Here is a 111,850-nt window from a genome sequence, read left to right on the forward strand (position 1 = left end):
GTCGATAGTCAGATCATCGAGGGCCGTCACCTTGCCGTAACGATGGGTGACGCGCATGAGCCGGGCAGCAGGTCCCGCTTCGGTCATGGCAGCTTCACGGCGAGCGAGTCGGGCCATTTTGCGGAGGGCGAGGTGCGGACGAAGCCGAGGCCGCGCACGCCGGTCTTCACCTGCCGGTGATACTTGGCCAGCAAATCCCGGTCGAGCTGGAGTTTGATGCGGAAGACCAGCTTCTCGCGCTCCTCGGCGGTTTCGACGGCCTTCGGCGTGAACTGGGCATCCGCGGCCACGAAACTGACGGTTGCCGGAATCACGTATTGCGGCACCGGATCGAGTATGATCCGGGCTTCGTCACCGAGCGCGAGCTGCCCGGCCTGGGCTGCCGGGAGATAGATCGTCATGTAGACGTCGGAGAGGTCGAGGATGGTGACGATCCGCGTCCCGGCCGCCACGACCTCGCCGGTGCGGGCGAGTTGATACTGCACCCGCCCGCTGCGTGGCGCCACCAGAACGAGATCGACGAGGATCGCCTTGATCTGCTCGGCATCGGCCTCGGAAGCGCGGATCGCGAACTGAGCCTGGTCCCGTTGCGCCTCGGCGGCGCGCAGGGCGGCGTCTGCAGCGTCGGCCTTTGCCGAGCGCTGCTCGTCGACTTGCTTGCTGAGATATCCCTTCGCGACCAGCTCCTTGCCACGCTCGGCATCGGTCCGTGCGAGGATCTGGTCGCTCTTGCGCTGCGCGATCAGCGCCTCGGCCTCGGCGAGCGCCTGGCGGGCCCGCAGGACCTGCGCCTGCGCCGAGCGCAGCTGTGCTTCGTATTCGGGCGAGGAGATCCGCGCGACCACCTGGCCGGCGGTGACCTCGTCCCCCTCCCGAACCGTTACCTCCGCCAGACGCCCTGCATATTTCGACGCGACGTCGACCTGCGTCGCCTCGATCCGGCCATTGGTCTTCACGATGCCTTCGGGCATGGTGTCGCCGCGCAACCTTTCGATCAACGCCTTGATGCGCGATTGCGCCTGGGCAGCGGGCGCAGCCAGGACGGCCACGGCGAGAATGGCTGCCGCTACGGCTCGCAAGCGTCGCATCTGGCTTCTCCGGCAAAGGGGCGGAAACGGCTTTCCTTCGCGTCATCACTAGCATGCGACGGGCCGATGAAGCCAAGTCGCCGGCCGATGGCTGGCATCGAATTCGAGCCGGGATCATAGAGACTGCGACGCGCCCGAACGCGCGTCCGCGCCTGTCGGCAGAAACCAGGCGACCGGAAGCGTCGAGCCTCGGCAGGGCGTCCTTCTGCGGATCACGCCATCGTCAGAATGCGCTCGATCTCGTCGACCGGATGCTTGGTCAGGTCCTTGTCGACCTCGGCCAGGATGCGGGAGCGCAGATCGTCGTCCAGATGCTGCCGCAGCATCGCGAGCATCCGCGGCGGCGCGACCAGTACGATGTCTTTCGCCGAGCCCGAGCGCTGCGCAAGCCGCAGCGCCGAGACGGTGTCGCGGGCGAACTGGTTTTCGGCCAGTTCGTGCCAATCGGTCTCCTGCGTGGCACTGGTCGGGGCGACGGCGTTCTGGATGCGGCCCGGCCGGTCGGCTCCTTGCTCCGAGTTCGGCGGATTCGCCGGGGCTTCCCGCACCTGCTCGACCTTCAGGCTTGGCTGGGCGGTGCCTCCGTCATTGCGAAGGAACAGGGCCTTGCGGGCGTCGCAGACGGCCACCCAGGCGTCATGGGGGATCATCAGGTTCATGGCGCGGCTCCTTGTCTGGGAATGGCCCGGGACACGGCAACTATCCGGCTGGCCGCCCCGTCTGCCTTGATCCAGCGCAAAGGGAACGCGGCAAGCGGCAATTTGATCATTCTCAAGGCGCATTTGGGCGCGGCGTGGTTCGGAAAGGGTGGTGTGGCAAGGCTGTTTGCCCGGCAGCAGGCGGCGGCGCAGGAGGTCGAGGATGACGGACCCTGACAGCCAGCGCGAAGGCGAGATCCGCCTGTACTTTCACGGTGCGGCCGGGGCGGTCACCGGCTCCTGTTTCGCACTCCGCACCGGAGAGGCTCACCTGCTGGTCGATTGCGGGCTGTTCCAGGGCTCCAAATCCGAAAAGGAGCTCAACTACCGATCGTTCCCCTTCGATCCTGCCGCTCTGGATGCCGTGCTCCTGACCCATGCCCATATCGATCACAGCGGGCTGCTGCCGAAATTGACGAAGGACGGCTTCAGGGGACCGATCTTCGCGACATCGGCGACCATCGATCTCTGCTCGGTGATGCTGGCCGATTCGGGCCATGTCCAGGAGGCCGAAGTCGAACAGCTCAACCGACGCAATGCCCGCCGCGGCTTGCCTCCGGTTCAGGCGATCTACGACGCCGAGCAGGCCCAGGCGACCCTTACCCAGTTTCGCGCCGTTCCGCTCGGCGCCCCGGTCTCGGTCGCCCGCGGTATGCGCGCCCGGTTTTGGGATGCCGGGCACCTGCTCGGCTCCGCTTCCATCGAGGTCGAGATCGACAGGGCGGGCGAGGCGCCGCTGCGCCTGCTCTTTTCCGGTGATATCGGCTCGAGTCTCGCACCTTTCCACGGCGCCCCGACGGGCCCTCGGGGCATCGATCACCTGATCTGCGAGTCGACCTATGGCGATGTCGATCGGCAGGAGGTAACGCTCGATCAACGCCTGAATGTCCTGCAGGGCGAGGTCGCGGCTGCGGCACGCGCGTCCGGCGCGATGCTCATTCCCTCCTTCGCGGTCGAGCGCACGCAGGAGCTGCTCGTCGACCTCGTTCGCCTGATGAAGGCGGGCGCGATCCCGAGCGCGCCGATCTTCGTCGATTCACCGCTCGCGACCAGGGCCAGTGCAGTGTTCGAAAACCATGCCGGCGCGATGGCTGGCGGGGACGCGCTGCGTGAGGCCCTCCGGGACTCCCGAGTCCGTTTCACGGAATCGGTCGAGCAGAGCAAGGCCATAGCCCGCATCCGGGGCTTCCATATCGTGATTGCGGCGAGCGGGATGTGCGACGCCGGGCGGATCCGGCATCATCTCAAGGAATGGTTGTGGCGCGACAGTGCCACGGTGCTTTTCGTCGGGTTCCAGGCTCAGGGAACGCTGGGCCGGATCCTGCTCGACGGAGCCCGCCGGGTCCGGATCATGGGGGAGGACGTGCGGGTGAAGGCCCGCATCCGCTCGGTCGACATCTATTCGGGCCATGCCGACGGGCCCCAGCTCGCCGCCTGGATCGCCGAGCGCCGGCCCATATCGGGCTCGGTCTTCCTGACGCACGGCGAGACCCATGCCATCGAAGGCCTGCGCCAAAGAGTGAAAGCGCTCGATGACGATCTCGATGTCGTCGCGCCCACGCTGGACAGCGCCTTTGCACTCACGGGGACAACCTCGCGCCAGATCGGCGGTCCGGTGCGGAGCGCGGCTGAAAGCGCCGGCCGCCTCGACTGGCACAACGAGCTCTCCAGCCTGATCCTCGATATCGACGAGGAGATGTCGCAGGCAGCCGACGAGCGCGCCCGCAAGCAGATCGTCCGCCGCCTCCGGAAGGCGCTGGAGTCCGAGTAGGCGGTGCTTTCGAGGGGGCTGCAGGTCAGCGGGAGAGGATCTCCCGAACCAGGCTCGCGAACGCCCGTAGATGAAGCCAGAATGAAAAGGCGGGCTTCTCGTCGAGCTCGTTGACGATCAGAGTGCCGCGTCCGCCGCGCCACGACGGCAAGGAGCGCCTGATCCTGGCGATCCAACCGGATTGCTGTCCTTCTGGCATCCTGAGGCTCTTCACCATAAGACCGGGCTCCATATTTCGCCCGAAGGTCATCGCCTGTCCTTGATCGGGGTCAAGGATGAGCCTCGCAACCGCCCGGGCGGGCGGATCAAGGTTCCAGCGCCGAGCGGCTCAACTTGAGGAATGTCAAGGCTCGTCCAGTTCGATTGGGGAATGATCGCGCACCGAAGAGGAACCTCGTGATGCAGACCGCCAGCCAGAACGAAACGATCTGCTTTCTCGGATCGTCCAGGGCCTTTGGCGATTGTGCCGACTGCATGGAGATGGTCTCCACTCACATCTCCGTCGTGCTGTTGATCGGCGCCCGCGCCCTCAAGCTGAAGCGCCCGGTCAAGTTGCCCTATGTCGATCTGTCGACGCCCGAACTGCGATTGGCGATGAGCGAGCATGAGCTGATGCTGAACCGCCGGACAGCACCGGATCTGTATCGCGCGGTCCATCGCATCACCCGCGAGCGCAGCGGTGCTCTTGCGCTGAACGGAGAGGGCGAGCTGGTCGAGGCCGTGCTCGAAATGAAGCGCTTCGACAACAATTTCCTGTTCGATCGGCTGGCGGAGAGGGGGCGCCTGACCGCCGGCGACATGGCCGAGCTGGCAGCCGTCATCGCCCGGTTCCATCAGGCGGCGGCCGTCTGCACGGACGGCGACGGCGCGGCGCGGATGGAGCGCGTCCTCACCATCAACGAGCGGGCTTTCGCGCTGGCGAAAATCCTGCCCAACGACGAAGTCGAGCCCGTGATCGCGGATTGCCGGGCCGCGCTGGCACGGCATGCCGGCTTGCTTGACCAGAGGGCTCGCGGCGGAAGGGTGCGGCGCGGGCATGGCGACCTGCACCTGCGCAATATCTGCTCGGTCGACGGAAGGCCGCTGCTCTTCGATTGCCTGGAGTTCGATGAGGATTTGGCGACAGTCGACATCCTCTACGATCTCGCCTTCGTTCTGATGGACCTCTGGCATCGCAAGCTCGAACCGCTCGCGAATGTCCTCTTTAACCGCTATCTCGATATGCTCGGCGATGAAGGGGGCCTGCGTCTGCTGCCCTTCTTCATGGCGGTAAGGGCTGCCGTGCGCGCACATGTCGTCGCGGTCGATGACAGCAGGCCGGAAGCCGAGCGACTGGCCGAGTCGCGTGCCTATCTCGCGCTCTGCCGGAACCTGTTGCGGCCGCAATCGCCGCTCCTCCTGGCGATCGGCGGCTATTCGGGTTCGGGCAAGTCGACGCTCGCTGCGAGATTGGCACCGACGCTCGGGCCAGCCCCGGGCGCGCGCATTGCCGCGAGCGACCGACTGCGGAAGAAACTGTGCGGCGTGGCCGCCGAGACGCGCCTGTCGGCGGAAGCCTATGCCGCCGATGTCTCGGCCCGCACCTACCGCGCCATGATGCAGTCCGCCGAGGAGGCTCTGATGCAGGGACATGCAGCCATCGCCGATGCGGTCTTCGACCGTCGCGCGGAGCGCGAGCGCATCGGGGAGGTGGCTCGTTGCGTCGGCGTGCCGTTCTGCGGCCTTTGGCTGCAGGCGCCGCAGCAAATGCTTGTCCATCGCGTGGAGGCACGCCGCGGCGACCCCTCCGACGCCACGCCGGATGTCGTGCTGGCGCAGGTTGCCCGCCATGGGGCCGCGACGGAATGGACCCGGATCTCCGCGCGGGAGGAGATGGAGGTGGTCGCGACCGCCGCGCTGGCGGCAATCGGCTCTCATACCGGGGCGGCTGCGATCTGGCCGAACCCGTCCTGTGCCCGGCCGGAGGCCCTGTGTCTGCCGTGACCGCGACCGATGATTCTGGACGTAGGTTCAGTCGAGCAGAGAGCGCAGGCGCGCCGCCAGTTCCTTGGAGGTGTACGGCTTCTTCAGCCAGCTGCCTTCGGCCAGCTCGCGTCCGGCAAGGCTGGGTTCGGCGTAGCCCGAGGTGAAGAGGACCTTCAGGTCGGGGCGCAGCATGCGCGCCTCCCGTGCGAGCTCGTCGCCGAACATGCCGCCCGGCATGACGATATCGGTGAAGAGGAGGCTGATCTCCGGATGCGTGGCGATGAGAGCCAGCGCCTCGCGTCCAGTCGCCGCCTGGATGACGCGATAGCCTTCCTCCTCGAGGCGGGCGACGACGACCTTGCGGACCCGCGCATCGTCCTCGACCACGAGGATGCATTCGTCCGGACCCGGCTTCGAAACCGGAACCCGGCCGCTATTCTCGGCCTCGGGCTCAGCTTCCGCTTGCGCCGTCGGAAGGAACAGCCGCACGGTCGTGCCTTCGCCGAGTTCGCTGTAAAGCTGAACATGGCCGCCGGATTGCCGGGCAAAGCCATAGACCATGCTCAGCCCCAACCCGGTGCCTGCGCCTACGCTCTTGGTGGTGAAGAACGGCTCGAAGGCGCGTTGCTTCACGTCTTCGCTCATGCCGGCACCCGTATCGGAGATGCTGATCAGGACGTAGTCGCCCAGCCGCACCTGCGGATACATCCGGACATAGTCGGCATCGAGATGGATGCGCGCGATCTCGACCCTGAGCCGCCCGCCCCGCGGCATGGCATCGCGCGCATTCAGCGCGAGATTCAGCAATGCGTTCTGCAACTGGGTCGTATCGACGAGGGCCGTGAGGGTGCGGCCCGTCACGACGGTCTGCAGCTCGATCGTTTCGCCGAGCGTCCGGCGCAGCAGATCCGTGAATTTCGATACGAGCTGCCCGATATCCGTCAGCCTGGCATGGAGGGCCTGGCGCCTTCCGAAGGCGAGGAGCTGGCTCGTGAGCCTGGCGCCGTCATCGGCGGCAGCCTGCGCCTCCTGCAGCAATTCGCGCAGCCTGCCGTCCTGGAGCCTGCGCTCGATCATCTCGAGATTCCCGCTGATGACAGTCAGCAGGTTGTTGAAATCATGGGCGATCCCGCCGGTGAGCTGGCCGATGGCTTCCATCTTCTGGGATTGCCGCAACTCCTCTTCCATCCGGTGCCGGCTGGTCAGGTCGCGGATGAAGCCGGTGAAAATCCGCTTGCCGCTGGCGGCAGCCTCGCCAACCGCCAGCTCCATGGGAAAGGTGGTTCCGTCCTTGCGCAGGCCGGTCACCACGCGCCCGAACCCGATGATGCGGCGCTCCCCGGTCGCCAAGTAGCGGCCGATATAGCCGTCATGCCGGTCGCGGTCGGGGTTCGGCATCAGGATCTTGACGTTCTGTCCGCAGACCTCCGTCGCGGCATAGCCGAAGAGTTTTTCGGCAGCCTTGCTGAACGAGATCATGATGCCGGCCTCGTCGATCACCACCATCGCCTCCGGCACGGTCTCGAGGATCGAGAGCAGGTGCGATTGGCGCGCGGCGAGATCGGCCTGGGCGTATTTCAGGCCGCTGATGTCGATATTCGTCGCGAGGACGATCGGCTGCTCCGGAATCTTGCTGCTGATGATCATCCAGCGGCTCACGACGACGATCGTGCGGCCGCTTCGGTGGCGCTGGGTCAGCTCTCCCTTCCAGCTGCCGGATTGCCGCAGTTCCGAGAGGACTTCGTCGAAAGGCCGAGGGAATTCGGTCTTGAGCAGATCTCCGACATGCTGGCCCAGCGCTTCCTTCGCGGTCCAGCCGTAGAGGTCTTCGCATCCGCTGCTCCAGCGGAGGATGCGGCCGTCGAGCGTCGAGGCGATGATGTTGGCGTCGTCAAGGACCTGGACGATCTCGTCCAGGCTTCGCTGGCTGATGGCTCTTGGTCTGCCTCTCGCCGTCACCCGACACCCGTCAATGCGATCGCCCGACGCTTCGATCGAGTGGGGCGCGGCCCCGATCATCGTACGCGTCGATGCCCTCGGCAAGGCTCCTCAGCAGGGCCGGCTGGCAGATGGCGAAGCGATAGCGGGCGATCGCGCGGATCACGCCCCGGTTGATCAGGCTCGTCATCGTTCGCGAAACCGTCTCGATCGTCAGGCCGAGATAATCCGCCATGTCGACGCGGCTCATCGGAATTTCGATCACATGGGCTGGCTCGGCCTCGTTTCCGGCACGGCGTGTGAGGGCAAGCAGGAGATCGCAGACTCGCTCCTCGGCGTTCTTGCGGGCAAGCAGCACCGTTCTCGCCTGGGCGCTGGCCATCTCCCGGCACAGCCAGTCGACGAATTGCGGCCGCAGCGCCTCCGAGCCGTCGACTGCCTGGCGAAAGCGATTCCGCCCGAGACGGCGCAGCTTCACCTCGCAGACGGCTTCGGCATCGCCGAGATAGTACTCGGACGCCGAAATGCCGAAGATCTCGCCCGGGTAGAAGAAGCCGGTGATGACGCGGCTGCCGTCACCGAGGACTTTGACGACGCGCAGGATGCCCGACACGATCTTGAAGACATGCGTCGCCGGATCGCCTTCGCGGCAGATCGTCGCGCCACGCTCGAACGTTTCGAGCGGCAGTTGGCTGAAGAGGCCCAGCAGGCTCGGCTGGGGGCGATCATTCGCGATGACCGCGAACCGGGAAGGCTGTCGGGACACCGCATTTGAAACAAGCATGACTCTGTCCTCCACCTCAGGCTGATGAAGGGGAGGAAAGCCACGGCGGATGGCAAGGAAACGGTCCGCATGTTAGCGTATGTGTAAATTTGTTACCGAGTGTAACACTCGACCTGTGACCTCTCGGGTGCAGTTTGCCATGGCCGAGCTGACATCTCGCAGCGCCCATATTCTGGTCGTCGACGACGATCCGCGCATCCGTCAGATGCTGACGCGCTATTTCGAGGAGGAGGGCTATCAGGTCAGCGCAGTCGCCGACGGTCGCGGCATGCGCGACAGCCTGCAGCGGCTTGCGATTGATATCGTCCTGCTCGACCTGATTCTGCCTGGCGGCGAGGACGGGCTCATGCTGGCGCGCGAGGTCCGCGCGAAGTCGAACGTGCCGATCATCATGCTGACCGGTCGCGATGACGTCGTCGATCGCATCGTGGGGTTGGAAATCGGCGCGGACGACTACATCGCCAAGCCGTTTCACCTGCGGGAGGTTCTGGCGCGGTTGCGCACTGTGCTGCGCCGGAATCAACCGTATCCGCTAGAGGCGATGGATGCCGAGGATGGCAGGGTCATCAGGTTCAGCGGCTGGCGGCTGGACCCGCAGCAGCGCCGGCTTGTGGCGCCGGAAGGCGCGGATGTTCCGCTCACGACCGGAGAGTTCGACATCCTTTTGGTAATGGCCCGGCATCCGGGGCGCGTCTTCTCGCGCGACACCCTGATGAACCTGACGCGCGGTCGCAATTACGAAGCCTTCGATCGCGCCATCGATGCCCAGATTGCGCGCCTGCGCAAGAAGATCGAGGCCGGCGGCCACGCATCGCCGCTGATCAAGTCGGTGCGCGGCGTCGGCTACGTGTTTACAGGCGCAGCTGGCGCTCGGGACGGTTCCGGGCGCTGAACCTCGGCGGACGGCCGCAGGATCTGGTCTGCGAAGATCGTCCGGCCGCGCTCGCCTGCGAAATAATCCCTGAGCCAGGGATCCTCGTGCAGCAGCAGGTCCTTGAGCGTTCCGACGGCGATGACCTGCCCCCGCGAAATCGCCGCGATCCGGTCGCAGGTGGTGTGAAGGCTGCTGAGGTCGTGGGTGATCATCATCACGGTCAGGTCGAGGCTCGCCTTGAGCGTGAGAAGAAGCTGGTCGAAGGCATCGGCCGCGATGGGATCGAGCCCGGAGGTCGGTTCGTCGAGGAACAGGATCTCGGGATCGAGCGCCAGCGCGCGCGCCAGGGCCGCGCGCTTGGTCATGCCGCCCGAGAGTTCCGCGGGATACTTGTTCGCCGCGTCGGGCGGCAGCCCGACCATGTCGATCTTCAGCATCGCCATCTCGTCGAGCAGCTCCGGCGAGAGATGGAGCAGCTCGCGCATCGGCAACTGGATATTCTCGGCGATCGTCAGCGACGAGAACAGAGCGCCCTGCTGAAACATCACGCCGCAGCGCTGTTCGAGCGCGCGCCTCTCGCTCTCCCGAAGATCGTCGAGATTCCTGCCGAATATCTCGATTACTCCACCTCGCTTGGGCAAGAGACCGAGGATGGTGCGCGCCAGGACGGATTTTCCGGAGCCCGACGCGCCGATGATGCCGAGGATCTCGCCGCGCCTGACGTCGAGGTCGAGATGATCCAGCACGGCCTTCTCCCCGAAGGCGACCTCGAGGTCCCGGACGCGCACGGCCACCGCGCCGCCGCTCGCGATCGGGTTGCCTTCAGACGTCATGAACGGCTCTCGGGTCATGGCTTCGCTGGGCCCGTCGACAAGAACTGGCGCCTCGCTTCGGCGCTCCCTAGTGGGCGAGGAAGAGAGGCACCGGAGAACTGTCGAGCAAGTCCGCCGTCACACCGCCCAGCACCCATTCCCTGAAACGGGAGTGTCCGTAGGCTCCGACGACGATCAGATCCGCGGAAATCCGTCGCGCCTCGGCAAGCAGCGCGTCGCTCGCCGATGTCTGTGTGTTGAGAACGGTCGCCGTCGTCTCGATGCCATGGCGGGCGAGGTGGGCGCTGATGTCGGAGAGAACCTCGGCTCCCCCCATCCGGCCATGGGCCTCTTCCCTGACCGCGACGATGTGGACCGCTGTCGCCTGCGCGATCAGCGGCATCGCTTCGGCGATCGCCCTGGCGCTCTGCCGCGCATCGGTCCAGCCGATCAGGACCGTCTTTAGCGTCGACCTCGGCGGCGCCTTCGGGGGCACGAGGTAGAGGCCTCGGCCGCCGTCGAACATCACGCTTTCGAGCAGGGGGCGCCAGCGCGCTTGTTCGTCGTCGCGCGGGCAGCTCGCGACGAAGAGGTCGTTCCAGCGCGCCTCGGTGGCGACGGCCTGTTCCAACAGTCCGGGGAAGGCGTCGAGACGGCGCAGCTCATGCGGCGGGGCGAGCCGCGCGAGCCGCTCGCGCAGACGCTTCTCGGCCGCATCCCCTTCGGCGGTGACAGCATCCACGAGCTGCCCGATCGCCGAGATGCCGAAATCGCCGGCGAACAGCGCCGGGTCGGGCAGCAGGTTGGTGAAGATGCCGGTGATCCGCGCTGCGCCGGGCGCCGCCAGGGCTTCCGCATGCGCCAGCCGGGCCTCGTCCTCAGCCGATCCGTCCAGGTGAACCGCGATGTCGCGGTAGGCTGCGCTGCGGACGGCCTGCGCCTGCGCCGCCGCATTCGGGGAGAGAGAGATGTCGTTCATGCCAACCTCCGGATCGATGGTCCTGCCCATTGTCCGGTCATCGAGCACCGGAAGCCGGGATGGCGCATTGATTTTCATCAAACGCGGCAGCGGGCCGCGTCGTTTGCGCTGAATCAAAGGCCGCGGTTTCGATTCCGGGCAGCTTGCGTGCTCGACCTCTGACGAGAACAGCGGAGAGCGATCATGTCGCCAGTGCTTCAATCCGATCTGCAGCCCGCGCAGGAAGGCCGGCGGGCGAGCCGCCCCAAGATGATGTGCGCAGCCGTCTTTGCGGAAGCCGGCCGCATCGAACTCGAAGACAAGCCTGTCCCGGATGTCGGGCCGCTCGACGCCTTGCTGCGCATCACGACCACCACGATCTGCGGGACCGACATCCATATCCTCAAGGGCGAATACCCGGTCGCGCGCGGCCTCACCATCGGCCACGAGCCGGTCGGCGTGATCGCAAAGCTCGGCTCGGAGGTCCGCGGATTCCGGGAAGGGCAGCGGGTCATCGCGGGTGCTATCACGCCGTCAGGGCATAGTGCGGCCTGTCTGTGCGGCTGCGCTTCGCAGGACGGCCCCGGCGAGCGCCACGGCTTCAAGCCGATGGGCGGCTGGCGCTTCGGCAACACCATCGACGGTGCGCAGGCGGAATACCTGCTCGTGCCCGATGCGATGGTCAACCTGGCGCACGTGCCCTCCGGGCTGACGGACGAGCAGGTGCTGATGTGCCCGGACATCATGTCGACCGGCTTTTCGGGGGCGGAGAGCGGCGGCGTCGGGATCGGCGACCATGTCGCCGTCTTCGCGCAGGGGCCGATCGGCTTGTGCGCGACGGCCGGCGCGCGGCTGATGGGCGCAACCCGCATCATCGCGGTCGAGAGCGTGCCGGAACGGCAGGCGATGGCGCGCAGGCTCGGGGCAGACGACATCGTCGATTTCTCGAAATGCGACCCGGTTGCCGAGATCATGCGGCTGACGGACGGGCGCGGTGTCGATGTCGCGATCGAGGCGCTGGGCCGCCAGGAGACCTTCGCCGCGGCACTGCGCGTGCTCAGGCCGGGCGGAACGCTATCGTCGCTGGGGGTGTATTCGAGCGATCTGACGATCCCGCTCGGCGCCTTCGCGGCGGGGCTCGGCGACCACCGCATCGTCACCACGCTGTGTCCCGGCGGCAAGGAGCGGATGCGTCGGCTGATCGACGTCGTCGCTTCCGGCCGCGTCGACCTCGGGGCGCTGGTCACGCACCGCTTTCCGCTCGAGCGGATCAAGGAGGCCTACGAGTTGTTCGCGCATCAGCGCGACGGCGTTCTCAAGGTTGCGATAACGCCTTGAATCGTTGCGAAGAGCCGGTCGTGCGCTCCGGGCCGAAAGCGGAGGCGGGCGAGCTGCCATTCTGGTCCGAGGGCCGCAGCGGACTGCTGAGGCGCCTCGCTTCGACCGAGGTGGGGATCAGTACGGCCGAGGCCGCGCAGCGCCTGCGTCGGTATGGCCCGAATGCTGCGGTCACCAGCCTCCGGCGAGGGCTGCCTTTCAAGATAGCCAGGCGGCTGGCCGAGCCGCTGATCGCGATCCTGCTGATCGCGGCGCTGATCGCAGGCGCCACGGGCGATTGGCAGAGCCTTGTCATCATCGTTCTCATCGTGCTGGCGTCGATCGCTCTCGACGTCTTCCAGGAGTCCCGGGCCGAGGATGCCATCGATGCCCTGCGGCGCACGGTCTCTGTGCGTGTGACCGTCCTTCGCGACGGCCGGCTGGTCGAAATCCCGCTGCGGGAGGTCGTGGCGGGCGACGTGGTTGCGCTCCATGCCGGCGACCTGATCCCGGCGGACGGGCTGATCCTCGAAAGCCGCGACACGATGGTGGACGAGGCCGCGCTGACCGGGGAGCCCTTTCCCGTCGAAAAGCGCGCGGCCGCGCCGGAGCCAGCGGGGGACGGGGCCGGCAGCGCGCTTTTCGGCGGAACCAGCCTCGTGGGCGGCGAGGCCCGCATGCTGGTCGCTGCGACGGGGGCCGATACACGGCTCGGCGCGATCTCGCGCTCCATGCAGGCAAGCGAGCCACCCACCGCCTTCGAGAGGGGCGTTCACGGGCTTGGAATGCTGATCCTGCGCCTCACCGGTTTCCTGGTGCTGTTCGTCCTCCTGACCCAACTGGTGCGCCACGGGCTGTCCATCGAGAGTTTCCTGTTCGCGGTGGCCCTGGCCGTCGGGCTGACGCCGGAGCTCTTGCCGGTGGTGATGACGGTCACGCTCGCGCGCGGTGCCACCCGGATGGCGCGGCACCAGGTCGTGGTGAAGCGCCTCTCTGCCATCCACGATCTCGGCGCGATGGATGTTCTGTGCACCGACAAGACCGGAACCCTGACGGAGGCGCGGATCGCCCATGCGGGCAGCTTTGGCTGCGACGGGGCCGACAGTGCAGCCGTCACGGAACTGGCTCGCCTCAACAGCCGCTTCTGCAGCGGGTTGCGGAACAATCTCGACGTCGCCTTGCTCGCTTCCTCCGACGATGACGGGAGCGGCTGGCGAATGCTCGCCGACCTGCCGTTCGACTTCCAGCGGCGCCGCTCTTCAGTCCTCGTTGCCAGCGGCGATGAGCGTCAGATGATCGTCAAAGGCGCGCCGGAAGCCTTGCTCGCGGTGTGCGATCGCTTCGAACAGGCGGGCGGACATATCGGTCAGTTGGACGATGTCGCTCGGGCAGGGCTTCTGGAACTCATCGAGGCCAAGGGAGCGCAGGGCCTGCGCTTGCTTGGCGTCGCCCGCCGGCCGATGCCGCCAGGCAGGGATGTGCTGACCCGCGACGATGAAACCGGACTCGTCTTCGCCGGCTGTGCCGCTTTCATCGATCCACCCAAGGCCTCGGCCGGTACGGCGATCCGCGAACTCGCGGCCGCCGGCGTGCGCGTCAAGGTGATCTCGGGGGATGCCGCGGCTGTCGTCCGCCATCTCGCGGATGCCCTAGCACTTCCGGCCCGCGGTCTGATGACCGGCGAGCAGATCGCCGCCTTGGGGGACGCCGCCCTAGCCTCCCGGGTCCGCCATGTCGATCTGTTCGTACGGGTCGCGCCGGAACAGAAGGCGCGCATCGTGCTCGCCCTGCGCAGGGCGGGGCATACGGTCGGCTTCATCGGCGACGGCATCAATGACGCGCCCGCGATCCATGCAGCCGATGTCGGCCTGTCGGTCGAGGGCGGTACCGAAGTCGCGCGCGAGGCGGCGGCGATCGTTCTGCTCGCGCCCGACCTCGGCGTGCTCGCGCGCGGGATCGCCGAGGGCCGCCGCACCTATGCGAACATCATGAAATATGTCCGGATGGGCACGAGCTCGAATTTCGGCAACATGCTGTCGATGGCGGCCGCCTCGCTGATACTGCCGTTCCTGCCGCTCAATCCGCTGCAGATCCTCGTCAACAACATGCTCTACGACCTCTCCGAGGTCGGCATCCCCTTCGACGAGGCGGATCCTGCCGATCTGGCGAGGCCGCAACGCTGGGACATGGCCGCCGTGCTGCGCTTCACCCTCGTGATGGGGCCACTGTCCTCGCTGTTCGACGCGGCGACCTTCGCGCTTCTGCTGGGCGTGTTCGGGACGGGGGCGGAAGCGTTCCGCACCGCCTGGTTCGTCGAGTCGATCCTGACCCAGATCCTGGTGATCTTCGTCATCCGCACCGCCGCTCCGTGCTGGCGCAGCCGGCCGCATCACGTCCTCGTGGCGACATCTCTGGGCGCTCTGGCGCTGGCGCTGCTCCTTGCGCTGACCCCGCTTGGCCGTCCGTTCGGCTTCGTCGCATTGCCGATCCCGGTCGTCCTGACGATTCCGGCCATCGCACTCCTCTATCTCGCAGTTGCGGAGGCCTTGAAGCCGATGGCGATGCGGACCGGCCGGCGCAAGCGCACGCTCGCCGGCCACCGAGCCGTTGCGCGTTCGAGGGGCGAAGCTCCGCAAACCTAGACGGCACCGACCGTATGGGCGAGCGTGTCCGGTGAGGCCGTTCCGAGGACCTGGGTGACGAGACCGTATTTCACCGTGGTCATCGCCAGGCCTCGCGCCCAGTCGACGACATCGTTCCACGGATCGACGATCCGGCCGGTGGCCGACAGGAAGGTGACGACGGTGGCGATCTCGGTCTGGCCGCGGACGACCAGAATGCAGCCGACGGCGAGGACCAGCAGGCTGCCGAGGGAATAGGTCAGGTTCATCAGGAAGTTGAGGGAAAACTTGATCTCGAACACGCCGATGTCGACGGCAAAGACCTCGTCGAGACGGTGCGCGCTCGATTCCGCTTGCGAGGGGGCCAGGATTTCGTCGCCGAAGCAGCGCAGAAGCCGGGTGCGTTGCGCAACGCGTCGGTTGATGGCCCGCTGCATCAGCGGCACGAACACGAACTGCGGCGCCAGGATGACGAGGCTCGCGGCCATCATCTTGAGATCAAGCACGGCAAGGTAGACGAACACGCTTGCCAGGAAGCCGATTTCGACGATCGGAAGGCTGAGGCTCGATCCCACGAATGCGCCGATATCGTCGGCTTCCGCCAGGATCATCGCGAGGCCGGTGCCGTTGGTCAGGTCCGACCCTGTCCCTCCCATGCACTCGAGCCGCTGCGTGACCACGAGCCTCAGCTCGCGGGTCGCGCATTCGCCGAGCCAGGCGCGATAGAGGTTCATTGCCAGCTTGGCCAGCCCATAGGCCAGGACAAGGCCGAGCTGCAGGGCTGCAAGGGTCAGGATGGCGGGGATGCCGCCGCCATGCACCGCAGCGTCGATGATGCGCCGCTGCGTTTCGATCGGAGCGGTGTTCAGCAGGAAGACGGAAACGGAGAGGCCGCAGATGGCCGCTTGATGCCATCCGCCGGATAACAGGACGAAGTGCAGGAACCGCCGCGGCAGCCCCGCTTCCCCGGTGCGCGGACGAGGGGGCTCCGATATCGACGCGGCGAGCCTCGATAACCTCATCGGTCCAGTCCGCGGCGCCGATGCCTTCCGCGCCCATCGCTCGCTCCGTCGCGGAGGCGATGCCATGGACAGACGAGATGGACCGTCGCGCCGCTCCGGAAGAGGGATTGCCAACCTCGCAGGCGCGCGCCCATCGCTTCGATCGCTTCTCCGGCCATGTCCGGGCGATACTAGGCGGGGAACTACGCCCCTGCTTTGATCGAGCGCAAGGACGCGCGGCCTGTCGCGTGCATGCTGCCGGCCGGTTCACTGGAAGAGCGCGCCATGCATTCGTCGTTTCATGCCGGCTCGGCCGGGAAGGTCGATCCACAGCAGCCTTGCCCCGAGGAAACGCTTGGCGAAGAGGCTTTCGCTGCGGTCGACCGCCTGCGGGAGGCGTCCAGTGCGAAGCTGACCGGCGGGTTCTCGCCGACGGCTCTGACGCTGGCCTATCTCGACTGGGCGATTCACCTGGCAGCCGCCCCTGGCAAGCAGCTCGAACTCGCCAGCAAGGCGGCACGCAAGGCCGTCAGGCTGGGCGGGCACCTCGCGTCGGGCCTGTTCCAGCGGGATGTCGATCCCTGCATAGAGCCTTTGCCCGGCGACCGCCGCTTCACCGCGCCGGAATGGGATTCACAGCCCTTCGGCTTCCTCGCCCAGGCTTTTCTGCTGAACCAGCAATGGTGGCACAACGTCACCCACGACGTGCCGGGCGTGGAGCGTCATCACGAGGAGGTCGTTTCTTTCGTCGCCCGGCAGATCCTCGACGTCTTCTCCCCCTCGAACAGCCCCTGGACGAACCCTGAGGTGATCGCCCGCGCGCGTGAGACCGGGGGCGCCAACTTCATCGAAGGCTGGCGAAACTGGCTGGAGGATCTCCAGCGGCAGCTCACGGGCCAGCCGCCGGTCGGCGCCGAGCGCTTCGTCGTCGGCCGGGACGTGGCGGCGACGCCGGGCAAGGTGGTGTTCCGGAATCACCTGATGGAGCTGATCCAGTACGCGCCGTCGACGGCGGCGGTGCACGCGGAGCCCGTCCTGATCGTGCCGGCCTGGATCATGAAATACTACATCCTCGACCTGTCGCCGCAGAACTCGCTGGTGCGCTACCTGGTCGGCCAGGGCTACACCGTCTTCTGCATCTCCTGGCGCAATCCGACCGCCAATGATCGGGAGCTTGCCATCGAAGACTACCGCCGCAGCGGCGTGGCGGCGGCGCTCGACGCGATCGCGGCCATCGTTCCCGAACGGAAGGTCCATGCCGCCGGCTACTGTTTGGGGGGGACGCTCCTGGCCATAGCGGCGGCCGCGATGGCACGCGACGGCCAGGACCGGGTCGCCTCCCTGACCTTCCTTGCCGCGCAGACGGATTTCAGCGAGCCCGGAGAGCTCGCGCTGTTCGTCGATGCCAGCGAGCTTCGCTTCCTCGACAGCATGATGTGGAACCGCGGCTACCTCTCGGCGGATCAGATGGCGGCGGCCTTCCAGCTGCTGCGATCGAACGATCTGGTCTGGTCGCGCATGGTCCACGACTACCTGATGGGCGAGCGATCCCGGATGTTCGACCTCATGGCCTGGAACGCGGATTCCACCCGCATGCCCTACCGGATGCAGGCGGAATATCTGCGCGGCCTCTATCTCGACAACGATCTCGCGAGCGGCCGCTTCATGGTGGAGGGGCGGCCGGCCGCGCTGCAGAATATTCGCACGCCGGTCTTCGCCGTCGCGACCGAGGCCGATCACGTCGCTCCATGGCGCTCCGTCCACAAGCTCCACCTGCTCACCGATTCCGACGTCACTTTCGTCCTGACCAGCGGCGGTCACAACGCCGGGATCGTCAGCGAGCCGGGCCATCCGGGGCGCCATTTCCGGATCAAGTCGAAGAATCACGGGGACGTCTGCCTCGGCCCGGACGAGTGGCTGGCCGCCGCCCCGATGCGCTCCGGCTCATGGTGGACGGCCTGGACGGAATGGCTCTCCGCCCGTTCCTCGCCGGACCTTGTCGAGCCGCCTGCCATCGGTGACGCTGCGCGCGGCTGCGAACCGCTCTGCGACGCGCCTGGAACCTATGTGCTGCAGAGGTGAGTCTTGGATCAGGAGCTACTCACGAACCGCACATTCGACGAGCTCGTCATCGGCGAAAGCGCCTCGATCATCCGCGTTGTCCGGCCGGACGACATCGAGTTGTTCGCGGCGGTCTCGGGGGACGCCAATCCCGCCCATCTGGACGCAGCCTTCGCCGCGAGCGATCGGTTCGGACACGTCGTCGCGCACGGGATGTGGACGGCGGCGCTGGTCTCGGCCGTGCTCGGTACGAAGCTGCCCGGACCCGGGACGATCTATCTCGGGCAGGATTTGCACTTCCTGATGCCGGTGGTGCCCGGCGATACGGTGACTGCCACCGTCACCGTCCGAAGCAAGGACACGGGGAAGCGGATCGTGGCGCTCGATACGGTCTGCACCAACCAGGCCGGGGCGACGGTCCTGTCCGGAACGGCGACGGTCGTGGCGCCCGAGAACCGCCTGACATGGCCGCGGCTGCGCCTTCCCGAGGTCACCCTGAAGCGCTCCGACCGTTATGACAGCATCGTCGCGCAGGCCCGGGCGTTGCCTCCCCTGAGTGCCGCGATCGTCCATCCCTGCTCGCCAGAGGCGATCCTGGCCGCGATCGAAATCCGGGATGAAGGGTTGCTGGAACCCGTCCTCGTCGGCCCCGAGGCGAAGATTGCCGCTGCGGCGGACAAGGCCGGCGTGACACTCAGGGGCATCGTGATCGAGAACGCGCCCCATAGCCATGCTGCCGCGACGCGGGCCGTCGAGCTCGCCGTGGCCGGCCGGGTGGCGGCCTTGATGAAGGGCAGCCTCCATACGGACGAATTGCTGGGAGCCGTCGTCGCGCCGGGCTCGGGCCTCACCACGGAGCGGCGCATCAGCCACGTGTATGCGATGAGCCTGCCGGCCTATCCCAAGCCGCTGATCGTCACGGACGCCGCGGTCAACATCCAGCCCACGCTGATGCAGAAGCGCGACATCTGCCAGAACGCCGTCGACATGTTGCATGTGCTGGGTCTCGCCGAACCGCTGGTGGCGGTTCTGGCCGCCGTCGAGACGGTGAGTGACCGCATGCCCTCGACGCTCGACGCCGCGGCGCTCACGGTGATGGCGGCGCGCGGCCAGATTACCGGCGCCAGGGTCGACGGGCCGCTCGCCTTCGACAACGCGATCAGCCCCGAGGCGGCGCGGACCAAGGGCATCGTCTCGCCCGTCGCCGGCCAGGCCGATATTCTGCTCGTGCCGGACCTCGAGGCCGGCAACATGCTGGCCAAGCAGCTGATCTATTTCGCCAATGCCGATGCCGCCGGGCTTGTGCTCGGAGCCCGCGTTCCGATCATCCTGACCAGCCGGGCCGATTCCCTGAAGACGCGCATCGCTTCCGCGGCGCTGGCGAAACTCGTCGCGGCGCACCGCCAGCCATTGACGGTGCCGGCGTGAGCGAGGCGCTCCTCGTCACCTTCAATGCCGGCTCCTCGACCGTGAAGATCGGGCTTTTCGCATTGGATGGAACTCGACCGAGGCGGGTCGGCAAGGGTGTGATCGACTTTCGGGAGCCGCCATTGCGCTTTCGGTTGATCGAGGGCCCGGATACCTTCGACATCGCCCTGGACGCCCGTCCCGGCAGCGAACTGGACATCGTGCTCGGCGAGGCCTTCCGCCGCCTCTCCTGGCATTTCGACCTCGGCAGCGTCGTCGCGATGGGGCATCGCATCGTGCACGGCGGCGAGAGCTATGCAGGCCCGGTCCTGATCGACGACGAGGTCTTGAGGGTGCTGGAGACGCTGGTGCCGCTGGCGCCGCTCCACCAGCCGCAGGGGCTGGGCCTCGTCCGCGCCATCCGCCGGCTGCGCCCGGAGCTGCGGCAGACGGCCTCGTTCGACACGGCCTTCCACCGCACCCATGCCGACGTCGTGCGGCGCTTCGCCATTCCCCGCGCCATGCATGACCGCGGCATCAAGCGCTACGGCTTCCATGGGCTGTCCTATCGCTTCATCGCGGCGGAGATGGCGCGCCGCGAGCCAGCGCTCGCGCGAGGCCGGGTCGTGGTCGCGCATCTCGGCAGCGGAGCCAGCCTTTGCGCTCTGGAGGGGGGCGTCAGCCGCGATACCTCGATGGGCTTCTCGGCCCTCGACGGCATTCCGATGGCGACCCGTTGTGGCGCGCTCGATCCGGGCGTCTTGCTCCATCTCATCGCCCAGGAGGGCTATGATGCGAAGCGGCTCGAGGACCTGCTCTATCGCCGCAGCGGTTTGCTCGGCGTATCCGGGATCAGCGCCGACAGTCGCGAACTGCTCGAAAGCGACCGACCGGAGGCACGCCAGGCGCTCGACCTCTTCTGCTTCCGCATAGCCGGGGAAGTCGCACGGCTCGCCGCGACGCTCGGCGGGCTCGATGCGTTCGTCTTCACGGCAGGCATCGGCGAGCACCAGCCGCCGATACGCGCCGCCGTGGCGGAGCGTTTGCGATGGCTTGGTCTGCTCCTCGACGGCGCCGCCAACGCCGCCAACGACTGGCGACTGACCGGGACCGACTCCCGCATCGCGGCCTTCGCGATTCCGACGGACGAGGAAGCCGTCATCGCGGAAGATGCCTGCGCCGTCGTGACGGCCGCCGGCCGACCGGCTGATCCGAGCGCCGCGAGACGGCTCGGACCGGCCAGTGAACGCGCCTAGGCTGCTGCTTTCTGGGGCGTCGTCCAGTCCGAGACGTACTGGGCACCAACGCCGGTCCAGGCGTCCATGTTCTTGCGGGCGAGCGTCGAGAGTCTTTCCGCCTCGTCGGCATAGGCGCCGCCGACACCCTTGGCGAAATCCTGCTGGACGTCGATCGCTTCGGCCATCTCCTTGCAGCGACCGAGCCTGGCGTAGAGATCGGCCTGCGCCTGCATGCGCCGCCCCGCGAACGCCATCATTTCCGAAAGCATCGCGAATTGCGTTTCAAGGATCTTCTGCGGCAGCACCGCGGCCGAGGCGAGCTGTGCTTTGACGATCTGCATTCCTTCGTCGACCATGGCGGTGGCCCCGATTTGATCTGCAGCGAGGGAGTTGGAGACAGGCTTCGTCGTAGGCATGGGAAACCTCCTGAATTGTCCCTGCCGCCCCTGTTGGCAGCGGCCGGGAGTTTCCCCGGTGCGCGCCACCCGGTCCTTGACCCAGCGCAAAATGCTCGACCCGGAGAAGGCTTTTTTGATGGCAGCCCGCAGCGCCGGCATCCTGATGTATCGCCTGGCCAAGGCGGGGGCAGAGGTGCTCCTCGTCCATCCCGGCGGCCCGTTCTGGAGCCGCAGGGATCTGGGCGCCTGGTCGATTCCAAAGGGCGAGATCGATCCGGGCGAGACGGCCGAAGAGGCCGCCCGCCGCGAATTCGGCGAGGAGTTGGGCGCGACGCCGGCCGGCCCTCTCGTCGCGCTGGGCAGCATTCGGCAACGTGCCGGCAAGAGCGTCGAGGCCTTCGCAGTGGAAGGCGACATGGAAGCGGATAGGTTCTTCTGCGCGACGGAAGTGGAGCTTGAATGGCCGCGTGGCAGCGGTCGCATCCGGCGATTTCCGGAGATCGACCGGGCGGCGTGGTTCCCGTTGCCGGAGGCGCGGCTGCGGCTGCTGGCGGCGCAAGCTGCGCTCATCGATCGCCTCGAGGCGATGCTGCGGGACCGTGACGCTTGAGCCGTGCGCGTGGCTTTCGCGAAGCTTCACCACCGGCCGGCGCTGGCTTATCGAGTTTCCTTACTCTCGATGCGCCTTCGGACGCATTGACTGCGTCCCGTCACGATCCGCTCGATACGGCCGCCCGGCCAGAACCTCGTGACGCTGCCATCGTCCCGCATGATATAGGCCGGAACTGAAGCCGAGTGAGTTCGCGCGATGCTGCACTCTTCCTGCTTCGTAAGCCGGCTCGCCAGCATCATCGTTCCTCCGCTTTGCAGCGGCTATCCGCCGGACGAGCACGCACCGGCCGAGGCGTGCGGCCCCGACCGGCAGCGTGTCGCCGGGGTGACTCACGCCACCGCCAGATGATCCTCGACCATGTTGACGCCGGGGGCGGCCCAGGCGGCCCGCTCGGCGAGGACGCGTTCGTGCCAGGCCTTCACCTTACCTTCGAGCGTCACGCGACCGCCCGACACGACGACGCGGATCTGGTTCGCCTCGAGCTCGGCGCTCCGTTTCAGCGCATCCTCGATCCGGTGCTTGATGTCGCCGGCCTGCACTGCGGGCTTGACGGTGATCGCGTTTGTGATCCCGATGACGCCGGTGAGCTTTCGGACGGCCGTCTCGGCGGCGCTGCGCTGGAAATACCACGGGACTTCGCCGGACAGGGTGACCCAGCCCTTCTGGACCTTGAGCTGCACCTTGCCGTCCGGCACGGTCGTATCCCACTCGATGATCTTGAGCGCTCGCTGCGCGATCTCGTCGTCATTGGTCTTCTGGTCCGAAGGCCAGCGCACATCGATCTCCTGGGCGATCGCCCTGACGCCCTTCACGCGTTGCACGACCCGCTCGGCCATCAGCTTCTCGGCATAGCTTCCGACGTGGCCCGACAGGGTCACGACGCCGTTGTCCACGGCGACGCCGATATGCGCCGCATTGATGCTGGGTTCGAATTCCAGCTCGTTGAGCACGTTTTCACGCAGAGACAAGTCACCCATAGCGACCTCCTTTGTCGACACATCGTGCAGTTTAAGCTTATCGTTGCAGATATATTTGATCGCCATCAAATAATCGAAGATATGGCTCGATAGAATTGAGCTATTCAGAGAAATATTGAGAATCTAGTGCGACATAAGGCAAGCGACGGGCGATCGATCCAGCAGGTCGCCCGTAACTCCGCCGAATATCCATTCCCGTGTGCGGTTGTGCCCATAGGCTCCCGACACGATCAGGTCGCTGCCTTCCTCGAGAGCGGTATCCATGATGGCATCGGCAGGCGACCCGGACAGGGCGGTCACGCGCCTGGTCCGGCTGGCAACGCCGTGGCGCGCGAGATGAGTGGCGACATCTTCCACGCCCTGGTCTCCTGCATCTTCGCCCACGACGAGGACGGTCACCGTTTCGGCGCGCTGGAGGAAGGGCAGGGCGTCGCGCACCGCGCGTCGCGCCTCCCGCGTGTTCTTCCAGGCGACGACGACACTGCGAGCCAGGATGGCGCGGCTCTCCTGCTGCACGACGAGAACAGGCAGGCCCGCTGCCATGACGGCGTCGCCGGGGTCGATCGACATCAGGCGGCGCGGGGAATCGGAGGAGGATCTGGCGACGACGAGCAAATCCGCCGCTCGTGCCGCCTTGGCGATGAAATCGGCCGGCGGTTGGATATCCGAGCGCCATTCGAGGTCCGGCAGCGTTCCGGCACCGCGCCTGAAGTTCGTTTCCGCCTGCGCAAGATCTTCCAGCGCCGCGTTTCGCGCGTTCTCGATGAGGATCGGGCGTGCGGTCGCCAGGCCGTCCTCCAGATAGGGAAGCGTGGCCTCTCGCGCCGCGATGCCGATGAGATGGCTGCCGAAGCGGGCTGCCAGCGAGGCGGCGAGGGCGGCCCGATTTTCCGCCCGGCGCGGGCGGCCGACGCAGACCATGATGCTGGCGTAGTCGCGGATGCCGGTCATCGGCAGGAACCTTCTGAAAAAGGCGCATCACGCCGAGCGGCGATGACGGTGCGCCGCTGGGGTGGGAACGATGCGATGCTGGGTGCGCGAACGCGGCGATTTCAGCTTCAGCGAAGCGACGCGGAACGGCAGCAGCGCGCCGTCCGTCCCGCGGATCGAGATATACTCGCCTGCTGCGAAACGATGCCCGTCGAGCCGGTAGCCGGTCTCGTCATCCTCCGTACGCGTGTCGTCGTAGTCGATGGCCCAGGTCGCGCCGTCGGTTCCACCGGCGCGATGCACCAGCCAGCCATAGCGATCCGTCTCACCGCTCCAGAAGCGGCGAACGCGACATTTCTCGCGGCTCCTTCGCCAGGCTTTCGCGTCGAGGTGCAATCGCGCGTCGAGCGGGGCTTGGATCTCGTAGCCGCAGGCCGGATGCCCCTCGGGATGGGCCGCAGTGCGCGCGAGCTGAAGTGTCACGACATACATCATGGAGAGACTCCCGATCATGGCCGAAGCCCGCAGGCGGAGCGGCCGGGCCAACCGGACCGGCGCGTCGGAAGACCCGAATCCGGGTGAACTCCGGTTGCGCCGGCTTATTCACGCCGATGACGGTCAGGCCGCCTTGACCGGGATGACCGCTTCCTGAGACTGCGCCTTTTCCCGACGCGGAATGCCGACGCTCAGAACGCCGTTGGCGAAGCGGGCTTCGATCTTGTCCGCGACGACATCGTCCGGCAGCCGGAACGACCGGAAGAACGAGCCGTAGCGACGCTCCGACAGATAGGCGTCCTGATCCTTTCGCTCCGTCTCGCTCTTCTTTTCACCGCTGATCGTCAGCACGCCCTCCGCGTACTTGACCTGCACGTCGGCGGGAGCGAGCCCCGGCAATTCGGCCGTGATCTCATAGGCCTTGTCCGTCCTGGAGACGTCGACGGCGGGAACGCTCGCCCAACGTTCCATGCGCGGCAGGGACAGGTCGAAGGACGGCGAGGTTGCAAAGGGACGGCGGCCGGCCCGGAATCCGAAGGTGTCGAACATCTGCTCCATTTCGTTCCAGAGGCGTTCGAGGCCGCCGAATTCGGTCTGGACGCTGGAAGGCACACGCGTTTCAGTCTGGATCGGAAGCTTGGTCGCTGTTTCTGCCATGGTGGCCTCCTTGAGAGGATGGCGCGTGGCCCCGCATGCTCGGGGCGCCGCTCGATCGAGGCCCGGCCTGCAAGCCTTTCGGCCAGCCGGGGCGGATGACGAAATCCAAACACAGCTCGACCGAGGGCACTTTGAGAGAGATCAAAAACCAGGCGCCGCCGCAGCGTTGACGCGACGCCCCGTGATTCCGGACGGGTCGATGCGGCGTTCAGCCTCGACCGGTAACGTGGTCTTCCGGCCCCACAAGCGTGCGCAGCGCATTCAAAATGACCGCGATGTCGATTCCTTGCTGCAGGAAGGCTCCGGTCACGGGCGGAATCAGGCCGAATCCGGCGAGGATCATCGCGATGCCGGACAGGCCGAGGCCGGCGACGATGCTTTGCCGAGCGATCGCGCGTGTTCGCTGCGCCGTGGCGACCGCCTCGGCAACGCGCCCGATCCGATCGACCAGGATCACGACATCCGCCGCTTCGGAGGAGGCGGTGGCTCCCCTTGCGCCCATCGCCACGCCGACATCCGCGGCAGCCAGGGCAGGGGCGTCGTTGAGGCCGTCCCCGACCATCATCGTCGGCTGCCGCGCTGCCTCCGACCTGATCGTCGCGACCTTCTCGGCAGGGCTGCAGCCGGCCCGCACGACGTCGATGGGAAGTTGCGCCGCGACCGCCCCGGCCGTCGCCGCATCGTCCCCCGTGACCATCAGGAGCCGGCCGACGCCGATCTCCCGCAGCCGCGTCAACGTCGCGGACGCGTCCGGGCGGATCGCGTCCGCCATCGTCAGCAGAGCGGCAAGCCAGCCATCGATGGCGACGAAGATCGTGAGAGCGGTTGAGTTCGCCTCAAGCGCTTTGCTTGCGGAGGCCCATTCAGGGGGCACGGCATCTGCCAGCACGAGGCTTCGAGAGCCTGCCCTGACATGGCGACCGTCCACGAGGCCCTCGAGCCCCGAGCCGCGATATTCGCGAACGCCCGACGGATGCGAGAGCGGCAGGCCCTTTTCCCGCGCCAGTCCGACCAGCGTCTCGGCCAGGACATGATGGGAAGCCTGCTCGAGCGAACCCAGAAGTCGCAGCACCTCGTCCGGATCGACGCCGGGCGCGGTGTCGAGTGCGATCAGCCGCGCTCCGCCCTCGGTAAGGGTGCCCGTCTTGTCGAAGATCGCCGTGCGCGTGCGCCCGAGGGCTTCGATCGCCGAACTGCCCTTGATCAGGATGCCGGATCGGGCGGCGCGCGACACGCCGCCGATGAAGGCGACGGGGGCTGCCAGGATGAGCGGGCAGGGCGTGGCGACGACGAGAACGGCGAGGGCCCGGACAGGATCGCCCGACAGCCACCAGGCCAGCCCGGCGACGAGCAGGGTCGCCGGCAGCAGGAGCAGCGCGAAGCGGTCGGCCATGCGGATGAAGGGCGCCTTCGCCGTTTGCGCCGCCTCGACCATGCGGACGATGCCGGCATAGGTGCTCTCTCCCGCGGCGGCGGAAGCGCGGTAGCGGAACGCTTCGCCGGCGTTCATCGTGCCGCTGCGCAGCAATGCGCCCTTCGTTCTGGTCTCCGGCAACGGCTCGCCGCTGACGGCGGATTCGTCGAGCTTGGCTCGGGCGTCGAGCAGCTCGCCATCGACCGGTAGCAGCTCGCCAGCCCGAACCAGGAGTTCGTCGCCGGGCCGGACCTCCTCGGCAGCGACATCGGCGAGACCGTCCGCCTCTCGCCGATGGGCGATCCTCGGCGTGCGGTTCCGTAGCGAGCGTAGCTCGCGTTCCGCCTTTCCCCTTGCGTAGTCCTCCAGCAGGTTTCCGCCGGAATACATCATCGCGACCACGGTGCCCGCGAGCGGCTCGCCCATGGCGATCGATGCGATCATGGCCACGAGGGCGATGGCGTCCACGCCGACCCGCCCGATCAGCAGATCGCGGAACATCGAGACGGCGAGTGCAACCGCGACCGGTATGGTCGCTGCACTCCAGATCACCGGCGCCGATATCGGCGCATCGACCGTGCCGGCGAACAGCCCGGCGAGGGTGCCCGTGAGCGCGATCGCGAACAGGCTGAGATGGACGGCGATCGCGGGCATTGCGCTCCCTGGCGTGTCAGAAGGCTGGCCTCGGCCCTGCCGGTCGTATCGATATCCCGGTCGGACAGGCACTGCCATCCAGCCGGCTCGCGGCGTCGGTCGATGGCCGGCCGGCATGTCCGAAGGCCGCTGCGCCAGCGCGGCGCGGGACGCTCACCAGACCGCGGCTCCGAGACCGTCGAGCGGGAACTTGAGGTAGCGGCGGCCGTTCGCCTCGAGGTCCGGCAAGCGTCCGCCCCTGATATTGACCTGGAGCGCGTGCAGGATCAGCTTCGGCATCGGCAGCGTGTGATCGCGCGCTTGACGCAGAGCAACGAAACTCTCTTCCGTCATCCCGGCGAGATGGGAGTTGGCGCGCTTCTGCTCGGCGACGGTGCTCTCCCATTTCGGTGCCCGGCCACCGGGTTCGTAATCGTGACCTGTGTAGAGCCGTGTCTGATCCGGCAAGGCGAGGATCGCTTGGATCGAACGCCAGAGCGCGCTGGCGCTGCCTCCCGGAAAATCCGCCCTGGCGGTACCGGAATCCGGCATGAATACGGTGTCGTGCACGAAGGCCGCGTCGCCGACGACATACGTGACCGAGGCGAGCGTATGCCCCGGCGAGAACATCACGCGCCCTTCCAGATCGCCGATCCGGAACCCGTCGCCATCGTCGAACAGGCGCTCCCACTGGGAACCGTCGGTCCTGAGCTCCGGCCAGTTGTAGATGGTCTGCCAGAGCCTCTGCACCGCCGTGACATGCCTGCCGATCCCCATCGGCGCGCCCGTCTTCTCCTTCAGATAGGATGCTGCCGAGAAATGATCGGCATGCGGATGCGTGTCGAGGATCCATTCCACCGTAAGCCCTTCGCGCGCCACATGGGCGAGGATCTGGTCGGCCTGGTGCGTGGCCGTGGCGCCTGATTTCTCATCGAAGTCGTAGACCGGGTCGATGATCGCGCAGCGCCTCGTCCCCGGATCGGACACGACATACTGAATGCTGCCCGTGCGCGGTTCATGGAAGCCCGTCACCTGCGGCACGCGCGCGGCCTGGCGTGCGAGCCAGTCGACCGCCCCCGACAGATCGAAGCCATGGCTCCGGCCGAAGGCCGCGACCTCGCCTGGTTTCATTCGGCCGTCGAGGACCTCGCCCAGCACATGGAGCGTCAGCGATCGCGTGCCGCTGCGACAATGCGCATAGACCGGTCCCTTCGCTCCCGACGTCGCCTGTTGGAAGGCTTGGATATCCGCGGCTGTGATCGTTGTGCCCGTCACCGGAATGAAGCTGTAGGCGAGGCCCGCTTGCCCCAGGAGCGCGCGCTCGGAGGCATTGTCGAGCTGGCTCGTGTCCTCGCCGTCCGGGCGGTTGTTGATCACCGCGGCGAAGCCCTGGCGCGCGACCGCCGCCAACGTCTCCCGATCGGGCTGGCTGGCGACTGTTAGCCAGTCACTGATTTTCACGGCGCTCATGGCGGTGCCCTCCCGGCCGAGCCACATGCGGCCTTGTATAGCGCATATGGCTCACGCGATCTTCGCCTGGAACCGGCGCGATCCGTCTAGCGCCGCATCCTGCGGAAAAGCGCGGCGAAATCGGCCTGCTCGGGAAGGGCGCTCATCCGGCCCACCTCCCGCTCGCGCGGCGTCCTCGCTGCCAGCCCCTCCGGGTCGGTCGGGAAAAACTGGATCGCAGGCGTCCCGACGATGCCGTATCGCGCCGCGATCCGCTTTTCGGTCAGCTTGGTCCCGTCGAAGTCGGTGACGTCGCGGGAACCAAGGATGTTGAGGTGCAGGATGGCGAAGTGGTCCCGGATCTCGGCCTCGACCGCCGGGTCGGCCATGTAGACCTCGTGCATGCGCCGGCATGCGGGGCAGTTGCGAAGGCCCCAGAGGATCGCGAAGCGCTTCCCCTCGCGGCTTGCCGAGCCGAGATCATCGGCGAGGTCGAGGAAGCTCTCCAGATACCAGTCGAACTGATAGAGACCGTCCTCGCCGAGCCGGGCCCTCCCGAAGGCCGAACGCGTCGAGAAGGGCGCTGCGAGCGCAGCTGTTCCCGCCCCCAGCAGGTGCCTTCGCGTGATCATGGGCCGTCTCCCGGGCCGGACTATGGATGGCTCTGGTATAAACATATGAATACGACTATATAAAACCGATGAAGGCAAGTAGGGGGCATATGGGCCGGCTCGTGGTCACGGCATGGGTGCTGTGGGCATTTTCGGCTGCCTCGGCGCTCGCTGCCGAACTTGTGGTGTATCGGCGGGATGGCTGTCCCTTCTGCGTTCGTTTCGAGCGCGAGGTCGCGCCGGTCTACGCCAAGACGCGTGAGGGCGGCCGGGCGCCGCTGCGACGGGTCGACCTGCCGGCCGGCGGCATCAGCGGTGCCGGGCTCGCCGAACCGGTCATCGCAACTCCGACCTTCGTCCTCGTCGATCGCGGTCGCGAGATCGGCCGCATCACCGGTTATCTGAACGACGACATGTTTTGGGGTTTGCTTGGCCAGCTCTTAGCTGGCATGGACAAACCGCAAGACGAAACGAAGCCCTGAGGTGGAGACAGGATGACCGCGATCGTCTCGAAGGCGCTCGAGAACGAGCTGCGCGACGGCGCCGAGTTCTCGCCGGAACTGGACCAGCTCATGCGCAAGGCGCGCAAGGCGAGCGATTTCCTCAAGGCGCTGTCTCACGAGAACCGCCTGCTGCTGCTGTGCTTGCTGGCGGAGCGCGAACGGACGGTCACCGAGCTCGAAAACCTGCTCTCGCTGCGTCAGCCCATGGTGTCTCAGCAATTGGCGCGGCTGCGGCTGGACCAGCTCGTCACCACCCGGCGCGATGGCAAGGCCATGTATTACAGCCTCGCCAACGACGATGTCCGGCGGGTCATCGCCGTGATCTACGACATCTTCTGCGGCAACGGCGCGACCGAGACGACAAGGCCGTGATTTCCGGTTCCGCTGCGTTGCCGCCCGAGCCATGACGGAGCTGTCCGCCTGGGGCGCGACGGTAGCCGGCATGCTGGTCGGCGGAGCCTGCGGCTTCACCGTGCGCCGCGCGCGGCTCTGTTCCTTCGGGGCGATCGAGGATGCCTGGATGGGCGGCGATACGCGCCGCCTGCGGATCTTCGGGCTGGCACTCGCCGTGGCGCTGGCGGGCGCCCAGTCCCTGATCGGCCTCGGCCTGCTCGATCCCGTGAACGCGACCTATGTCCAGCCCGCCCTGCCATGGCTTTCGATCGCCATCGGCAGCACGATGTTCGGGCTGGGCATGGCCCTGGTGGGCACCTGCAGCTTCGGCTCGCTGGTGCGGCTCGGCGCCGGTGACCTGCGCAGCCTGATCGTGATGATGGTGTTCGGTTCGGTCGCCTACGCCACCTTGCGCGGCATGCTGGCCCCATTGCGCATCGAGATTCTGGAGCGGGTCGCCTGGCCCGTTCCAGGCGGATTGAAGGGGGATCTGGCCAGCATGCTGGCTTATCTTGGCGCGCCCCATCCTCGCCTGGCCTTCAGCGCGGCGGCGGTGACGGTGCTCGTCGCGGCAGTGGCTGCCGATGCACGCCTGCGGCGCTCGCCGCGGCTGCTGGTGGCCGGCTTGACGCTGGGCCTGGCGGTTGTCGCGGGCTGGTGGGTCACCGGTGTCGCTGTCGATGCCTTCGATCATGTCCCCAAGGCGCAGAGCCTGACCTTCGTTTCGCCGGTCGGACGCGCGCTGTACGCCGTGCTGACGTCGCCCGCCGCCCTGCTCGAATTCGGGATCGGGACGCTGGTCGGCGTCACTTTCGGTTCGTTCCTGTCGGCGCTCTATGATCGCGAGTTTCGCTGGGAGGCTTTCGACGACGACCGCGAGATGCGGCGGCATCTCCTCGGCGCCGTCCTGATGGGCGGCGGCGGTGTGCTGGCGGGCGGCTGTACGATCGGGCAGGGGATATCCGCCGGTTCGATGCTGGCGCTGTCCTGGCCGCTGGCCATCGCCGGCATGATGATCGGTGCCCGCATCGGCATCGCCTTCCTGATGGAAGGATCGCTCAGGGGGCTGCTGCGGCGGCGCTGACCGGCGAACTCCCGGCGCAGTACAGGCCGTGCAGGGTCTCCAGCACGGCGGCCGCCTCCGGGCTCGCCAGGGAAAACAGCACCGCGATGCCCTGGCGTCGAGACGCGATCAGGCCGAGGCGGCGCAATTGCGCAAGGTGGGCCGCGACGCCCGCCGGACTCAATCCCGTGATCTGAGCCAGTTCGCCGGCGGCAGCCTCTCCCTCGACCAGCCGACACAGGATGGCGAGCCGCCGCGGGCTCGCCATGGCGCCGAGGAGGGCCGCGGCTTCCTCGATCGGCGGCGTGGCTTGCGATTCAAGCGTCAGTGCAATTGACACATTCAATAATCCATATATATAGCTTTCCATACTTGATTAACCCGGGAGGCCGTCATGGTCAATGTCGGATCGTTTGATCGCACGCTTCGCTTCGTCCTCGGCGCGGTCCTCGTCGCTGCCGTTTTCGTTCCGCCGCTGGCCGCCTGGGTCGCGCCGCTCGGGGCCTGGAAATACGCACTCACCGTATGGGGTGCCGTCATGCTGCTGACCGCGGCCATGCGCGTCTGCCCCGCCTACAGCCTGCTCGGCATCAGCACCTGTCGCACGGGGCGCTCGTCGTGATCGTGACCCTTTTCACACCGGTCGCCTCGCTTGCCGGGGGCGCTCTGATCGGCCTGGCTGCGGTGCTGCTGATGCTCTTCGAGGGACGCATCGCCGGCATCAGCGGCATCGTCTCGCGGCTCCTGCCGCCGGAAGGCGACGGGCAGACGCCGGGCCGGCTGGCCTTCGTCATGGGCCTGATCGTGGCGCCGCTCGCCTATGCGGCCGTGTCCGGCCTCTGGCCGGTGCCGCAAGTGGCCGCGACGATGCCGATCCTGATCGTCGCGGGGCTGCTCGTGGGCTTCGGATCGGTCTGGGGCAATGGTTGCACCTCCGGACACGGGATCTGCGGGTTGTCGCGCCTGTCGCCGCGTTCGGCCGTCGCGGTTGCGACCTTCATGACGATGGCCATTGCGACCGTGTTCGTCGCCCGGCACGTGTTGTGAGGCTTGAATGTCTGTTCTTGTCCAATTCCTCGTCGGCCTCGTCTTCGGGCTCGGGCTCATCATTGCGGGCATGTCCGATCCGGCGAAGGTTCTGGGCTTCCTCGATCTCGGCGCGATCCCGCTCGGAACCTGGGATCCGAGCCTGATCTTCGTGATGGCCGGCGGCGTCGGCGTGACGCTGCTCGGCTATCGCCTGGTGCTTGGCCGCGTCCGGCCGCTGCTCGCGCAACGCTTCGCGCTGCCCACGGCCAGCCGGCCGGACATGCGGCTCGTGAGCGGTGCCGCATTGTTCGGCATCGGCTGGGGGCTCGCCGGCTTCTGCCCAGGCCCCGCCCTCGTCGCCACCCTGACCGGCGGCCCGCCCGCTCTCGTCTTCATCGCGGCGATGCTCGTCGGCATGGTGCTCGCCCGCCGGCTCGCCACCGCGACGGCTGCCATGCCGGCCGCGCCGGCCCATCGCAACTGAGGAGAATTTCCATGCAAGGCCTTCCTCACCCCGTCGACCTCGCCGTCAAGCCGGAGGTCACCGCCTTTTTCGACGAGGCGACCAACACCGTCAGCTATGTCGTGAAGGATCCGGCGTCCAAGGCCTGTGCCGTGATCGATTCCGTCATGGACATCGACTACGCAGCCGGACGCATCGCCTATGAATCCGCCGACGAGATCATCGCTTTCATCCGCAAGCACGATCTTCGGCTCGAGTGGCTGATCGAGACCCATGTCCATGCCGATCACCTGTCCGCCGCGCCCTATATCCAGGGCAAGCTCGGCGGCAGGATCGGCATCGGCGACCGGATCACCATCGTCCAGGAGACCTTCGGCAAGATCTTCAACGAGGGGACCGAATTCCAGCGCGACGGCAGCCAGTTCGACCGTCTTTTCGCTGACGGCGATACCTACACGATCGGCGGCATGACCGCATTCGCGATGCACACGCCCGGCCACACGCCGGCTTGCATGACGCATGTCATCGGCGATGCGGCCTTCGTTGGCGATACCTTGTTCATGCCGGATGGCGGGTCGGCGCGCGCCGATTTTCCGGGAGGCGACGCACGCACGCTCTACCGATCGATCAGGCGGGTGCTCGCGCTGCCGCCGCAGACACGGCTGTTCATGTGCCATGACTACGGCCCGAACGGCCGCGAAATCCGCTGGGAGACCAGCGTCGCCGAACAGCGCGAGCACAATATCCACGTGCGTGACGGCATCGGCGAGGACGAGTTCGTCGAGAAGCGCGAGGCCCGCGACCGGACGCTCGCCATGCCCAGGCTGATCATCCCCTCGCTGCAGGTCAACATGAAGGCCGGGGAATTGCCGAAGCCGGACGAGAGTGGAACGCGCTTCCTCAAGGTCCCGCTCGACACGCTCTAGGCGCTAGCGTCGATGCCGGCACCTCCCGCGCGCGGGCTTCCGGAACGATCGACACAGCGCGCGCAAGACCCGCCGCCGGGAGGATGGCCATGGAGATCAAACGTATCGACGATCGTCTTTCGGTTTCGGCTCAGATCGGGCCGGACGATGTCCCCGCCGTCGCAGCAGCCGGTTTCCGCTCGATCATCGCCAACCGGCCGGACGGGGAGGGCGGCGACCAGCCGGACTTCGCCGCGATCGCCGCGGAAGCGGATCGGCTCGGCCTGAAGGCGGCCTACCTTCCGGTGACGTCCGGCAAGGTCGGCGACGACGAGGCGATTGCCTTTGACCGGTTGTTGAAGGAACTGCCCGGCCCGACGCTGGCCTATTGCCGAACCGGAACGCGCTCGACGACCTTGTGGTCCCTGGCCCAGGGCGCAGCCGGAACGCCGCTGCCCGATATCCTCAGGGCAGCCAAGGCGGCGGGCTACGACATGAACGGCGTCGCCCGGCGCATCGCCAACAAGGGTAAGGTCGCGATGGACGTTGTCGACGCTCACGCCGAGGTCGTCATCGTCGGCGGCGGCGCCGCCGGCATCGCGGTGGCCGCCAGCCTCAAGGCGCGCAAGCCGGACCTCGATATCGCGATCATCGACCCGGCGGAGGTTCATTACTACCAGCCCGGCTGGACCATGGTCGGCGGCGGCGTCTTTGACCCCGCCAGCACGGCGAAGACGATGGCTTCGCTGATTCCCCCCGGAGTGCGCTGGTTCAAGGCCGCGGTCGCGGCTTTCGAGCCGGCGAAGAACGCGGTGATCCTGGAGGGCTGCCGGGTCGTGACCTACCGGGCGCTGGTCGTGGCAGCCGGCCTGAAGCTGGACTGGGCCGGCATCGAGGGATTGCAGGAAACCCTGGGGCGCAACGGCGTCACCTCGAATTATCGCTACGATCTCGCACCTTACACCTGGGAGCTTGTCCAGTCGCTGAAGCGCGGCCGGGCCGTCTTCACGCAGCCGCCGATGCCGATCAAATGCGCCGGCGCGCCGCAGAAGGCCCTCTATCTCTCGGCCGACCATTGGCACCGGCAGGGCCGCCTGAACGACATCAGGATCGACTTCTTCAACGCCGGTGCCGTGCTCTTCGGCGTCAAGGATTATGTCCCGGCGCTAATGGCCTACATCGAGCGCTACGGTGCTGCGCTGCGGTTCCAGCACCGGCTCACCCGCGTCGATGGCGCGAGGCGGCGGGCCTGGTTCGCGCGAACCGAGGCCGACGGCAGCACATCGACGGTCGAGACGGAGTTCGACATGATCCATGTCGTGCCGCCCCAGGTCGCCCCCGACTTCGTCAGGGTTTCGCCGCTGGCCGACGCGTCGGGCTGGATCGACGTCGATCAAGGCACGCTCCGGCACAAGAGCTTCGCCGGAGTCTATGCCCTCGGCGACGTTTCGAGCACGCCGAACGCCAAGACCGCCGCGGCGGCGCGTAAGCAGGCGCCGATCGTCGCTCACAACCTGCTGCGCGATCTCGGCCATGGCGCAGCCGCCGATGCGATCTATGACGGCTACGGCTCCTGCCCGCTGACCGTCGAGCGCGGCAAGATCGTCCTCGCCGAGTTCGGCTATGGCGGCAAGCTGCTGCCGAGCTTTCCAGCCTGGCTCATCGACGGCCGAAAGCCGAGCCATCTCGCCTGGCTGCTGAAGGAGCGCATGCTGCCGCCGATCTATTGGAAGGCGATGCTGCGCGGACGCGAATGGCTTGCCAGGCCGGAGCTCGCGGCATGATCGCCTCACCCGATATCGCCTCGGTCGGGTCGGGCTCGCTGGTCGGCTTCGTCCTGGGCCTCATCGGCGGCGGAGGCTCTATCCTGGCCGTGCCTCTGCTGGTCTATGTCGTGGGCGTGGCCTCGCCCCACGTCGCCATCGGCACCAGCTCGGTGGCCGTGGCGCTCAGCGCCTTTTCGAATCTCGTCGGCCATGCGCGCGTCGGCAATGTCCGTTGGCCTTGCGCAATCGTCTTTTCCCTGGCCGGCATCGCCGGGGCGGCGGCGGGCTCGGCCATCGGCAAGCGCTTCGACGGCCAGAAACTGCTCCTGCTGTTCGGGCTGCTGATGATCGTGATCGCGGTGATGATGCTGGTTCGCAGGAAGGGCCACGGCACGCAGTTCCGGCCGCTCGAACGGGCCACGGCCGGCACGCTGCTGCCCCGGCTGCTCGGCATGGGCGGAGCCGTCGGCGGGATGTCGGGCTTCTTCGGGATCGGCGGCGGCTTCCTGATCGTGCCGGGCCTGATGGCCGCGGCCAGGATGCCGATGATCACGGCGATCGGGTCCTCGCTCGTCGCGGTCACCGCTTTCGGAATCACGACGGCCGTTTCCTACGCGCTCTCCGGACTGGTCGACTGGCACATTGCAGCTCTGTTCGTCGCCGGCGGCGTGGCGGGCGGCGTCGGCGGCACGCTGCTGGCCCACCGGCTGGCGACCCACAAGACGATGCTGACCCGGGTATTCGCCGGGATCGTCGCGGTCGTCGGCCTCTATGTCGTCTGGCGCGGTTACGGCGCGGTCGTGGCTCCGGCTTGACGGTGGAGTTTCAGACCGGGACGAAGCGATAGGCCGCGGCGTCCCGCTCGACGCGCCCGGCCGCGCCCGGCAGATGATATCCGATCGCCAGCACGCCCTCCTGGTGCAGCCTGTCGAGCAGGCTGCGGCGCGTGGCGACGGCCCGCTCGGCATCGTGATCGGAAGCCGGCCGCCATTCCGGATGGGCGAAGGAAATCCGGGGATGGGTCAGGGCATCGCCCAGCACCATCACCTCCTGTCCGGCCGACCGGAAGGCGAATGAGACATGGCCGGGTGTGTGTCCGGCCGTCTCGACGGCCGCTATGCCCGGCAGCCATTCGCTCGCCGCTGCCATGCGCTCGAGCTTCTCGCCGAGGCCCTTCGCGATGCGCTGCGCGCCGGCGGCGAAGGCGTGCCGGTCCGCCGGAAGCCGTTCGTAGACCTTGTTCCCGGTCCAGAAGTCGATTTCCGGCGCCGCAGCCAGCCAGCGCGCATTCGGAAAGAGCGGGCTGTCGAAGTCGTCGAGGGCACCCCAGAAATGATCGGGGTGGAGATGCGTGAAGAGGACGTGGGTCACCGCTTCGGGGTCGATGCCGGCGGCTACCAGACTCGCCGCCAGCTGGCCGGTGCCGGGCAGGAAATGGGCACCGGCCCCGCAATCAAACAGGATGACCTCGCTGCCGCGGCGCAGGCAGGTGACGTTCACGGGTGTCCGGAAGGGGTCTGACGGTCCGGCCTGCGCGACGATCTCGGCGGCCGGCATGTCGCGCGCCAGCGTCGACAGCGGCATCTCGAAGCCGCCGTCGCTCAGGATCGTGATGCGCTCCGCCTCGGAGCCGAGCGTGGTGACGACCTGTGCCCGTGCCGGGGCGGCAAGGCTTGCAACCCCGGCAGCAAGGAGGGAGCGGCGCGTCAGCATGGCCGGCCTATTTGTTGACCGGCGAATCGGGGTCGAACAGATAGGCCATCACGTCCTTTATCTGGTCCTCGGTCAGCACCTTGTTGACGCCGAAGCGAGGCATGTTCGAGCACGGCACGACCGCCATCGAGTCATAGATCTTGGTGTAGGCGTCCTTGATGCTTTCGGCGTCGTATTTGCGGTCCTTGCCATAGGCCGACAGGCTCGGCCCCAGCGTCCCGTAGCTGACCTCCTTCGGGTCGAGCTGGTGGCAGGCGAAGCAGTTGCCGCCCGCGATCGTGCCGGGCGGATCGGAGAACTGGCCGCCGCGGCCGTTGTTGGCGACCTGATAGCCTTTCTTCCAGTCGCCAAGGAATTTTCCGTCGGCAGGATAGGCGACGCGGCCTGCCTCGCGCTTCATGATCGCGTCGGACTGGGCGGAGGAGGGGGTATTGCGCGTCGCGTTGCAGATCGCGAGCGTCTCGTCCGGCTTGATCCGCGCCTGCCACTCGGGCGAGGCCTTGCCGAAGGTGGACTTGATGTAGGCGTCGATCACGGCCTGGTTCGGGCGCTCCTGGGCATGGAGCTGGCTCGCTGCGAGGACACCGGCGGCAAGCGCGATGGTCAGTTTCAGCATCGTCGGGTCCTCACCGCTTGATCGACGGAACATTGATCTCGCCGCCTTCCGCCCGGGTCTCCAGGAAGAGGGTCAGGGCGGTCAGGGCGTCCGAGCCGTATTCCGGAACCGGCCAGCGCTGCTGGCGATAGCAGTCCCAAAGCCTGTGCTGCATCGTGCGCAATGCGCTCTGCGAGACGCGGTAGGTCGGCCAGGACGCCATCGTCTCCTGGGCAGGCTTGCCTTTGACCGAAAGGTTGGGCAGCCCCTGCAGGCGGATGCGCTTGCCGTCCTCGGCATGGCAGGTGGAGCAGGAGAAGTCGTTGACGCCGCCGCGAGTGTAGAACAGCGCCTCGCCGACAGCTGCCGCCTCCTTCTCCTTCGGATGCGAAAGCTGCGGCTCGATCTTCATGCCGTTCGATTTGTTGGCGATGAAGGCGACGAGATCCTCCATGTCGGAGGCTTTGCCCGGGCCGGAGAAGCGGCGCGCGACGACATCCGTCGTGTCGAGGCCCTGGAGCTTGTCCATGCACCAGAGCAGCCGCTGCTCCAGGTCCATGACCTTGTCGGCATCGGCGAAGTAGCGCGGCAGCTTGGCATAGGCTCCCTCGAGCTTACCCGCCCCCTCGCCGAGGTCGCAGCCTTCCAGCGAAACGTTCTTGGTGCCACGTGCCTCGCTCCACAGAGCCTCGCCGCGATCGACTGCGAGGAAGCCTGGATTCGAGAACGGGTCCGACAGCATTTGCCGGTAGCGCTCGATTTCCTTCTCGCTGTCGTCCTGCGGCGACTGCGCCGCCAGCCGGGCGCTCGCCAGGCTCAAGGCAGCCGTAAAGACGGCCGCTGCAATCAGCGGAATCCTCATCCCTCGCCCTTTCGTTTCCTCGCCGGCCGCTTATGCTGCGGATCGGTTCAAAGCCCGCACGGGCTTTACATTCACAAAAAACAATATAACGATACGTGCAAATGATGTGCGGCGATCGGTCGCTTCGTCAAGCGCAAAAATGAGAGCAGTTCCAGGGAGGAACACGAATGAAAAACAGCCTGGAAAGGCTTTCTCGCCGCGATTCCATCAAGCTCGCAGCGGCAGCTTTCGCCGCCGCGGCGATCGCGCCGCGCCTGGCTTTTGCCGATGAGAAGGCTGTCGCAGCCGAGATCAAAAAGCTCTACGGCGACAAGGCGATGGGGCAGGGTAGGATCAAGCTCGACGTGCCGGAGATCGCCGAGAACGGCCTCGTCGTCCCGATCGGCGTCGAAGTCGAGAGCCCGATGACGGATGCCGACTACGTCAAGGCGGTGCACGTCTTCGCCGACGGCAACCCGCAGCCGGGTGTCGTCAGCTACCAGTTCACGCCCGCCTGCGGAAAGGCTTCGGCCGCGACGCGCATGCGCCTTGCGCAGACGCAGGACGTGATCTGCATCGCGGAGATGTCGAACGGCGATCTTTTTTCGGCGAAGGCCAACGTCAAGGTCACGATCGGCGGCTGCGGCGGCTAAGTAGCCCGCGGGCCGACCAGAACCAGAACAGGCGAGGAAACCATGAGCACGAAGCCCACGCCCCGGGTCCGCGTCCCGGCCAAGGCCGCAGCCGGCGAGTTGATCGAGATCAAGACGCTGATCTCGCACGAGATGGAATCAGGCCAGCGCAAGGACGTCAAGGGCGGAACCATTCCGCGCAAGATCATCAACAAGTTCACTGCGAGCTTCAACGGCAAGCCGGTCTTCGTCGCGGATTGGAACCCGGCGATTTCGGCGAACCCCTATCAGTCGTTCTTCTTCAAGGCTGCGGAATCCGGTGAGTTCACCTTTGCCTGGAAGGATGACGACGGTTCCGAATATACCGCCAAGAGCAAGCTGACCGTCGGCTAGCGCCGACTTCGGCCCGGCGCGTTCGGAAGCGTCGTCGGGCATGCATCCTCCGATTCCGATCGTTGTTCCCGGGCCGCGGCATGCGCGCGCCCAAAGGACGAGTCATGATCTCGAAACGTGAATTCCTGCAGGCGACGGGTGTCGCCGCGGTGCTGGCGGCATCGTCCGGACTCGGACCGCTGGGTCGCGCCGCGGCGCAGCAGAAGCTCTCGCAGGCCGATATCCTGCGCTTCGACCCGCTCGGCACCGTCACGATCCTGTATCTCGCCGATATCCACGCGCAGCTCATGCCGCTGCATTTTCGCGAGCCTTCGGTCAATCTCGGTGTCGGCGAGGTCAAGGGCGTGCCGCCGCATCTCACTGACGCAGCCTTCCGCGACTACTTCAAGGTCGCTGCGGGCTCGCCCGAAGCCTTCGCACTGACATCGGACGATTTCGTCCATCTCGCGCGCAACTACGGCAGGATGGGCGGTCTCGATCGCGTTGCGACCCTGGTTAAGGCGGTCCGGGCCGAGCGCGGCGACGACAAGGTGCTGCTGCTCGATGGTGGCGATACCTGGCAGGGTAGCTGGAGCGCACTGCAGACCAAGGGCCAGGACATGGTCGATGCCATGTCCGCGCTGAAGGTCGATGCGATGACCTCGCACTGGGAGTTCACGCTCGGCGCTGACCGCGTGAAGGAGATCGTGGACGCCGCTCCCTTCGCCTTCCTCGCTCAGAACATCCGCGACAAGGAATGGAACGAGCCGGTCTTTCCGCCGCGCAAGATCTTCGAGAAGGGCGGGGCGAAGATCGCCGTCATCGGCCAGGCCCTGCCGCGCACGGCGATTGCCAACCCGCGCTGGATGTTCCCGGAATGGGAATTCGGCATCCGCGAGGAGGATCTGCAGAAGCAGGTCGACGAGGCGCGCGCCGAGGGGGCCAGTGTCGTCGTTCTGCTTTCGCATGACGGTTTCGACGTCGACCGCAAGCTCGCCTCGCGGGTCAGGGGCATCGACGTCATCCTGACCGCCCACACGCACGATGCGATGCCGGGGCTGATCCGCGTCGGCGACACCGTGCTCGTCGCCACCGGGTCGCACGGCAAATTCGTTTCGCGCCTCGATCTCGCGGTGAAGGACGGCAGGCTCGCGGACATCCGCTTCAAGCTCATGCCGGTCTTTGCCGATGCGATCGCGCCGGATGCCGAGATGGCGGCGCTGGTGACGAAGCTGCGCCAGCCCTACGCGGCCGATCTTGCCGAGGAAATCGGCCGGACGGATTCGCTGCTCTACCGGCGCGGCAACTTCAACGGCACCTTCGACGACCTGATCTGTGCCGCGATGATGCAGCAGCGTGACGCGGAGATCACGCTGTCGCCCGGCTTCCGCTGGGGCGGTTCGCTCCTTCCGGGCGAGCCGATCACCTGGGAGGCGATCACCAACGCCACCGCGATCACCTATCCGAACTGCTACCGGATGGAGATGACGGGCCAGCAGCTCAAGGATGTGCTCGAAGATGTCGCCGACAACATCTTCCACCCCGACCCCTATTTCCAGGGCGGCGGCGACATGGTCCGCGTCGGCGGCATGGGCTACGCCATCGACGTTGCCCGGCCGATGGGCAGCCGCATCTCGGAAATGACCCATCTGAAATCCGGCCAGCCGATCGAGGCGGGCAAAAGTTATGTCGTTTCCGGCTGGGCGAGCGTCAACGAGAGTACGCAGGGGCCGCCAATCTGGGATGTCGTGCGCGATCACGTCGCCGCTTCAGGGACCATTTCGCTTCAGCCGAACACCGCCGTGAAAGTGAGCGGCGCATGATCGCCGTCGCGTCCGGCCTCACCCGTCATCGGAGGACATGAGAGGATGACCTCGCACAGCGACGATTTTGCTCCGAGCCGACGCCGCTTCCTGGGCGGCGCGGCGCTCGCCGGCGCGGGGCTCGTCGCCGCCGGCCCTGCGCGGGCCGAGACGGCCAAGCCCGACCCGCTCATCACAGAGGTGCAGGACTGGAACCGCTATCTGGGGGAGGGCGTCGACAAGCACCCCTACGGCGTGCCGTCCCGCTTCGAGAAGAACGTTGTGCGGCGCGATGTGCCGTGGCTGACGGCTTCGCCGGAATCCTCGGTCAACTTCACGCCGCTGCACGATCTCGACGGCATCATCACCCCTTCCGGCCTGTGCTTCGAGCGCCATCATGGCGGCATCGCGGACATCGATCCGGCCAACCACAGGCTGATGATTCACGGCCTGGTCGACAAGCCGCTCGTCTTCACGATGGAGGACATCAGGCGGATGCCGCGCGAGAACAGGATCTTCTTCCTGGAATGCGCGGCGAATTCCGGGATGGAGTGGCGCGGGGCGCAGCTCAACGGCTGCCAGTTCACGCACGGCATGGTTCACAACGTCATGTATACCGGCGTGCCGTTGCGGACGATCCTGGCCGAGGCGGGCCTGAAGCCGAAGGCGAAATGGCTCATGCTCGAAGGCGCCGATGCCGCGGGCATGAACCGCTCGCTCCCGCTGGAAAAGGCGCTCGATGACGTCCTCATCGCCTTCGCCATGAACGGCGAGGCGCTGCGGCCGGAACAGGGCTATCCGCTGCGTGCCGTCATTCCCGGTTGGGAAGGCAATCTCTGGGTCAAGTGGCTGCGCCGGATCGAGGTTGGCGACATGCCCTGGATGGCGCGCGAGGAGACTTCCAAATACACCGACCTGCTTGCGGATGGACGCTCGCGCCGCTTCACCTTCGTCATGGATGCGAAGTCGGTCGTCACCAGCCCCTCGCCGCAGGCGCCGCTGAAGCACAAGGGCCGCAACGTCCTCTCTGGGCTCGCATGGTCGGGACGCGGCACGATCAAGCGGGTCGACGTCACCCTCGATGGCGGCAAGAACTGGCAGCACGCACGCATCGACGGCCCGGTTCTCGAGAAGTCGCTGACCCGCTTCTACGTCGATTTCGACTGGAATGGCGGCGAATTGCTGGTTCAGTCGCGGGCTATCGACTCCACCGGTTATGTTCAGCCGACGAAAGAAGAACTGCGCAAGGTCCGCGGCGCCAACTCGATCTATCACAACAACGGCATCCAGACCTGGCACGTGAAGCCGAACGGGGAGACCGAGAATGTCGAAATCTCCTAGGGTCGCGCTTCTGGCGGCTGCCGCCGGCCTTGCCCTTGCGCTGGCCGGCCCGCTCGTCGCCCAGCCCGTGCACAAGCCGCACCCTGCGGCGCACCCGCATGCGGCTCAGGCTCCTGCGCAGCCGCTTCCGCCGGCGGCCGCCCGGATGGGCCTCGGCCGCGAGGCGCTTCCGGAGGAGATCAAGGCCTGGTCGATCGATGTCAGGCCGGACGGGAAGGGGCTGCCACCCGGCAAGGGCACGGTGCGGCAGGGAGACGAGCTGTTTCAGGCGCAATGCGCGGCCTGCCATGGCGAGTTCGGGCAGGGAAACGGCCGCTGGCCGGTCCTGGCCGGCGGGCAGGGCTCGCTCAAGGACGACCGACCGGAAAAGACCATCGGCTCGTTCTGGCCAGACCTGTCGACGGTGTTCGACTATGTCCGCCGCGCCATGCCGTTCGGCAATGCACAGTCGCTGCAGCCGGACGAGGTCTATGCCCTGACGGCCTATCTCCTCTACCTCAACGATATCGTCAAGGACGAGGATTTCGAGCTTTCGGACAAGAACTTCACCTCGGTTAAGCTTCCCAACGCCGCGGCTTTCTACGACGATGACCGGGAGACGACGGAGAAGTCGTTTTGGGGCAGGCAGCCTTGCATGAAGGACTGCAAGGCGGAGGCGAAGATCACGGGCCGCGCGACCGTGCTGGACGTCACGCCCGATTCCAAGACGGCTCCCAAGGTCGATTGATGGGAGCGGCGCCGGTGGCTTCGGGATGGATGAGCTTCGCCGCCATGGCAGCCGGGCTGGCCGCTGGTTCGGCCCAGGCGGCGGGTGACCGGGCTCTCGGAGAATATCTCTCCGCCGAATGCGCGGCCTGCCATGTCGGCAGCGCGTCCGGGGCGCAGGGCATCCCGGCTCTTGCCGGCATGCCGGCCGGGCAGCTCACCGCGTTGATGATGTCCTACCGGCGTGGCGAACGCGACAATGCCGCCATGCGCAATGTTGCACGGCAACTTTCGGAAGACGATATCGCGGCTCTGGCCGCCTATTACGAGGGGCTGAAAACGGCCCCCTGACCGTCGATATGCGGCGGCCAACAGGGAGGAGACGATGACGGATTGCACAGGGACGCCGTCGCGGCGCGGCTTGCTCGCCGCCGCGGCTTCAGGGCTGGCGGTGGCGGCGACCGCCGCGGCTGCCGCCGCTCCCCGGGACGTCGGTCTCGCGGAGCTCAAGAAGGAAGCCGACATCGCTTGCCTCTATCACTGCGACTTCGGCGACGCTGCGCGCTTCGAGCAGATGCTGACCAACATCGCGAACCACTATTCCGCCTACGATGCCGATCCGTTCGCGCTGCAGCTGGCGATCGTGGCGCATGGAGCGGGCGTGAAGTTCTTCCTGAAGGACCTCGAGGGCACCGCCTGGGCCGGGGACGCGGCCGCGATGAAATCCTTCGACCGTGTCGAGGCGCTCGCCAAGAACGGGCTCAAGGTGCATCTCTGCGAGATCACCTTCCAGCGCAACAGGATCGACAAGGCGAAGGCGAGGGAAGCCGCTTTCGCGAGCTTCGTGCCGTCGGGCGTCGCGACCGTGGCCGCGCTCCAGGCGAAGGGCTTCGCCTATATGAAGGTCGGTTGACGATGGCGATGCGGGTCCACCGACGCAGGCTTCTCGAAACCGGGCTTGTCGCCGCCGCGAGCATGGTGGCGCCTGCCGTGATCGGGCAGGCGCGGCCTCGCGTCGTCGTTGTGGGTGGCGGAGCCGGCGGCGCCACGGCCGCCCGCTATATGGCGCGGGATTCGAATGGCCAGCTCGCGGTGACGCTGGTCGAAGAAAACGAACTCTATCACACCTGCTTCCACTCGAACCTGTATCTTGGCGGGTTCAAGAGCTACGCCGAGATCACCCATCGCTACGACACGCTCGCCAGCCGCTACGGCATCGCGCTCGCCCGCGACCGCGCGGAGGGGATCGACCGTGACAGGCGCGAGGTGGTGCTTCGCGGCGGCACGCGCCTGCCCTATGACCGGTTGGTCCTCTCGCCGGGCATCGACCTCAAATACGATTCCGTTCCCGGCTGGTCCAAGACCGCGGAGGAAACCATGCCGCATGGCTGGAAGCCTGGACCCCAGACCCAGCTCATCCGGAAGAAGCTCGAAGCCGTGCCGAATGGCGGCACGATCGTGATGGTCGCCCCGCCCAATCCCTATCGCTGCCCGCCCGGCCCCTACGAGCGCGCCTCGATGTTCGCGCATGTGTTGAAGAGCACGGGCCGTGGAGATGCCCGCATCGTCATCCTCGATCCGAAGGAGAGCTTTTCCAAGCAGGGCGTCTTCCAGGAGGGCTGGGAAAGATATTACGGCACGATGATCGAATGGCTCGGTCCGAAGATCCACGACGGCATCAGGTCGGTCGACCCGGCGACGAACACCGTGGTCACCGGATTCGAGACCTACCGCGACTGCGCCTTCGTCAACGTCATCCCGGCGCAGATGGCGGGCGAGATCGCGCGCCGCGCCGGGCTCGCTCCGCCGGGAGGCTATTGCGCGATCGACCCCGCGACGATGAAGGCGACCGTCGATGCCAACATCCATGTGCTGGGCGACGCCTGTGCGGCCGGCGACATGCCGAAATCGGCCTTCGCCGCGAACAGCCAGGCCAAGGTCGCGGCGATGGTCGTCCGCGCCGAGCTGACAGGCTCGCGCAGCTTTCCGCCGCGCTATCTCAACACCTGCTGGTCGCTGGTCGAGACCGACGATGCGATCAAGGTCGGCGGCCGCTACGAGCCGCGCGACGGACGCATCGCCGCCGTCGAGACCTTCGTCTCGCAGAACGATGAACCTGCCGATCTGCGCAAGCAGAACGAGGCCGAGAACCGCGGCTGGTACGCGGCCATCACCGCCGACATGTTCGGATAGCGGCCGGCCACCGCCTTCAACCCGAGACCAGAGGACACCGCATGAAGATCCTGATTCCCGCCCTGTTCCTGTCGTCGCTGCTGGCCGTCAGCTCGGCTGCGGCGCAGGACGTCTCCGTCGGCGAGCGCTCCTTCAACAAGTGCCGGGCCTGCCATCAGATCGGCGAGACGGCGAGGAACGGGGTGGGACCGGAGCTGAACGGGCTGTTCGGGCGCCATACCGGGTCGGTCGAGGGTTACGCCTATTCCGCCGCGAACAAGGCCGCCAACCTCACTTGGGACGAGAAGACTTTTGCCGAGTACATCAGGGACCCCAAGGCCAAGATCCCGGGCACGAAGATGGTCTTCGTGGGCATCAAGAACGACAAGGAAATCGCCGATCTGACCGCCTTCCTCAAGCAGTTCGGCAAGGACGGCAAGAAGATGTGAGCGGCGTGCCTGGGGCCGAGCCTGCTGGCCTGCGCCTCGCAGCCGCCGCCGCCGTCAGGGCCCGGCCTGCTTGCGACGTGCGTCCGAGACGGCCTGCTTGAAGCCGGCGTAATCCAGGGTCGAAGTCCTGAACGGACCGACGAGATAGGTCGGAGTGCCTTGGAGGCCCAGTGAATCGGCTTGCGTCATCGTGCGGCGCAGCAGAGCCGCGATCTTGTCTCGGTTGGCATCGAGATCGGCCTGCAGCCGGTCGAGATCGATGCCCGCACCCTTGATCGCCGCGGAAATCTGCTCCCGGCTGAGGCGCCCCTTGGTCGCCATCAGCGCGTCGTGGGCCTGCTGGTATCGGTCCTGATAGGCTGCCGCGAGGGCGAGCTGCGCCGCATAGACCGAGGTCTCCGCGATGACCGGCCAGTCCTTGTAGACGAGCCTGATCTTGCCGTCCTCCCTGACAATACGGGCGAGGGCTGGCGCGGACGCCTTGCAGTAGGGGCAGTTGTAGTCGAGGAACGCCACGATCGTCACGTCTCCCCGCGGATTGCCGCCAACCGGAGCGTCGGGGTCGTTCAGGATCGCTTCCGCGTCGATCCGGGACGTGCCCTGAGCCTGCGCGATGACGGGCAGCGCGGCCCCGGCGAGCGCGAGGGCGGCGATGATGGTGCGGCGGTCGTGGTTCATGGCGCGCATGTCGTTGTTCCGGTTAGGTTATGCAAGAGGGCAGCCCGGCGTTGCGGATACGAGCCACCTAAAGGCTCGCAGGTGGTCGAAGGATGACGCGATCAGTCGCACCAGCCCGAGGCAGACCTGATTTCGGTATGCTCCCTGGCGTGACGGACACTGCGATGCGCATCCTCATCGTCGAAGACGACCCGTTCTCGCCGATGCCTCGCCGTTCAACCCTTGCGATCGTGAAGACGGCGCCCAGCCAGACCGGCGCCGAACCTGCTTTCGCTCAGCTACCAGAGGAAGATTGGGGGTGTGACCGGATTCAGCCGAAGACCGCGAGGCGCTACACCTCCTCTTGCAAAATCGGCGGACCGGCGGCATTGAACCGCCCTAGGGAAGGGTGGCCGAGTGGTTTAAGGCAGCGGTCTTGAAAACCGCCGTGGGTGCAAGCCCACCGTGGGTTCGAATCCCACCCCTTCCGCCAAATAAATTCAGCCAATGCTTTGGTAAATCTAAGAATTTTGTGAAGTCATCGGGCTGTCTGCCCTAATTTCTGCCCTAACTGAACCATGCGCTTGCTGGGCCTTTTGGCCGGATCCGCGCCAGCGTGCTCCCGCTCGTGCGAGTGCGGCAGGGCCGTGAATACCCCGCTCCCAAAAATCGAATCGCAATTGGTCCTGTGTAGCGTGCTTCCATATAGCGCCATGCGTTTCATGCGGCGCGAATGAGAAATGGAGCGCCCACCATGACCCACGCCGTCGAATGCGAAAAGCAAACAAAGATCGAGCCGGAACTGTACACCGTCCAGGACACAGCGCGAATTCTGAGCATCTCAGTCGCCTCGGTATATCGATTGATCTCCCGCAGTGAACTTAAGTCAGTGAAACTTGGCGGCCGAGCGCTGGTAACGCGGGTGGCGCTCAATGATCTTTTACGTGGGATTGGTGCCTAAGACAAAAAACAAGCCCGCAGGATGGGGCCCGCGAGCTTGTTGGGGAATATCGTTTGCAATTTTGCTCTGGACGGAGCGGCATTATGTATACCAGAATATCTAGCCTGCCGCAATCAGCGAATAGGCGTGTTTGCGGCAAAACTATTCGTCGAATCGAGCTTCATTCTTCGTCGCCGGGCGCTCCTGTTGCACTGGCCTGGCGACTCGGTCGCGCCTCTTCGGGACGTATCGCCTTCAAGTGCGTCGCCTGCGAAGGGTGGCACCGGGCGCCGGACGTTGTGCACACCAGCGGCGACGTCGCTCGCGTTACGACCTGCCCGGACTGCTTTCGGCGCTCGGCCCATAAAACAGTCAACATCAAGATCGTCGGTGAGGCTCCCGGCCACATCGCCCGAGCTTTTTCCGATGGCGCACCGCTATGGGATCTCGCAATCGCGTTCGAAAACATCCGCGAGCCGTGGCATGCGCCCTTGCCGGGGCAGCGCACAATCTGGTTTCGGCGTGAGGTATTTCTGCCGAGATGGTCGGACATCGACATTGCGGTTCAGGCTCTGCGGAACGTCGGCTTCATTGCCGAGGCAACCGCCATTCGCCGGATGCTCGCGCCCTTCGCCAAGATGAACGCGTATGAGCTCTCGATATCGAACCGTTGGCGCGAGGTCGGACCAACCGCGCGGGCCTTGGTTCTTTCGTCTATGCAAAACGCATGGGAAGCTGGGGGGCGCCTATGACCGCCCACCTCCCGGCCACCGAACGCGCATGGGCGGATTTCCTCGGCGCCATGGCGTCCTGCGGCATCCGCACGAAGGACAAGATTGAGCCGTCGAGCAAGATCATCCGGTTCCACGTCGAGGGCGACAAGAAGGGCACCAAGAACGGGTGGCTGACCTTTCACGAGGACCATCCCGCGTCCGGCGCGTTCGGCTCGTACAAGCTCGGCCGCAGCGAGACCTGGACTGTCGACAAGCCCGAGCGCATGTCTCCGCAGGACCGCGCCGAAATTCAGCGCCGCATGGCCGAGACCCGCCGGCAGCGCGAGGAAGAACAGGCTCGGGCTCATGCCGCCTGTCGCGCTGCCGCCGCGGCCATCGTGGCGGCGACCGAACCGGCGCGGCAGGATCACCCCTATCTGGTCAAAAAGAACCTGAACGTCACGGCTGGGCTCAGGCAGCTTGCTCGTGATGTGAAATACGAGGTCACGGACGAGGAGAAGCCACAACGGACAGCCCGGAAGGGCGCGCTGGTCATCCCGATCTATGGCCCTGACAAGACGCTGCACAGCGTCCAGACGATCGATGGGCAGGGCCGCAAGCATTTCATCTATGGCACGAACAAGAAGGGCAATTATTGGTCTATCGGCAAGCTGACGAAGCGCATCATCATCGGCGAGGGCTATTCGACCTGCGCGACCGTGCACGCCGCAACCGGGTGCTGCACCGTCATCGCCTTCGATAGCGGAAACCTGCCGGCGGTCGCCAAGGCCATCCGGGCGAAGTATCCCGACCATGAAATCGTGCTCGCGGCCGACAACGACCGGTTCACGATGGAGCCCGTTCCGAACCCCGGCATGACCAAGGCTTGCGAGGCTGCGGCAGAAGTCGCCGGCCTTGTCGCCTGGCCCGAGTTCGATGACGGCGCCACGCTCGACGACGGCGGCACGCCGACCGACTTCAATGACTTGGCGGCCGTGCGCAAGAACCTCGAATCCGTTGCCGCTGCGTTCGCCGCGGCCGTCCCGCCGCACGACATCGAGAACCATGCGGACCCGCGCCGTGAGCGTCCTGCCCCACAAGCATCGGCGGCGCCGATCCCGCTTTCGGCTCCTTTCCGCGCCGAAATTTCGGAAGCCGCAGTGCGGGCGCTGCGCGCACGCGGTTTTGAATGGGGTTCGGAGGTCGAGGTCGCTGGCGCCTTTTGCCAGGCCGCGGCGCGCAGCCTCGGATCGCTCATCTATTCGGAGGGCCACTTCTGGACCTTCAACAGCCGTCATTGGGAACGGCTCGACGACCAAGCACTTCGCCGGGCTCTCCACATTCTGGACGGCGCCGAAATCGACCCGATGGGTAAAGCCTCTAAGCTGCTGAAGCTCTCGAGTCGTATGATCGACGGCGTACTTCGCGAGATGTCGGTTATGACGGGGGATGCTACCTTTTTCGAGAACCCGGCGCCGGGCGTACCGGCCCGCAACGGTCTTGTTCAGTTTGCCTGTGATGGGCGGGTGACGCTTGTTCCCCATGCTCCCGAGCATCGCCGCCGCTTTGTAGTCGATGCCGACTTTGAGCCTATCGTGACGCCCTACGAACCGCCAGGAGGCAGTCTTCTAGAACGGCTGTTCGCCGGCTCTTTCAAGGGCGACCATGATGCTCATGAGAAGGTCTCGCTGATTGCCGAGACCCTCGGCGCTGCTGCCGCGGGGCTGGCGACCCAGATTGGCCATCCGAAGGCGCTGCTCCTGTATGGAGCGTGCGCAGGCAACGGGAAGAGCGCGATTGCTGCCCTGTTCTCTGCGCTGCTGCCCGCCAACGCAGTTTGCAGCATTTCGCCGGCTGACATGAACGACAAGACGATGATCGTTGGCCTTGCCGGCTGTGCAGCCAACGTTGCTGACGAACTCGGCGGCAAAGCAATCGCCGGCGATATTTTCAAGCGAGCTGTGACGGGGGAAACCGTTCCAGGCAGGGACGTTTACAAGCCGAAGATGGAGTTCAAGCCAGTCGCGCAGCACGTTTTCACGACCAACAGCTTGCCGGACTTCGCAGGCGGCTTTGATCGTGGTCTGCAACGGCGTTTTATGGTGGTGGAATTCAGCCGGCCGATTCCTGCAGCTGAGATCGTCCCCAACATTGCAGAGCGGATTGCTCGGGAGGAATTGGAGGCCTTGCTAGGGTTCGCTGTCACTGGCGCATCGCGTTTGGTGAAGCGCGGCGGGTTTTCCGTTCCGGCGTCGTCCAAGGCCGCGCTTGATACCTGGTTGAGGTCTGACCCGTTGCAACAATGGTCCGAGTTCCATCTGCAATCGACTTCCGAGCCACCTCCCGGCGGTTGGCCCAAGACGAGAGAATTGTTCGAATCCTGCCGACGCTGGATGCTCAATGAGGGCTACCGGGAAAGCTCGGTTCCCGCTCCGAACGTTTTCACGCAGCGCTTGCGGAGCATGAAGCTCATTCGCGACACGGTGCGGCGCTCGGACGGGGCGCGCGCCATCGGCGTCACCTTGGCGTCCGCACGCTGAGCCATATGGCTGCCAAGACGCCTGTGAGTGTAGGTCTAGTGTAGGTCTAGTGCGCCGAATTTCGCCCTAACTTATTGAAAGTGTTTAGGTGGTGATAAGCGCACCAAAAATCTTTCTATAAACTTGGTTGTCCGGACTTTTCGGACTCTCTCGCGCGTATAAAAGTTTTTGATGATCAACCTACACCTAAACACTTTCAATGAATTAGGCCGAAAATGCCCACACTCATCGAACACCCGGCAACACTCCGCAAAAAGTGTCAACCAAGTCAGCCGCGTCATTATTTGTCGTTCTTATCATATAGATAGAATATTGTCACAAACGCATTCATTTTGATCGATAGCGGGTTGCCACTGATCCTTGATTTCTCCTTATATAGGCAAAGATCAACTTTCCAGATGCTCCAGAAATGCTAAATTCTCTGCATGAGCACGAACATGTCCCCAACCATCGATAGCGATCGCTTGGATCGTTACATCGCCGCCTCCGATGCGGCCCGCGCGGCCTGGGAGGATGGCAAGGAAGCGCTGAAAGACGCACGCGGCGTCCTCGCCGCCGAAAAAGGTCACTTGGCGCGGCTCGAACTGCACTTTGGCGGCCGACTCGATCCGAAACACCCGAACGTCAAGCACACCGTTGAGAAGATGCGGGCCGCGCAGAAGGCAGTCACTGCCGCACAGCATAGGGTCGACGAATTGGCTTCGACGTTGCGCCGCGCCCGCGCGCTCGAAACAGCTTGTCGCGATTTCGCGAACAAAAACGGCGTCAGAAACCGCGATGCTTACGACAGGCCGCGGACCATCTTCACCGGGTCACTGTCATGAAAATCCGTAGCCTCGCCTCATCGCTTGCCAACGCCGTTTCTGCACAGCGCTCGGCGGCGCAGGAAATCCAGAGGAATTTCGACGAGATCAGAAGCCGGATTCGCGAAATCCGCGGCCAGCTTCGGGATGCCCATTCCGCTGCACCTGATACGGCAGGCATCCGCGAGCGAGCAACGATCGTAGTCTCGCAACTCGCCGACGAGGCTCGTGGCCGCATCTACTTTCAGCATCTCAGGACCGAGGCGGACGAATTCGACGCCGCGACCTTCATCAAAAGCGCGGCAACCGTTTCAATACTGCACGCGCCACCTTCTGTTGGCGGCGGCACCGGCCTCGGCTTCACGTCGAAAACGAACGTGACCCCCCTCCACCTGGAGGCGCTACTGCGCCCGGATGACTTGACTGCGATGCTGGTTCGGGAAGCTGAAGCCGGCTTCGAAGGAGCTTCGGAACTCAGGTTGTCAACGAAGGAGCGCGAAGCTCTCATTCAACGTCTGACCTCTGAACTCGACGAGCTTGAGCGCGCGGACGAGGCTGCCTGCCGGGAAGCTGAATCAGCTGGCTTCAACGTCGAGCGACGTACCGATGCAGATCCGCGTTGGCTGCTCGCTGCCGACTCCGACCTGCGAGCGGCGTGACATAAATATTCTCGCGGGTCCTTGGATGGACACCCCCCTACACGGGTGAACGCAGCCGCGTGCTTTCGTTCACGGCCAAGCGTTTTGCCACTGAACGAATCTCAATTCCTCGCGCGTACGCTCGCGCATAATGCGCGCAAGCGCGCGGAAACTGTAGTGCTCTAACCGGCAGGTTTCTCCATGAAGCATTCCGCTAGACCAACCGTCCCTCAACTCGCCGCCGGTCACCCACCGTCATCGACCCGTCGCGTTGCTCTCGATCGCGCGCAGCGTTTTGCCCTCGCTCTGGCCGAACAAGCCGAGCGAGCTCGCGTGGAAGCAATGACGCCTGCAGAGAGAGCGTCCGATTTGTCCAGTAAAGCGGCCTGGGCGCGCCACGAGGCTCGTGAACTCGAGCAGCAATTGGCACTGGACGAAATTGAGCGCGAGCGACGCGCCAAGCTCCGGGCTCTCATACCTGCTCGGGCGGTGTCCGAGCTGGAAAAGGCCGTTGCCGCTGCCCAAGCGCGAGCAGCCGAACTGACGAAGCTCGGCGCTTTCGCTGCAAAATACGGAGCCCCCTTCGACGTCGCCGCTGCGATTGCGAGCCCCATCACGCTCGACGCTGCTCGCAATCAGGTCATGGACGCCATGGCCGCAGAAAGCGAACGCTATTCCATTCGCCCGTATTCGTCAGCGTCTAGCGCGCAGGCCGAGAACCACGCCGCCGGCTGGGATCGGGCCCTTTCCACTGTCGCCGCCCGCCGCGGCGTGCAGCCCGCCGCGTGACGGCTCATCGCGAGAATGCGCCTATGAATGTCACAAATTTCCATGCGCACCCTCGCACTGCAGAGGCGCGCGCTATCCTCGTCACGCTGCATCTGCATGTGAAGCCGGTAATGATCGACGGAAAAGCCGTGTGGTCTATCGACCTGCGTGACGCAGCCGGCGGAGCTGCCGCGCTGCAGGCCGCACGCAATGCCGGTGGCGGGGATACCGATCAGGGAACCGCTGCATTCCTGCGCATGTCCGGTCTCACTCTGTCGCAGATGCTCGCCCTCGACGCGGACGAACTCATGCGATGCCTCATGGTCGCGCTGACACTCGCCGAGGTTGCCAGCGCCATCGCGAACGAAGGCTGAAATGTCCGCCGCTGCAACCGCGAAAGTCACGGTCCGCCTTCTGGATCAATTCACAGCCCCGTCGCGCATCGTGCAGAATTCGATGCGCGCGATGCTCGGGAATATGCGGGCGCTGTCAGGCGCGCGCATCGGCATCGGAAAGCAGCTTGAGGCCGCCACGGCGCGCGCGAAGGAGTTGCGGTCGTCGCTGATGGGCATCGGCGCAACGAGCCTAGTCGCTGCCTACAGCGTCAAGCGCCTGATGAAATCCGGCATCGACCTTGAGACGGTCATGATGGATATCCGCCAGAAGGCGGACCTGACGTCCGAAGCCACCGCGGCAATGCGCGATCGCATTCTGCAGATCGCTCCCACGGTCAACAAGTCGGCAGGCGAAGTCGCCAAAGGCGTAGACTTCCTGATGAGCGCCGGCCTCGACCCTGCCCGCGCAATGGAGATGATCCCTGCCATCGGCAAGGCGGCAACGGCGTTTGGCGCCAACATCGAGGATATTGCCAAGTCTAGCTATGCTGCGATCGACAACCTGAAGGTGCCGGCCAAAGAGCTTGCTCGCACGCTGGACATCATGGCCGCGGCAGGCAATGCCGGCAGTTTCGAACTAAAGGATATGGCGCAGTATTTCCCGCAACTGACTGCTGCGGCCGAAGCTCTCGGGATGCGAGGAAACACAGGCGTTGCCAGGCTGGCAGCGGCGCTGCAAATCGCGCGGAAAGGTGCTGGCGACGCGTCGAGCGCGGCCACAAACACCGCGAACGCGATGCAAAAGATCGTCAGCCCGGAGACAACGAAGAAGTTCAGGAAATTCGGCATCGACATCCGCAAGGAGCTTAAGAAAACTCAGGAATCGGGTGGCGATGTATTCGAGATGCTGGTCAACCTGACACGAAAGGCTGTGAAGGGGGATATCTCAAAGCTTGGCGATTTGTTTGAAGATGCGCAGGTTCAGAATTTCCTGCGGCCAATGATCGCAAACCCCGATGAATACAAAAAAATTCGCGACAAGTCGGCAGCGGCAGATGGCGTTGTCGAGGATGATTATCGCAATCGGATGACGACGCTCGCTGAGCGTCTGAATCGCCTTATGAACGCGTTCGATACGCTAACGATCAAGATCAGCGACGCGCTTGCACCATGGATTGGGGCGCTTGCGGACAAGGTCGCACCGCTCGTCGATTACGTCTCCGAACTCGCTGGCAAATATCCGGGCTATACGGCGGCCATCGTCGGCGTGACGACCGCCCTGGCCGGTCTTGCCGCGACTATTGCCGTCGTCCGCCTTCTGGCGGCCGGGCTCGCAATCGTCGGGCTCAAGGGAGCCAGCGGGCTCTTGAATTACCTCGCCCCAAAGGCGCCCCGGCCAGGTCAGCAGGCGCCGGGAGCCGTCCCGACCAGCGCGCCCAAAGCAGGAGCCGCCGAGGCCACCCCGAAGATCGCGACGAAGCCAGGCCCCATGCGGCCGAGCCAGCTAGAGACGGCCCGGCAAGGCATCGCGCGCATGAACGCGCCGGCAACCGCGCTCGGCCGTCTCGTTGGCGGGCTCAAGAACGGCGTTGTCGGCGCGCTGGCGTATTACTTCGGCAGCAAGGCGATTGATGCCGGATTCGATGCATTGCCGAAGCCGAATTACCCGAAGGGATACGACCCCGATGCCGAAATGAACATGGGGATCGTGGATCGCGTCAAGCGCCTGTGGAACGGATCACCTGACAGCGAAAAGCCTATTGGCGCGCCGGACGCGAATGCTCCCGACGCCGTGCCAGCGCCCAACGCGAAGCCGAGCGGCGTCGCCGCCGGCACCGGCCTCGGTCAGGGGATCAAGGAAGGGCTGGCTGGGCAGCGCCCAGCCGTTATGGACGAGGTCGACGCTATGATCGCTGCGGTACAAGCTAGGCTCGCTGCCGCGGGGTTGAAGCTCAGTGTAACGCCGCAGCTCGAAGGCGGCGGAGCGGCGTTGCGCTCGCTGCATTCGGATGCCGGGTTCTGATGACACCTACCGAACGTCGTCTGCGTGAAGAGATCGATCAGCTTCGCGAGGAAAGCCGCTGGCTCAGGGAATTGCTACGCCCGCCTGAGTTCCTACCAGCGGTCTTCCGCTTCACGGCGCTCGAAGAGCGCGCTTTCAAGGCACTTCTGAACCGCGATCAGTGGCCCCGTGAATCGCTGCACAACGTCACCTATGACGAGCACAACGATAGAGACCTGCCCGACATCAAAGTTATCGACGTGATGATCTGCAAGATGCGGAAGAAGCTCAAGCCGCTCGGCGTCGAGATTGAGACGCTGTACGGGCAGGGATACCGCATCTCATCGGAACATAAGCAGCGGGTTCGTGACGTCATTGCAGCCGAGTACGCCAAGGAAATGGCTGCAGCAGACGCCATCCGCGCAAAGGGTATCCCTGTCGCCGGCGAAAGCGAGCGGCAGGGCTGGGTTGAGGTCGCCGAGGACATCAGCCGTCCCCGACAGATCGTCTCTGCGAGGCCTCAAAGCACTCAACATCGTCCAGCCGGTACAGTATCCGACCGCCGAATTTCACGAAGGACGGCCCTTGCCGACGCGAGCGCCAAGCCGCAAGGGTACCCGGCGTGACTGCACCCGCCCATCGTTTGCTGAGCTCAGATGGCGTTAGATACTCCACCTCGCCGGCGTTACGCATTGGTCTGGCGACCGCGGACGCGATCCTCGGAGCTCGGCAGCCGCCATCCGGCATAGGCCAGCGAGCGGATCCCCTCATCGATCGAACGCAGCCACTGCCTTGCCGCCCCGTCACCCAAGGACGACGCCATCTGATGGGCGAGCTCAGCAATCGAAGCCTCGAAACCCTCTGGCGTCGTTGGCACGGCGACCCGGACAGCTTCCAAGTCGCCCTCAAATCTTTCGCACCAAGCGTCAAACTGGTCGGGCGACTGATCGAACTGGCTCGTATTCTCCTCATAGCTCCTACGTGTCCGATGAAATTGCTTCAAAGCGTCGAAAACCGGGTCAGCCGAACAGTCACCAAAATCCCGGACAAGGCTTTCGCTGATGTCCCTAAGCGTCGGAATTTCGTGTTTACGCATGGATTAGTCTCCTGATTGCTTTCGCACAATAAGGATTGATCAAATTCGTATACGAGTCAAATAATGCGAACGATTTGTAATATGCAAATTATTGTTTTTCGTACCCGCATTGTAATTCAAATACTTAGTTCAAACCCGAAGTGTAACTAATTTTGCCTAGAATTATCGTCTGAGCGAATCGTAAATTTTTCGGGGGTGCCTCATGGCCAGCAAGACCGTCTGCGTGATCAAGATCGATGGGCAGGACGTCAGTTCCGACGTCATGCCGTACCTCATGAACCTGTCGATCACGGACAAGGCCGGGTTCAGTTCTGACGAGTGCTCGATTGAGCTCGACGACCGTGGCGGGGTTCTCGCGTTCCCGCGCGACGGCGCAGCCATCGAAATCTACATGGGCGACCGGAACGGCGTCCGGCTCGCCTTCCGTGGCACGGTCGACGAAGTGAAGACGAAGGGCGACCGGGACGGCGGAACCGTCCTGACGGTGTCCGGTAAGGGCTTCGACACCAAGGGGAAGGCCAAGGAACAGCGGCAGAAGCATTGGGACGACAAGACCCTGTCCGATGTCATGAGCGAGGCGGGCAGGGCGGCCGGGCTCGACAGCGTCCAGGTCTCTCCCGCGCTCGCCGGCATCACCCGGAAGTATTGGGCGATGCAGAACGAGTCGTTCATCCACTTCGGCGAGCGCCTGGCGCGCGAGGTCGGCGGAACCTTCAAGATTTCGGGCGGCAAGGCGATCATCGCCGAACGCAATGGGGGCAAGAGCGCCAGCGGCGCCGACCTGCCGACCATCTCCGCGACGCGCGGCGTCAACCTGTTGGGATGGGACATCAATCCGGTCTTGGGCCGGCCGCGATATGCCGAGACGAAATCGAGGTACTACGATGCAAAGGCTGCGAAGTGGGTTTATCGCACCGAGCAGATCGAAGACCCCGATGCGAAAGCCACCTTCGTCGACCGCTATTCTGCCGCGGACGAGTTAGAAGCCTCCATCAGAGCGCTGTCATTCAAGAAGGAATCGGAGCGCAGCAAAGGCGCCGGCACCATCAGCATCGACGGAAACGTTGATGCCCAGCCCGAAGCGAACGTGATCCTTGCGAACGCCCGCCCCGGCGCAGATGGCACCTATCGGATCGACGGCGTGCAGCACGAATTCAACCGGTCGAGCGGCTGGACCACGCGGCTCGACGTGAAGCAGCCGCAGGGCGAAGCCGGTAAGGACAGCCGGACGTCGAAGCGGAAAGTCAGCACCGCAAGGCCGAGCGGCATCCAGGACAGCACGAACCGAACGGGGGAGGCTACCTTGGCGGTCGGTTAAGGGGCTTTGCGATACGACGGTCACAGGCTTGATACGAAGATTTGCCTGCCTGGTCGGCTATCCAAAGGGAATTGAGGTTCCGGACCCCACTTTCCCAACAAACCGGATGACTCGCGCTTTTTGATTCGGCTAGCCTCCCGCCATCAAAATGCGGGGGGAAGGCCGATGATTAGGACTATTCACCTAAGGGGGGTTCAGTGGATCGGTCGAACTGAAAACCTTCTCGATCTCCTTCGCACGACGTTGGCTGCCTGTCCCCACGTGGACGATACCGAGTGTCGGGTCGGCGGTCAGATTTGCGAAGTCCGCCATCGCCACGTTTCGCAAGATGAAATCAGGCTGCATCTATCCTTGCATGTTCCAGGCGCGCATAGGGGAATTCGTCCGCATGCAGGTGGGCAGCCGGCCGGAGATCTTTCGACGGCAGTAGCTCCGGACGGATCGGAGTTCACGGAGCGCGAACTCGCTCTGGTAGTACGACGTCAGCACGTTGGATATGTGGCCGCAGGCAGAGCCAGAAGTGAGACGGTTGCTAGGGCGCTGGCGAAACTCGTTGAGTTGCAACATGGGGCGGATATCGGCAATCGCCTCGTGCTGTCGGCCAGAGCGGACCCGGCAGCGATACAGAGGATGTTGGCGCAAGGCGTCGATCGGTTTGATCTTGGGGTCTCGCTTCCGCATGCCGACGCAGCCGAAGTCGTTGACGGACAGCCGCTGTCACTTTCTGACACCATTGGTAGGGCAATAGTGAGAGGACTCTCAACACGTTTGCATGTCGATCACCGCGAGGACCAAGTCGATGAGTTGGCGAACATGGACGTGAATATCTCCATCAATGCCCGGAGAGGAGCGCCCGCGGCTGAGATCGAAGCGCTGACCACTCTCGCAACCGAAGCGGTCGAAGACGATGAAGAGTTCGCAATTCGAACGTTAACGAAAGCCAGATTTACACGTGAAGAGCTTCTTTTGCGATCAAGTTACTATGATCCAGGTAATGAAGCAATCTTGAGCGTTGATATGGCCTGGAACAAAATCGCAGAATTCTTGGATTCGATCCAATGAAAGACCCTGAAAGATTACCTACATCAAGAAAGATTGCTTACGGTCGAATTATCGTCATCGGCCTGTGCTTAGTCTCTTCGCTCATCCTAACGATTTTTTTCAGCGACAGACTTACAAATAAAGCTGATGTTTTGGCGTTAATCGCAGCGATTTTTGCTATTCTTGCGGGTGTGTTGATCGCAATAATCAGCATCCTTGGCGATCCAAGTATGCTTTTAGATCAATCTTGGCGTCATAGTTATCTCTCTGCCGAGGAGACACAAAGAAAAATACACAGGCAAACAGATATATTCATAATATATATCATTCTACTGTCTGCTTTGTTTGTTTTTCTCCTATGCCCCGAGGGGAGTGTTCAATATAGAATAGCGCAAATCGTGTGTTTCTTCCTTACGTCGTTAGCGTTCCAAGCATCTCTGACCCTTCCATTCTCTCTTCGTTCCATTCAGAGACAGAGGCTCAACAAAGCCATAGCCCATCTCAGGGCGGGCAAAGCTGGATGAAGTGAATAGGCCGCCCCGATGATTTATTGGGCGCAGCGGATTGGGCTCGTCATTTAAGATATCTTCCCAATTAAGAAGCCCACCCCAACCAGCATAATGGCTCCGAGCATGCTGCCGACCACAAACGTCCATGGCGGCGGGCTATTCTGCACGCGTTCCAAGAGCGGTTGCATCGACAAGCCCTGCCGTTCGGCGAAGACGCGCGATCTTTCGACGAATGTGCGAAGTTCTGCCTGCCGGCGCTCGATGCGAGCAGTTTCAGCTTGCTGATCCATCGGCTGCATTTTCCTCCCCGGCTTCTGACTTTGAGCAGAAGGCAGCCCATTCATCCATGAGCGTCCGACGTTTTTCGAGTGCGTCCCCGCGGCGGTAGGCCCTCTCCGTTTCGTCGCCGACAACATGCGCAAGCGCGGCCTCGGCAATCTCGCGAGGAACGGATGTGCATTCGCCAGCCCAATCGCGAAATGAGCTACGGAAGCCATGAACGGTGATGCCGGTCAGCTTCATCCGGTCGTGCAAAAGCATCGCCATCGACATGTTGGAAAGAGGCCGCCCCTTCCGCTGGCCTGGGAATACGAACGACTCGCCCTGATCGTCCTTGGGGCGCAGCTTGGCGGCCACGTTGAGCACGGCGAGGGCTGAATCAGATAGCGGTACGCGATGTTCGCGCTTCGCCTTCATGCGTCCTGCCGGAACCGTCCAGACAGCAGCATTGAGATCAATCTCTTTCCACTGCGCGCCGAGCGTTTCGCCGGACCGAGCCGCAGTCAGAATCGTGAACTCAACCGCGAGGGCGGCCACCGCCTGACGCTGGCGGAGCGCCGTCATAAATTCCGGGACGTCGGCATAGGGCAGGGCGGCGTGATGGCCGCGGCTGAGCTTCCTGCGCCTCGGCAGCAGCCGGTCCAGATGGTTGCGCCACTGCGCCGGATTGAAGCCGCTGCGGAGCCCCTTGGCGCTCGCGGCAGCAAGTACCGCCTCTATTCGGCCGCGCAGACGGCTCGCCGTCTCGGGCTTCTCCTGCCAGATGGGCGATAGCACCGAGAGCACATGGTCAGTCTCGACCTTGTCGACGGGCAGGGCGCGTAGGGCCGCGAGGGCTTCGCGATGCTGCTTCTCGGAAGCCACATCGATTCGCAGCTTACTAGCGTCTGCTTCGGTGTTGCCCAACGTCGTGCGCCATTGCTCGATGTGTTTGGGATTGCTCCAGCCTGGCGCCATGTCATCTACATAGCCGTTGGCGACCTCCCCGAAAGTCGGCGTCGCGACGATCTCGGCACGCTTGTTCTGCAGAGGGTCAAGCCCATCGACGAGGAGCGCTCGAGCTGCTTGCGAACGGTCTCGCGCCTTCGCTAGCGAGATATCGCGCGCTGACCCTAGCCCCATCTCTTTGAGCTTGCCGTGTGTCCGATAGAGGAAAACCCACCGCCGGCCGCCATTGGGCGAGATCGAGAAATACAGGTTCCCGCCATCGGCATAGCGTCCTGCCTCGGTCACCGTCGCTACGAACCGCGCGGATAATCGGTTCAGTCCTCTGCTCATCGTTCCTACCTGCTGCCCTAACTCCTGCCCCAACTTGAGCATGAGATTGCCTGATAGAGCATGATATGAGCTGAGAGTGACAGATCAACTAATTCCTTGATTTTACGTCATTTACTGAGAAATCCCGGCAAGGACCGGCAAGGTCGGATAAGTCGCTAACGCGGACACCCCTTCCGCCAATCCGGAGCATGGCGGCGCCAGCTGAGCGCAGCTCGTCGGACGGAAGCGCCGCCCGAAAGTCGGCGTGGCCGAAGAGACACGCTCTCGCGAAAAGTGGAAATCCTGCGACGGGCACATTGACATGTGTCTCGTTTCCGACACTTTTGTGCCCGATCCGGGGCAGCGGGATGGCCCATGAGCGGCGTCGCATCAGGCGCTCGTCGTTTAACGATCCCTTAATGGAATTGGCCGAAAACTCGGCAAGGCTGCGCATGCGGCTTGCCTTGGTATGATTTTTTGGCCCGAAAGACGGAAATGACGGCATGATTCGAGGCGCGCGCTTTTCGGCCACGGAGACATCCCCAGAATTTTCCGGGTCGGCGACGGCGCCCTTCAGTCGCGTTTCCATCGCCAGGTTAGGGTGCGTCGTTCTCGTCGGCCTGCTCGCAGCCAATTGCGCCGGCAACCAGGTTGCCGGCCGCCGCTCCAAGGAGATCGGTGCGTTTCCGCAGTGGAAATACGGTGCTGCCAGCCCCCGTGTCGTCGCCGACGGCCAGCCTGTGCCGAAGGGCGGCGGCCGCCATCTCGTGGGCAAGGCCTATTCCGTCGCCGGCAAGCGCTACGTTCCGTTCGAGAAGCCCGTCGGGTTCTCGGCGGTCGGCACCGCCTCGTGGTACGGCGAGGCGTTCCACGGCCGCCGCACCGCGAACGGCGAGGTCTACGACCGCAACAGCATCACGGCGGCGCATCCGACCATGCCGCTTCCGGCCTATGCCCGCGTGACCAATCTGCTCAACAACCGGTCGATCATCGTGCGTGTCAATGATCGCGGCCCGTTCCATGGCGGGCGCCTGATGGACGTGTCGCAGCGCACCGCCGAGGCCCTGGCCTTCCGCCATCTCGGCACGGCGCGGATCAAGATGGAATATCTCGGCCAAGCCTCTCTCGCCGGCTCGGATGACAAGCTTCTCCTCGCGACCCTTCGTACCGACGGCTCGCCGGCGCCGATCCCTGGAACGAGCGCGCGGACGATGGTCGCCAGCGCCAGCGGCGCCTCCACGAACCGGACCCCGAGCCCGGACATCGAGGACCAGATCGACACCCAGGCCGAGGCTCCGCTCCCGAGCGCGGCGTCAGACCGCCAGCCCGTCGCGCAAGCCTATGCCCCGCCGCAGCCGCGGACGATCGCTCCGGCCGAACCGATCGTCGCCACGCTCGCTTCGGCGCATTCGACGCCGTTCGCCCAGTCGGCTCCCATAGCGGCGACGCCCGTGCGGGGTGCCCCGCTGCCGCCGAACCGCCCCTTCGATCTCGACACGATTGCCAACGCCGCACGGCCGGTCGTGGTTCCCGCAACGCTGCGCACGACCTTGCCTCCGGTGCGCGCCAGCGTCGCGAGCCTGTTCGCTTCACCCGAGAAGGCTCCGATCGAGCGCTTCGGCAAGACGCATCCGCTCAATCGCCTCGTGCCGCACAGCCTGCAGTCGCTGGCACGGAATTGACGTCGCTCCGGCTTGACCGGAGCCACGGCGCTCTGCTTCAGATCGAGGCATGAGCGTGGCGTATTTTTCGGGAGTGCGAGGCAGGTCGAGTTCGGCGGGCGGGTGGCTTGCCGGGCCGGTCTGCGGTTTGGCGGTGGCGCTTCTCGTCACCGCCGTCGCGCTGCCCGCCCGGGCGCAGAATTTTCAGTCCCAGGCGCCTTTCGCTTTCCTGCTGGATTCGGATTCGGGCGCGGTCCTCTACGAAAAGGCAGCAGACGAGCCGATGGTGCCGGCCAGCATGGCCAAGATCGCCACAGCGCTCGTCGCATTCCAGGAGATCGCTGCGGGGCGCCTCAGCCTCGATAGCGAAATCGGCATATCCGAGAATGCCTGGCGCAAGGGCGGGGCGCCGGCTCGCGGCACCACGATGTTCGCTATCGTACACAGCCGCATCCGGCTCTCCGATATCCTGCAGGGGCTGATCGTTCAGGCCGGCAACGACGCCGCCATCGCGCTGGCCGAGGCGATCGCCGGCGACGAGGCGACATTTGCCCGGGTGATGACGGAGCGGGTGAGGGCGCTCGGCCTGACCAGATCGGTCTTCCGCAACGCGACCGGCATGCCGGATCCCGAGCAGCGCGTGACGGCCCGCGAACTCGCCCTTCTGGCGAACCACATCGTCAGGACCTATCCCGACCTCTACAAGATCTTCGGCCAGCGGGAGTTCACCTGGAACAAGATCCGGCAGGTGAATCGCAATCCGCTCCTGACGATGGAGATCGGCGCCGATGGGCTGCAGACCGGGGATCTCGACGACTCCGGCTATGGCCTCGTCGGTTCCGCGGTGGAAAACGGCCAACGGCTGATCGTCGTAGTGAACGGTCTCAAGACCGGCCGCGACCGCGCCTCGGAGGCGCGCAAGCTGCTGGAATGGGGCTTCCGTGCTTTCGAGAAGCGCCAGCTCTTCGGCGACGGCGAAGTGGTCGGGGAAGCCAGCGTGTATGGCGGCGAGAAGAGCCGCATCGCCTTGCGCACCAAGGGAGCGGTCAGCCTGCTGCTGCCGCGCGGCACGGGCGAGCGCCTTTCGGCCCGCATCGTCTACCAGGGGCCCCTGAACGTGCCCGTGCAGGAGGGCGCGCCCGTGGCGCAGCTGATCGTGTCGCGCGGCGAAGTGAAGACGCTGGCGGTGCCGCTCTATGCTGCCGAGACGGTGAAGGCGGGCAGCTTGCAGGGCCGTGCACTCGACGCGCTGCTCGAGCTCTCGACCGGTTGGGTTCGACAGGCGCTTGCGCGGATCACGCGGTCCTGACGTGAATCAAGGGCATTTCATCACGCTCGAGGGCGGGGAGGGCGCCGGCAAGTCGACGCTGGCGCGGGCTCTGTCGCGGCGGCTGCGCGAGGGTGGCGCCAGCGTCGTGACGACGCGCGAGCCCGGCGGATCGCCCAAGGCGGAAGCGATCCGCGAGGCGATTCTGGCCGGCCGCATCAAATCGTTCGGTCCGTTCGCGGAGGCCCTGATGTTCTCCGCGGCGCGCATCGATCATATCGATCGGCTCATCAAGCCGGCGCTGGCCGAGGGCAATTGGGTGATCTGCGATCGCTTCATCGATTCCACCCGCGTCTATCAGGGTGTGCTCGGCCAAATCGATCCCGGTCTGCTCGCCGAGCTGGAGCAGGCCACGATCGACGGGCTGATGCCGGAGCTGACGCTGATCCTCGATCTCGATCCCCGCATCGGCCTCGCCCGCGCCGCGGCGCGGCGTCGCCCCGGCGAGAGCGTCGACCGTTTCGAAGGCGAGACGCTGGCGTTCCATCGCAAGCTGCGCGAGGCTTATCTCGGGATTGCCAAGCGGGAGCCGGGCCGCTGCGTCGTGCTCGATGCGGGCCAGCCGCCCGAGGCGCTGGCGGATGCCGCATGGTCGGCGGTGAACGAGCGTCTGACAAGGCGGGACAGCTGATGCGCGAGACGAGCGACGAACCCGACCGGCTGCCGATCGCCCCGCACCCCCGTGAGACGCTGGCGCTCGTCGGCCACGCTGCGCAGGAGCGTGCCTTCCTCGATGCCTTGCGCGGCGGGCGGATGCATCACGCCTGGCTCCTGGGCGGGCCGCAGGGCGTCGGCAAGGCGACCTTCGCCTACCGCGCCGCCCGCTTCATGCTCGCGGCCGGCGACCCGCTGCGGAGGGCGGCGGGCAGCGACAGCCTCGCCATGCCGGAAAGCGATCCGGCGACGCGGCGCGTCATCGCCCGCTCGCATCCGGACCTGCATCTTCTTCGGCGCAGCCTGAAGCCCGACGGCAAGAGTTACACCAGCAACATTCCCGTCGATGCGGCGCGGCGCGTCATCGATCGCTTCGGCGCGAGCGCGGCCGAAGGCGGCTGGCGCGTCTGTATCGTCGACTCCGCCGAGGACATGGACCGGCCGACCGCCAATGCGCTGCTGAAGCTGCTCGAGGAGCCGCCGCCGCGCGCTCTGTTCCTGATCGTCGCGCATGCGCCGGGCCGGCTGCTGCCGACGATCCGCTCGCGTTGTCGCCTCCTCGGCTTCGAGCCGCTGACCGCGGATGATGTGGTGGCGGCCGGGCGCACGGCCCTGGAGCGCATGGACGCGCCTTTCGACCTATCCGCCCTGGAGCGGGCAGCCTCGCTCGCCGAGGGCTCGGTGAGGCGCGCGCTCACCTATGTCGACCCCGAAACCCTGGCCTTGGTCGAGAGCGTCAGGGCCCGGCTCGATGCGCTGCCTCGGATCGACCTCGGCGCCGTGCTGGCCCTTGCCGAGGATGTCGCCGGCAAGGCCGGCGAGCGTGACTTCGCCGTGATGATCGAGACGGTCCAGGGCTGGCTCTCCGACCATCTTCATGCCCATGCTGCGGCGCAACCGGCGCGCCTTGCACCGCTGGCGGAGGTATGGGAAAAGCTGGAGCGTTCGGCGCGCGAGGTCGAGACCTACAATCTCGACCGACGCCCGCTGGTGATGTCGATGTTTCATGATCTGTCGGCTGCGGTTTCCCGCTCGCGCGCAGCGTGAAGCGAAGCTCTCGGACAGACGATGGCCACGGCCCCGAAATTCTACCTGACGACCGCGATCCACTACACCAACGGGCCGCCGCATATCGGCCACGCCTACGAGATGGTGGCGGCGGACGCGATCGCCCGCTTCAAGCGGCTCGACGGCTACGACGTCTTCGCCATGACCGGCACCGACGAGCACGGCCAGAAGGTCGCGCGCACGGCGGCCCAGAACGGCCTGTCGCCGAAGGAGTTCGTCGATAAGATCGCCGGGCGCTTCCAGGAGATGGAGCGCTCGCTCGGCTGCTCCTTCGACCGCTTCATCCGCACCACGGACACCGACCATCTGCCCTCGACGCAGGAGCTCTGGCGGCGGATGGAGGCCAATGGCGACATCTATCTCGCCAAATATTCCGGCTGGTACTCGGTGCGGGACGAAGCCTTCTACGGCGAGGAGGAGACGACCCTCCAGCCCGATGGCACGCGCCTGGGCGGGCAGGGCACTCCTGTCGAGTGGATCGAGGAGGAGAGCTACTTCTTCCGCCTCGCCAAATACCAGGACGCGCTGCTGAAGCTTTATGAAGACGTCCCGGACTTCATTTCGCCGGAGACGCGGAGGAACGAGATCGTGTCCTTCGTGAAGGGCGGGCTCGAAGATCTCTCGATCAGCCGCACGACCTTTGACTGGGGTCTTCCCGTGCCGGGCGACCCGAAGCACGTCATGTATGTCTGGGTCGATGCGCTCAACAACTACCTGACCGGAACGGGTTTTCCCGATCCGCAGAGCCCCCGCGCGCATTATTGGCCGGCCGATGTCCACATCATCGGCAAGGATATCGTGCGCTTCCACGCGGTCTACTGGCCGGCCTTCCTGATGTCGGCCGGTCTGCCACTGCCCAAGCGCGTCTTCGGCCACGGCTTCCTGCTCAACAAGGGCGCCAAGATGTCGAAGTCGCTTGGCAATGTCGTCGACCCCTTCGACCTCACCGCGACCTATGGCGTCGACCAGTTGCGCTATTTCTTCCTGCGCGAGGTCTCCTTCGGCCAGGACGGCAATTACAGCCACGACGCCATCGTCGGCCGGATCAACGCCGATCTCGCCAATGATCTCGGCAATCTGGCGCAGCGCTCGCTCTCGATGATCGCCAAGAACTGCGAGGGCAGGGTGCCTGCGCCCGGTACGCTGACGGAAGCCGACGAGGCCATGCTCGCCATGGCAGACGGCGCGCTCGTCAGGGCGCGTGCGGCGATGCAGGATTTCGCGCTACACACGGTGTTGGCCGAGATCTGGGCGGTGGTGGCGGAAGCCAACCGCTATTTCGCCGGCAACGAGCCTTGGCGCCTGACCAAGAGCGACCCTGCCCGCCGCGATACGGTGCTCTATGTCACGATCGAGGTGATCCGGCAGGTCTCGATCCTGGTGCAGCCGGTGATGCCGGTGGCGGCCGGCAAGCTGCTCGACCTGCTCGCCATCGCCTCCGAGGCACGCAGCTTCGCTTCCCTTGGCAACGCCGGACGTCTGGCGAGCGGCGCGCCGCTGCCGGCGCCAAGCGCGGTCTTTCCGCGCTATGTCGAGCCCGAAGACGGTCAGGCCGCGTGATGCTGATCGATACGCATTGCCATCTCGACTTCCCGGATTTCGCCGAGGACCTGCCGGCCTATGTGGCGCGGGCCGAGGCCGCCGGGGTCGGCCGGATGGTGACGATCTCGACACGGGTTGCTCGCTTTGCCGATTATGCCGCGATCGCCGAGCGCTTTCCGTCGGTCTGGTTCTCCGTCGGCACGCATCCGCATCAGGCGCATGAGGAGCTCGACGTCACCGCCGAGCGCCTCGTCGACTTGTCGCGTCACCCGCGCTGCGTCGCCATCGGCGAAGCCGGGCTCGACTATCACTACGACTCGAGCCCGCGCGAGGCGCAGGCACAAGGCTTGCGAACCCATATCGCCGCTGCCCGGATCACGCAGCTGCCATTGGTGATCCATTCGCGCGAAGCCGACGACGACATGGCCGCGATCCTGCGCGAGGAGATGGGGAAGGGCGCCTTCCCTGCCATTCTGCACTGCTTCACCGCCGGCGAGGCGCTGGCGATGACCGGTGTCGAACTCGGCCTGTATGTTTCGTTCTCCGGTATCCTGACATTCAAGACCTCGGAAAACCTGCGCCGCATAGCGCGCATGGTCCCGCGCGAGCGCCTGCTGGTCGAGACGGATGCGCCTTATCTTGCGCCTGTACCGTTCAGAGGAAAACGTAACGAACCCTCTTACGTCGTTGAAACCGCGAAGGTCCTTGCCGATGCGATCGGCCTCTCGTTCGACGAGGCGGCGCGGATGACGACGGAAAACGCACGACGCTGCTACTGGAAGATGGACCACGCCGCACCGGTGGCGCAGGTCGCCTGAACCGGCGATGGCGCTGACGGTCACGATCCTCGGGTGCGGCTCTTCCGGCGGTGTACCGCGGCCGGGCTCCGGCTGGGGGGCCTGCGACCCGACAGATTCCCGCAATCGGCGGCGGCGCTGCTCGATCTTGGTGGAGCGCTCGGGCCCTAACGGCACGACCCGCGTTCTGGTCGACACCACGCCGGACCTGCGCGAGCAATTGCTGTCGGCCGAGGTGCCGGCGCTCGATGGCGTGCTGATGACGCACGCTCATGCCGACCATACCCACGGCATCGACGACCTTCGCGCGCTGGTCCTGCATATGCGCCGGCGCATTCGCCTCTATGCGGACACGCCGACGCAAGAAGCGCTGCGCACACGTTTCGGCTATCTCTTCGAGACGCCGCCCGGCAGCTATTATCCGCCGATCCTGGACATGGACGAGATCAATGCCGGCCATGCCCAGACGATCGAGGGCGCCGGCGGACCGATCGATGCATTGCCGTTCCGGGTCGAGCATGGTCCGAACTACGAGGCGCTCGGTTTCCGCTTCGGCGATCTGGCCTATCTGCCGGATGTCAGCCTGATCCCGCCGGCGGCAATGGAGACGATGGCCGGGCTCGACACGCTGATCCTCGACTGCCTGCGCGAGACCCCGCATCCGAGCCATTTCCATCTGGCCGAGTCGCTGGAGGCGATTGCGCTGCTGAAGCCGAGACGCGCCGTCCTCACGAACCTCCACGTCGATCTGGATTATCGCAGCCTTTCCAACCGCTTGCCGGACGACATCGAAGTGGCGTTCGACGGCATGGTCATCCGGGCGAAGGGCTGACAGCGTCACGTCCATTCGATCTGCGTCTTCATTTAAGTTCCATAATATGTCTTATGCGAATCGAATATTGCCGCACCGGCGGTGCGCGCCGCGCCGTCCTCGCCTGCGCAGGCGTCTGTATCCGGAAGGCTTGGCGGCATCGTAGGCTTGCGCGCTGCGCGCTAGCGGTCCGCCTGCGCCGAGTCGACCTCCTGGAGTGAACGCATGTCCCTCGACCCTGCCCTGCGCGACCGCATCCTCGCCGCCGTGGATGCGGGCTTCGACGAGCAGATCAGATATACCCAGGACCTGGTCCGCTTCGCTTCGACGCGTGGGCAGGAGCAGGCCGTGCAGGACTTCGTCTTCCGCGCCATGAAGGAGCGCGGCTACGCCATGGATCGCTTCGCGATGGACAGGGAGGCGATCGCCGCGCATCCCGGCGGCGCGCCGTTCTCGGATACGCATTCCCAGGCACCGATCGTCGTCGGCATTCACCGCCCACGTGTCGAGAAAGGCCGCTCGCTCATCCTGCAGGCACATGTCGACGTGGTCCCTGCCGGCCCGCGCGATCAGTGGACGCATGCGCCGTTCGACCCGGTGATCGAGGGCGACTGGATGTACGGCCGCGGCAGCGCCGACATGAAGGCGGGGGCCGGCGCGAACCTGTTCTGCCTCGACGCATTGAAACGTATCGGCTTGCAGCCGGCGGCGACGGTGTATGTCCAGTCGGTGGTGGAGGAGGAATCAACCGGCAACGGCGCGCTGATGACGCATCTGCGCGGCTATCGCGCCGATGCGGCACTGATCCCGGAACCCGAGCAGGAAATGCTGGCCCGGGCCAATATCGGCGTGCTCTGGTTCCAGTTCGAGGTTCGCGGCGTGCCGGCGCATGTGCGCGAGATGGGCACGGGCGCGAACGCGATCGATGCCGCCTACCGGATCGTCGCCGCGCTGCGCGGGCTGGAAGCCGAACTCAACGCCGAGAAGGTCGGTCGCCGTCATTTCGAGGATGAACCGCACCCGCTCAATCTGAATATCGGCAAGATCGAGGGCGGCGACTGGGCCTCCTCCGTGCCCTGCTGGTGCAAGGTCGATTGCCGCATCGGCCTCTATCCCGGCGTCACCGCGCAGGAGATCGCCCAGCGGGTCGAGGATTGCATCCGTGCAGCGTCGCGGAGCGACTCCTTCCTCGCCAACAACCCGCCGAAGGTGACCTTCAACGGGTTCTGGGCCGAAGGTTACGTGCTCGAGCCCGGGAGCGAGGCGGAGGCTGTGCTCGGACGGGCGCATGAGGCGGCCATCGGCAAGCCGCTGCGCTCCTTCATGACGGCCGCCTATCTGGATGCCCGTGTCTACGCGCTCTACGACCGGATTCCGGCGCTCTGCTACGGCCCGTCCGGCGAAGGCATCCATGCCTTCGACGAACGCGTCAGCCTGGCTTCGGTCAAGCGCATTACCGGCGCCATGGCGCTGTTCATCGCGGAATGGTGCGGGTTGGAGAGCGCCGACAGCTGAGCGCGTCAGTCCGCCGCCACATGGATGGCTGGCCGCCGGCCGTCGTTCCAGCGCCCCTCCAGCGCGCGCTCGACCTGGGCCGCCAGCTGAAGCAGCAGGCCGTCATTGGCTTGTCGCGCCTGTGCCTGGATGCCGAAAGGCAATCCGTTCTCCTGCCGGCCCATCGGCATCGATAGCGCGGGAATCCCGCACAGATTGGACAAGGGCGTATAGGCGAAGAACCGCCAGAGATTGCCGAACCAGTCGAGCACGTCGGGATTGTCGCTGGTCGTCAGATAGTCGCGGGTGCCGATCTTCGGTGTCGGCAAGGCGGTGATCGGCGTCAGGATGACGTCCCATGTCTCGAAGAAGGCTCCGAAGCCGCGCGCCGTGCTGTTGAACACCGCCTGCATCCGGTAACGCTCGGCATAGGACATGTCCCTGCCCGCTTCCCAGATCCGGATATTCATCGGCTCGATCAGCTCTTCCGGCGGTCTGGCCAAGCCCCGCGCTTCGAGCAAACCGGCAATGACCTGCGCAAAATTGCTGATATAGCAGGTCGTCTGCGCCGCGAAAGCGGCCCTGAGGTCGACATCCGGCAACGCCCAGTCGACGTGGTGGCCGAGCTCCGCGAGGAACCGCCCTGCCCGTTCCAGCTCGGACACGATGGCGGGCGTCGCGCGATAGTCCCCCCATTCGTGCGACAGGGCGATGCGCAACGGCGGAGGATCGCGCCGGATCAGCGTGGAATAAGGCTCCGGGGCGGCCCAGTACGGCATGAACTCGCCCGGAGCGCCGCCGCGGCACGCGTCGACGAAGGCGGCGGTGTCGCGCACGCTGCGGCTCTGGCAACCCTGCGTCGAGACATAGCCGGTGATGTCCGACAGGCCAGGCGCGATCGAGAAGACGCCGCGGGACGCCTTGAGCCCGATATTGCCGTTGAAACCGGCGGGAATCCTGATCGAGCCGCCGCCATCGGTGGCATGCGACAGCGGCAGGACGCCTGCCGCTACCACCGCCGCCGTGCCGGCGGACGAGCCGCAGGTGGTGTAGTCGGTGTTCCAGGGATTGCGGGTGATGTAGACGGCGGGATTCTCGGCGGAGCTGCAGACGCCGAATTCCGGCGTGGTCGTCCGGCCCATCAGGTTGAGACCGGCCTTGCGCATCCGTCCGGTCAGCCAGGCGTCGGCGGCCGGGCGGTTGCCGCGCATGAACAGCGAACCCTGCTCCTGCAGTCTTCCTTTCAGCGTCGGGCCGAGATCCTTCATCAGGAAGGGCACCCCGGCGAACGGGCCTGACGGGTCGAGCCCGTCCCCGAGCGGATCGGACACGACGTCCTCGAAGATCTCGACCACGGCGCTGAGCGCCGGATTGGTCCGCGCGATGCCGGCCGCAGCTTGCCGCGCGAGTTCCGTGGGCGTCAGTTCCCCGTTGCGCACACGCGCGGCCAGGCCGGTCGCGTCATGGGAGCTCCACTCCTCCCAGCTCATTGCCAAGGTCATGCCGATGCCCTCATCCGCGGCTCGCTCCGAAGCGTCGGTTCAGCCTTCGCCGGTCGCGAAATCGCGGCCGGGGGCGGCCTCGATCAGGCTGCGGGTATAGGCGTGGGCCGGGGCGGCGAAGACATCCGCGGTGCGGCCCTGTTCCACCACCCTGCCCTTTTCCATCACCACCAGGCGGTCGCAGATCTGGGCGGCGACGCGCAGGTCGTGGGTGATGAACAGGATGGCGAGATCGAAGCGTTTCTGAACATCGTCGAGCAGGGCGAGCACCTGCTTCTGCACCGAGACGTCCAGCGCCGAGACGGCCTCGTCGGCGATCAGAATCTCCGGCTCCATCGCCAGCGCGCGCGCGATCGCGATGCGTTGGCGCTGGCCGCCTGAGAACTGGTGCGGATAGCGCGCCAGAGCCGAGGGCTGCAGGCCGACGAGCTCCATCAGTTCGCGAGCGCGAGCGAGCGCGACCGACCGGCTCTGGCCGAAATTGACGGGGCCTTCGATGATCGACTCGCCCACCTTGCGCCGTGGATTGAGCGAGCGGAAGGGATCCTGGAACACCACCTGGATCTTGCGCCTGTAAGGCCGCAGGCGGCGCTCGGAGAGCCGCGCGATGTCGATGTCCGGCACCAGGATCTGACCTTCGCTCGGCGGCATCAGCCGCGCGACGCAGCGTGCCACCGTGGTCTTTCCCGAGCCGGACTCGCCGACGATCCCGACCGTCTCGCCACGGCGCACGCGGATGCCGACACCGGCGGCGGCCGCAACCACGCGCTCCTTGCTGAACAGCCCGCCGGAACGGTAGGTCTTGCCGAGCCCGGTGGTCTCCAGGGCCATCGGCCCCGCCGGTTCGGGCCGTTGCGCAGGCTTCAGCACCGGCACAGCCGCGATCAGCATGCGCGTATAGGGGTGCTTCGGCTGTCGCAGCACCTGCGCCGCAGGCCCCTGCTCGACCACGCGCCCCTTTTCCATCACCACCACCCGATCGGCGATCTCGGATACGACGCCGAAATCATGGGTGATGAACAGCACGCCCGTGCCGCGCCGCTCCTGCATCTCCTTGATGAGCTTGAGGATCTGCGCCTGCGTCGTGACGTCGAGCGCGGTCGTCGGCTCGTCGGCGATCAGCAGTGCGGGGTCGAGGATCAGGGCCGCCGCGATCATCACGCGCTGGCGCTGGCCGCCGGAGATCTGGTGCGGATAGGAGGCGTGCATGCGCTCGGGATCGGGCAGGCGCATCGCTTCGAGCATGGCGAGCACCCGGGCACGGCGCTGCGGCTGGTCGAGATCGGTGTGAATGCGCAGCACCTCCTCGATCTGGTCGCCAATCGTCAGCACGGGGTTGAGCGCGGTCATCGGCTCCTGGAAGATCATCGCCATGCGGTCGCCTCGCAGGGCGCGCAAGCGCTGGGGCGAAGCGGCGAGCAGATCCTCACCTTCCAGCCGGATCGCTCCCGCCACGGGCTTCAGCACTTTCGCCAGCAGTCCCATCACCGAGAATGCCGTAACCGACTTTCCCGAGCCGGACTCGCCGACCACGCAGACGATCTCCCCCCTGCCGACGCTGAGCGAGACGTCCTCGACCGCATGCGGCCTGTCGCCGCCGCCAGGCAGCGCGATGGTGAGGCCCGAGACCTCCAGCACAGGATCCGTTTCGACGCTCATCGGCCGGCCATCTTCGGATCGAGCGTGTCACGCAGGCCGTCGCCCAGGATGTTCACGGCGAGCACCGTCAGTCCCAGGAAGATGCCGGGGTAGAGGATGTTGTGCGGAAACACGCGAAAGAGATTGCGCCCCTCGGCCATGATGTTGCCCCAGCTCGGCGTCTCCGGCGGGATGCCGATGCCGAGGAAGGAAAGGATAGCCTCGACGAGTATGGCGGAAGCCGCGATGAAGGTGCCCTGCACGATCAGCGGTGCGGTGGTGTTCGGCAGGATGTGGCGCACCATCAGCTTGGGCAGGCGTGTGCCGGCCATGATCGCGGCCTCGACATAGGGCTCCTCGCGCACCGAGAGGACGATCGATCGCACCAGCCGGACGACGCGCGGGATCTCGGGCACGATGATCGCGACGATGACGGCGAGCAGCCCCGCCCGGAACAGCGAGACCACGGCGATGGCGAGCAGGATGCCCGGGATCGCCATCAACCCGTCCATCACGCGCATGATCGGCCCGTCGAGAATGCGTACATAGCCGGCCAGAAGGCCGATGACGAGGCCGATCGCGATGCTGGCGATGGCAACCGCGAGTGCGATCACCAGCGAGATGCGCGCGCCGTAGACCACCCGGCTGTAGACGTCGCGGCCGAGGGAATCGGTCCCCATCCGGTGGGTGAAGGTCGAGCTTGCGCCGTCCTCCGCGCGGATGGTCCGTTCGAAGCCCGGCTTCTTGTTGCGCGCGACCGGGTTGATCGCGGTCGGGTCGATGGTGCCGAGCTGCGGGGCGAGCAGCCCGATCAGCGTCATCAGCACGAGCACGGAGCCGCCGATGAGCACGGAGATATTGGTCAGGAGCCGGCGCAGGACGCCCCGGCCCGAGGAGGCGGGTTCATCGGCGACCGGCGCCAGCAGGGTCGGCTCGGCGCTCAATAGCGGATCCTCGGGTCGAACAGGCTGTAGGTCAGGTCGATCAGCAGGTTGATCCCGACATAGATGCCGGAGAACAGCAGGATCACGGCCTGGATCGTCGGGTAGTCGCGCGCCAGCACGGCATCGACAGTGAGGCGGCCGAGGCCGGGTATCGCGAAGACGCTCTCGGTCACCACGACGCCGCCGATCAGCAGGGCGATGCCGATGCCGACCACCGTGACGATCGGCACGGCGGCGTTCTTCAGCGCGTGGCGGAACAGGATCTTGCGCTCGACCTGCCCCTTGGCGCGCGCGGTGCGGATGTAGTCCTCGTTCAGCACTTCGAGCACGCTTGCCCGCGTCATCCGCGCGATCAGCGCGACATAGATCACCGAGAGCGTCAGCGAAGGCAGGACGAGCCGCTGCAGATACCCGCCGAAGCCGGCCGAGATCGGCTGGTAGCCCTGCACCGGAAACCATCCCAGGGTGATCGCGAAGAGATAGATCAGCATGTAGCCGATCACGAAGACCGGGACCGAGAAGCCCAGCACCGAGAAGCCCATCACGATGCGGTCGATCCAGGAGCCGTGCTTGTAGGCGGCGAGCACGCCGAGCGGGATCGCGACGCAGATCGCGATCAGCATGGTCGCGAAGGCGAGCGACAGCGTCGGCTCGATGCGCCCGAGGATGAGCTCCGAGATCGGCTTCTTGAAGAAGAAGGATTCGCCGAGATTGCCCGAGAGCAGGTTCTTCGCCCAGATCGTGAACTGGGCGAGGATCGGCTGATCGAGTCCGAGCCGGTTGCGCACCAGCGCGATCTGCTCGGAGCTGGCATTGTCGCCGGCGATGACCGCCGCGGGATCGCCCGGCGTCAGCCGCAGCATCAGGAAGACCAGCACGGCGACGATCACCAGGACCGGGATCGCCGCCAGCAGGCGCCGCAGAATATAGCCCGGCATCAGGCCAGGTTCCGGCGAGGAAGGAGCCGCATCCGCCTCACTTCTTCTCGACGTTCCAGAAGACCGGCGCCGGCGCCGTCAGGATGCCGGTGATGTTCTTGCGGGTCGCGATCGGCACGTTGTACTGGCCGAGATGGACATGGGTGACGACTTCGCGCCAGCGCATCTGCACCGCTTCCGCGATCGCCTTCTGCTTGGCCGGATCGGGCTCGCGCGCGAAGTCGTCGCGCAGCTTCTCCATTTCAGCGTCGCAGGGCCAGCCGAAGGCCGCCTTGTCGCAGCTGGCATTGAAGAAGCCGGCCATGACCGGGTTCAGGATATCGGCCGAGACCCAGGAGGTCTGCATCAGGTTCCAGCCGCCCTTGTCGATCGGATCCTTGCGGACGCGCCGGGAAACGACCGTCTGCCAGTCGGAGGACTGCATGTCGACCTTGAAGCCGCCCTTCTCGAGCAACTGCTTGGCAACCGGACCGAGATTCGTCAGCGACTGCAGGTCGGTCGAATGCAGCAGCACCACCGGCTTGCCGTCATAGCCGGCCTCCTTCAGTAGCTCTTGGGATTTCTTGAAGTTCGACTCGAGCAGCCCGTCCATGCCCTTTTCCGAGGCGAGCGGCGAGCCGCAGACGAACATCGCCTTACAGACCTGATAATACTCGGGGTTGCCGACGGTCGCTTCGAGGAAGTCCTTCTGGTTCAGCGCGTAGGTCACCGCCTGTCGCACCTTCGGATTGTCGAAGGGAGGCTGGGTGTGATTGAAGCGCATCGTGTACTGCAGCCCGAGCGGGTTGTAGTTCCACAGCTTGATGTTGCTGTCGTCCTTGAGCAGCGGGATCAGGTCGAAGGCCGGCTGCTCGATCATGTCGATCTCGCCTGCCAGCAGCGCGTTGACGGCCTGCTGCTGGTCCGTCACCGCCAGCCATTCGATGCGGTCGATCTTGGCGACCTTGCCGCCGGCCAGGCCCGAGGCGGGCTCGGCGCGGGGCTTGTAGTCCTTGAACTTGGTGTAGACGATCTTGTCGCCGGGTTTCCATTCGTCCTGCTTCAGAACGAATGGCCCCGAGCCGATGAATTCCGAGATTTGCGTGTTGGGGTCCGTTTCCGCCACCCGCTTCGGCATCATGAACGGCACGTTCGACGACGGCTTGCCGAGCCCGAAGATCAGCAGGCCGGTCGGCGATTTCAACTTTACGGTGAAACTCTTGGCGTCGTCGGCCGTGATGGCGTCGACGAAGGTCATCAGCTTCTGGCCGACAGGATCCTTGGCCGACCAGCGCTTGATCGAGGCGATGCAGTCCTCGGAGGTGACGGGCTTGCCGTCATGCCAGAGCAGGCCGTCGCGGAGCGTGAACTTGTAGGTCAGCTTGTCGGGCGACTCCGTATAGGTGTCGACCATCTGCGGCTTGATCTCGCCCTTCTCGTCCATCGAGAACAGCGTGTCGTAGATCATGTAGCCGTGGTTGCGGACGATATAGGCGGTCGTCCAGATCGGATCGACGATCTTCACGTCGGAATGCATGACGACCTTCATCGTCGTCTCGGCCTGCGCCGGGCCGGCCTGGGCCAGCATCGTGCCGGCAAGCAGCATTCCCGCCGTGATGGTCTTCAAACGCGACAACATCCTGTGATCTCCCCTCTGGCCGTTCCGGCGCCCGTTCTGTGTGATCGTGATGCGAATGCGTCCTGATGTGCGATTGTTCGTCCCGACCTGCCTTTGTCGATCCCTGTCCGCCCGGATGCAGGCGCCGTGCCATGAAGGAGCGAGGCTCCTTTAAGCAACCCCGCCTTGTCAACCGCCGGTCAATTCGCGAGGCGCGCGAGCAGCCCCGCCATGAGCCTGATCCGGCGCGGCAGGCTGTCGATCTCGATGTGTTCTTCCAGCGTGTGATAGCCGGCACCGAGAAGGCCGAGCCCGTCGAGCGACGGAATGCCGGCCGCGCCGGTGAAATTGGCATCGGAACCGCCACCGGCGGAGGCGTGGCCGAGGTCCCACCCCAGCTCATTGGCGATGTCCCGGGCGAGGCCGTACAGCGCCATGGTCCCCTCATCGGGCTCCCAGACCGGGCGGGTGACGCCGCGCGTCACCGCGAAGCCGGTTCCGTCCGCGTCGCGATAGCTCAGCGCGAGCATGCGTTCGACGCCGCGGTCCAGGTCAGCCTGCCGTTTCGCCATGCTCAGGGCCTCGGCTCTGCACGAGGTCGCGACGCAGTTCACCCAGCGCCCGCCCTCGATGACGCCGACCGAGAAGGTGCAGTCCTCCCCGGTCATCTCCTCGATGGCGATGAGCTGTCGTGCCATCATGTTGATCGCCGAGCGCCCGTCCCTGAGGCGGGAGCCGGCATGGCTCGGACGCCCCTGCGCCAGCAGATTGAAGCGCGCGATCGCGTAGCGGCCGGTCACCACGCCGTCCCCCGGCTGCCCCGGCTCGGGCACCAGCACGAAGCGGTCGCGGCGCGCCTGCTCCATGATGATCCCGCGCGTGCCGGGGCTGCCGATCTCCTCGTCGCTGGTGTAGAGCACGCTCACCGGAAGCGGCGTCTCGATGCCTGCCTTCGCCAGGGCAATGATGGCCTGCAGCGCCGCATAGGCGCCGCCCTTCATGTCGAGGATGCCGGGACCGTAGCAGCGCGAGCCGTCGCGCCGGAACGGCAGCTTCGCCAATGTCCCTACCGGATGGACCGTGTCGAGATGCGACATCACCAGGATGCCGGGCTCGCCGCGTCGCGGGTGCGGGAAATCTCCGCGCACGCAATCGCCGAGCCCGGACGGCCCGGGAATGCGCGTGATCGTCGCCCCCGCCGCTGCGGTTGCGGCCGCGGCGAGGTCCATCATGCGGTTCACTGCGGCGGCGTCGAAGGTCGGGCTCTCGCACTCGATCCAGGGGCGCAGGCCGGCGAGCAGCTCGTCCGTGTCGAGCGGCAGGTTCTCGAGATTCATCGGGGCGTCCCTCACCCGGCCGCACGCGTCTCGACGATGCGCGCCAGCAGGCTGGCGCCGACCGGCAAAATGCCGTCGTCGAGCACATAGGCCGGGTTGTGCACCGGCACGTCGCCGGCATGGCCGACCCAGGCATAGGCGCCCGGCACGACCCGCAGCATGTCGGCGAAGTCTTCGCTGCCCATCATCGCCTTCGGCTCCGTCAGGACGTTGGGCGTGCCGACGATCTCGGCTGCGACCTCCGCCATCGCCTGCGCCGGAATGTCGTGGTTGACCAGCACGTTGAAGATATTGCGGATATCGACGTCGATGGAGACGCCGAAGGTCGCTGCCGTCCCGGCCGCGATCTCGCGCATCCGCTGGCGCACCAGCTCGCCTGTCTCCTCGGTGAAGGTCCGGATCGTGCCCGCGAGCACCGCCTCTTCGGGAATGACGTTATAGGCCGAGCCGGCATGGATCTGGGTGATCGAGAGCACGGCCGCCTCGCGCGGATCGGCATTGCGGCTGACGATGGTCTGGAGCGCGGCGGTGAGGCTCATCGCCGCCATGACGGGGTCGCGCCCCATATGCGGCATGGCTCCATGGCTGCCCTTGCCGGTGATCCGGATATCGAAGAAGTCGGCGCCCGCCATGGCAGCGCCCGGAAAGACCGAGATCTGGCCCGGATCGAGATTGGGGGCGTTGTGCAGGCCGTAGATTTCGTCGCAGGGGAAGCGCCCGAACAGGTCTTCCGCGATCATCCGGCGCGCGCCGCCGAGCCCCTCCTCCGCCGGCTGGAACACGAAGATCGCCGTGCCGTTGAAACCGCGATTCTCGGCGAGGTAGCGCGCGGCACCCAGCAGCATCGTGGTATGCCCGTCATGGCCGCAGGCATGCATCTTGCCCGCCACCGTCGAGCGCCACGGCAGGTTGGTGATCTCCTGGATCGGCAGCGCGTCCATGTCCGCCCGCAGGCCGATCCGCCTGCCTGGCCCGCCCTCGCCTTTCAGCACGCCGACGACGCCGGTCGTGCCGATCCCGGTATGCACCTCGACGCCCCAACTCCGCAGCTTGTCGGCGACGATGCCGGCAGTGCGGACCTCCTCGAAACCGATTTCCGGATGGGCGTGGAGGTCGCGCCGGATCGCGGTGAGGTCGTTCTTGAAGGCATCTATCTGCGGCAGGACAGGCATCGGGTCTCCAGGCGATTGAAGGCGCGGGCAGGATCTCAGGCGAAAGGCGCGCCGAGCGGCGCGGTGCGCACGCCCGGCCGCAGGCGGCGCCACGGCAGGGCGGACGGATCGACCGGCATGGGGCCCGGGGCGGCGCAGACCAGGATGGTCTCGGCGATCGGCTCGAAATCGGCACGGAAATGCACCGAGCTCTTGTTGACCAGGATGGCCTGCTCCTCCGGCTGGACACCGACCTGCCGGTACATCGCGCGGTCGGCCATCTGCGCCTTGCGCGAGCCGACGACGATGCGCACGCCGCCGATGCGCAGGCAGGCACTGGGGCCGAGGTTCATCCGCGAGCCGCCATAGAAAGGGCCCGGCGCGACGAAGCGGCCGTCCGACAGCTTCTCGACGATGAAACTCGCCTCCAGCGGAACGTCACCGGGGATGCCGGATTTGGCGCCGAGCGAGAGCGTGACGGTGGCGCCCTCGCCTGCGGCATGGGCCGCCGCTGCGGCTTCGGGATCGACGATCACCCCGATCGCGGCCCGGTCCGCACCGTTGCGGACGAGCGCGTTGGCCATGCCCATCGTGTCCGAATCGCCACCGGCGCCGGGGTTGTCCTGCGTGTCGGAGATCACCACCGGGCGGGTGGCCGAAAGAGCCAGGCGCATCGCCTCGCGCACGCCGCCATCGGGATCGAAGACCTTGCCCTTGAAGGCGGCCTCGCTCGCCGTCACCCGCCCGGCCACGGCGTCGGCCGCTGCATCCGCCTCGGCCTGCGTGGCGCCATAGGCCACCACGGTGGGGCCGCAATCCGGGAAATCAGCTGCCGGGAAACCGGGCAGGAAGGACAGGCTGGGTACGCGCTCGCCTTCGAGGGAGGCGAGCTCGGCATAGATCGTCCGGCAGGGCTCCATTGCCGTGGCCTGCCAGGCGATCGGAATGAGATAGGGAATCTGGCGGAACGCTTTGGCCGGACGCTTGCCGGTCCCCAGAAGCCCGGCGAGAGCCTGGGCGGCGCGTGAACCGGTCTGCGCCATGTCGACATGGGGGTAGGTGCGATAGGCGACCAGCACGTCGGCCGCCTCCACCATCAGCGGCGTGACATTGCCGTGCAGGTCGATGCTGGCGACGAGCGGGACGTCCGGCCCGATCGCCGCCCGCACGCGGCGCAGGATCTCGCCCTCCCCGTCATCGAAGTTCTCGCTCACCATCGCGCCGTGCAGGTCCAGGTAGACCCCGTCGGCCGGCAGCGCCGCGCCGATGCGTTCGACCAGTTCGCTCGTCAGCGTCTCGAAGGCCTCGACCGTGACATGGGCGGAGGGGCTGGCGGCACACCACAGCGTCGGTACGGCCTCCCAGCCCCGCTCGCGAGCCGTCTCGACGAAACCGGCGGCTCCGACATTGACGTTCCGCACCGCCTCGAAGATCGCCGCGCCGCGGGCCAGCGGCGGCCAGCCGCCCCCTTGCACGAAAGCATCCATGCCCGCCTTGCTTGGCGCGAAGGTGTTGGTCTCGTGCAGGAAACCACCGAAGACGATGCGAGGCGACATCAACAGCTCCGTTTGCCTGCAGCGAGGTAACCATGCCGCGGCGCGCACTCCAAGGCGGAAATTTCAGCCCCGCTGCCCAGAGCTTGGACTTTCGGCGGCGCTTCCGGCAGGTCTTGGGCGCGGAACTGCACGTGTCAGGCGGGCGACCGGGCCGGCTCCGTTGCCCGCGACCGGCCGGCGTCCTAGCCGTGTCCGAGCGCGGGCATGCCCATCGGCCGCGCCAGCCTTGCCTGCGCGGTCAGGCGAATCCCGGCATTCGCGGCGCCGTAGCCGGCATAGCCGTCGCGCTGGACGATCTCGAAGAACAGGCCGCCATCGAGCGTCTGCGTATAGGCTTGCCGGAAATGGCCGCCGGCATCGCTGTCGTGGAGGATGTTGAGCGCCTTCAGCCGGTCGATCTCGTCGGGCGAGAGGTCCGACCGCGCTTCGAGGTCGTCATAATAATTCTCGGGGATCGGCAGCATCGCGACGCCGTTCGCGACGAGCCGCTTCACCGTCTTCTCGATATCGTCCGTGGCGAAGGCGATGTGCTGCACGCCCGAGCCGAAGAAATCCGTGATGAAGCGGGCCGACAGTGTCCTATGGCTCTGCGAACCGTTGAGGATGAGGCGCAACCCCTGCCCCGTGGCGACGTCGAGGCCGCTTTCGATGACCTGGCTCTGCACCACCCCGCCGGGGTCGAGCACGGCCTGGCTCGGCGCCTTTCTGGTGTCGAACAGCGAGGAGTAGAACAGCAGCCAGGTCAGCATCTCCTCGTACTGCATGCTCTGGGAGATATGGTCGACGCCGGTCAGGCCCGCATCGGCGCCGGCTTCACCGGTGGCCGCGAAATCGACATCGGACCAGCGGCCCAGCGCCGAGGATCGATCGAGGAAATAGACCAGGCTGCCGCCGAGGCCGCGCACGGCGGGAATGTCGAGCTCGCCCGGCCTCACGGCGCCCGCATGCGGCACATCGAGCAGCGCCGTGGCCCGTTGGACCGCAGCCTGCGCATCCGGCACGCGCAGCGCCAGGGCGCAGACCGAGGTGCCATGGGTGATCTGGTAGCTGTGGGCGAAACCATCGGCCTCGCTGTTGAGCACGATCCGGATATCGCCTTGGCTCCAGAGATCGACGTCTTTCGAGCGATGCGCGCCCGTCCGGCTAAATCCGAGCGCCCGGAGCAGCTTCTCGAAAGCCGGCCGCTCCACCTCGGAGGTGGCGAACTCGATGAATTCCACCGCTTCGACCGGGCCGGGTGCCGGCATCGGCACCGCTCCGGGCACAGGTCTGGCCGTTTGCCGCGCGGTCTCGTCGAGCAGCCAGATCAGCGAGCGGTGCCCGTCCAGTGCCACCGAGCGCGCCGAGCCGGCCCGAAACCGGTCATTGAAGATTTCGAGCGACAGCACGCCGTCATAGCCGGTCGCGACGAGGGCCCGCATGAATCCCGCGAGGTCGAGGTCGCCCTGCCCCGGCAGGCAGCGCCAGTGCCGGCTCCAGGACAGCAGGTCCATCTGCAGCAGCGGCGCATCGGCCATCTGGACCATCGCGATCCTGTCGCGCGGGATCGCGCCGATGGCGGACAGATCGAGCTTGCGGGAGAGAACATGGAAGGAATCGAGCACGATCCCGACTTCCGGGCGGTTCGCCCGGCGGACGATCTCCCAGGCGTCGCGATAGTCGAAGACGTGCCGGCCCCAGGCCAGCGCCTCGTAGCCGACCTTGAGTCCGCGCCGCCCGGCCCGCTCGCCGAGTTCGGCGAAATCGGCCGCGAGCCGGTCGATGCCCGACAGCGCCTCCGGCGAGGTGTTGGAGCAGACGAACAGCAGGTCCGTGCCCAACTCCTCGAGGAGATCGAACTTGCGCTCGGCCCGGTCGAAGACGCGCTGACGGCGGCCCTCCGGCATCCCCTCGAAATCACGAAAGGGCTGGCAGGTAACGATTCGCAAGCCGAGATCGGCACAGATGCGCCTGATCTCGGCTGGCGAGCCTGGAAAGGCGATCAGGTCGTTCTCGAAGATCTCCACCGCGGTGAAGCCGGCGGCGGCGATGGCTTCGAGCTTTTCCTGCAGCGTTCCCGAAACGCAGACCGTGGCGATCGACGGAATCACGGAACGCCTCCCTGACGCTTCAGGCGGCTTCGGCGAGGGCCGGCGCGACGGTAAACGGCGCCGCGGTCTTGGCCTTGACCTCGTCGAGCGTGACGTCGGGCGCCAGCTCGATCAGCGTCAACCCGCCGCCATTGGCCTTGTCGCAAGCCATCACGCAGAGATCGGTGATGATCAGGTCGACCACGCCTGCGCCGGTCAATGGCAGCGAGCAGCGCTCCAGCACTTTGGACTCGCCATGCTTGTTGGCGTGATCCATCACGACGATGACCTTCTTGACACCGGCCACGAGGTCCATCGCGCCACCCATGCCCTTCACCATCTTGCCGGGAATGGTCCAGTTGGCGATGTCGCCGTTCGCCGCCACTTCCATGGCGCCGAGAATGGTCAAGTCGATATGGCCGCCGCGGATCATCGCGAACGAATCGGCCGAGGAGAAGAAGCTCGAGCTCGGCAGGATCGTGATCGTCTGCTTGCCGGCATTGATCAGGTCCGGATCGGCCTCGCCCTCATAGGGAAAGGGGCCGATGCCGAGCAGGCCGTTCTCGGATTGAAGCGTCACGTCGACGCCCTCGGGAATGTAGTTGGCCACCAGCGTCGGGATGCCGATGCCGAGATTGACGTAGAAGCCGTCCTTCAGTTCCTTGGCGGCGCGGGCGGCCACCTCCTCGCGGGTCCAGGCCATCAGGCTGCCTCCCTCTTGCGCTCGGTCAGCTTCTCGATGCGCTTCTCGTTGATCGTGCTCTTGATGACGCGGTCGACATAGATGCCCGGCGTGTGGATCGCCTCCGGATCGAGCGAACCGACCGGGACGATCTCCTCGACTTCGGCCACGGTCACCTTGCCGGCGGTCGCCATGTTCGGATTGAAGTTCCGCGCGGTCTTCCGGTAGACGAGATTGCCGGCGGTATCGGCCTTCCAGGCCTTGACGATGGCGACATCGGCCCGCAGCCAGGTCTCGCGGACATAGAGCTGCCCTTCGAATTCCTCGACCGGCTTGCCCTCAGCCACGACCGTGCCGACGCCGGTCTTGGTGTAGAAGGCCGGTATGCCGGCGCCGCCGGCGCGGATGCGCTCGGCGAGTGTTCCCTGCGGGTTCAGCTCGAGTTCCAGCTCGCCAGCGAGATATTGCTGCTCGAACAGCTTGTTCTCGCCGACATAGGACGCGATCATCTTCTTGATCTGGCGGCTCTGCAGCAGCATCCACAGGCCGAAGCCGTCGGCACCGGCATTGTTCGAGATCACGGTCAGGTTCTTCACCCCGGAATCGCGGATTTCGGGAATCAGGCTCTCCGGATTGCCGGACAGGCCGAAGCCGCCGGACATGATCGTCATGCCGTCGAAGAGCAGCCCGTCCAAAGCGGCCTTGGGCCCTTCATAGATCTTGTTCGTCATCCATCCCTCGTCAGTGTCGTGGACTTGCCGCCGATGGTGGCAGTCTAGCCTGTCTTCTCAGGCCCGTTCCAGCGCGATCGCAATGCCCTGGCCGACACCGATGCACATGGTCGCGAGTGCGCGCTGCTTGCCCGTCAGCGACAATTCGAGCGCTGCCGTGCCGGCGATGCGGGCGCCCGACATGCCCAGCGGATGGCCGAGCGCGATGGCGCCGCCGTTCGGGTTCACGAACTCGGCATCCTCCGCGATTCCCAAATCGCGCAACACCGCGATGCCCTGTGAGGCGAAGGCCTCGTTGAGCTCGACGATATCGAAGTCCGTCGGCTTGATGCCCAGACGCTCGCAGAGCTTGCGGGTCGCCGGGATCGGGCCCAGGCCCATCACGCGCGGCGCGACGCCCCCCGCCGCACCGCCGACGACCCGCGCCAGCGGCGTCAGGCCATACTTCTTCGCAGCCTTCTCGGAGGCGATGATGAGCGCCGCCGCGCCGTCGTTGACTCCCGACGCATTGCCGGCGGTGACGGTGCCGCCTTCCTTCCTGAAGGGCGTCGGCAGCTTGGCGAGCTTCTCCAGCGTCGTGTCGCCGCGCGGGTGCTCGTCGATGGCGACGACGATCGGATCGCCTTTTCGTTGCGGGATCGTGACCGGCACGATTTCCCTGGCGAGCCGGCCGTTCTGCTGGGCAGCGACCGCCTTCTGCTGCGAGCGCACCGCGAAAGCGTCCTGATCGGCGCGGGTGATGTTGCAGTCGGCGGCCACGTTCTCGCCGGTTTCCGGCATGGAATCAACGCCGTATTGCTTTTTCATCAAAGGATTGATGAAGCGCCACCCGATCGTGGTATCGTGAATCTCGGCATGGCGCGAGAAAGCGCTTTCGGCCTTGGGCAGCACGAAGGGCGCGCGCGACATGCTCTCGACGCCGCCTGCGATCATCAGCTCCGCCTCGCCAGCCTTGATCGCGCGGGCGGCGGTGATGACCGCGTCCATCCCTGAGCCGCAGAGCCGGTTGATCGTCGTGCCCGGCACCTCCTTGGGCAGGCCGGCGAGCAGCAGCGACATGCGTGCGACGTTGCGGTTGTCCTCGCCCGCCTGGTTGGCGCAGCCGAAGATCACGTCGTCGACAGCGCCAAAGTCGACCTGCGCGTGCCGCTCCATCAGCGCCTTCAGCGGAACGGCGCCGAGATCGTCGGCCCGGACCGCGGACAGCGAGCCGCCGAAACGGCCGATGGGCGTGCGGACATAGGCACAGATGAAGGCTTCGCTCATGCGTCGATACTCTGCTCGCTGTTCGGATTGGAAAGCGGCCGGAGGCCGCCTTCAGTTTCGTGCTTGTCGCATGGCGGTCACGCGAACCGCTATCCCCTTCGCGCGACGATGCTCTCAGATGTCGAAGAAGACAGTCTCGTTCTCGCCCTGCAGACGGATATCGAAGGTGTAGACCGCCTTGCCGTCCTCGTCGCTGCGCGTCGCGATCAGCGTCGGGACACGGACGCGATGCTCGATCCGGCCGAGGATCGGGTCGGCCGCATTGGCCTTGTCCTCGTCGCCGAAATAAAGCCGCGTGTGCAGGCCGATATTGATACCCCGCGCCACGATCCAGAAGGTGATGTGCGGCGCCATCGGCCTGCCGTCGAAATACGGAACGACTCCGGGCTTCACCGTCTCGAAGCGATAGACGCCGGTGGTGCCGTCGACCGGCTGGCGGAACCAGCCGGGGAAATGCGGATCGGCCTCGCCGCGGTGTTCGCCCTGGCCGGGATAGAACCCTTGGGCGTCGGCCTGCCAGATCTCGACCAGCGCATCCTTGATCGGCGTGCCCGAGCCGTCGAAGATCCGGCCGGTGACGACGATCCGCTCCCCCTTTGCCTCCGCAGGCAGCGGCAGCGAGCCGAGATCATGCGGATAGATGCCCTCGATGCCGGAGAAGTTCGGCGTCGCGCCGATATGGATATAGGGACCCGCCGTCTGCGACGGGCTTTCCTTGAGGCGGCGCAGAGACTGGACCATCAGTTGCCCTCCATCCGGTTCTCGAACAGCGTCGAGCGCCGGCCACGCAACACGATATCGAACTTGTAGGCCATCGTGTCCATGGGCAGCGTATTCTCGCGGTCGAGCGCCGCGACGAGCCGCTCCACCGCCTCGCGGCTCGGGATGCCCATCACGATCGGGCACTGCCAGATCATCGGGTCGCCCTCGAAATACATCTGGGTGATCAGGCGCTGCGCGAAGGCGTGGCCGAAGACCGAGAAATGAATATGGGCCGGGCGCCAGTCGTTGACGCCGTTCGGCCACGGATACGGGCCCGGCTTGATCGTGCGGAACCAGTAGCGGCCCTCGTCATCGGTGATGGTGCGCCCGCAGCCGCCGAAATTCGGGTCGATGGCGGCGAGATAGCTTTCCTTCTTGTGGCGATAGCGCCCACCCGCATTCGCCTGCCAGAACTCGACCAGCGCTCCCCGCACCGGGCGCGCATCCTCGTCGAGCACCTGGCCATGCACGATGATGCGCGGGCCGATTGGCTCACCGGTCTGCACGTAGTTGAGGATCAGGTCGTTATCGAGTGGGCCCAGCGTATTGTGTCCGAAGACCGGGCCGGTCATCTCCGACAGCGTGTTGCCGAGCGACAGCAGCGCGTTCTTCGGCGAGCGCAGCACCGAGGTCTTGTAGTCGGGCGTGAAGGCCGGCGGATGCCAGTTCCGGTCACGCTGGTAGAACGAGCCGCCCTGATGGCTCGAATTTTCATTGCGCATCGCGGCGCCTCCCTCGATCGGACCCTGTCTCGTCGCACCACGTCAGCTTGCGGCGACACCGATCCATTGTTCTTGATCTTGCTCAAGTCGCGCCTGCCCGCCGCTTTCGCGGGAGTTGCAGGCCTGAGCGGGCGGTTCAGCCCGCCTGCTCGTCCTTCATCTCGGCATAGGCCGCCTTGGCGATCTTGAAGGCATGATTGGCGGCCGGTACGCCGGCATAGATCGCGACATGCAGCAACGCTTCCTTGATGTCGTCCATGCTGGCGCCGGTGTTGCGCGTTGCCCGGACGTGCATCGCGACTTCGTCGTGATGGCCCAGCGCGGCGAGCAGTGCGATCGTCAGCATCGAACGCTCGCGCTTGCTGATCGTGTCGCGCGACCAGACCGTGCCCCAGGCGCTTTCGGTAATCAGCCGCTGAAAGTCGTCCGTGAACGGATCGGTGTTGGCGACGGCGGCGTCGACATAGCGCTCGCCCAGCACCGAGCGGCGGGTCGCCATCCCCTGAGCATACCGGTCCTTTGCGTCAGCCACGTCCGTGCTTCTCCAGATGGCGGGTTATTAGCGCGAGTAACCGGCCGGGCTGCTCCACCGGCGGAATGTGCCCGCACCCTTCGATCAACGCGAAGCTCGCCCCCGGAATGCGCTCCGCCATCGCCCGCACGAGGTCGGGCGGGGTCGAGAGATCGCCATCGCCGACGACGGCGAGGGTCGGTACGGCGATGGAGGCGCTCGTCTCCGTCAGATCGGCCACACTCAGCGCCTCGCAGGTCGCGATATAGCCGTCAGCGGGCTGGCGAAGCAGCGCGTTGCGCCAGCCGGCGAGATCGTCCGGACGCTCGCGGTGGAAGGCAGGCGTGAACCAGCGCTCCATCACCGGATCGGCGATGGCGGCGAGCCCACCCGCTCGGACGGCCGTGATCCGCGCATTCCAGCTCTCGGCGGAGCCGACCTTCGGAGCGGTATCTGCCAGCACCAGCGCAGCCAATCGCTCAGGCGCCCGGACGGCCATGTCCTGCCCGATCAGCCCGCCGATCGAGAGGCCGACCAGCGAAAATCGCGGCAGGCCAACATGATCGGCGAGAGCGATCAGATCGTTCGTGAAGTCCGAAATCGCGTAGGGGCCAGGCGGCACCTCGGACAGGCCATGCCCGCGCTTGTCGTAGACGATCACTCGCCAGGCGCGGGAAAGGGCCGCGGCGACCTCCTCCCAGATGCGGAAATCCGTGCCGAGCGAATTGACCAGGACCACGGCCGGCGCCTCGCGCGGGCCGCTCTCGCGCCAATGCACCAGCCTGCCGTCGATATGCGTGAAAGCCATGGAAGACGTCTTACCCCGGATACGGCCCCATCATGAGCGATTTGGAAGCTCGTGTTAAATGGCATTGTTGCAGGTCGGCATAACCCCTGAGTTATTTTAGTTGATGGCCGAGCGTCCATCGGGCTCCGGCTGGTTATGCTCGACACCGGCAGCATCGGGCTGCGGAGCGAGCTGCGTGCCGCCGCAGACATGGATGACATCGCCGGTGATGAAGCTCGCCCGCGGCGAGGCCAGGAAGGCGATGGCCCCGGCGACGTCCTCCGCCGTGCCGAGCCGGCCGAGCGGCGACATCTTGCGGAAGGAGGCCGCGAGCCCGGCGTTCTCCGTGACGATCTTCTCGTTGAACGGGGTGTTGAGAAAACTGGGTGCGACCGCGTTGACGCGGATATTGTCCGGGCCGAGTTGGACGGCGAGCACGCGAGTGAGCCCGATCAGCCCCGATTTGCTGGAGGTGTAGGCGACGCCCGTCCCGGCGAGATAGACGCGCGAGGCAACGTTGACGATGCTGCCGCCACCGCTCTGCTTCATCAATGGCCGAGCCGCCTGGGCAAGCAGCATCGGCACCGTCAGATTGAGCGCCAGCACTGCGTTCCAGACCGCGACATCGATCGTGTCGATGCGCGGCGCACCGGTCATGCCGGCGTTGTTGACGAGGCAATCGAGCCCGCCGAAGCGCTCCGCCACGCGCGCGATCAGGCGCTGGCAGGCGCCATCCGCGAGCAGGTCCACCGCTTCGACGACGGCTGCTCCGCCATCGCGAACGATCTCGTCGCAGATGGCTTGCGTCCGCTCGGCGGCGCGGTCGGCGAGCACGATGCGGAAGCCGTCCTCCGCCAGCATCCGGGCAGCCGCGGCGCCCACGGCACCCGCACCACCGGTCACGAGGGCAACCTTCATCGTCCGATCCTCACCGCTGCGAAGCCCTCATCTCTGCCAGGGCATGAGCCGGCGTTGCAGCCATTGCAGCGCGTAGGTCAGGAGCACGCCGAGGATCATCACCACGACGAGGCCGGCATACATCTTCTCGGGGTTGAGGACCTCCCAGTAGTAGAAGGTCATGTAGCCGACGCCCTGCTTGGCGCGCACGAACTCGACCGAGATGATCACGATCATCGCCGTCCCGAGCGCGATGCGAAGCCCCGAGAAGATCACCGGCAGGGCGCCGGGCAGGATGACGTGCCGCAGCATCGACCAGCCCTTGGCGCCGTAATTCCTGCCGGCCATCAGGTAGACCTTGTCGATGCCGCGCACCGCCGCCATCGTGTTGATCGCCATCAGGATGAAGACCGAGAGCCCGACGACGAGAATCTTGGGCGCCTCGCCGAAGGGATCGGCGAACATCAGCATCACGATCGGGAAGATCGCGATCTTGGGCAGCACATAGATCGCCGACAGCGTCGTATCGAGCATCAGCCTGACCGTCTGGTTCAGGCCCATGACCACGCCGACCAGCACGCCGGGAATGGCGCCAAGCACGAAGCCGACGAGCACGCGAGCCACCGTCGCGAAGACGTGGCTCTCGGCGACGAGGTTCCAGACACCGCCCCAGCCATCTTTCGAGAAGGCTTCGGGCATCAGCCAGGGCCTGCCGAGCAGGGTCGTGCCCGAGAAACGATCATAGCGCGTGCTCAGATCCCACAGCGCCGCGCCGATCCGGCTCGGCGGCGGGAACCAGGTCGGATTGATGAATCCACTATCGGCCGCGAGTTCCCAGAGCACGAGGACGAGGAGCGGGAAACCGAGCGCCAGCGTGCGCTCGTAGATGCCCCTGCCCTTCACCGGCACGAGCCGGCCGATGCGTTCGCACATCAGCACCAGCAGGACGAAGCTCGCCCCGATCGCGGCCGAGGCGAAGTTGCCCCAGAGTCCGACGACAGCCAGCCCGCCGTTGAGAGCGACGATGGCGGCGGCGAGAACGAGGCTGGCGCGCTTGTCGGCGCTCGTCGTGCGCGGCGTCGATGAGACCTTGTTCTCTGCCGGGACATCTCTGGTCGTTGCCGCCGTCATGGCTGGGCCTCCATGGCGCGCGTCACCTCGGCGCTGAGCTTCTCCCAGATCTGCGCCCGATATTCGGCGAAGCGCGGCGAGTTCGTCATCGCGATGGTGCGCGGACGCGGCAGGTCGATCTTGAAGGTGGCGAGATGCCGTCCGGGCTGGGCGCTCATCAGGATGACGCGGTCGCCGAGGAGCACCGCCTCGTCGAGGCTGTGGGTGATGTAGAGCACCGTCTTGCGGGTCTCTTCCCAGATCCGCAGCAACTCCTCCTGGATAACCACGCGCGTCTGGGCGTCCAGCGCCCCGAGCGGCTCGTCCATCAGCAGCACCTCGGGATCGTTGGCGAGCGCCCGGATGATGCTGACGCGCTGCTTCATCCCGCCCGAGATCTGGTGCGGATAATAGTCGGCGAACTTGCCCAGACCCACGCGGTCGAGCCAGTAGCGCGCCGTCTCCAGCCGCTCCTTGCGTCCGACGCCGCGCATCTGCGGGCCGAAAGCGACGTTCTCGATCAGCGTCTTCCAGGGAAAGATCGCGTATTCCTGAAAGACCACGCTGTTGAGCGGCTTAGCCTTCTCGCGGCCCGGCCGGATCTCGATCGAGCCGAGCGAGATCGATTCCAGCCCTGCGACCATCCGCAGGAAGGTCGACTTGCCGCAGCCGGAGGGGCCGACGATGCAGACGAATTCGCCATCCGCCACGTCGAGGGAGAAATCCTCCAGCGCGACCATGGTGCCGTCTGCGGTCGGATAGTGCTTGCTGACGTTGCGCGCGCCGATCTTCGGCGTGGCGACGACCGGCATGGTGGCGGTCATCGGCCGGCCCTCCAGGCTCGTTGTTTCCTGCATCGCTGGTGTGCGGGAGCCGTCGCCGCTTCGGGACGGCCCCCGAGCGCCCTACTTGGCCGGCGCGGCCTTGCCGAGAACCGCGATCGCCTTGGCCACGAAGCGGTCGTCGACGACCTTGGCCATGTCGAGCGGCTTGTCGTATTCCGTGCGGCCGTTCTCGCGGTGCACGCGTTCGATATCGGCGAGGCCGGCGGTCGGAATCGCCATGTTGGGGTCGAAGATGATGTTCGCGCCCTTCTTGATCGCCTCCGGCGTCGAGGCGGTATATTTCAGGTAGCCGTCCATGTTGGGCTGGGCGAGGAAGTCGCCGCCCTGCATCATCCGCGCCGCTTCCGTCATGGCGAGGACGAAGCGCTCGGCCGCCTCGGGCTTGTCCTTGATGAACTTGCCGGAGGCGACGAAGGCGACCGTCATCAGGCCGGGCGTGAAGTCCTGCGCCAGCAAGGTGCCGGTGCCGGCCTTCAGGACCTGATCGGAATAGGGCGAGGAGGTCAGCACGGCATCGACCGACTTGGCCTCCATCGCCGCCGGCATGTCGGCGTTGCCGACGTTCAGCAATTGCACGTCGCGCAGCGTGAGCTTGGCGCTCTCCAGGGCCTTGCTGACGAAATATTCGCCCCCGCTGCCCGGGCCGCCCGCCGCAGCGATGCGCTTGCCCTTGAGATCGGCGACCGTCTTCACCGCGCTGGAATCCATCAGGTCCTTGCGGACGATCAGTTTGGTCGGCCCGTCCTTCATCGGATCGAGAGCGCCCGGAGCGATCACGCGGATGTCCAGGCCTCGGTTCCAGGCCGACCAGAGCGAGGCGACGATCGAGATGCCGCCGACATCGACCGAACCCTTGTCGAGGAAGGCGATGGCCTCGGTGCCGGACTTGACGCTGTCGAGCTTGACGTCGAGGCCGTATTTCTTGAACAGCCCGCGCGCTTCGGCGACGTAGACCGTCGCGAACTTCATGATCGGCACATAGGCGACGCGGACCGATTGCGGCGGGTCGAGCGGCTTCGGCGCGGGCGCCTGCGCCAGTGCCGGGCCGATGCCCCCGGCACAGCCCAGCATCATGGCGGCGCAGGCGGCGCGCCAGCGAGCAAACCCTTCGAACATTCCGTTCCTCCCTTCGGAGACGGCCGGGTGCCGCCTTCCCTCTTGTTTCACACAGCAGGCTTCTTCGGCCCGCTCATCCGCTTTCGTCAACCGCGACGACGCGATCTCTTCTGCGTGTCCTCAGCCGTCGACCAGCTCGGGCAACGTGCTGAGGTAGGCGCCCTGCGCCGCAAGCCCGCTGCGCAGATCCGCGATCGGCACCTGCGCCGGCGACAGGCCGCGGTCCGCAGCGATGGCCGCTGCCACGCCGGCGGCATGACCCGTCAGCCAGCATTGCGGGATCTCGCGCATGAAGGAATGGCTGGTCGCGTCGCAGGAGAGATGCCGGCCCGGCGCCAGCAGCCCGTCGATTTCGCGCGGCACGAGCGCGCCATAGGGAACCGAGATGTTCGGAAATTTCGGCGCGAGCGAAGGCGAGATGCCGATCTCGTCACGCGCCGTTTCCCCGTCCCAGTTCTCGCGGGTGAGCTTGCCCAGCCCCTGGAGGCGTCGGCCGTGCCGGACGCCGAGCTGGGGCGCCGAAAGCATGATGAAGGCATCGGCGAACCCGGGCGCATGCCTTCGGTAGAAGGCCAGATGCTCCAGCATGAGACGATGGCTTCGGATCTCGACCTCGGACAGATCCTCGACCTTGAGCGCCGAATAGCCGGCCAGGCGCGGCCCCATGAAGACGGCGATGTCGTCCCGCCACGACACCGACGGCTTGTCGAAGAAGCGCATTGCCTCGCGACCGCGCGCCATGAACTGCGAGAATTGCTCCGGAGTCTCGGCACGAAAGCGGAGGAAGGCTTTCATGTCGACGCCGCCGAGCAGCCAGGAGGTGTTCATGCAGCCGTGGATGTCGCGACTATCGACTTCGGTGTCGAATCCCGAACCGGCGCGGGCATAGAGATCACCGTCGCCCGTCGCGTCGATGGTGACGCGGGCGAGGATGGCGCGCCGGCCTTCCTTGCTCTCGAAGCTGCAGCCGGCGACGCGCCGCCCTTCCATCAGCGGGCTCGCGCCCCAGGCGTGGAAGATCGGATGGACTCCCGCCTCCAGCACCATGGCGAGCGATTCCGCCTTGAGCCATTCCGGATCGAGCGTCGGCGCATGGGTGACGGTGTTGTTGAACGCCGCATTGCGCAAACCCCAATAGGCGACGCGCTCGGGGTCGTGCGAGCCCCATTCCTGCGGCGCGGGGCCGGCGATCTTGTCGCGGGTCAGGCGTGCCAGCAGCTCTTCGGCGACGCCGCGGATGACGTGGCGTCCCTGCCAGTCGCTCATCCGGTCGATCCAGATGACGAGCCCGCCGGTCGAGAGCCCGCCGAGATGGTTGTAGCGTTCCAACAGCACGACATCGGCGCCCAGCCGCGCCGCGGCGATCGCGGCGGCCGTGCCGGCCGGACCCCCGCCGACGACAAGCACATCGCATTCAGTATGAACCGGGATCTCGCAAGCCGGCTCGGTGACCCTCCGGCTCGATGGCCTGCGCCGCTCGAACTTCTCCGTGTCGAAGGTCTCCGAGCGGAAGAACAGCCGTCCTCCCTCGCCTTCCATCGATCCCATGACGCGTTTCCCTGGGTCTGATGGCCGATCCTCAGCGCCCTGCCATGGAGCGGCGGAGGTCGGCAGCCGCTTCTTGAGGTCAGCATAGGCGCGCCGGCAAATGCTGTTCAAATGAATTTGGAGGGCCTATTGATGAGCAGAATTGCTCAATTCGGGACGAAGCCGTGGATGTTGCAGGGCTCGAAGCCTTTATCCAGATTGCCGAATTCGGCAGCTTCCGGCGCGCGGCCGAAGCAATGCGGCTGTCGCAGACGGCGTTGAGCCATCGCATCCGCAAGCTCGAGGAGGATGTCGGCGTCACGCTCTTCCAGCGCACCACGCGCAGCCTGTCGCTGACGCGGGCCGGACAGGAGTTCTTCCCGGAAGCCCGCGATGCGCTGATGCGTCTCAGTCACCTCTACGAAAATCTCAGGCGCGAGGGGCGGCAGGCCCGGGAGAAGGTCTCCGTCGGCTGCCTCGGCTCCCTTGGCGAGCACTTCCTGCCGGGCGTGCTGCGCGAGTTCCGCCAGCGCTATCCGCTGGTCTCCGTCACGGTGTTCGACGAGCCGGCTGCGGCGCTGCGCGAGCGGGTCGCCTCCGGCGAGGCGCAGTTCGCATTGACCATTCTGGGAGCGCAGCTCTGGACACAAAAGTCGCGCGCCCTTTTCGAGGAGGATTTCGTCGCGGCTGTTCCGGCTGACCACCCGTTGGCTGACCGCGAGGCGCTGACATGGGCCGACCTTGTCGGCTATCCGCTGGCGCGCGTCGCGACCACCACGAGCCACGGCTTCATGCTGAGCGAAAGCCTCGGCACCTTCGGCGAGAAGCTTGACTGGGCCTATGAGGTCCAGCGCGTCAACATGGCGGTGTGCTTCGTCGCGAACGGCATTGCGGTGACCGTCCTGCCTCGGCTGGCGATCCCGCCGGGGCCCGAACTGCGCATCCTGCCGATCAGCGCACCCTCGATCCGGCGCACGGTCGGGATCATCGCGCGCGACGGCGAGCCGCTGCCGCGTCCGGCACAGCATCTCCAGCGCATGCTTCTCCACGCGATCGCCCACCACCCGAAGGGAGCGGCCGGCGGCATGGACGCTCAGTTGTCGTGGCGGGACGATGCAACGACATCGGGCAGTTCCTCCCGGTCGAGCAGATAGGCCAGGTCATAGGTTGTCCAGTCCGCGCGGCCTTGCGCCAGCCCCTGCGAATCGAGGATGGCATCGAGCGTTCCGGCAACGCTGGCCAGGCGGGCGCGGTCGTAGCATTCGACCATGATCGCCCCGCCATCGGCATAAGCGGGCCCTCCCCCTGGTGGCACGGAGAACGGCACCGGAGCGACAGCGGGGTCCTTCTTCAGGATGTGGATCGCGGTGGCCGCCGTCTCGCGCAGGATTTGCCCGGCGATCCGCTCCCAGGCACCTGCGGCCGCAGCCGCATCGGCGAAGGTCGTTGCGATCAGGGCGCTGCCGGCGCCGCCGCCCCGGCTGGCGATCGCAAGGTGGCCGACCCGGAAAAAACCACGGAATGAGGGTCGCATGCTGCGTGACCAGGCGGTCGGGCTTTCCAGCAGCGCACGATAGGGCGCGCTTGCCAGCACCGCATTGGATTCCAGCTCGTACAGCGTCAGGAACTCCGGCAGCGGGCCGCTGCCGCGATGATAGCGGCGGGCGCGCAGCATCCCGGGAATGGCCAGTCGCTCGGGAACGTGCTCGCGGCTATGCCAGAGATTGTATTCGTCGATCCGGCCAGGCTCGACCCCGTTCCAGAGCGAAAGCAGGCCATCGCCCTTCAGCATCCCGACTTCGCTCCCTTATCGACTGCCGCTTCCAGGCAGATGCAGGCTCAGCTCGCGCTCAGCGTCCGCCGGACGGAATCCCGCCAACCCGCGACCTTGCGGGCGCGCTGGCTTGCCGCCATGGCCGGCAGGAAGCGCCGCTCCAGTCGCCAGAGATCCGCGAAGCGGTCGGGCTCGGGCAGGAGCCCGGCGTCGAGCCCGGCGAGGTAGGCGGCGCCGAGCGCCGTCGTCTCCAGCACCGTCGGACGATCCACCGGCAGGTCGAGGATGTCGGCGAGGCGCTGCATGGTCCAGTCGGAGGCGACCATGCCGCCATCGACGCGCAGAACCGCCCGCCCACCCTGCCCGGCCTGGGGCCAGTCGGCATGCATCGCCTCGATCAGGTCGAGCGTCTGGTAGCAGACGCTTTCCAGCGCCGCCCTGGCGAATTCGCGCGGGCCGCTGCCGCGCGTCAGTCCGAACAGCGCACCGCGCGCGTTGGCGTCCCAATGCGGCGCCCCGAGCCCGACGAAGGCGGGGACGAGGTAGACATCCTGCGCCGGGTCGGCCGCTTCCGCGAGCGGGCCGGTATCGCTCGCCTTATCGATGATGCCGAGCCCGTCGCGCAGCCACTGCACCGCCGCCCCGGCGATGAAGATCGAGCCCTCCAGCGCATAGGCGCGCTTGCCGCCGAGCTGATAGGCGATCGTGCTGAGCAGCCGGTTGTTCGAGCGCACCGGCCGGTCGCCGGTGTTGAGCAGGGCGAAGCAGCCCGTCCCGTAGGTCGACTTCACCATGCCGGGATCGAAGCAGGCCTGGCCGATCGTGGCGGCCTGCTGGTCGCCGGCGATGCCGCGCACCGGGATCGGCCCACCGAACAGCTCCGGAGCCGTGTCGCCGAAATGGGCCGCGCAATCGCGCACCTCGGGCAGGAGCGCCGCAGGAATATCGAGCAGCGCTAGGAGGTCCCGGTCCCAGGCGCCGCGGCCGATATCGAACAGCATGCTGCGCGCCGCGTTCGTCGCATCGGTCGCATGGACCTTTCCGCCGGTCAGCCGCCAGAGAAGGAAGGAATCGACGGTGCCGAAGGCGAGCTCGCCCGCCTCCGCCCGCCGCCGGGCACCGGGAACGTTGTCGAGCAGCCAGGCGATCTTGGTCCCCGAAAAATAAGGGTCGATGCGCAGGCCCGTGCGGCTCGCGACCAACTCTTCGTGACCGGCGGCGACGAGCTTCGCACAGGCGTCCGCCGTGCGCCGGTCCTGCCAGACGATCGCCCGGTGGATGGCCCTTCCGGTCTGGCGGTCCCAGATCAGCGTGGTCTCGCGCTGGTTGGTGATGCCGATGCCGGCGACGTCCCGCGCACCGAGTCCTGCCTTGGCGAGAGCTTCGCGAGCCGTCGCGAGCACGGTCTCCCAGATATCTTCCGGCTCGTGCTCGACCCAGCCGGACGCCGGGAAGTGCTGGGGGAATTCCTTCTGGGCGCTGGCGATCGGAGCCAGCGCCGAATCGAACACGATCGCACGCGACGATGTGGTGCCCTGGTCGATTGCGAGAAGATGTCCGGCACTCATGATCCGATTCCTGCCCAAGCCACCACGCTCTGTGGCGCTGCGCGCGGAGACTGGCCGATGCGGGCGCATCCGCGCAAGGTCACCGCCCCGCCTCGGCTGCCCCCGGCCCCGACCTGCCGTCGCGGCAAGGTTCCGCTTGGCATGCGGCTTGCCCTGTTGTTAGCTTGCTGACGAAGCAGATGGCTGCGCTAGGCGCAGCCCCTCGCCGGATCGTTCTCGGAGCGCTCCGGCAGGTCAGAGGATTTGGAACCGTGGCGGTCGAGGACCGACAGCACGGGGGTGTGGCCGTCGCGACACCGCCGCACAATCATAGCGCCGATCCGCCGCGGGCCGGCGGCGCTGCCTGTGGTACCGCGCCGCGCTCCCATAACGGCCATCATGTCTATCGCGCGCAGGCGACCTACGCCGCGCTCGATCTCGGCACCAACAATTGCAGGCTGCTGATCGCACGTCCGGCACAGCACGGCTTCCGCGTCGTCGACGCCTTTTCGCGAATCGTGCGTCTCGGCGAAGGGCTCGCGGCGAGCAGCCGGCTCGGCGAGGCTGCCATGGACCGGGCGGTCGAGGCCCTGAAGATCTGCCGTGGCAAGATGGCGAACCGCGGCGTCACCCGGGCCCGCCTGGTCACCACGGAAGCCTGCCGCGCCGCCACCAACGGCCTGGACTTCGTGCGCCGCGTCGCGACCGAAGCCGAGCTCTCGCTGGAGATCATCGACCAGCGCACCGAAGCCACTCTCGCCGTCTCCGGCTGCGCCGCGCTGGCCGATCCCGCGGCGGAGGGCGTCATCGTCTTCGATATCGGCGGCGGATCGACCGAAATCGTCTGGCTCGGCAGCCGCAGCGAGGCGCGCGATCCCGCGGCCCGGATTCGCGAATGGGCTTCGCTGCCGGTCGGGGTGGTCACGGTGGCCGAGCGCTATGGCGGCGTTGAGGTCAGCCGCGAGCTGTTCGAGCGTATGGTCGAGGACTGCACCGACGTGCTCGAACCTTTCGTGAAGAAGGCCGCCGGCGTGCGCCAGGCGCGCAGCTTTCATCTCCTCGGCACCTCCGGAACCGTGACGACCGTCGCCGGCATCCATCTCGGCCTGCCGCGCTACGACCGGCGCGAGGTCGATGGGCTGTGGATGCAGCAGGACGATATCCTGACGGTCATCGACCGGCTCATCGAGATGGACTATGCCGCGCGGGCGGCGAATGCCTGCATCGGCCGCGAGCGGGCCGATCTCGTCCTGGCCGGCTGCGCGATCTTCGAGGCGATCCGCCGTGCCTTCCCGAGCGATCGGGTGCGGATCGCCGATCGCGGCCTGCGCGAGGGCATTCTACTGCGCATGATGCATGAGGACCGCGCCTGGTGGCGACGCAGATAGAGCATTTTCAAGCGAAGTGGATACCGGTTCGCGTGAAGAAAATGCGACAGGACATTCTGGATTTGAAGCGATGAGCGGCGCACGTTCGGGAGGAGCCGGCGGCAAGACGACGGCCGGCGCGCGCGACCTGCGCGTCAAGGTCAAGAAGGCCGGCAAGCTCAAGCATTCGTCGCAGCTCTGGCTCGAGCGCCAGCTCAACGACCCCTATGTCAAACGGGCGAAGGAGCTCGGCTATCGCTCGCGAGCCGCTTTCAAGCTCGAGGAGATGGACGACCGCTACAAGTTCCTGAAGACCGGGCAGCGGCTGGTCGATCTCGGCTGCGCGCCGGGGGGCTGGTGCCAGGTCGCGGCCAAGCGCATCGGGCTGGAGCGCGGCAAGGGCCATATCGTCGGCATCGACCTCCTGCCGGTGGACCCGATCCCGGATGTCGACCTGATCCAGATGGATTTCATGGCGGAGGAAGCGCCTGCCCTGCTGACCGAGCGGCTCGGCGGACGAGCCGACGGCGTGATGTCCGACATGGCGGCCAACACGACCGGCCACAAGAAGACCGACCATCTGAAGATCATCGCGCTCGCCGAGGCCGCGCTCGAATTCGCCCACGACGTGCTGGCGCCGGGCGGCTTCTTCCTCGCCAAGCTGTTCCAGGGCGGCGACAGCGCCGAGCTGCTCGCAGGCCTGAAGCGGGACTTCACAACCGTGCGCAACGTCAAACCCGCCGCCAGCCGGGCCGATTCCTCGGAGCTTTATGTCCTGGCGACCGGCTACCGGAAAAAGGCGCCCGACGACCTGCCCGCGTAGCTCGCGCCGATTGCGGCGCGCGCTTCGGGACACCCGCTGTCCACCCGCCGTTCGTTTTCCGTGGCAGCCTCAGCGCAGGGAGGCGCTCTCGTCGCCCTCCGCCGGCGGCGGCTGGTCCCCGCGCTCGCGGTAGGACGGCAGATCCGCCGCGCCGGCCGGGACCGGCCTTGCCTCAAGGCGCGAGATCATGCGCTTCATCTCGGCGATTTCCCGGACCTGGGCGTGGATGATGCGATCGGCCAGCAGCCGCACCTGCGGGTCCCGGATATGCGCGCGCTCGCTGGTCATGACGGCGATCGAGTGGTGCGGAATCATTGCCCGCATGTAGCTGAGGTCGTCGACGGTTTCCTGGCTGCGGACGAGCCAGAGCGCGCCCGAAAAAACGATGGCGGAACCGAGCACGATGCCGGCGTTGATCGAGCGGCGAGGATACATGCCCCACATGAACGCCATCATCAGCGCGCTCATCGTCGCCCCCATGAGGACAGCCATCCAGGCACGCGTCTGGCTGAATTCGACATGGGCGAGCGCATAGGTGTTGAGGTACATCAGCCCGAACATGACGACGGTCGAGGCCGCGATCATTCCGGCGAAACGAAGGTAGCTCATCGGCGATCTCCCTTTCGGTGGAGAACGCGGAAGGCTGTCGCGGGTTCGACCGCCGCCGCAGAAGCGCTGTCTGGAGGCGGCTAATCCAGCGGTTTCTGGTCGGCGATCGCTTCGGCCGTGAGCTTGCGTTTGCTGACCGGCGAGTGGCCCGAGACCTCGGCGCCGGCATCGGGAGCGAGCTGCGCCATCCAGAGCGCCGAGGAGGCGGAGATCAGCCCGACGATGACGAAGGCCGGCCAGAAGTCGCCGGCTGCAAGCGTCTTGCCCCCGTTGAAGGTATTCGCCGCCTCCAGCGCGAAGGCGCCGATGGTCACGCCCATGCTCAGCGACAATTGCTGCGCCACGCTCGAGAGGCTGGTCGCGCTCGACATCTCGCGGTTCGACACGTCCGAATAGCTCAGCGCGTTGATGCCGGTGAACTGCAGCGAGCGGAAGCAGCCGCCGACCAGCAGGACCGACAGCATGATCGCGTGCGGCGTGGTCGGCGTGAACAGGCCGGAAGCCGCCAGGAAGGCCGAGCCGACCAGCGCGTTGAACGTCAGCACGCGCCGGAAGCCGTACTGCGCCAGGATCGACTTCGCCAGCGTCTTCATGATCATCGCCCCGGCCGCGGAGGCGAAGGTGATCAGGCCCGATTGCAGGGGGTCGAGGCCGAAGCCGAGCTGCAGCATCAGCGGCAGCAGGAAAGGGATCGCGCCGATGCCGGTGCGGAAGATCGACCCGCCGATCACGCCGATGCGGAAGGTGGGGATGCGGAACAGCGAGAGGTCGAGCACCGGATAGGGCACGCGCCGGGCGTGGAACCAGTAGGCGATCAGCGCCGCCGCGCCGCCCAGCACGCAGCCATAGGAAACGAATTCCGGCACCATGTGCCGCCCGCCCGTGGCCAGCCCCAGCATCAGGGCGGCGAAGCCGAAGGCCGAGAGGATGAAACCGCGCAGGTCGAGCGGCGCCACGTCCTCCTCACGGATATCCTCGAAGAACAGGCTCGACAGCACGATGCCGACCAGTCCGATCGGGATGTTGATGAAGAAGATCCAGCGCCAGTCGAAATAGGTGGTGATGAAGCCGCCGAGCGGCGGCCCGACGACCGGCCCGACCAGCGCCGGCACGGTGAGATAGGCAAGCGCGCTCACCATCTCGGCCTTCGACACGCTGCGCAGGATGACGAGACGCCCGACCGGCACCATCATCGCCCCGCCCATCCCCTGGAAGAATCGCGCGACGACGAAGGCTCCGAGCGAGTTCGAGAGCGCGCAGAACACGGAGCCGGCCATGAAGATGCACAGGGCCGCGCGGAACACGCTGCGCGCCCCGAACTTGTCCGCCATCCAGCCGGAGATCGGAATGAAGACCGCGAGGCTGACGAGGTAGGATGTCAGCGCCAGCTTCAGCGCGATCGGGTCCTCGCCGAGGGACTTCGCGATCATCGGGAGCGAGGTGGCGATCACCGTGGAATCGGTGTTCTCCATGAACAGCGCGCAGGCGACGATCAGGGGAAGAAGTTTGGCGCGTTGCAAGGCTTGGACCTTCTGCGCCTCATCCAGATCGGCGCGGTTGAAATCATAAGCTCGGCTATTAATCCGATGTGAAGCATGTGACGAGGGCGAAATCGCGGTCCAGTCGCCGATTTGCCCTCCGCCGGCGCGATGCCGCCATGCGCCGGACTTATGGCTCGGCGCTGCGCACAGTTCCGTTATGCAATTCCTGCTCTGCAACTGGCCGGATGCACCGACCATTTCCAGCATTGTTCGGCATGGCCGAACCTTCGCGAGGGGCGCGCGACGTCACATCTCCGGAGGCATGCCCATGCTCGCAATGTCAGATGTTTCTTCGGTTTTTCACCGGATTTCTCCAAGCCTGCAGCTGGTGGCTCTGGGGCTCGTGGCGGGCCTGAGCTTCGGGATTTCGACGGCCGTGCCGGCGGCTGCAGATCCGGCGAATTGGCCTCCGGGCTGCCAGTTCAAGACGGTTCCGAACAGTGGGCCCGGTGAGATGCAGCACCAGTTCTGCCAGCGCCTCTACGATTGCCAGCAGATGGCCGATTCCGCTGGTCACACGATCTTCGGGGCAGGCTGTTTCTGGGTCCCTCCGCGGGTTCCGGCGAGCTCCGTCCGCAAACACTGACCGGAAGGTCCGGCGCGGGCATGCCGCGATGCTCCCGCGCCGTTTCCGCACTGCGAAAAGAATCCCGCCCTCCGCACTAGCGGAGCGCAAGCGCACATGCTAACGGGCCTCGTCAACTCGGCAACGGGCCTCTTGCCCCGCCCTTCAGAAAAGCCGGTCCGATCCGGCGTCGGAGTTGACGATGACGCTTTCCCTCGACGGTTTGATTCGCGATGGCCTGACCTTCGATGACGTGCTCCTGGAGCCGGGGCCGTCGGAGGTCATGCCGGCGGATGTCGACATCCGGACCAGGCTCACCAATTCGATCTCGCTCAACCTGCCGATCATCGCCTCGGCGATGGATACGGTGACCGAGGCGCGCATGGCGATCGCCATGGCGCAGGCCGGCGGGCTCGGCGTCATCCACCGCAACCTCGAGGCCGATCAGCAGGCCGCCCAGGTCCGCCTGGTCAAGAAGTTCGAATCGGGGATGATCGCCAATCCGATCACCATCCACCCCGACGAGACGCTGGCCGATGCGCTGGCGCTGATGAAGAACAACGGCATCTCCGGCATCCCGGTGGTCGAGCGCGGGCCGCAGGGGCACAAGGGCAAGCTCGTCGGAATCGTGACCAACCGCGACGTCCGCTTCGCCGCCAATCCCGGCCAGCCGGTCTCGGAGCTGATGACCAAGGAGCGGCTCATCACCGTCCGCGAGGGCGTCAGCCCCGACGAGGCCCGTCGCCTGCTTCACCAGTTCCGCATCGAGAAGCTGCTCGTCGTCGACGACCATTATCGCTGCATCGGCCTGATCACCGTGAAGGACATGGAAAAGCAGGTCGCCTATCCCAACGCCGCCAAGGATGCGCAGGGTCGCCTGCTCGTCGCCGCGGCGACGACCACCGGCGAGCAGGGCTTCGAACGCTCGGAGATGCTGGTCGACGCCGGCGTCGACCTGATCGTGGTCGATACCGCTCACGGCCATTCCGCCAAGGTCCTCGACGCCGTCAGCCGCGTGAAGAAGCTTTCCAACGCCGTCCAGGTCATCGCCGGCAACGTCGCCACGGCCGGGGGCGCCCAGGCGCTGATCGATGCCGGCGCCGATGCGGTCAAGGTCGGGATCGGGCCCGGCTCGATCTGCACCACCCGTATCGTCGCAGGCGTCGGCGTACCGCAGCTGACCGCCATCATGGATGCGGCCTCGGCCGCTTCGAAGGCCGGCGTCCCGGTCATTGCCGATGGCGGCATCAAGTACTCCGGCGATCTCGCCAAGGCCCTGGCCGCCGGCGCCTCCTGCGCCATGGTCGGCTCTCTGCTGGCGGGTACTGACGAGACGCCGGGCGAGACCTTTCTGTATCAGGGACGCTCCTACAAGGCCTATCGCGGCATGGGCTCGGTCGGTGCGATGGCACGCGGCTCGGCCGACCGCTACTTCCAGCAGGACATCAAGGATGCCCTGAAGCTCGTGCCGGAAGGCATCGAGGGCCAGGTCGCGTACAAGGGCCCGGTCTCGAGCACCTTGCACCAGCTCGCCGGTGGCCTGCGCGCCGCGATGGGCTATGTCGGCGGCAAGACGCTCGAGGACTTCCAGGCCAAGGCCCGTTTCATCCGGATCACCAGCGCCGGCCTGCGCGAGAGCCACGTCCATGATGTGACGATCGTGCGCGAGAGCCCCAACTACCCGACCCGCTCTTGAGCCATTTCCCCGTTCGTGCAGTCTGGCCCGGCCTGGCGGGCCGGGCCGTGACGAAGATGGAGGACGGGCCGTGACCCTGAAGCTGATCTACCCCGCGCTGGCGATGATCCTCTGGATCTTCGTCGTCGGCGTCGTCCTGGCCGTTCGCCGCAAGGCTGCCTTCGCAACCGGTGCGGTCCGGCCGGAGGAGGTCGCCGTGTCGACCGAGCGCTATCCCCTGCCCGCCCGTCTGGTCTCGGCGAACTTCTCCAACCAGTTCGAGCTGCCGGTGGTGTTCTTCGCGCTGATCATGCTCGCCATGGAGGTCGCGGCGACCGGATACGTCATGGCGACGCTGGCCTGGATATTCGTCGCCTCGCGCGTCGTCCACACGCTCGTCCACATCGGCTCCAACCAGCTGCCTCTGCGCGGCGCGGTCTACGGCATCGGCGCCATCGTCCTGATGGCCATGTGGGTCGGAGTGCTGCTCGCCGTGCTCTGACCGGCTCGACCCAATCCGCGCGCCGTTCCGTTAAGCATTTCCGCGGTTTGCCGGGCACTTCTCACAACGCGACGTTGAGTCTTAACAAGAGGTAAACTACACCCCTCTGCGGCGGACGGTGGAACAAGCGTGGTTTGGAGTGGCGCATGTTGCGTGTCCGTGATGCATCCGAGCAGGCGAGCGCCTGCGGCGGGCAGGCCGTCGTCTCGGCATTCCGGCAAACGTCGTCACGGAGCGCGGGCGCACGGCAGCAGCGCCCGCCATCGCGCGGCCGTCGGCTTGCAGCGCTGGCCTGCGCAGGCTTGGCCATCGGCGCCGGCGGCATGATCCTCACCGCCTCGCTGGTCCAGGCGGGGGACGACGCGGGGATCCATTCGTTCTTTCTGGAGGAAGCGGCTCGTCGCGGCCAGCGTTCGGCCGCGGCGGCGCCCCAGGCCAACGCCTATGCACCGGCCAGGACCGGCTGGCGGCTGCCGCTCTTCCGTTCCGGCCCCGACGGACGGATCGCTCAGCCCGCCATCGACCTCAACCCGTTCCGCCGCAAGGCTCACAAGGCGCCGGCCCGCCCGCGCAAGGTAGCGGCGGTCGCCGGCCGCACGGAGACCCTGTCCGGCGCATCCAGGATGGCCCAGACCATCTGCGTACGCCTATGCGACGGCTTTCATGCGCCGATCGGCTATCTGCGCTCGCCCTCGGACCTCAAGGCCCATGAGGCTCTTTGCGCGGCGATGAATCCCGGCCTGCCGGTCAAGGTCTTCACCGTCGCCGCCGGCGCCGCCTCGATCGACCAGGCGGTCGCCGCCGACGGCCAGCGCTACGCGGCGCTCCCCACCGCCTATCGGCATGAACGGTCGGCCGACCCCGCCTGCCGCGTCCCGATCGCCAGGGCGGGTGAGCATCGCGTCTCGCTGCTGCGCGACATCACGCTGCGCCCGGGAGACAGCATCGTGCTGGATGGCAAGGTCACCACTTTCATGGGTGGCTCGAGCTGGCCTTATAGCCGCCGGGATTTCCGTGATTTCCGTTCCGCGCCGGAACTGACCAAGGCCCAGCGGCGGCAGATCGACGAGCAGGTCGGCATTTCCCGGATGGAGGCCCAGCTGCGCAGCCTTCGCCGCAAGATGCGCGTGCGCGAGGCCCGTCTCGAAGCCGAAACCGAGACCGATGCGTTCCTGCGCGGCTCCTTCGACGCCGGCAGCGCGCGGGCCCCCGTTCGGATGATCCCGATCGCGCTGGCGGATCGGTGACGTCGCGGGTCGCTTCGGAGCTGGCGGCGTGGTTCGGGAATTGCCGCGAAACCCGGCAGAAACCGGTGCAAATCGCCTCCCATAGCCGGCTTTCCCGCCTCGACAAGCTGGGCAGATCGGCCTACATCCAGTGCCGCCAGGGGGCTGGCTGAGTTTCGGCCTGCGCCGATTCGGAAGTCCATGACCAGACGCACTGCGTTCCTCGCCTTCAGCCTCGTCGTCGCGATCGGCCTGCTCGGATTGCAGTCGTGGGACCTTGCGCTCGGCCGGATCGAGCGCAGCGCCGTCGAGGCCATCGAGGCGCGGACCGGTTTCGCCGTCAAGTCGCTCGAGCGCGCGGAGATCGCGCTGCTGCCGCTCCCCCGCATCAGCCTGTCCAAGGTTGCCTTCGCCCAGCGCGACGGCGTCGTCGCCGGCGAGGCGGTCCGCGTCCGGGCCTATCTGCGGCTGCTGCCGCTGCTGACGGGCCGGCTCGGCATCGGCCGGATCGATCTCGTCGCGCCTCAGCTCGACGTCGCCGTGCCCGCCGGCAGCGACAGTCTCGGCGACTGGCTGGCGTCGCCGCTCGCCGAGCTGGAGAAGCTGCGCAGCCAGAGCCGGATCGTCGTCAGTTCCGGCGCCGTCTTCCTGCGGGCCGCCGGGGCCATCCAGAGCATCGTGCGCAACGTCAACATCGTCATCGACGAACGGGGAACGGGCGAGCCGTTCGGCCTCTCCGGCTCCTTGACCTGGCGTGGCGTGCCGACCGATGTCAGCCTGGTCTGGCCGGTCGCCGGCGGTTCCACCAAGGCTGCGCTTTCGGCGACCTCGCCGCTGATGAAGCTGCGCTTCGAAGGCACCCGCGCCGGGCCGGGAGAGCCGGTCATCGACGGCACGCTCTCTCTGTCGACGCCCTCGGTGCCCCAGCTTCTCGACTGGTTCGGTGAAAAGTCACGGATCTCGACGGCGCTGGGCGCCCTCACGCTCAACGCCGACCTGCAGTTGAAGCCCAGGGAAGCCTCCTTCACCAACGCCGTGGCGAGCCTGGACGGGGACCGTCTCGACGGCGTCATGAAGCTGACCGACGTGGACGGGCGCTTCGCCCTGTCCGGGACGCTTGCCGGCGCTTCGCTGGACCTGGGTCGGCTGATCCGGCGCCTGCCGCTCCCCGCGATCGACGCGGCCGACACGAGCCCCCTCGACCTCGACGGCTGGACCGGCCGCGACATCGACCTGCGGGTGTCGGTGGATGCGGCTCGGATCGACGGCGCGCGCCTCGCCGACGTCGCGACCTACGTCCTCGTCAAGAAGGGCCGCTTCGAGACCGGCCTGCTCCGGGCCTCGGCCTATGGCGGCACCGTGAAGGGGCGCTTCCTGGCCGTCGGCGCCCCCACCGGGGTCGACGTCAAGCTTCAGGCCGGCGCCGACAAGGTCGATGTCAGCCAGGCCGCGGCGGATCTTCCACAGCTCGCGCGCCTGGTCGGCACCGGCGGCTTTCAGCTTGCTCTCGACGGGGCGGGCAGGACCTTCGACGAATTGCTGGGTGCGATGACGGGGCGCGCGGGCATCAGCTTGCGGCAAGGCGAAGTCGGCGGCATCGCGCTCGCCGAGCTGATGCGCCGGGCCGAACGCAACCCGTCGCAGCTCCTGCGGGACTGGCACCAGGGCAAGACGCCGTTCGAGACGCTGGCGGCGAATGCCGGCATCGCCAACGGCCTGCTGGTGCTCACCGACGCGCAGATGGTCGGCCCGAACTACCGGTTGAACCTGGCCGGCAACGCCTCCCTGCGGACGCGTCAGTTCGACATGCGCGCCTCGCTCGCCTCGCTCAGCGGATCCCTCAGGCTTCCCCTCGTCCTCAAGGGCCCCGTCGAGGCCCCGTTCTTCGATCTCGAGAGCGAGGCTTTCCTCAGCCCGACCGCGGGTTCCGTCCCGGTCGCCCCCAGCCTTATCGGCCGCTGAGGGCGGTTGCAGGGCGCTTCCGCCTCCCGCGAAAATCCGGTCTGATGCCGCACGGCCCCATGAGGGCCGCGACAGGAGGGAGCGAGATGCGGACATGGATCAGGAGCGCGGTTGCGCTCGCAGCAATGATGGTGACGGGCATGGCCGGGGCGCAGGAACTGATCGTCGAGAAGAAGGTCTTCGAGCTGCCCAGCTTCACGACGCAGTCCGGCCGCACGTTGAAACAGGTTCGGGTCGGCTGGGAGAGCTACGGCACGCTCAATGCCGACAAGTCGAACGCCGTGCTGATCTGCCACTTCTTTTCCGGAAACTCCCACGCGGCCGGCAAGTACGACGCCAAGGACGCGCAGCCGGGTTACTGGGACGCGATCATCGGCCCGGGCAAGGCGATCGACACCGACAGATATTTCGTCATCGCCTCCGACACGCTGGTGAATCTGAATACCGGAGATCCCAAGACCACGACGACGGGGCCGGCCACGATCGACCCCGACACCGGCAAGCCCTACGGGCTCGACTTCCCGATCGTCACCATCCGCGACTTCGTCGAGGTTCAGAAGGCCCTCGTCGAAAGCCTGGGCATCAAGAAGCTGGCTCTGGTCGCGGGCCCCTCGATGGGCTCGCTCCAGACCTTCGAATGGGCGGCCAGACATCCCGAGATGGTGGCGAAGGCCATGCCCGTGATCGGCGCCGCCGAAGCCGATGCGATGCTGATCGGCTGGCTCGACGTCTGGGCGGCGCCGATTCTGGTCGATCCCGACTGGAACAAGGGCGACTATTACGGCAAGGCACCGCCCCTCGCCGGCCTCGCCAAGGCGCTGACGGCGGTTACGCTCCACGCCAATCATCAGGAATGGGCGGATGCGACCTTCGCCCGGCGCCCGGCCAAGGCGGATGAGGATCCCGGTATGACGCTCGCGGCCAAGTTCCAGGTCCAGAGCGTGCTCGACAACGCCGGCATGGCCCGCGCCAGGCTCTCCGACGCGAACCACTTCCTCTACCTCGTCAAGGCGAACCAGCTCTTCGCCGCCGGCGGCACCTCGCTCGCCGACGGCATAGCGAAGATCCGGGCGCCGATGCTCTACATCACCCAGCCCAAGGACCTGGTCTTCACCGCCGAGACCGTGGCAGCGACCCTGAAGGCGGCGAAGGATGCCGGCCGCGACATCACCCATGTCACCATCGACGGCGTGCGCGGCCATCTCGACGGCGTCATATCGATGAAGCAGGCGGAAGGCGCGATCCGGGCCTTCCTGGCACGGTAGCGCCGGCTGACCCTGCGCAGGACCACGCCGACATTGCGAAGAACGAGACGACGAAGCGATCCAGGGCGCGTAGAGCACCGCCCGCCCATGGATTGCTTCGCTGCGCTCGCAACGACGATCGGGTGTGATGGACGAGCGGGTAATCCCGGCCGCAGCGAAGCGAGCCTGCCCTTCACGCGACGAAGCGCAGTCGACGCGCGCCGTAGAGAAGAAGCCCACTACACACGACCGCGCCGAGCAGATAGGGAGCATGCAGAGCAGTCGGTCGGCCGGTGACAGGTTCCAGCGCCGACACCAGCGCGCCCGTGCCAAGTGCGCCGAACGGCATCGCACCCCAGGCAAAGAAACGATAGACGGAATTGACCCGCCCAAGCAGATGGTCGGGGATCAAGCGCTGGCGATAGCTCACCGTCACCACGTTCCAGAGCATGCCGCCAGCAGCTTCCAGAAACATGGCCAGGCCTGCGAGCGGCGCCGAGCTGCACAAGCCCAACAGGGCATGCAGCAACACGAAGGAACTCAGCGCTGCGATCAGGCTCGCGCGCATGCCGATTCGGCGCGCCACCTCCGGCGCGAACAGACCCCCAAGCACGCCGCCGGCGGCCGCACAGGTCAGCAACAGCCCATAGCCGGTCGCGTCAAGGTGCAGGACCTCCTGCGCATAGAGCACCAGGATCGTCAGGCCTCCGACCGCGATCGCGTTGATGACACCCAGCATGACGGCAAGCCGCAGGATCACGGGGTTGTCCCGCATCCAAGCTAGTCCCTCACGCAGCGCGGGCCAGAAGCGCTTGCTCTCAGCTGGGCTCTGAACCGGCAGCGTGATCAGCCAGACGATGCCTATCGACAGAGAAAGCGTCGCGGTATTGACGCCGAATGGCACGGCGATGCCCGCGGCGATCAGCACACCGGCAAGCGGTGGGCCGACAAAACGGCCCATAACCTGCTCCGCGCTCCACATCTGCCCGTTGGCGCGCTCCAGACTCTCTCGCGCTACGATCGAGGGCAGCACCGTTTGTGCAGCGTTGTCTCGCACGACTTCGGCACTGGCAAGCAGGAACGCGATGGCGGCGAGTGTCGCCATGAGGCCGATCTCGCTCCCCGGAGCGATCGGCGAAACCGGGATCGAAAGCGTCAAACCGACCACGCCCAGCATCAAAGCGAGCCGGACAGCGTCAGCGCGGATCATCAGTAGGCGTCGATCGACCCGGTCGGTCCAGACGCCTGCCGGCAAGGCGAACAAGAACCATGGCAGCCGCCCGGCCATGGCGACGGCAGCGATCATCATCGGATCGCGGGTCAGCAGCGTCGCCAGCCAGGGCATTGCGACCGCGACGACGCCGTCACCTAGATTGGCGACGACGCTACTCGATAGGATGAGACGATAATTCCGGTTCGACCGCAGCAATTCGTAGCCCATGGCAACCCGCTAAGCGACGGTGCTCGTGGCACCCCTCAAAGACAGCAAGGTCCGACCAAGGAGGCCTGTCAATCGTTGAGGAGCCACCAGCCCCTACCGCGCCAGTACCGTCTTCACGCCGTCGATCACGAACCGCACGGTAGCGCCCTTCGGCCTCCGCGCCCGCCGCCGGTCTCAGGCGGCGGGTAGCCGCCTGCGCACGATGCCGGCATGGAAGCGGGCGCCGTGGATCAGGCCGGCATCGTCGAAATCGTAGCGCGGATTGTGCAGCGGCGCGCTGTCGCCATTGCCGAGAAAAACGAAGCAGCCGGGCACATGGTCGAGGAAGCGGGCGAAGTCCTCCGAGCCGGTGAAGGGCTCGTCGACGACCGCGACATTCTCCGCTCCGAGCAGGTCCCGTGCCGCTCCCAAAGCCTCCTCGGTCAAGGCCGGATCGTTCAGCAGCGGCACGAATTCGCGGGTGTAGCTCACCGCGTGATCGACATTGTAGGCCCGCGCTGTCCCTTCGGCGATCAGGCGCATCTGCGCCTCGATATCGGCACTGACCTCGGGGCTGAAGCTGCGGGCGTCGCCGAGGATGCGCGCCTCGCCCGGCAGGGCATTGCGCGTGCCGTCGGTGAGCAGCTCCGTCACCGAGACCACCCCGACCGAGGTGGGGCTCAGCCGTCGCGAGACGATGGTCTGCAGGCTCATCACGACCGCGCAGGCCGCGACGAGCGTCTCGGACCCGGCATGCGGACGGGCGGCATGACCGCCGACGCCCCGCAGCACGATCTCGAAATTATCCTCCGCCGACATGATGGCTCCCGCGCGCGTCTGGAAATGCCCGACGGCGAGCCCCGGCGCGTTGTGCAGCCCGTAGATCTCCTCGAAGGGAAAGCGCTCCAGAACGCCGTCATCGAGCATGGCGAGCGCCCCCCGGCCCCACTCCTCGGCCGGCTGGAAGATGAAGCGCACCGTGCCGTCGAAGCCGCCCTCGGCCGCGAGCAGTTTCGCCGCGCCGAGCAGCATCGCCGTGTGGCCGTCATGGCCGCAGGCATGCATCACGCCGGGATTTTGCGAGCGATACGGCGCCTCGCCCTGCTCCGGGATCCTCAAGGCGTCCATGTCGGCCCGAAGCGCGATCGCCCGGTTGCCGTTACCGCGCTTCAAGGTTCCGACCACGCCGGTTCCACCGATGCCGGTCGCGACCTCGTCCAGTCCGAATTCCCGCAGCCTGTCGGCGACGAAGGCGCTGGTGCGCGTCTCCTCGAAGCCGAATTCAGGATGGGCGTGCAGGTCACGCCGCCAGGCGATCATCTCCTGCACCAGCTTGTCGAGATCGATCGTCACGGCCTGTCCTTCGCGTCATCGGCCGGGGGCATTTTCCTGCCGGCGCCGCGTGAAGGTAGCGTGCAGTCTGCGAGACAGGCGCTGCAATCCGGCGCTCGATTTGCAAGGTTCTTGCCTGTCCACCGGCCGCATGGCGCCGTCCGGCCTAGCCGGTCAGCGCCGCCTTCACGCCGTCGATCACGAACTGCACGGCCAGCGCCGCGAGGATCACGCCAAGCAGGCGCGTCAGCACGACGTTGCCGGTGACGCCGAGCAGCTTCGCGATCGAGGACGCTGCGAGAAACACCGCAAGGCAGCACAGGATCACCAGCCCGCAGATGATCGCGAGCGTGGCCAGCAGCACCGGGTCGCCATGGGCGCGGCCCGCGAGCAGGATCGTCGCGGTCAGCGCGCCCGGCCCCGCCATCAGCGGGATCGCCAGCGGAAAAGCCGCGACGTTACGGATATGGTCCTGCGTGATCGCGGTCTCCGCCGTCTGCTGCTTGCGCTCGGTCCGGCGCTCGAACACCATCTCGAAGGCGATCCAGAACAGCAGCAGCCCGCCGGCGATCCGGAAGGCCGGCAACGAGACGCCGAGCGCCTTCAGCACGACGTCGCCAGCCACGCCGAAGAAACCCATGATGCAGAACGCGATGATCGAGGCGCGCACGGCGACCTGCCGTCGTTCGCCCGCCGACATCCCGCGCGTCAGCGACAGGAATATCGGTGCAAGACCCGGCGGATCGAGCGTCACCAGCATGGTGACGAGGGCTGCGGTGGTGAATTCCATGTACATCGCGGCGGACTTCACCATGCCTCGCGCCCGCCGTCACCCGCCAAGCGAGGCGGGATTGTGGCGGGCTCCTCTCAG

At 66.1% G+C, this 111,850-nt stretch carries 109 protein-coding genes and 1 tRNA gene (1 of these 110 running past the window's edge); 57 read left to right on the forward strand and 53 right to left on the reverse strand.

Features of this window, described 5'->3' with window-relative positions; translation table 11 throughout:
• The 3 genes from rbbA to BGO20_RS04220 all read right to left on the reverse strand — a co-directional run.
• On the reverse strand, positions 1 to 87 hold the 5' portion of the coding sequence (gene rbbA / locus BGO20_RS04210) for a ribosome-associated ATPase/putative transporter RbbA (RefSeq protein WP_291662438.1). It extends 2,646 nt beyond the left edge of the window; the window shows 87 of its 2,733 coding nt (coding positions 1-87); it begins with the start codon at positions 85 to 87; the stop codon falls past the left edge of the window.
• The gene (locus tag BGO20_RS04215) at positions 84 to 1,088 is read right to left on the reverse strand and encodes an HlyD family secretion protein (RefSeq protein WP_291662436.1); all 1,005 of its coding nucleotides are present in this window, start codon (positions 1,086 to 1,088) and stop codon (positions 84 to 86) included. The genes rbbA and BGO20_RS04215 overlap by 4 nt, the downstream gene beginning before the upstream one ends.
• Positions 1,089 to 1,300: 212 nt before the next feature.
• The gene (locus BGO20_RS04220; RefSeq protein ID WP_291662434.1) at positions 1,301 to 1,747 is read right to left on the reverse strand and encodes a host attachment protein; all 447 of its coding nucleotides are present in this window, start codon (positions 1,745 to 1,747) and stop codon (positions 1,301 to 1,303) included.
• A gap of 21 nt (positions 1,748 to 1,768) precedes the next feature.
• On the opposite strand from BGO20_RS04220, the gene BGO20_RS04225 reads away from it, so the two are divergent.
• Entirely contained in the window at positions 1,769 to 1,963 is a 195-nt protein-coding gene (locus tag BGO20_RS04225) for a hypothetical protein (protein WP_291662433.1), read from the forward strand.
• A complete protein-coding gene (locus BGO20_RS04230; protein ID WP_291662431.1) occupies positions 1,950 to 3,557 on the forward strand; it encodes an MBL fold metallo-hydrolase RNA specificity domain-containing protein in 1,608 nt (535 codons plus the stop codon). Before BGO20_RS04225 ends, BGO20_RS04230 begins: the two co-directional genes overlap by 14 nt.
• Before the next feature lie 25 nt (positions 3,558 to 3,582).
• On the opposite strand, the gene BGO20_RS04235 is transcribed toward BGO20_RS04230, so the two are convergent.
• Positions 3,583 to 3,774 carry a hypothetical protein gene (locus BGO20_RS04235; protein WP_291662428.1) on the reverse strand — a complete coding sequence of 64 codons (192 nt, stop codon included), beginning with the start codon at positions 3,772 to 3,774 and terminating at the stop codon, positions 3,583 to 3,585.
• 182 nt (positions 3,775 to 3,956) lie between these two features.
• On the opposite strand from BGO20_RS04235, the gene BGO20_RS04240 reads away from it, so the two are divergent.
• A complete protein-coding gene (locus BGO20_RS04240; protein WP_291662426.1) occupies positions 3,957 to 5,540 on the forward strand; it encodes a bifunctional aminoglycoside phosphotransferase/ATP-binding protein in 1,584 nt (527 codons plus the stop codon).
• Between the two features lie 27 nt (positions 5,541 to 5,567).
• On the opposite strand, the gene BGO20_RS04245 is transcribed toward BGO20_RS04240, so the two are convergent.
• Entirely contained in the window at positions 5,568 to 7,481 is a 1,914-nt protein-coding gene (locus tag BGO20_RS04245) for a PAS domain S-box protein (protein ID WP_291662425.1), read from the reverse strand.
• Between the two features lie 10 nt (positions 7,482 to 7,491).
• On the reverse strand, positions 7,492 to 8,244 hold the full coding sequence (locus BGO20_RS04250) for a Crp/Fnr family transcriptional regulator (RefSeq protein ID WP_291662423.1): 753 nt from the start codon (positions 8,242 to 8,244) through the stop codon (positions 7,492 to 7,494).
• Positions 8,245 to 8,383: 139 nt separating this feature from the next.
• Here BGO20_RS04250 and BGO20_RS04255 point away from each other — a divergent pair, with 139 nt between their 5' ends.
• Positions 8,384 to 9,136: a response regulator gene (locus tag BGO20_RS04255; protein WP_291662421.1), complete on the forward strand. Its 753-nt coding sequence runs from the start codon at positions 8,384 to 8,386 to the stop codon at positions 9,134 to 9,136.
• On the opposite strand, the gene BGO20_RS04260 is transcribed toward BGO20_RS04255, so the two are convergent.
• Both BGO20_RS04260 and BGO20_RS23610 read right to left on the reverse strand, forming a co-directional pair.
• Positions 9,088 to 9,951, reverse strand: coding sequence for an ABC transporter ATP-binding protein (locus BGO20_RS04260; RefSeq protein WP_291662420.1), 864 nt, complete (start codon positions 9,949 to 9,951; stop codon positions 9,088 to 9,090). The genes BGO20_RS04255 and BGO20_RS04260 overlap by 49 nt on opposite strands.
• 67 nt (positions 9,952 to 10,018) lie before the next feature.
• Complete coding sequence (locus tag BGO20_RS23610; protein ID WP_362888890.1) at positions 10,019 to 10,987, reverse strand: universal stress protein; 969 nt, start codon at positions 10,985 to 10,987, stop codon at positions 10,019 to 10,021.
• A gap of 174 nt (positions 10,988 to 11,161) precedes the next feature.
• Between BGO20_RS23610 and BGO20_RS04270 the strand changes: the two genes are divergently transcribed.
• Both BGO20_RS04270 and mgtA read left to right on the forward strand, forming a co-directional pair.
• Positions 11,162 to 12,226, forward strand: a complete 1,065-nt coding sequence (locus BGO20_RS04270; RefSeq protein WP_362889134.1) for an NAD(P)-dependent alcohol dehydrogenase — start codon at positions 11,162 to 11,164, stop codon at positions 12,224 to 12,226.
• A complete protein-coding gene (mgtA, locus tag BGO20_RS04275; protein ID WP_291662419.1) occupies positions 12,223 to 14,847 on the forward strand; it encodes a magnesium-translocating P-type ATPase in 2,625 nt (874 codons plus the stop codon). Before BGO20_RS04270 ends, mgtA begins: the two co-directional genes overlap by 4 nt.
• Here mgtA and BGO20_RS04280 read toward each other — a convergent pair.
• The gene (locus BGO20_RS04280; RefSeq protein ID WP_291662417.1) at positions 14,844 to 15,848 is read right to left on the reverse strand and encodes an ABC transporter ATP-binding protein; all 1,005 of its coding nucleotides are present in this window, start codon (positions 15,846 to 15,848) and stop codon (positions 14,844 to 14,846) included. The two genes, mgtA and BGO20_RS04280, sit on opposite strands and share 4 nt — an antisense overlap.
• 264 nt (positions 15,849 to 16,112) lie before the next feature.
• On the opposite strand from BGO20_RS04280, the gene BGO20_RS04285 reads away from it, so the two are divergent.
• From BGO20_RS04285 to BGO20_RS04295, 3 genes are read left to right on the forward strand one after another with little or no spacing between them, the layout of a single operon-like run.
• Positions 16,113 to 17,909 (forward strand): PHA/PHB synthase family protein, encoded by a 1,797-nt coding sequence (locus tag BGO20_RS04285; RefSeq protein WP_291662415.1) that lies wholly within the window; start codon positions 16,113 to 16,115, stop codon positions 17,907 to 17,909.
• Between the two features lie 3 nt (positions 17,910 to 17,912).
• Positions 17,913 to 19,316: a bifunctional enoyl-CoA hydratase/phosphate acetyltransferase gene (locus BGO20_RS04290; RefSeq protein ID WP_291662414.1), complete on the forward strand. Its 1,404-nt coding sequence runs from the start codon at positions 17,913 to 17,915 to the stop codon at positions 19,314 to 19,316.
• A complete protein-coding gene (locus BGO20_RS04295; protein WP_291662412.1) occupies positions 19,313 to 20,551 on the forward strand; it encodes an acetate/propionate family kinase in 1,239 nt (412 codons plus the stop codon). The genes BGO20_RS04290 and BGO20_RS04295 overlap by 4 nt, the downstream gene beginning before the upstream one ends.
• Here BGO20_RS04295 and BGO20_RS04300 read toward each other — a convergent pair.
• Positions 20,548 to 21,090 carry a hypothetical protein gene (locus tag BGO20_RS04300; protein ID WP_291662411.1) on the reverse strand — a complete coding sequence of 181 codons (543 nt, stop codon included), beginning with the start codon at positions 21,088 to 21,090 and terminating at the stop codon, positions 20,548 to 20,550. The genes BGO20_RS04295 and BGO20_RS04300 overlap by 4 nt on opposite strands.
• On the opposite strand from BGO20_RS04300, the gene BGO20_RS04305 reads away from it, so the two are divergent.
• The gene (locus tag BGO20_RS04305) at positions 21,068 to 21,541 is read left to right on the forward strand and encodes an NUDIX hydrolase (protein WP_291662410.1); all 474 of its coding nucleotides are present in this window, start codon (positions 21,068 to 21,070) and stop codon (positions 21,539 to 21,541) included. The two genes, BGO20_RS04300 and BGO20_RS04305, sit on opposite strands and share 23 nt — an antisense overlap.
• A gap of 332 nt (positions 21,542 to 21,873) precedes the next feature.
• On the opposite strand, the gene BGO20_RS04310 is transcribed toward BGO20_RS04305, so the two are convergent.
• The 7 genes from BGO20_RS04310 to BGO20_RS04340 form a co-directional block, all read right to left on the reverse strand.
• Entirely contained in the window at positions 21,874 to 22,521 is a 648-nt protein-coding gene (locus tag BGO20_RS04310) for a BON domain-containing protein (protein WP_291662409.1), read from the reverse strand.
• Between the two features lie 123 nt (positions 22,522 to 22,644).
• Positions 22,645 to 23,472, reverse strand: a complete 828-nt coding sequence (locus tag BGO20_RS04315; RefSeq protein WP_291662407.1) for a universal stress protein — start codon at positions 23,470 to 23,472, stop codon at positions 22,645 to 22,647.
• Positions 23,473 to 23,499: 27 nt separating this feature from the next.
• Positions 23,500 to 23,946, reverse strand: a complete 447-nt coding sequence (locus BGO20_RS04320; RefSeq protein WP_291662405.1) for a hypothetical protein — start codon at positions 23,944 to 23,946, stop codon at positions 23,500 to 23,502.
• 123 nt (positions 23,947 to 24,069) lie between these two features.
• Entirely contained in the window at positions 24,070 to 24,603 is a 534-nt protein-coding gene (locus tag BGO20_RS04325) for an Hsp20/alpha crystallin family protein (protein ID WP_291662403.1), read from the reverse strand.
• A 208-nt stretch (positions 24,604 to 24,811) separates the two neighbouring features.
• On the reverse strand, positions 24,812 to 26,671 hold the full coding sequence (locus BGO20_RS04330) for a heavy metal translocating P-type ATPase (protein WP_291662401.1): 1,860 nt from the start codon (positions 26,669 to 26,671) through the stop codon (positions 24,812 to 24,814).
• Positions 26,672 to 26,824: 153 nt separating this feature from the next.
• Entirely contained in the window at positions 26,825 to 28,120 is a 1,296-nt protein-coding gene (gene blh / locus BGO20_RS04335) for a bifunctional sulfur transferase/dioxygenase Blh (protein WP_291662399.1), read from the reverse strand.
• A gap of 86 nt (positions 28,121 to 28,206) precedes the next feature.
• The gene (locus tag BGO20_RS04340; RefSeq protein ID WP_291662398.1) at positions 28,207 to 28,731 is read right to left on the reverse strand and encodes a thioredoxin family protein; all 525 of its coding nucleotides are present in this window, start codon (positions 28,729 to 28,731) and stop codon (positions 28,207 to 28,209) included.
• Positions 28,732 to 28,820: 89 nt separating this feature from the next.
• Between BGO20_RS04340 and BGO20_RS04345 the strand changes: the two genes are divergently transcribed.
• From BGO20_RS04345 to BGO20_RS04355, 3 genes are read left to right on the forward strand one after another with little or no spacing between them, the layout of a single operon-like run.
• The gene (locus BGO20_RS04345; protein ID WP_291662396.1) at positions 28,821 to 29,192 is read left to right on the forward strand and encodes a thioredoxin domain-containing protein; all 372 of its coding nucleotides are present in this window, start codon (positions 28,821 to 28,823) and stop codon (positions 29,190 to 29,192) included.
• A 12-nt stretch (positions 29,193 to 29,204) separates the two neighbouring features.
• Entirely contained in the window at positions 29,205 to 29,585 is a 381-nt protein-coding gene (locus BGO20_RS04350) for an ArsR/SmtB family transcription factor (RefSeq protein WP_291662394.1), read from the forward strand.
• Positions 29,586 to 29,616: 31 nt separating this feature from the next.
• Positions 29,617 to 30,690, forward strand: a complete 1,074-nt coding sequence (locus BGO20_RS04355) for a YeeE/YedE family protein (RefSeq protein ID WP_291662393.1) — start codon at positions 29,617 to 29,619, stop codon at positions 30,688 to 30,690.
• On the opposite strand, the gene BGO20_RS04360 is transcribed toward BGO20_RS04355, so the two are convergent.
• Positions 30,665 to 31,039: an ArsR/SmtB family transcription factor gene (locus BGO20_RS04360; protein WP_291662391.1), complete on the reverse strand. Its 375-nt coding sequence runs from the start codon at positions 31,037 to 31,039 to the stop codon at positions 30,665 to 30,667. The genes BGO20_RS04355 and BGO20_RS04360 overlap by 26 nt on opposite strands.
• Positions 31,040 to 31,063: 24 nt before the next feature.
• Here BGO20_RS04360 and BGO20_RS04365 point away from each other — a divergent pair, with 24 nt between their 5' ends.
• The 6 genes from BGO20_RS04365 to BGO20_RS04390 all read left to right on the forward strand — a co-directional run bounded on the left by BGO20_RS04365 (position 31,064) and on the right by BGO20_RS04390 (position 35,647).
• Entirely contained in the window at positions 31,064 to 31,291 is a 228-nt protein-coding gene (locus BGO20_RS04365) for a YgaP family membrane protein (protein ID WP_291662389.1), read from the forward strand.
• Positions 31,288 to 31,716 (forward strand): YeeE/YedE family protein, encoded by a 429-nt coding sequence (locus tag BGO20_RS04370; protein ID WP_291662387.1) that lies wholly within the window; start codon positions 31,288 to 31,290, stop codon positions 31,714 to 31,716. Before BGO20_RS04365 ends, BGO20_RS04370 begins: the two co-directional genes overlap by 4 nt.
• A gap of 7 nt (positions 31,717 to 31,723) precedes the next feature.
• Positions 31,724 to 32,182, forward strand: a complete 459-nt coding sequence (locus tag BGO20_RS04375) for a DUF6691 family protein (RefSeq protein ID WP_291662385.1) — start codon at positions 31,724 to 31,726, stop codon at positions 32,180 to 32,182.
• 11 nt (positions 32,183 to 32,193) lie between these two features.
• Positions 32,194 to 33,087 (forward strand): MBL fold metallo-hydrolase, encoded by an 894-nt coding sequence (locus tag BGO20_RS04380; RefSeq protein ID WP_291662383.1) that lies wholly within the window; start codon positions 32,194 to 32,196, stop codon positions 33,085 to 33,087.
• 89 nt (positions 33,088 to 33,176) lie between these two features.
• Positions 33,177 to 34,850: a bifunctional protein tyrosine phosphatase family protein/NAD(P)/FAD-dependent oxidoreductase gene (locus BGO20_RS04385; protein WP_291662381.1), complete on the forward strand. Its 1,674-nt coding sequence runs from the start codon at positions 33,177 to 33,179 to the stop codon at positions 34,848 to 34,850.
• On the forward strand, positions 34,847 to 35,647 hold the full coding sequence (locus tag BGO20_RS04390) for a sulfite exporter TauE/SafE family protein (RefSeq protein WP_291662379.1): 801 nt from the start codon (positions 34,847 to 34,849) through the stop codon (positions 35,645 to 35,647). The genes BGO20_RS04385 and BGO20_RS04390 overlap by 4 nt, the downstream gene beginning before the upstream one ends.
• Before the next feature lie 10 nt (positions 35,648 to 35,657).
• Here the strand turns inward: BGO20_RS04390 and BGO20_RS04395 are convergent, their stop codons facing one another.
• From BGO20_RS04395 to soxA, 3 genes are read right to left on the reverse strand one after another with little or no spacing between them, the layout of a single operon-like run.
• Positions 35,658 to 36,545: an MBL fold metallo-hydrolase gene (locus BGO20_RS04395; protein WP_291662377.1), complete on the reverse strand. Its 888-nt coding sequence runs from the start codon at positions 36,543 to 36,545 to the stop codon at positions 35,658 to 35,660.
• 7 nt (positions 36,546 to 36,552) lie between these two features.
• A complete protein-coding gene (gene soxX / locus BGO20_RS04400) occupies positions 36,553 to 37,161 on the reverse strand; it encodes a sulfur oxidation c-type cytochrome SoxX (protein WP_291662375.1) in 609 nt (202 codons plus the stop codon).
• A gap of 10 nt (positions 37,162 to 37,171) precedes the next feature.
• The gene (gene soxA / locus BGO20_RS04405) at positions 37,172 to 38,002 is read right to left on the reverse strand and encodes a sulfur oxidation c-type cytochrome SoxA (RefSeq protein ID WP_291662373.1); all 831 of its coding nucleotides are present in this window, start codon (positions 38,000 to 38,002) and stop codon (positions 37,172 to 37,174) included.
• A gap of 167 nt (positions 38,003 to 38,169) precedes the next feature.
• Here soxA and soxY point away from each other — a divergent pair, with 167 nt between their 5' ends.
• The 9 genes from soxY to BGO20_RS04450 all read left to right on the forward strand — a co-directional run bounded on the left by soxY (position 38,170) and on the right by BGO20_RS04450 (position 45,454).
• Positions 38,170 to 38,634: a thiosulfate oxidation carrier protein SoxY gene (gene soxY, locus BGO20_RS04410; protein WP_291662372.1), complete on the forward strand. Its 465-nt coding sequence runs from the start codon at positions 38,170 to 38,172 to the stop codon at positions 38,632 to 38,634.
• A gap of 42 nt (positions 38,635 to 38,676) precedes the next feature.
• Positions 38,677 to 39,006 carry a thiosulfate oxidation carrier complex protein SoxZ gene (gene soxZ / locus BGO20_RS04415; protein ID WP_291662370.1) on the forward strand — a complete coding sequence of 110 codons (330 nt, stop codon included), beginning with the start codon at positions 38,677 to 38,679 and terminating at the stop codon, positions 39,004 to 39,006.
• 104 nt (positions 39,007 to 39,110) lie between these two features.
• Entirely contained in the window at positions 39,111 to 40,808 is a 1,698-nt protein-coding gene (gene soxB, locus BGO20_RS04420) for a thiosulfohydrolase SoxB (RefSeq protein WP_291662369.1), read from the forward strand.
• A 45-nt stretch (positions 40,809 to 40,853) separates the two neighbouring features.
• Positions 40,854 to 42,128 (forward strand): sulfite dehydrogenase, encoded by a 1,275-nt coding sequence (gene soxC / locus BGO20_RS04425; protein ID WP_291662367.1) that lies wholly within the window; start codon positions 40,854 to 40,856, stop codon positions 42,126 to 42,128.
• Positions 42,112 to 42,855, forward strand: coding sequence for a c-type cytochrome (locus BGO20_RS04430; RefSeq protein WP_291662366.1), 744 nt, complete (start codon positions 42,112 to 42,114; stop codon positions 42,853 to 42,855). The genes soxC and BGO20_RS04430 overlap by 17 nt, the downstream gene beginning before the upstream one ends.
• 14 nt (positions 42,856 to 42,869) lie before the next feature.
• The gene (locus BGO20_RS04435; protein ID WP_291662364.1) at positions 42,870 to 43,184 is read left to right on the forward strand and encodes a c-type cytochrome; all 315 of its coding nucleotides are present in this window, start codon (positions 42,870 to 42,872) and stop codon (positions 43,182 to 43,184) included.
• Positions 43,185 to 43,218: 34 nt separating this feature from the next.
• A complete protein-coding gene (locus tag BGO20_RS04440) occupies positions 43,219 to 43,746 on the forward strand; it encodes a DsrE family protein (protein WP_291662362.1) in 528 nt (175 codons plus the stop codon).
• A gap of 8 nt (positions 43,747 to 43,754) precedes the next feature.
• Positions 43,755 to 45,026, forward strand: a complete 1,272-nt coding sequence (locus tag BGO20_RS04445; RefSeq protein ID WP_291662602.1) for an NAD(P)/FAD-dependent oxidoreductase — start codon at positions 43,755 to 43,757, stop codon at positions 45,024 to 45,026.
• Positions 45,027 to 45,067: 41 nt separating this feature from the next.
• Positions 45,068 to 45,454: a c-type cytochrome gene (locus BGO20_RS04450; protein ID WP_291662360.1), complete on the forward strand. Its 387-nt coding sequence runs from the start codon at positions 45,068 to 45,070 to the stop codon at positions 45,452 to 45,454.
• 54 nt (positions 45,455 to 45,508) lie between these two features.
• Here the strand turns inward: BGO20_RS04450 and BGO20_RS04455 are convergent, their stop codons facing one another.
• A complete protein-coding gene (locus BGO20_RS04455) occupies positions 45,509 to 46,141 on the reverse strand; it encodes a DsbA family protein (RefSeq protein WP_291662358.1) in 633 nt (210 codons plus the stop codon).
• A gap of 373 nt (positions 46,142 to 46,514) precedes the next feature.
• On the opposite strand from BGO20_RS04455, the gene BGO20_RS04460 reads away from it, so the two are divergent.
• The 10 genes from BGO20_RS04460 to BGO20_RS04505 all read left to right on the forward strand — a co-directional run bounded on the left by BGO20_RS04460 (position 46,515) and on the right by BGO20_RS04505 (position 55,476).
• Positions 46,515 to 46,604 (forward strand) — tRNA-Ser (locus BGO20_RS04460).
• 261 nt (positions 46,605 to 46,865) lie between these two features.
• Complete coding sequence (locus tag BGO20_RS04465; protein ID WP_291662357.1) at positions 46,866 to 47,072, forward strand: helix-turn-helix domain-containing protein; 207 nt, start codon at positions 46,866 to 46,868, stop codon at positions 47,070 to 47,072.
• An 83-nt stretch (positions 47,073 to 47,155) separates the two neighbouring features.
• On the forward strand, positions 47,156 to 47,803 hold the full coding sequence (locus tag BGO20_RS04470) for a hypothetical protein (RefSeq protein WP_291662355.1): 648 nt from the start codon (positions 47,156 to 47,158) through the stop codon (positions 47,801 to 47,803).
• A complete protein-coding gene (locus BGO20_RS04475; protein WP_291662354.1) occupies positions 47,800 to 50,304 on the forward strand; it encodes a DUF5906 domain-containing protein in 2,505 nt (834 codons plus the stop codon). Before BGO20_RS04470 ends, BGO20_RS04475 begins: the two co-directional genes overlap by 4 nt.
• Before the next feature lie 437 nt (positions 50,305 to 50,741).
• Positions 50,742 to 51,128, forward strand: a complete 387-nt coding sequence (locus BGO20_RS04480) for a hypothetical protein (RefSeq protein ID WP_291662352.1) — start codon at positions 50,742 to 50,744, stop codon at positions 51,126 to 51,128.
• Positions 51,125 to 51,766, forward strand: coding sequence for a hypothetical protein (locus BGO20_RS04485; protein ID WP_291662351.1), 642 nt, complete (start codon positions 51,125 to 51,127; stop codon positions 51,764 to 51,766). The genes BGO20_RS04480 and BGO20_RS04485 overlap by 4 nt, the downstream gene beginning before the upstream one ends.
• Before the next feature lie 180 nt (positions 51,767 to 51,946).
• Entirely contained in the window at positions 51,947 to 52,534 is a 588-nt protein-coding gene (locus BGO20_RS04490) for a hypothetical protein (RefSeq protein ID WP_291662349.1), read from the forward strand.
• Positions 52,535 to 52,557: 23 nt separating this feature from the next.
• The gene (locus BGO20_RS04495; protein ID WP_291662348.1) at positions 52,558 to 52,887 is read left to right on the forward strand and encodes a hypothetical protein; all 330 of its coding nucleotides are present in this window, start codon (positions 52,558 to 52,560) and stop codon (positions 52,885 to 52,887) included.
• 1 nt (position 52,888) lies between these two features.
• Complete coding sequence (locus tag BGO20_RS04500) at positions 52,889 to 54,871, forward strand: phage tail tape measure protein (RefSeq protein ID WP_291662346.1); 1,983 nt, start codon at positions 52,889 to 52,891, stop codon at positions 54,869 to 54,871.
• The gene (locus BGO20_RS04505) at positions 54,871 to 55,476 is read left to right on the forward strand and encodes a winged helix-turn-helix domain-containing protein (protein WP_291662345.1); all 606 of its coding nucleotides are present in this window, start codon (positions 54,871 to 54,873) and stop codon (positions 55,474 to 55,476) included. The genes BGO20_RS04500 and BGO20_RS04505 overlap by 1 nt, the downstream gene beginning before the upstream one ends.
• 59 nt (positions 55,477 to 55,535) lie before the next feature.
• On the opposite strand, the gene BGO20_RS04510 is transcribed toward BGO20_RS04505, so the two are convergent.
• Positions 55,536 to 55,946: a hypothetical protein gene (locus BGO20_RS04510; RefSeq protein ID WP_291662343.1), complete on the reverse strand. Its 411-nt coding sequence runs from the start codon at positions 55,944 to 55,946 to the stop codon at positions 55,536 to 55,538.
• A gap of 202 nt (positions 55,947 to 56,148) precedes the next feature.
• Between BGO20_RS04510 and BGO20_RS04515 the strand changes: the two genes are divergently transcribed.
• The 3 genes from BGO20_RS04515 (at position 56,149) to BGO20_RS04525 (ending at position 58,829) form a co-directional block, all read left to right on the forward strand.
• Positions 56,149 to 57,264, forward strand: a complete 1,116-nt coding sequence (locus BGO20_RS04515) for a phage late control D family protein (protein WP_291662342.1) — start codon at positions 56,149 to 56,151, stop codon at positions 57,262 to 57,264.
• Positions 57,265 to 57,525: 261 nt separating this feature from the next.
• Positions 57,526 to 58,326, forward strand: a complete 801-nt coding sequence (locus tag BGO20_RS04520; protein ID WP_291662341.1) for a hypothetical protein — start codon at positions 57,526 to 57,528, stop codon at positions 58,324 to 58,326.
• Positions 58,323 to 58,829, forward strand: coding sequence for a hypothetical protein (locus BGO20_RS04525; RefSeq protein ID WP_291662340.1), 507 nt, complete (start codon positions 58,323 to 58,325; stop codon positions 58,827 to 58,829). The genes BGO20_RS04520 and BGO20_RS04525 overlap by 4 nt, the downstream gene beginning before the upstream one ends.
• Before the next feature lie 53 nt (positions 58,830 to 58,882).
• Here BGO20_RS04525 and BGO20_RS04530 read toward each other — a convergent pair whose 3' ends face one another.
• Positions 58,883 to 59,104 carry a hypothetical protein gene (locus BGO20_RS04530; protein WP_291662338.1) on the reverse strand — a complete coding sequence of 74 codons (222 nt, stop codon included), beginning with the start codon at positions 59,102 to 59,104 and terminating at the stop codon, positions 58,883 to 58,885.
• On the reverse strand, positions 59,088 to 60,371 hold the full coding sequence (locus BGO20_RS04535) for a tyrosine-type recombinase/integrase (RefSeq protein WP_291662337.1): 1,284 nt from the start codon (positions 60,369 to 60,371) through the stop codon (positions 59,088 to 59,090). The genes BGO20_RS04530 and BGO20_RS04535 overlap by 17 nt, the downstream gene beginning before the upstream one ends.
• 482 nt (positions 60,372 to 60,853) lie before the next feature.
• Here BGO20_RS04535 and BGO20_RS04540 point away from each other — a divergent pair, with 482 nt between their 5' ends.
• From BGO20_RS04540 to BGO20_RS04575, 8 genes are all read left to right on the forward strand, one after another.
• The gene (locus BGO20_RS04540) at positions 60,854 to 62,032 is read left to right on the forward strand and encodes a septal ring lytic transglycosylase RlpA family protein (protein ID WP_291662335.1); all 1,179 of its coding nucleotides are present in this window, start codon (positions 60,854 to 60,856) and stop codon (positions 62,030 to 62,032) included.
• A 133-nt stretch (positions 62,033 to 62,165) separates the two neighbouring features.
• Complete coding sequence (locus BGO20_RS04545) at positions 62,166 to 63,320, forward strand: D-alanyl-D-alanine carboxypeptidase family protein (RefSeq protein ID WP_291662332.1); 1,155 nt, start codon at positions 62,166 to 62,168, stop codon at positions 63,318 to 63,320.
• A 1-nt stretch (position 63,321) separates the two neighbouring features.
• Positions 63,322 to 63,969 carry a dTMP kinase gene (gene tmk / locus BGO20_RS04550; protein WP_291662331.1) on the forward strand — a complete coding sequence of 216 codons (648 nt, stop codon included), beginning with the start codon at positions 63,322 to 63,324 and terminating at the stop codon, positions 63,967 to 63,969.
• Entirely contained in the window at positions 63,969 to 65,039 is a 1,071-nt protein-coding gene (locus tag BGO20_RS04555; protein WP_291662328.1) for a DNA polymerase III subunit delta', read from the forward strand. Before tmk ends, BGO20_RS04555 begins: the two co-directional genes overlap by 1 nt.
• 21 nt (positions 65,040 to 65,060) lie before the next feature.
• The gene (metG, locus tag BGO20_RS04560) at positions 65,061 to 66,620 is read left to right on the forward strand and encodes a methionine--tRNA ligase (RefSeq protein WP_291662327.1); all 1,560 of its coding nucleotides are present in this window, start codon (positions 65,061 to 65,063) and stop codon (positions 66,618 to 66,620) included.
• On the forward strand, positions 66,620 to 67,420 hold the full coding sequence (locus BGO20_RS04565) for a TatD family hydrolase (RefSeq protein WP_291662600.1): 801 nt from the start codon (positions 66,620 to 66,622) through the stop codon (positions 67,418 to 67,420). The genes metG and BGO20_RS04565 overlap by 1 nt, the downstream gene beginning before the upstream one ends.
• A 7-nt stretch (positions 67,421 to 67,427) precedes the next feature.
• Positions 67,428 to 68,231, forward strand: a complete 804-nt coding sequence (locus tag BGO20_RS04570; protein ID WP_291662325.1) for an MBL fold metallo-hydrolase — start codon at positions 67,428 to 67,430, stop codon at positions 68,229 to 68,231.
• Between the two features lie 204 nt (positions 68,232 to 68,435).
• On the forward strand, positions 68,436 to 69,725 hold the full coding sequence (locus tag BGO20_RS04575; protein ID WP_291662323.1) for an ArgE/DapE family deacylase: 1,290 nt from the start codon (positions 68,436 to 68,438) through the stop codon (positions 69,723 to 69,725).
• A 5-nt stretch (positions 69,726 to 69,730) separates the two neighbouring features.
• Here BGO20_RS04575 and BGO20_RS04580 read toward each other — a convergent pair whose 3' ends face one another.
• From BGO20_RS04580 to BGO20_RS04680, 21 genes are all read right to left on the reverse strand, one after another.
• Positions 69,731 to 71,206, reverse strand: coding sequence for an amidase (locus BGO20_RS04580; RefSeq protein WP_291662321.1), 1,476 nt, complete (start codon positions 71,204 to 71,206; stop codon positions 69,731 to 69,733).
• Between the two features lie 39 nt (positions 71,207 to 71,245).
• The gene (locus tag BGO20_RS04585; protein ID WP_291662319.1) at positions 71,246 to 72,865 is read right to left on the reverse strand and encodes an ABC transporter ATP-binding protein; all 1,620 of its coding nucleotides are present in this window, start codon (positions 72,863 to 72,865) and stop codon (positions 71,246 to 71,248) included.
• Positions 72,862 to 73,788: an ABC transporter permease gene (locus tag BGO20_RS04590; RefSeq protein ID WP_291662317.1), complete on the reverse strand. Its 927-nt coding sequence runs from the start codon at positions 73,786 to 73,788 to the stop codon at positions 72,862 to 72,864. Before BGO20_RS04590 ends, BGO20_RS04585 begins: the two co-directional genes overlap by 4 nt.
• The gene (locus BGO20_RS04595) at positions 73,785 to 74,726 is read right to left on the reverse strand and encodes an ABC transporter permease (RefSeq protein WP_291662316.1); all 942 of its coding nucleotides are present in this window, start codon (positions 74,724 to 74,726) and stop codon (positions 73,785 to 73,787) included. The genes BGO20_RS04590 and BGO20_RS04595 overlap by 4 nt, the downstream gene beginning before the upstream one ends.
• A 37-nt stretch (positions 74,727 to 74,763) precedes the next feature.
• Positions 74,764 to 76,344, reverse strand: coding sequence for an ABC transporter substrate-binding protein (locus BGO20_RS04600; RefSeq protein WP_291662315.1), 1,581 nt, complete (start codon positions 76,342 to 76,344; stop codon positions 74,764 to 74,766).
• Between the two features lie 179 nt (positions 76,345 to 76,523).
• Positions 76,524 to 77,660 (reverse strand): M20/M25/M40 family metallo-hydrolase, encoded by a 1,137-nt coding sequence (locus BGO20_RS04605; RefSeq protein ID WP_291662314.1) that lies wholly within the window; start codon positions 77,658 to 77,660, stop codon positions 76,524 to 76,526.
• A gap of 11 nt (positions 77,661 to 77,671) precedes the next feature.
• A complete protein-coding gene (locus BGO20_RS04610) occupies positions 77,672 to 78,832 on the reverse strand; it encodes a M20 aminoacylase family protein (protein ID WP_291662313.1) in 1,161 nt (386 codons plus the stop codon).
• Between the two features lie 35 nt (positions 78,833 to 78,867).
• On the reverse strand, positions 78,868 to 80,367 hold the full coding sequence (locus BGO20_RS04615) for a M81 family metallopeptidase (RefSeq protein ID WP_291662311.1): 1,500 nt from the start codon (positions 80,365 to 80,367) through the stop codon (positions 78,868 to 78,870).
• A gap of 182 nt (positions 80,368 to 80,549) precedes the next feature.
• Positions 80,550 to 82,457 carry a bifunctional sugar phosphate isomerase/epimerase/4-hydroxyphenylpyruvate dioxygenase family protein gene (locus tag BGO20_RS04620; protein WP_291662310.1) on the reverse strand — a complete coding sequence of 636 codons (1,908 nt, stop codon included), beginning with the start codon at positions 82,455 to 82,457 and terminating at the stop codon, positions 80,550 to 80,552.
• Between the two features lie 19 nt (positions 82,458 to 82,476).
• On the reverse strand, positions 82,477 to 83,139 hold the full coding sequence (locus BGO20_RS04625) for a 3-oxoacid CoA-transferase subunit B (RefSeq protein WP_291662309.1): 663 nt from the start codon (positions 83,137 to 83,139) through the stop codon (positions 82,477 to 82,479).
• Positions 83,139 to 83,849: a CoA transferase subunit A gene (locus tag BGO20_RS04630; protein ID WP_291662308.1), complete on the reverse strand. Its 711-nt coding sequence runs from the start codon at positions 83,847 to 83,849 to the stop codon at positions 83,139 to 83,141. The genes BGO20_RS04625 and BGO20_RS04630 overlap by 1 nt, the downstream gene beginning before the upstream one ends.
• A gap of 57 nt (positions 83,850 to 83,906) precedes the next feature.
• Positions 83,907 to 85,115 (reverse strand): 3-oxoadipyl-CoA thiolase, encoded by a 1,209-nt coding sequence (pcaF, locus tag BGO20_RS04635; RefSeq protein ID WP_291662306.1) that lies wholly within the window; start codon positions 85,113 to 85,115, stop codon positions 83,907 to 83,909.
• Between the two features lie 114 nt (positions 85,116 to 85,229).
• A complete protein-coding gene (pcaG, locus tag BGO20_RS04640) occupies positions 85,230 to 85,856 on the reverse strand; it encodes a protocatechuate 3,4-dioxygenase subunit alpha (protein WP_291662305.1) in 627 nt (208 codons plus the stop codon).
• Positions 85,856 to 86,599 (reverse strand): protocatechuate 3,4-dioxygenase subunit beta, encoded by a 744-nt coding sequence (gene pcaH, locus BGO20_RS04645; RefSeq protein ID WP_291662304.1) that lies wholly within the window; start codon positions 86,597 to 86,599, stop codon positions 85,856 to 85,858. Before pcaH ends, pcaG begins: the two co-directional genes overlap by 1 nt.
• Before the next feature lie 136 nt (positions 86,600 to 86,735).
• On the reverse strand, positions 86,736 to 87,131 hold the full coding sequence (gene pcaC / locus BGO20_RS04650; RefSeq protein WP_291662302.1) for a 4-carboxymuconolactone decarboxylase: 396 nt from the start codon (positions 87,129 to 87,131) through the stop codon (positions 86,736 to 86,738).
• Positions 87,124 to 87,918: a 3-oxoadipate enol-lactonase gene (gene pcaD, locus BGO20_RS04655; protein WP_291662301.1), complete on the reverse strand. Its 795-nt coding sequence runs from the start codon at positions 87,916 to 87,918 to the stop codon at positions 87,124 to 87,126. Before pcaD ends, pcaC begins: the two co-directional genes overlap by 8 nt.
• A gap of 96 nt (positions 87,919 to 88,014) precedes the next feature.
• Complete coding sequence (locus tag BGO20_RS04660; RefSeq protein WP_291662300.1) at positions 88,015 to 88,815, reverse strand: SDR family NAD(P)-dependent oxidoreductase; 801 nt, start codon at positions 88,813 to 88,815, stop codon at positions 88,015 to 88,017.
• A 27-nt stretch (positions 88,816 to 88,842) separates the two neighbouring features.
• Complete coding sequence (locus BGO20_RS04665) at positions 88,843 to 89,925, reverse strand: ABC transporter permease (protein ID WP_291662299.1); 1,083 nt, start codon at positions 89,923 to 89,925, stop codon at positions 88,843 to 88,845.
• Positions 89,922 to 90,728, reverse strand: a complete 807-nt coding sequence (locus BGO20_RS04670) for an ABC transporter ATP-binding protein (protein ID WP_291662298.1) — start codon at positions 90,726 to 90,728, stop codon at positions 89,922 to 89,924. The genes BGO20_RS04665 and BGO20_RS04670 overlap by 4 nt, the downstream gene beginning before the upstream one ends.
• 81 nt (positions 90,729 to 90,809) lie before the next feature.
• The gene (locus tag BGO20_RS04675) at positions 90,810 to 91,865 is read right to left on the reverse strand and encodes an ABC transporter substrate-binding protein (protein ID WP_291662297.1); all 1,056 of its coding nucleotides are present in this window, start codon (positions 91,863 to 91,865) and stop codon (positions 90,810 to 90,812) included.
• Positions 91,866 to 91,985: 120 nt separating this feature from the next.
• On the reverse strand, positions 91,986 to 93,413 hold the full coding sequence (locus BGO20_RS04680; RefSeq protein WP_291662296.1) for an FAD-dependent oxidoreductase: 1,428 nt from the start codon (positions 93,411 to 93,413) through the stop codon (positions 91,986 to 91,988).
• A gap of 164 nt (positions 93,414 to 93,577) precedes the next feature.
• Here BGO20_RS04680 and BGO20_RS04685 point away from each other — a divergent pair, with 164 nt between their 5' ends.
• Positions 93,578 to 94,546, forward strand: a complete 969-nt coding sequence (locus BGO20_RS04685; RefSeq protein WP_291662295.1) for a LysR family transcriptional regulator — start codon at positions 93,578 to 93,580, stop codon at positions 94,544 to 94,546.
• Here the strand turns inward: BGO20_RS04685 and BGO20_RS04690 are convergent.
• Both BGO20_RS04690 and glpK read right to left on the reverse strand, forming a co-directional pair.
• Complete coding sequence (locus BGO20_RS04690) at positions 94,486 to 95,184, reverse strand: hypothetical protein (RefSeq protein WP_291662294.1); 699 nt, start codon at positions 95,182 to 95,184, stop codon at positions 94,486 to 94,488. The genes BGO20_RS04685 and BGO20_RS04690 overlap by 61 nt on opposite strands.
• Before the next feature lie 47 nt (positions 95,185 to 95,231).
• Entirely contained in the window at positions 95,232 to 96,734 is a 1,503-nt protein-coding gene (gene glpK / locus BGO20_RS04695; protein ID WP_291662293.1) for a glycerol kinase GlpK, read from the reverse strand.
• 251 nt (positions 96,735 to 96,985) lie between these two features.
• Between glpK and BGO20_RS04700 the strand changes: the two genes are divergently transcribed.
• The gene (locus BGO20_RS04700; protein ID WP_291662292.1) at positions 96,986 to 98,101 is read left to right on the forward strand and encodes a Ppx/GppA phosphatase family protein; all 1,116 of its coding nucleotides are present in this window, start codon (positions 96,986 to 96,988) and stop codon (positions 98,099 to 98,101) included.
• 70 nt (positions 98,102 to 98,171) lie between these two features.
• The gene (locus BGO20_RS04705; RefSeq protein WP_291662290.1) at positions 98,172 to 98,903 is read left to right on the forward strand and encodes an RlmE family RNA methyltransferase; all 732 of its coding nucleotides are present in this window, start codon (positions 98,172 to 98,174) and stop codon (positions 98,901 to 98,903) included.
• 69 nt (positions 98,904 to 98,972) lie between these two features.
• On the opposite strand, the gene BGO20_RS04710 is transcribed toward BGO20_RS04705, so the two are convergent.
• Positions 98,973 to 99,512: a DUF305 domain-containing protein gene (locus BGO20_RS04710; protein ID WP_291662288.1), complete on the reverse strand. Its 540-nt coding sequence runs from the start codon at positions 99,510 to 99,512 to the stop codon at positions 98,973 to 98,975.
• 80 nt (positions 99,513 to 99,592) lie between these two features.
• A complete protein-coding gene (locus BGO20_RS04715; protein WP_291662286.1) occupies positions 99,593 to 101,032 on the reverse strand; it encodes a DHA2 family efflux MFS transporter permease subunit in 1,440 nt (479 codons plus the stop codon).
• 788 nt (positions 101,033 to 101,820) lie between these two features.
• On the opposite strand from BGO20_RS04715, the gene guaB reads away from it, so the two are divergent.
• The 5 genes from guaB (at position 101,821) to BGO20_RS04740 (ending at position 108,248) form a co-directional block, all read left to right on the forward strand.
• Complete coding sequence (gene guaB, locus BGO20_RS04720) at positions 101,821 to 103,314, forward strand: IMP dehydrogenase (protein ID WP_291662285.1); 1,494 nt, start codon at positions 101,821 to 101,823, stop codon at positions 103,312 to 103,314.
• Between the two features lie 70 nt (positions 103,315 to 103,384).
• A complete protein-coding gene (locus BGO20_RS04725; protein ID WP_291662283.1) occupies positions 103,385 to 103,795 on the forward strand; it encodes an MAPEG family protein in 411 nt (136 codons plus the stop codon).
• Positions 103,796 to 104,118: 323 nt separating this feature from the next.
• Positions 104,119 to 105,042: a DUF2865 domain-containing protein gene (locus tag BGO20_RS04730; protein ID WP_291662281.1), complete on the forward strand. Its 924-nt coding sequence runs from the start codon at positions 104,119 to 104,121 to the stop codon at positions 105,040 to 105,042.
• A 180-nt stretch (positions 105,043 to 105,222) separates the two neighbouring features.
• Positions 105,223 to 106,983: an AsmA family protein gene (locus tag BGO20_RS04735; protein ID WP_291662279.1), complete on the forward strand. Its 1,761-nt coding sequence runs from the start codon at positions 105,223 to 105,225 to the stop codon at positions 106,981 to 106,983.
• An 86-nt stretch (positions 106,984 to 107,069) separates the two neighbouring features.
• The gene (locus BGO20_RS04740; RefSeq protein ID WP_291662278.1) at positions 107,070 to 108,248 is read left to right on the forward strand and encodes an E22 family MetX-like putative esterase; all 1,179 of its coding nucleotides are present in this window, start codon (positions 107,070 to 107,072) and stop codon (positions 108,246 to 108,248) included.
• Positions 108,249 to 108,420: 172 nt separating this feature from the next.
• Here BGO20_RS04740 and BGO20_RS04745 read toward each other — a convergent pair whose 3' ends face one another.
• The 3 genes from BGO20_RS04745 to BGO20_RS04755 form a co-directional block, all read right to left on the reverse strand.
• Entirely contained in the window at positions 108,421 to 109,668 is a 1,248-nt protein-coding gene (locus BGO20_RS04745) for an MFS transporter (RefSeq protein WP_291662277.1), read from the reverse strand.
• Between the two features lie 174 nt (positions 109,669 to 109,842).
• Positions 109,843 to 110,967, reverse strand: coding sequence for an amidohydrolase (locus BGO20_RS04750; protein ID WP_440143892.1), 1,125 nt, complete (start codon positions 110,965 to 110,967; stop codon positions 109,843 to 109,845).
• A 178-nt stretch (positions 110,968 to 111,145) separates the two neighbouring features.
• Positions 111,146 to 111,793, reverse strand: coding sequence for a MarC family protein (locus tag BGO20_RS04755; RefSeq protein WP_291662273.1), 648 nt, complete (start codon positions 111,791 to 111,793; stop codon positions 111,146 to 111,148).
• Between the last annotated feature and the right edge of the window lie 57 nt (positions 111,794 to 111,850).

Source organism: Allobosea sp. 67-29 (assembly GCF_001898115.1).
GTDB lineage: Bacteria > Pseudomonadota > Alphaproteobacteria > Rhizobiales > Beijerinckiaceae > Allobosea.

Excerpts from the sequence above, each read along its gene's own strand:
- BGO20_RS04215 (WP_291662436.1), bottom strand. The coding sequence starts at position 1,088 with ATGCGACGCTTGCGAGCCGTAGCGGCAGCCATTCTCGCCGTGGCCGTC.
- BGO20_RS04220 (WP_291662434.1), bottom strand. The coding sequence starts at position 1,747 with ATGAACCTGATGATCCCCCATGACGCCTGGGTGGCCGTCTGCGACGCC.
- BGO20_RS04225 (WP_291662433.1), top strand. The coding sequence starts at position 1,769 with ATGGCCCGGGACACGGCAACTATCCGGCTGGCCGCCCCGTCTGCCTTG.
- BGO20_RS04230 (WP_291662431.1), top strand. The coding sequence starts at position 1,950 with ATGACGGACCCTGACAGCCAGCGCGAAGGCGAGATCCGCCTGTACTTT.
- BGO20_RS04235 (WP_291662428.1), bottom strand. The coding sequence starts at position 3,774 with ATGGTGAAGAGCCTCAGGATGCCAGAAGGACAGCAATCCGGTTGGATC.
- BGO20_RS04240 (WP_291662426.1), top strand. The coding sequence starts at position 3,957 with ATGCAGACCGCCAGCCAGAACGAAACGATCTGCTTTCTCGGATCGTCC.
- BGO20_RS04250 (WP_291662423.1), bottom strand. The coding sequence starts at position 8,244 with ATGCTTGTTTCAAATGCGGTGTCCCGACAGCCTTCCCGGTTCGCGGTC.
- BGO20_RS04255 (WP_291662421.1), top strand. The coding sequence starts at position 8,384 with ATGGCCGAGCTGACATCTCGCAGCGCCCATATTCTGGTCGTCGACGAC.
- BGO20_RS04260 (WP_291662420.1), bottom strand. The coding sequence starts at position 9,951 with ATGACGTCTGAAGGCAACCCGATCGCGAGCGGCGGCGCGGTGGCCGTG.
- BGO20_RS23610 (WP_362888890.1), bottom strand. The coding sequence starts at position 10,987 with ATGAAAATCAATGCGCCATCCCGGCTTCCGGTGCTCGATGACCGGACA.
- BGO20_RS04270 (WP_362889134.1), top strand. The coding sequence starts at position 11,162 with ATGTGCGCAGCCGTCTTTGCGGAAGCCGGCCGCATCGAACTCGAAGAC.
- BGO20_RS04280 (WP_291662417.1), bottom strand. The coding sequence starts at position 15,848 with ATGAGGTTATCGAGGCTCGCCGCGTCGATATCGGAGCCCCCTCGTCCG.
- BGO20_RS04285 (WP_291662415.1), top strand. The coding sequence starts at position 16,113 with ATGCATTCGTCGTTTCATGCCGGCTCGGCCGGGAAGGTCGATCCACAG.
- BGO20_RS04305 (WP_291662410.1), top strand. The coding sequence starts at position 21,068 with ATGGCAGCCCGCAGCGCCGGCATCCTGATGTATCGCCTGGCCAAGGCG.
- BGO20_RS04300 (WP_291662411.1), bottom strand. The coding sequence starts at position 21,090 with ATGCCGGCGCTGCGGGCTGCCATCAAAAAAGCCTTCTCCGGGTCGAGC.
- BGO20_RS04310 (WP_291662409.1), bottom strand. The coding sequence starts at position 22,521 with ATGGGTGACTTGTCTCTGCGTGAAAACGTGCTCAACGAGCTGGAATTC.
- BGO20_RS04315 (WP_291662407.1), bottom strand. The coding sequence starts at position 23,472 with ATGACCGGCATCCGCGACTACGCCAGCATCATGGTCTGCGTCGGCCGC.
- BGO20_RS04320 (WP_291662405.1), bottom strand. The coding sequence starts at position 23,946 with ATGATGTATGTCGTGACACTTCAGCTCGCGCGCACTGCGGCCCATCCC.
- BGO20_RS04325 (WP_291662403.1), bottom strand. The coding sequence starts at position 24,603 with ATGGCAGAAACAGCGACCAAGCTTCCGATCCAGACTGAAACGCGTGTG.
- BGO20_RS04330 (WP_291662401.1), bottom strand. The coding sequence starts at position 26,671 with ATGCCCGCGATCGCCGTCCATCTCAGCCTGTTCGCGATCGCGCTCACG.
- blh (WP_291662399.1), bottom strand. The coding sequence starts at position 28,120 with ATGAGCGCCGTGAAAATCAGTGACTGGCTAACAGTCGCCAGCCAGCCC.
- BGO20_RS04340 (WP_291662398.1), bottom strand. The coding sequence starts at position 28,731 with ATGATCACGCGAAGGCACCTGCTGGGGGCGGGAACAGCTGCGCTCGCA.
- BGO20_RS04345 (WP_291662396.1), top strand. The coding sequence starts at position 28,821 with ATGGGCCGGCTCGTGGTCACGGCATGGGTGCTGTGGGCATTTTCGGCT.
- BGO20_RS04350 (WP_291662394.1), top strand. The coding sequence starts at position 29,205 with ATGACCGCGATCGTCTCGAAGGCGCTCGAGAACGAGCTGCGCGACGGC.
- BGO20_RS04355 (WP_291662393.1), top strand. The coding sequence starts at position 29,617 with ATGACGGAGCTGTCCGCCTGGGGCGCGACGGTAGCCGGCATGCTGGTC.
- BGO20_RS04360 (WP_291662391.1), bottom strand. The coding sequence starts at position 31,039 with ATGGAAAGCTATATATATGGATTATTGAATGTGTCAATTGCACTGACG.
- BGO20_RS04365 (WP_291662389.1), top strand. The coding sequence starts at position 31,064 with ATGGTCAATGTCGGATCGTTTGATCGCACGCTTCGCTTCGTCCTCGGC.
- BGO20_RS04375 (WP_291662385.1), top strand. The coding sequence starts at position 31,724 with ATGTCTGTTCTTGTCCAATTCCTCGTCGGCCTCGTCTTCGGGCTCGGG.
- BGO20_RS04380 (WP_291662383.1), top strand. The coding sequence starts at position 32,194 with ATGCAAGGCCTTCCTCACCCCGTCGACCTCGCCGTCAAGCCGGAGGTC.
- BGO20_RS04385 (WP_291662381.1), top strand. The coding sequence starts at position 33,177 with ATGGAGATCAAACGTATCGACGATCGTCTTTCGGTTTCGGCTCAGATC.
- BGO20_RS04390 (WP_291662379.1), top strand. The coding sequence starts at position 34,847 with ATGATCGCCTCACCCGATATCGCCTCGGTCGGGTCGGGCTCGCTGGTC.
- BGO20_RS04395 (WP_291662377.1), bottom strand. The coding sequence starts at position 36,545 with ATGCTGACGCGCCGCTCCCTCCTTGCTGCCGGGGTTGCAAGCCTTGCC.
- soxX (WP_291662375.1), bottom strand. The coding sequence starts at position 37,161 with ATGCTGAAACTGACCATCGCGCTTGCCGCCGGTGTCCTCGCAGCGAGC.
- soxA (WP_291662373.1), bottom strand. The coding sequence starts at position 38,002 with ATGAGGATTCCGCTGATTGCAGCGGCCGTCTTTACGGCTGCCTTGAGC.
- soxY (WP_291662372.1), top strand. The coding sequence starts at position 38,170 with ATGAAAAACAGCCTGGAAAGGCTTTCTCGCCGCGATTCCATCAAGCTC.
- soxZ (WP_291662370.1), top strand. The coding sequence starts at position 38,677 with ATGAGCACGAAGCCCACGCCCCGGGTCCGCGTCCCGGCCAAGGCCGCA.
- soxB (WP_291662369.1), top strand. The coding sequence starts at position 39,111 with ATGATCTCGAAACGTGAATTCCTGCAGGCGACGGGTGTCGCCGCGGTG.
- soxC (WP_291662367.1), top strand. The coding sequence starts at position 40,854 with ATGACCTCGCACAGCGACGATTTTGCTCCGAGCCGACGCCGCTTCCTG.
- BGO20_RS04430 (WP_291662366.1), top strand. The coding sequence starts at position 42,112 with ATGTCGAAATCTCCTAGGGTCGCGCTTCTGGCGGCTGCCGCCGGCCTT.
- BGO20_RS04440 (WP_291662362.1), top strand. The coding sequence starts at position 43,219 with ATGACGGATTGCACAGGGACGCCGTCGCGGCGCGGCTTGCTCGCCGCC.
- BGO20_RS04445 (WP_291662602.1), top strand. The coding sequence starts at position 43,755 with ATGCGGGTCCACCGACGCAGGCTTCTCGAAACCGGGCTTGTCGCCGCC.
- BGO20_RS04450 (WP_291662360.1), top strand. The coding sequence starts at position 45,068 with ATGAAGATCCTGATTCCCGCCCTGTTCCTGTCGTCGCTGCTGGCCGTC.
- BGO20_RS04455 (WP_291662358.1), bottom strand. The coding sequence starts at position 46,141 with ATGCGCGCCATGAACCACGACCGCCGCACCATCATCGCCGCCCTCGCG.
- BGO20_RS04465 (WP_291662357.1), top strand. The coding sequence starts at position 46,866 with ATGACCCACGCCGTCGAATGCGAAAAGCAAACAAAGATCGAGCCGGAA.
- BGO20_RS04470 (WP_291662355.1), top strand. The coding sequence starts at position 47,156 with ATGTATACCAGAATATCTAGCCTGCCGCAATCAGCGAATAGGCGTGTT.
- BGO20_RS04475 (WP_291662354.1), top strand. The coding sequence starts at position 47,800 with ATGACCGCCCACCTCCCGGCCACCGAACGCGCATGGGCGGATTTCCTC.
- BGO20_RS04480 (WP_291662352.1), top strand. The coding sequence starts at position 50,742 with ATGTCCCCAACCATCGATAGCGATCGCTTGGATCGTTACATCGCCGCC.
- BGO20_RS04485 (WP_291662351.1), top strand. The coding sequence starts at position 51,125 with ATGAAAATCCGTAGCCTCGCCTCATCGCTTGCCAACGCCGTTTCTGCA.
- BGO20_RS04490 (WP_291662349.1), top strand. The coding sequence starts at position 51,947 with ATGAAGCATTCCGCTAGACCAACCGTCCCTCAACTCGCCGCCGGTCAC.
- BGO20_RS04495 (WP_291662348.1), top strand. The coding sequence starts at position 52,558 with ATGAATGTCACAAATTTCCATGCGCACCCTCGCACTGCAGAGGCGCGC.
- BGO20_RS04500 (WP_291662346.1), top strand. The coding sequence starts at position 52,889 with ATGTCCGCCGCTGCAACCGCGAAAGTCACGGTCCGCCTTCTGGATCAA.
- BGO20_RS04505 (WP_291662345.1), top strand. The coding sequence starts at position 54,871 with ATGACACCTACCGAACGTCGTCTGCGTGAAGAGATCGATCAGCTTCGC.
- BGO20_RS04510 (WP_291662343.1), bottom strand. The coding sequence starts at position 55,946 with ATGCGTAAACACGAAATTCCGACGCTTAGGGACATCAGCGAAAGCCTT.
- BGO20_RS04515 (WP_291662342.1), top strand. The coding sequence starts at position 56,149 with ATGGCCAGCAAGACCGTCTGCGTGATCAAGATCGATGGGCAGGACGTC.
- BGO20_RS04525 (WP_291662340.1), top strand. The coding sequence starts at position 58,323 with ATGAAAGACCCTGAAAGATTACCTACATCAAGAAAGATTGCTTACGGT.
- BGO20_RS04530 (WP_291662338.1), bottom strand. The coding sequence starts at position 59,104 with ATGGATCAGCAAGCTGAAACTGCTCGCATCGAGCGCCGGCAGGCAGAA.
- BGO20_RS04535 (WP_291662337.1), bottom strand. The coding sequence starts at position 60,371 with ATGAGCAGAGGACTGAACCGATTATCCGCGCGGTTCGTAGCGACGGTG.
- BGO20_RS04540 (WP_291662335.1), top strand. The coding sequence starts at position 60,854 with ATGATTCGAGGCGCGCGCTTTTCGGCCACGGAGACATCCCCAGAATTT.
- BGO20_RS04555 (WP_291662328.1), top strand. The coding sequence starts at position 63,969 with ATGCGCGAGACGAGCGACGAACCCGACCGGCTGCCGATCGCCCCGCAC.
- metG (WP_291662327.1), top strand. The coding sequence starts at position 65,061 with ATGGCCACGGCCCCGAAATTCTACCTGACGACCGCGATCCACTACACC.
- BGO20_RS04565 (WP_291662600.1), top strand. The coding sequence starts at position 66,620 with ATGCTGATCGATACGCATTGCCATCTCGACTTCCCGGATTTCGCCGAG.
- BGO20_RS04570 (WP_291662325.1), top strand. The coding sequence starts at position 67,428 with ATGGCGCTGACGGTCACGATCCTCGGGTGCGGCTCTTCCGGCGGTGTA.
- BGO20_RS04575 (WP_291662323.1), top strand. The coding sequence starts at position 68,436 with ATGTCCCTCGACCCTGCCCTGCGCGACCGCATCCTCGCCGCCGTGGAT.
- BGO20_RS04580 (WP_291662321.1), bottom strand. The coding sequence starts at position 71,206 with ATGACCTTGGCAATGAGCTGGGAGGAGTGGAGCTCCCATGACGCGACC.
- BGO20_RS04585 (WP_291662319.1), bottom strand. The coding sequence starts at position 72,865 with ATGAGCGTCGAAACGGATCCTGTGCTGGAGGTCTCGGGCCTCACCATC.
- BGO20_RS04595 (WP_291662316.1), bottom strand. The coding sequence starts at position 74,726 with ATGCCGGGCTATATTCTGCGGCGCCTGCTGGCGGCGATCCCGGTCCTG.
- BGO20_RS04600 (WP_291662315.1), bottom strand. The coding sequence starts at position 76,344 with ATGTTGTCGCGTTTGAAGACCATCACGGCGGGAATGCTGCTTGCCGGC.
- BGO20_RS04605 (WP_291662314.1), bottom strand. The coding sequence starts at position 77,660 with ATGAATCTCGAGAACCTGCCGCTCGACACGGACGAGCTGCTCGCCGGC.
- BGO20_RS04610 (WP_291662313.1), bottom strand. The coding sequence starts at position 78,832 with ATGCCTGTCCTGCCGCAGATAGATGCCTTCAAGAACGACCTCACCGCG.
- BGO20_RS04615 (WP_291662311.1), bottom strand. The coding sequence starts at position 80,367 with ATGTCGCCTCGCATCGTCTTCGGTGGTTTCCTGCACGAGACCAACACC.
- BGO20_RS04625 (WP_291662309.1), bottom strand. The coding sequence starts at position 83,139 with ATGGCCTGGACCCGCGAGGAGGTGGCCGCCCGCGCCGCCAAGGAACTG.
- BGO20_RS04630 (WP_291662308.1), bottom strand. The coding sequence starts at position 83,849 with ATGACGAACAAGATCTATGAAGGGCCCAAGGCCGCTTTGGACGGGCTG.
- pcaF (WP_291662306.1), bottom strand. The coding sequence starts at position 85,115 with ATGAGCGAAGCCTTCATCTGTGCCTATGTCCGCACGCCCATCGGCCGT.
- pcaG (WP_291662305.1), bottom strand. The coding sequence starts at position 85,856 with ATGGTCCAGTCTCTGCGCCGCCTCAAGGAAAGCCCGTCGCAGACGGCG.
- pcaH (WP_291662304.1), bottom strand. The coding sequence starts at position 86,599 with ATGCGCAATGAAAATTCGAGCCATCAGGGCGGCTCGTTCTACCAGCGT.
- pcaD (WP_291662301.1), bottom strand. The coding sequence starts at position 87,918 with ATGGCTTTCACGCATATCGACGGCAGGCTGGTGCATTGGCGCGAGAGC.
- BGO20_RS04660 (WP_291662300.1), bottom strand. The coding sequence starts at position 88,815 with ATGAAGGTTGCCCTCGTGACCGGTGGTGCGGGTGCCGTGGGCGCCGCG.
- BGO20_RS04665 (WP_291662299.1), bottom strand. The coding sequence starts at position 89,925 with ATGACGGCGGCAACGACCAGAGATGTCCCGGCAGAGAACAAGGTCTCA.
- BGO20_RS04670 (WP_291662298.1), bottom strand. The coding sequence starts at position 90,728 with ATGACCGCCACCATGCCGGTCGTCGCCACGCCGAAGATCGGCGCGCGC.
- BGO20_RS04675 (WP_291662297.1), bottom strand. The coding sequence starts at position 91,865 with ATGTTCGAAGGGTTTGCTCGCTGGCGCGCCGCCTGCGCCGCCATGATG.
- BGO20_RS04680 (WP_291662296.1), bottom strand. The coding sequence starts at position 93,413 with ATGGGATCGATGGAAGGCGAGGGAGGACGGCTGTTCTTCCGCTCGGAG.
- BGO20_RS04690 (WP_291662294.1), bottom strand. The coding sequence starts at position 95,184 with ATGCTGAAGGGCGATGGCCTGCTTTCGCTCTGGAACGGGGTCGAGCCT.
- glpK (WP_291662293.1), bottom strand. The coding sequence starts at position 96,734 with ATGAGTGCCGGACATCTTCTCGCAATCGACCAGGGCACCACATCGTCG.
- BGO20_RS04705 (WP_291662290.1), top strand. The coding sequence starts at position 98,172 with ATGAGCGGCGCACGTTCGGGAGGAGCCGGCGGCAAGACGACGGCCGGC.
- BGO20_RS04710 (WP_291662288.1), bottom strand. The coding sequence starts at position 99,512 with ATGAGCTACCTTCGTTTCGCCGGAATGATCGCGGCCTCGACCGTCGTC.
- guaB (WP_291662285.1), top strand. The coding sequence starts at position 101,821 with ATGACGCTTTCCCTCGACGGTTTGATTCGCGATGGCCTGACCTTCGAT.
- BGO20_RS04730 (WP_291662281.1), top strand. The coding sequence starts at position 104,119 with ATGATCCTCACCGCCTCGCTGGTCCAGGCGGGGGACGACGCGGGGATC.
- BGO20_RS04735 (WP_291662279.1), top strand. The coding sequence starts at position 105,223 with ATGACCAGACGCACTGCGTTCCTCGCCTTCAGCCTCGTCGTCGCGATC.
- BGO20_RS04740 (WP_291662278.1), top strand. The coding sequence starts at position 107,070 with ATGCGGACATGGATCAGGAGCGCGGTTGCGCTCGCAGCAATGATGGTG.
- BGO20_RS04745 (WP_291662277.1), bottom strand. The coding sequence starts at position 109,668 with ATGGGCTACGAATTGCTGCGGTCGAACCGGAATTATCGTCTCATCCTA.
- BGO20_RS04750 (WP_440143892.1), bottom strand. The coding sequence starts at position 110,967 with ATGATCGCCTGGCGGCGTGACCTGCACGCCCATCCTGAATTCGGCTTC.
- BGO20_RS04755 (WP_291662273.1), bottom strand. The coding sequence starts at position 111,793 with ATGGTGAAGTCCGCCGCGATGTACATGGAATTCACCACCGCAGCCCTC.